The following is a 115,343-nucleotide window of genomic DNA, read 5'->3' on the forward strand; positions in this document are numbered from 1 at the left end:
CATGGCTTTTTTTAGTATTTCATTTTCCTCTTCTAGCCTTGCTATCTTCTTTAACATGACTTGATAGTCGGCTGTTGTCACGGTTTTATCTTTATCAATTACTACTGGTTTGGCTTTGTTTAACCATGTCACCATTGTTGATTTTGGTATGCCATATTCACGAGCTAAATCTGCTAGCGGCTTTCCTGAATTATATAGCTCTACTATAGTATCTTTAAATTCTTTGGTGTAATGTTTTTGACCTCTTCCCATTGTAGACACTTCCTTTCACTTCTTATTTTAAATCGTTCGAACTTCTGTGTCTACAAAACTATACTAACACTAAAGCTCAAATAAAGACCTACCTCACCCGCTTCGCGAATCGCGTTGACTTTTATGCGAGTCTCAAGGGGCTCTCCGGCAAAGAAGTCGAGAAGTTCCTCGAAGGTTACGAGGTCGATGAGGAGGCTCTTACAGAACTGAAGGCCAGAGCTTGCAACCATCAAACAGGTTGCTTCCGACTGCTCGACCGCACGCTCAACAATGTTTTCCGCATCCTTAAGGAGCGCGGGGAGACCAGAATCACACTCAACATCATCAATCAAGCATCTAACATGATGATGCTTTAAGAACGAAGGGGGATAAACAATGAGAAGCACAGCAGCACTTAAAATCGAGGAGGCCGTAACGGTCGGCCTCACCTGCCTCGAACAGGGGCTCGACAGCAAGGCGACAGTCAAAGAAAACATACTCAGAGCAGTCTCGATGAACTGCCTCCCCATCAGGGAGGTCAAGTCCGTCGAAGAGCTCCCGGTTGAAGTCTTTGAACTGTTTCACAGGCAGCTCGGCCTCGGGTTCGAGGTTCAGGCCGGGAAGGTGGTCGGGGTGAACTTCACTGACCCTGAAGGAAAACTCGTAACCGCCACACTATCAGGCGTTGAAAGGGGTGAAAACTAATGGCAAGAACAAGAATCAAGGAGGCTCCGGTCTTCAAGTCATGGGAAGAGGTTGACGCCGCCCTCAAGGAAATCGCCGAGGCGGAGCTCGACCTTCTGGACATAGAGGGCGAAATGAACAAGCAGATTCAGGGTATTAAGCTCACGGCGGCGAAGGAGGCGAAGCCCCTGCAAGACCGCATCGACGCCCTCGGTAAAGACATTAAAGCATTTGTCGAGGAACACCGGGGCGAACTTGACGGGAAAACAAAGGTTCTCAACTTCGGGAAGACGGGCTTCCGCATGAGCACGAAGGTCATCCTCCCCAAGGCGAAGGAGAAGCTCGCGGCAATCATCAAGAATCTTAAGGCCCGCAAGATGAACGACTGTATCATAGTCACGGAAACCGTCAACAAAGATGTCCTCAAAAAGTACACCGAGGACGAAATCCTCCGGGTCGGGGCATCACTGAAAAAAGAAGACGTCTTTTGGTATGAAACCGACCGAGAGAAGCTGCAACTTTTGCGGCAGTAAGGAGGGCGGCTCATGGCAGGGAAAACACACGGGGGGCGCAATCGCCCCCGCTGCTCTATCCGCACAATTTGGGGGCTTGCGAAATCCCCGGAGCTCCTCCTTGATGATGAAGACCTGTATGGCATCATCGGGCGGGAGACAGGCAAGGACAGCATGAGGAAGCTGACGCAAGGCGAAATTGATAAAGTGTGCCGGGTACTCTCCAACATGAAGGACAGCGTCAACCGGGCCGCGCGCGGTAAGCGGACGGACGAAGGCGGCAATCCTCAGACTGAGAAGCTCCGCCGCAAGATTTACGCCCTCACCGGGGAGCTCGGCTGGAATAACAATAATGAGCGAATTAACGGCTTTGTCAAAAAGATGTTCAAGGTCGACCGCATCGAATGGCTGACGGTTCCGCAATGTCACAAGGTCATTGAGGCTCTAAAGAAGATGGTCGACAGGAAGGAGGAAGAACAGCAGCATGAAAACACATGAGCTTGCAATCAAAGAAATCATCAAGGCACACGAAGAGCTCGGGCAGCCGATGACGAAAAGCGATAAGAAGGCACTTGAGGAACTCAACGGTTTTCAACTCATACAGGAGCTTCAAATGACCCGAGAAATGCTTGATGTACGGCAGCGTCGGGAACTTCTTAGGATGACACAGGAGCTTGTAGAGCTCCAGAAAGCACAATTCATGAAGGAAGGTGAATAAATGAAACGAGTAACAATCGACCCCGGACATGCTCCGGGAAATGTCAATAGAGGCCCTACAGGGTATTATGAATATGCCGGAATGTGGAAGCTGTCTAACTATCTGAAAAACGCACTCACAAGATGCGGCATAGACGTAATACTCACAAGGTCAGAAAAAGAAGACCCGAGCCTCGATGAGCGCGGAAAGCGAGCCAAAGGGAGCGATGTCTTCATCAGCGAACACTCTAACGCCGCCAACGGCAAGGCTCGCGGAGTAGAATGCTTCTATTCTGTCCGCATCCCCCAAGACAAGATGTGGGCTGGAAAGCTTTCGGCAGCGGCCTCGAAGGTCATGGGAAATAACGACCGGGGAGCCAAAACAAAAGAATCAGAGACAACCAAGGGATATGATTATTACGGAGTCATCCGATCCGCTGTGGCTGCTGGCGTGCCTCATGTATTCCTGATTGAAAACGGGTTCCACGATAACACAGCGGATGAGGCATTCCTAAAAGTGGACGCCAACCTTGAAAGTATAGCCGAAGCTCAAGCGAGGGTCATTTGCGAGCTCCTCGGCGTGAAGTACATCGAAAAGGGTGCGACTCCTACAGAGCAGCTCTATAGGGTACGGAAAACCTGGGAAGATGCAAAGACTCAAGTCGGAGCCTTTAGAGTCCTTGAAAACGCCAAGGCGGAATGCGACAAGCATCCGGGATATAGCGTCTTTGATGAGAAGGGCCAGAAGGTGCACCCTCCTTCCTCACCTGTGCCGCAGCCGCCGAAGGAAGAGTCAAAGGAACAAGGGACTCTTATCATGGGAAAGACGGAGGCTACAACGGCGCAGATGGTAGCCTACGCGCTGAAAGGAAATTCGAAACCTCTCCTCCCCTTCTGTACTATTGAGGAACTGGCGGAGATATTCATCGAGGAGGCAGAACTTGAAGGCGTGAGAGCTGATGTCGCCTGGGCTCAGTCTCTCAAGGAAACAGGGTATTTCAAATATGGCGGCATCGTCCTTCCTGAACAAAACAATTACGCAGGCATTGGCGCGGTAAACGGAAACAGCCAGGGGCAGGCCGCAAGCTTCGAGAGCCCGAGGCTTGGAGTCAGGGCGCAAATACAACACCTGAAGGCGTATGCCAGCACAGAAGCATTAAAGCAGCCTTGTGTTGACCCTCGCTTTAACTTGGTCAAGAGAGGCTCTGCAATATATGTCGAGTGGCTGGGAGCCGGAGACAATCCCAACGGGGTTGGATGGGCATATCCAGGCAAAGGATACGGGGCCGACATTATCAAGATACTCAATGCTATAACAAAAGAGCCTGTTACCCCCTCTCCTCCCCAGGAAAAGCAGGACGATACTTCAAACCTTCCCCAGTGGCAGCGCGACGGCTTTGACAAGCTGGTTGCAGCGGGCGTCATTAAAAGCCCGGAATACTGGGCAACTAAGCTCAATGACACAATTACGGTCGGGGAGGTCTTCGGGATACTCGGCGGAATGTATAAATAGGATTCGGGAGGTTGAGATATGGACGCATTAGCGAGAGAACTCACGCTCGAACAGATTCCCGAGGGCCTTTACAGGGAGATAGCGGAAGCAATCGGCGTCGGGAATTTTGTCAAGCTTACACAGCTCGTCGGTGGTTCAACAATATATCTGCCGAAGACTGAAAGCATCGTCCGCCCGGTCAGAGATGCGAAGATTAGAGAGGAGTTCAACGGATACAATCACATGGAGCTTGCTAAAAAGTACGATGTAACCGAGCGATGGGTACGGCAGCTATGCGGCGACGGCCACGCCGAAGGACAGCTTTCTCTCTTTGATTTTCAAGACCAGGGGGACGAAAAGGCCGTGTAATAGGAAATAATTCTCAGAAGTGCTACGCATATAAACTTCACAAAGGCAAAGATAAGATAAAACCATAGGAGCTACGCTCCTATGGTTTTATTATTCCCAATTTTGCAAAGGAGGAGTCAAGATGCAAACCATTCAGACAATGGCAAGCGAAGTCGTCGTCACCTTCGTCCTCGCCCTCATCGGTCTCCTTGCGGCGTTTGCCACATACGGCATCCACAAGCTGACCGAGAAGGTCAAGGCACAGACCGCGCAGCTTAAAGACGAGGAAGCGCGCCGTCTGCTAAACAATGCCCTTCAGGACGTTGAAGAGCTGACGACCGTCACCGTGGCGGCGATTGAGCAGACCACGGCGAAGAATCTCAGGGAAGCCGTCAAGGACGGCAAGGTCGACCGCTCCGAGCTTCTCGCCCTGTCGAAACAGGCGGCGGATGAAATCTCGGCGGCATTAAAGCCGGAGGCTCAAAAAATCATCGAGGAAAACCTCGGCAGCTTCAGGGATTACCTTTCCAAGCTCATTGAGGAGAAGGTGCTCGAACTGAAGGCAATGACTCAATAAAGGAGTGAGGGCATGGAAACAAGTCAAATTTTCATGTTCGCGCTCCAGACCATCACGACGCTTGTCATTGGGCTAATCGGTTGGGGCGTCAAGACCGCAATCAGCGACATGAAGGACGCAATCAAGAAAAACTCGGATGACATTGAGAAGGTCAAAACCGAGCTTTCTGAGCTTAAAAGCGACCTCCCTCTTGTCTATGTCTTGAGGGAGGACTTCATCCGGACACTCAACAACGTCGACAAGCAGATGGGCGACATGAACATGAAGCTCGACAAGATACTGCACTACAAAGTAACAAAGGAGGGGTGACAACATGGACGAAATGAATGAGCTTGAGGTAAGCCGCAATAAGGCGATTCGCGGCTACATCATCAGGAGCCTCGTCAAGGGTCATCAAAACACGCTGCTCCTCCGGCAGATAACGAACGCACTCGTCGCGGACGGAATGATTGTCTCCCCGGACATCAGCAAGCATCTCGATTATCTGAAGGAGGGCGGGTATATCACGTTTGTAGACCGCTCGGTCAACGCCTACAATGCCTACCGCAAGGATGCGGTTGTCAAGCTCACCAAGAAAGGGGTTGACCTTGTCGAGAATACAATCGAAGACCCGGGAGTTGATGTGTAATGGCTGAGAGAAGGCGGACAAGAATCAGCTCAAAAATCACACAGCTCCCGGACGACATCAAGGAGCAGCTCGACGCATTACTCCTCGACACATCCAACAGCTACAAGGATATTGCAGCATGGCTCAAGTCGGAGGGTTACAACATCAGCAAAAGCGCGGTCGGGCGGTATGCTATCCGTGCGAATCAAGCGGCGCAGCGTGTCGCCGAGACCCTTGAACGGACAAAAGCAATCGCCGCAGCCGTCGAAAAAAACCCCGACATTGACTTTACAAAGGCGTCGAGGATGGTCTTAATGGACGGCTTAATGCAGAGGGTATCAACGGCGGAGGAAGACTTCGCGGAGATGCCGCTTGACAAGGCCGGGCGGCTCATAGCCTCTCTTGCCCGTGTGGGAGTATATGAGCAGAAAGTCAAACGGGATTATAAAAGCAAGATGGAACTTGCTTTCGAGGCCCTTGAGGACGAGCTGACCAAGGCAATCAAAGCCGACCCGCAGCTCACAAAAGAGCTTCATGCAGTCCTCCAAAAGGCCCGGGAAAGGATACTGACAGATGATTAACCTCAAGGAGTACATTGCCAAGCTCGAAGAGCCGGAAGACCGCGAAGAGGTCGCAAGCAGGCAATATCAACGGGAGCTCTTCGAGAAATACGTGACACGGGAAGGCAAGCACCAGGACGAAAGAGCGCAGCTTCTGAAAGAGTATCAACAAGGAGCCGAGCTCACAGGCCCGAAGGGACTGAGAAAACGCCTTGGGGCTTTTGACCTTGAATATTTTGGCCGGGCATACCTCCCTCACTATTTTGTCAGAGAGTCCCCAAAGTTCCATGGGGAGCTTGATGGCATTTGGGAAGAGGGCGTAATGAAGGGCAAGAACGCAATCAGGGACGTGAAAGAAATCTCCCGGGCGCAAGGATGCCGGAGAGCGATTCTGGCTCCCCGTGGACATGCCAAGTCGACGACATTCACCTTCAAGGATACGCTTCACGCTTCGGCTTACGGATACAAGCATTACATCATTATCCTCTCGGACAGCTCCGAGCAGGCGGAAGGATTCCTTACCGACATTAAGACGGAATATGAGGAAAACGCAGCTCTCCGGGAAGACTTCGGGGATTTGCAGGGCAAGGTCTGGAAGGCCGGAGTCATTTTACTTTCAAACGGTGTAAAGATTGAGGCTATCGGCAGCGGCAAGAAAATCCGTGGACGGCGTCATAAACAATGGCGTCCCGACCTTATCATTTGCGACGACCTCGAAAACGACGAGAACGTCAATACCCCGGAACAGCGGAAAAAGCTCCGCGACTGGTTTTACAAAGCTGTCTCGAAGGCGGGCGACACTTACACCGATATTGTCTACATCGGGACGCTCCTTCACTTCGACGCACTGCTCGCTAATGTTGCGAAGAATCCGCAGTACAAGACGGTCAAGTATAGGGGCGTCATCAGTTTTGCAAAGAATGAAGAGCTCTGGTCGGCATGGGAGGCAATCTACACCGACCTTAACAACGACAACAGACAAGAGGACGCAAAGGCATTCTTTGAGGCGAATCGCGAGGCAATGCTCGAAGGGACAGAGGTCTTGTGGGAAGCCAAGCTCAGTTATTACGACCTTATGGTCATCCGGGTATCTGAAGGCGAGAGCAGCTTCAACAGTGAAATCCAGAACGACCCTATCGACCCTGAAAGCTGTGCTTTTAATGAGGAATGGTTCAGCTACTACAAAGACGACGAAGTTGACTTTTCGGATAACCGTTTCCTCTTTGTTGGAGCAAACGACCCATCCCTCGGCAAGAACAAGAAGAGCGACACATCGGCAATTATCGCCCTCGCGAAGGACACTCGCACGGGTTATATGTATGTGGTTGTCGCATCCATTGAGAAACGCAAACCTGATGTCATCATCGAGGATGCAATCGAGACATCAAAGCGGCTCCGCAGGGACTATAAAAAACCATTTACCAAGTTCCGGGTTGAAACGGTACAGTTCCAGCACTTTTTTAAGGACGTCATGGCACAGCGCAGTGCGGAGGCCGGAGAGTATCTCCCGATAGAGGAAGTCAACAACGTACAAAACAAAGACCTGAGAATTCAGTCTTTACAGCCGTTCGTCAAGAACGGATATATCAAATTTAATGAGAAGCACAAGACCCTCCTTCAGCAGATGAAGGAGTACCCAATGGGCAAGAACGACGACGGGCCGGACGCTCTTGAGATGGCTGTGAGGGCCGCCCTTGAGCTGAAGGTTGGAACAAAAGTCGATTACAAGTCCGTTATCAGCCGGGCTCTTAAATTCAGAAACGGATCGTATTAAGGAGGTGAGATGGATTGAGTAATAACAGACAAAAGCGGCAGCCGAAAACAACAGCCCTGAGAAGGCCAGACCTTACAGAAATAGCAGTCGCGCAGGTACAAGACAAATATTCGGACTATCCAAGCAACGGCCTCACACCAGTCAAGCTGGCAACCATCTTCAAAGAGGCGGACGCCGGGGATGTCCTCCGGCAGATGGAACTCTTCGAGGAGATGGAGGAAAAAGACCCGCATCTCTTCTCCCAGCTTCAGACCCGCAAAAATGCCGTTACTGGCCTTGATTTTGAAATCATCCCTTTTGATGCGGATAATGAGCGCGATAAGGAAATTGCCGAGTTCGTGGCGCAGGAAATCGAGAGCATCGAAAACTTTGAGGATGTGGAGATGGACTTGCTTGATGCAATCGGCAAAGGCTTCGCGGTCTCAGAAATTATGTGGGACTATGATGATGGCCGGGTTGTTGTCAAGAAAATCAAGAACAGGCATCAGAAGCGTTTCTTTTGGGACGCGGAGGACAATTTCAGGGTCGTCACCAAGGAATACCCGAGCGGCATTATCGTACCCGAGAACAAGTTTATAGTTCACCGCTACAAGGCCCGCAGTGGACATCCGTCAAGGGCTGGCGTTCTGAGGGTCGTTGCGTGGATGTACCTCTTCAAGAACTACGACTTGAAGGATTGGGTCAGCTTTTGCGAGGTCTTCGGGATGCCGCTAAGGCTCGGCAAGTACGCCCAGGGCTCAAGCGAGGAAGACAAAGCCGCTCTCATGCGAGCTCTTATACAGATTGGCTCCGATGCGGCGGGCATTATTCCGGATGGGACAGAAATCGAATTCAAGGAGTCCAGCAAGTCATCGAGCCTCGATATATATGAGCGACTCGCCCGGTACTGTGACGAGCAGATGTCAAAGGCAATCCTCGGACAGACGCTCACCAGCGACTCCGGGGGCGGAAGCTATGCACAAAGTAAGACGCACAACGAAGTCCGTCACGACCTAACGGTTGCGGACTGCAAGGCTCTTGCCGCTACGCTCAGACGCGATCTTATCCGTCCCCTCGTCCTCTTTAACTTTGGCGAAAACAGGCGTATCCCATACATCCGCTTTGATTGTGAGGAGGCCGACGACCTCAAGGAAACAGTCGACATCTATGAGAAGCTGATTTGCAACATCGGCCTCAAAGTCCCGACCGCTCATCTATACAAGAAATTCTCCATCCCGAAGCCGGAAAACGGCGAGGAAGTGGCGACACCGAGCCAGGGCTCAGCCCTACCCATCCCGATGAAGGAGCAGGCGGCGGAAGTAGTCGTCAATGACGCAACGGTAGCAGGGGCCGCCAAGGATGAGACCAAGAGAGTGGCATCCGGGGAGCTGGGTACGCAGCAGCGCATCGATAATCTTGCGACGGCGGCAACAAAACAGAGTTCGGGCCTATTTAAGAAGCTATTCGCCCCCGTTCTCAGAATGCTTGACAAAGCTGAAGACCTTGAAGCTGTCAGGAAGCTCTTTGAAAATGAGCAGTTAGTTGAGCAGCTCGCAGGAGAAATGGATGTCAGCGACATTGAGGAGCTCCTTCAAAAGGCGATGCTATTGGCAGACCTTGAGGGGCGGGTGATACGGGATGAATGAAGTCGAGAGCGTAATCTCCCGGAACAAAGAGATAACCTTTGAGGAGGCGGTCGAATACTTCGGGGGTAAAATCCCCGTCACCGCTAAGCAGTTCTATGAAATCGCGGCGGAATATCAATCCCTCGCTTTCACTGTCTCGGGTTATACAAAAGTTCAAGTCCTCAAGAAATTTCATGACGAGCTCCTCCGGGCGATTAGAGAAGGAGAAACGATGCAAAGCTTCCGGGACAGGATGAACGAGTTCCTTGAGGCCCAAGGATATGAAGGAGTTACAAATTTTCAGGCGGACAACATCTTTCGGACAAATGTGCAAACGGCCTATCAGGTTGGGCACTACCGACAGATGACTGACCCGGATGTCCTGAAGCTCCGGCCCTACTGGATGTATGATGCCGTTAACGATTCGCACACTCGCCCCTCACACCTTGCAATGGACGGGAGAGTTTTCCCGGCAGATTCACCAGTATGGGACATATGGTATCCGCCGAACGGCTTCCGCTGCCGCTGCACCGTACGCTCACTTTCTAAGAGACAGGTCGAGCAGCGGGGACTAAAGGTGGAGACGGAGGTTCCGAAGGCAGCAGAGCTCCGGGACGGACGCTTTGTAAACATCCTCCCCGACCCGAGCTTCTCAACGAATCCCGCGAAGGTACAGTTTACGCCCGACTTCAAAGGATACCCGGAGACCTTGAAAAAGGTCTTTGAGAGGAGGGAAAAAACCAAAGGTAAATAATGAGCGTTTAAAGGCCCAAATTTAATAGTTTGTCCCATCGATAAGGCAAATATACCTTGAAGAAAAGTAACGGGCGTTATAACGCGTGCTAACGGGGTTAAATGCGATTTTAAATGCAAGGTGAAGCGAGGTGAGTAAATGGCAAAATTATTTGTATGCAGCGGCGGTCAGTCAGAAGTAAACGGAGCACCAGAGAAAGTGAAGCTCCTTCCCCTCGGACACGTCAAGAGCCAAAAAGGCGACTTCAACGTCGATGAGGAAAGTTTCCGTTTGATGAAACAGGCGTTTCTCGAACGGGGCATTGATATTGTGATCGACTATGAGCATCAGACGCTCAAGGATGTACAGGCTCCGGCGGGCGGGTGGATAAAAGACCTATCTATCGAGGACGGAGCGATTGTGGCTAAAGTGGAATGGACTCCGCAGGGAAAGAAGTATCTCGAAAACCGGGAATACCGATATCTCTCACCTGTTGTCCTTGTCCGTAAGTCGGACAACAAGGCAATAGTCCTACACTCAGTAGCATTGACAAACACACCCGCCATTAACGGGATGTTCCCGATAATCAATTCCATCAAATTCAATGATTACGAAGGAGGTAACGACATGGACATTTTGAAGAAATTCGCAGCCCTGCTCGGACTCGGTGAGGATGCAACCGAAGAGCAGGTCACGGAGGCCATCAAGGCCGCTGTTGCGGATGCCAAGAAACTTAAAGAGGGCAATGAAAACAAAAATCCTGAAGGCGGTTCCGAGGTTGAAGAAAAGGTCGTCTCAAACAAGGTGATTTGCGAGATGCTCGGTTTAAAGGCCGGAGCTAAAACCGAAGACGTGGCCGCCGCAATTCTGGCCCTCAAGAACGAAAAGCCCGAGGGTATGGTCTCCGAGAAGGAGTTCAAAGAGCTCAAGGACAAAATTGCCCGCCGTGAAGCAGAGGACGCTGTCCTCATGGCCCTCAAAGCCGGAAAGCTGACTCCTGCTCAAAAGGATTGGGCGACGCAGTACGCCCTCAAAGACCCGGAGGGGTTCAGGGCGTTTGTTGAGAAGGCCCCACAGAGCGTCCCAATGGGCGAGCTCGACATCGAAACCAAGGTAAACAAAGAGGATACCTTCGACGAGGCGACGCTGCTCATCTGCAAGCAGCTCGGCGTCAGCGAAGAAGACCTCAAGAAATACGGAAAGGATGTGAGATAAGATGGCAGCACTCACAGCAGGAAGAAACACGCCGGAGTTCGCTGAAGGCGGGAAGATTATCGTACTCCCTGTAGCGGCAAATACAGTTATTTTTGACGGCAGCCTTGTTGCACTGGATGAAAACGGAAACGCCCAGCCCGCAGCTAAGGAAACCGGCCTCACGGCGGCGGGACGCGCCGAGGAATACGTCGACAACACGGGCGGGGCAGCCGGAGACAAGACCATCAGGGTCAGAAGAGGCGTCTTTGTATGGGACAATACCTCAGTTGCGGCCAATAAGGTAAAACCTGAACATGTCCTCAAGGACTGCTATATTGAGGATGACTGCACCGTCACTGCATTGGCGGATGGAAGTTCACGGGCAGGCAAAGTAATCGCAGTAACAGACGACGGTGTTGCCGTCGAGACCCTATAACAGGGAGAAAAGGAGGATTAAAGCACTATGATAGTTAACCAGCAATCACTCCGGGGTATTTTTACCGGGTTCAAGACCATCTTCAACAAAGCTTTTGAAGAGACAAAACCCCTCTATGACAGGGTAGCGACGGTTGTCCCTTCCGTTACAGGTGAAGAGAATTACAAATGGCTCGGCACTATCCCCATGATGAGGGAATGGATTGGAGACCGTCAGATTAAGTCTTTGACAGCGTCCGATTACACTATCAAAAACAAGGACTTCGAGGTCACGGTCGGCGTTTCCCGCAACGACATCGAGGATGACCGCATCGGACTCTATACTCCAGCGATTCAATCCCTCGGACAGAGCGCGGCTCTTCATCCCGACGAGCTTGTCTTCGCGCTGCTCCCGGGCGGATTCACCAACAAATGCTATGACGGGCAGCCGTTTTTCTCGGACGCCCACAAGGTCGGCAAAAAGACCTTCAGTAACAAGGGTACGGCCAAGCTTTCGCCGGAATCCTATGCAGCGGCAAGAGCGGCAATCATGTCGATAACCGACGAGCACGGCAAGCCGCTTAAGATTGTCCCCGACTTGCTTGTGGTCGGCCCGGCTTTAGAGACCGAGGGAAGAAAAATTCTCCTCGCTGACCAGATTGAGGGCACAACGAACATCTTGAAGGGAACAGCGGAGCTGTTGGTTGTTCCTGACCTGGCCGGATATGATACGATGTGGTTCTTGCTCTGCACCAAGAAACCCATCAAGCCGCTCATTTATCAAGAGAGACAAAAGGCGAAGTTTGTAAGCCTGACCAACGAGACCGATGAGAATGTTTTCATGAGAAAAGAATTCCTCTATGGAGCCGATTCTCGTGGAAATTCCGGGTATGCCTTCTGGCAAATGGCCTACGGCAGCGACGGCTCGGCAGCGTAAAGGAGTGAGTCGGCGTGGCATATTGCGACATCGCAGAAGTCCGCTCCATGCTTAAGGATGACGCCCTCAACACCATCATCGGCAGCGACTACATAGAAGACGAGGCCGAACGCGAGGCAAAAATCATCCCTATTATTGAAGCGGCAATCGCGGATGCTGGGGCGGAGATTGACGGATACCTTGCCAAGAGGTACACGCTCCCCCTCTCCCCTGTCCCGCAGGTTATCAAGAAGTTTGCAAAGGACATCGCCGTCTATAACCTATATTCCCGCATCGGCATCGACGAGAACGACCGTGAAAAGAACTACCTAAATCGATACAAGGCGGCTATTCGGTTCTTTGAATTGCTGGCGGAGGGAAAAGTCGAAATCGGAGCCGTCGACACCACCACTGCAGCGCGAACGGGCTTCTCTGTCGCATCAAGTCCGCGTCTCTTCTCACGGGACAGCCTGAAGGGGATGTAAATGTACAGCATAAGACTTGACGGCGACACAAGAAGGCTGATGAAAAGGCTCCGACAGCTCGCGGACATCGACAAAAAAGGCATCAACGCCGCTATTGCCGAGGCTGTCCGCGAGTCGACCGTAGAACGGTTCCGAACGGAAAAAGGCCCGGACGGGAAGAAGTGGAAACAGTCCATCAGGGCGGTACAGGAAGGCGGCGTCACGCTTGTTGAAACCGCAGGACTCAAGAATTCCATCAAGTCGAAGTCCGATGCCTCCGGGTTCGCGGTCGGTACGAACAAAATATATGCGTCAACGCACCAGTTCGGAGCCAAAAACCGAAGAATCACCATCCGGGCCAAGACCTCGAAGGGTCTTGTCTTCCAAGTGGGTGGCCGCTGGATTCGGAAGAAACAAGTTACTGTCAGAATCAACATCCCGGCCCGCCCCTTCCTTGGTCTGAGCGATGATGATATGCAAGAAATCAAGGGCACTCTTGAGGATTACTTCAGGGAGGATTAGAAATGTTTACGGAATGCAGGGAGCATCTTATCGAAAAATTGAAGGAAGCAGGAATCCGTTCAAGACCCTACACAAGCATGAAAAAACTCCGTGCGTCCCAGGAGGCCCACGTTGGGGCCGTACTCTTCGAGGAGGAAACCTTCGACCGAAGCGGCGCAAAAACCATATACAGAGACCAAACAGGCGCGCAGCATAAGAGGCGTAAGGTTTTCTCCCGAGAGACGACCTTCAGCGTGATAATCGGAGACCCTGACCCTAAACGGACGGAGGAAATCTTTGAGGCGTTTCTCGGGGCTCTTGATAAGGGTATCTACATCGACGGGAACTATACCCCGATTGAGGTCACGGAGGCAGAGTGGGTCGACGAGGATGACAGCATCCTGAAGTCAAAAGTCGCCGTCAATGTCAAAATCAAATTCATGGGCGGCGTTTATAAGGATACGGACTTCGCAAAACTCACGGAGGTCGAAGTCGAATCAGTTATTAAGGGAAAGGAGACTCAACATGGCGAGTAAAAACCAACAGCCGGAAACGGTTGACACAATAGCTCCAAAGCTTTTTAGCATTGAGGAGCTCAAAGACAAGAAAAAAACGCCCGCCCCCATCTTCAGCGGCATGTGTGCCGCTCTCGGATGGAAGCCGGGCAAGATGGTCACGGAGGAAGATTACGACGCAGCAGTCGGGAAATTCTCCGGCAGTCCCATCGGAAAGAAGGTGAAATAAGTGCTCAGAGACGTTACAACAAAAATTTCAGACGGCCTGCTCGGTCTGGCAACAGAAAAGGGCGAGGGCGTCCATGTAAAAATCGGCGTATCCCCTGTTACGTCGGACACGCCTATCATCATTACGGGCAACATGACGGCGGCCAAAATCAAGGAACGCCTCGGTCTGAGCCCTCTTGCTGATAAGGTGATGGATTCTGTGGAGAACGGTTCAAACAGGATTTTCTGCATCCCGGTCGCGGCATCCACGGCAGGAAGCCTGGGAACGGTCGAAAAGACAGGCTCGGGGTCAGGTTCTCTATCTGTTGACGGCAGCCCCTACAATGCCTTTGATGTGATTATCAAAATCACCGGGCAGGGTCGCAGAAATACTGCCTTATTCGTATATTCGATTGACGGCGGGTACAGCTATTCCGACGAGTTTACGGTGCCACTGACGGGAGCTTTTGAAATCCCCTTGACGGGCCTGACCGTGATGTTTACAGACGGGCCTGAGCCCAATGAGGAGACATCCTTCCTTGTGGGCGATGCGTTCAATTTCAAGACAACTGCCCCCACCATGACCAACGCCGACGCGCTTGCGGCCATCGACAAACTCAAGAACTTCAATGAGTCCTATGAATTAGTTCATATCGTCGGGGAGTCGCAGAAAGCGTTATGGTCGGCGGTGTCTGAAAAGCAGCAGGAACTCGCATCCGTTTACCACAAACCCCTTCTCTTCGTGCTTGAGGCATACCCCCCTGATGATGGTGAGGATGTGGCGGATTATGCTTTGAGGCTTGAGGCAGACAAGAAGGACATTAAGAACACAGATATTCAGGTTGTGGCAGCACGCTCCCTCTATATCGGCATGGACGGCGTTACAAGAGAAATCAACAACGCTGGAATCGTCTGCGGCCTATATTCTAAAACCAAAGTCCATCAAAGCATCGGCAAAACCCGGGATACGGCGGGCATGGGAATCTCTAAAGGCAAGATGCTTGAACTCCGACCAGCAGGGATTGAGGATTACATCGAGCTGCTCGATAATGCGAAATACCTCACATTCCGGGAATACGACGGGCTTGAGGGCTTCTTTGTTACCAATGCCCGCGTCATGTCCCCGGATGGTTCGGATTATCGCTATGCCGAGGACGTCCGGGTTAAGAATAAAATCATCAGGGAAGTCCGCAAAGAGGGCCTTCAGCTCTTGCAGGACGACATTGACCTTGAGGATGTGCAGAATGAGCTCGAAACAAGGGCAAAGTTCATGCAAAAGCCTCTTGACGACATGGTCAAGCTGAAGGAAATCTCCTCGGCCACAATCATAGTCCCGGAAGGACAAGACATCATCGCGACTGAGAAAATGTCCGTCATCATTCGCTATGTGTCCAGGGGTTATATCAGGGAAATCGAAGTTGACCTCGGCAGAACGAAGCCGAGCGCGAGCTAAGAAGGGAGGCTTGTTTAGATGTCACTGAAAGTAAACGGCAAAACATACGATTGGGCCGACGTCGACATAAAGCTCCCGGGCCTCTCGATTGAATTTCAGGAAATCTCCTACGACGACGAGCTCGAAAAGGAGCTCGCATACGGCAAGGGCCAGAAACCGAGAGGATACGGAGAAGGCAACTACAAGGCGGAAGGCAAGGTCACCCTCCTCCGCGATGATTATGACACGCTACTTGACTATTGCAAAAGTAAAGGGGTTCCGCTCTTCAAGCTTGTCATTCCGAAGATTGTCGTCTCCTATGCCAATGAGGGAGACCGTACAAGGAGCGATGTGCTCAATACCGTCACTTTCACCAAGCGCAGCAACAAGGCAGCCCAGGGAGACAAAAGCATCAAGGTCGACCTGGATATGCTCATTGTGGACGGTATCGAGAGCGACGGCGTTAAAGCCCTGTAATATCTCAAAATAATTGTCAAAGGAGGATTATGTAATGGAAGATAAGAGCATTAAAGCTAACGAGGCTGAGACAAAAAAAGGCGGGTCGGCGGCACTTAACCCCGAGGAGCTCAAAGCAAAATACGGTAAGGTTTATCAGCTTGATTTAACCCTAACCCCGGATGATGACACAGAAATAGAGGTCTCCTATATCTTTAAGAAGCCGACTACGGCAAGCTATGACCGCTATGTCAAGACAGCATCCAACGGGATGACAAAGGCCCTTAAGACTTTTATGTTTGACAACATCATCCCTGAACACCGCGACAAATTGGAGGCCGACCTTGAGGAATATCCGGCTCTTACCCTGAGCGCGGGTGAGAAACTGCTCTCTATGCTCGGACTGTCTAAAACCGCAAATTTAATGAAGCTGTAGAAGAGCAGCTCGGGAGGGTGAGGACGGATTTTATTGAAGCGGCAACGCTTGAGATATACAGGTTCGTCCCCCCTGCTCTTCTGCCGGATAATATCGGGGAGCTGGATTTTGAGGAATTCATTGCGCTCCTCGCCCGGGCAAGATACATCGAAGAGGTTGAGGAGGACATTATTGCGAGGGCTATCTCGAAGGTGTTCTCGGAATAAAAGAGCCGACCTCTTTCATTAAAAGGTCGGCTTCTGTCCCGTAATCCATGCTTTATATAATTTGGTCGCGTTCCTTGCAGCCTGGAAGATGTTTTCTTTATCCTTGTCCTTCTGTCTCCCCATCGTGTTTTGATGGCCTACCCACAAGGCATAAGGGATTGTGTAGGCCATAAGCGGGACATATACAAGGACGGAGATGGCAGCTCCGGCGCACAGGGCGAATATAAGAACTTTAAGCATCACGATTATTAAGGTCATGGAAATCCCTCCTTTGCCTAATTATACCATAAGGAAGGGGTGAAAAATAGTTTGAGTTTAGAATCCGTTTTTAAGCTGTCCCTCATCATGAATATGGTCGACCATCTGACAGGCCCGATGGCCCGAGTACAGTCTTCGGTCGGCGGCTCTGTCTCGAAGCTGGAAAGTATGGAGCAGACCTTCGGCGACATGACCAAGACTGGGGCCGCAATGGCAGGAATTGGCGCGCAGATTACCGATGCAGCTCTCGCCCCGGTTGCAGCAACATTTGAAACAAGAAGGGCACTCGGAGAATTAACAGCTATGGGTGTAAAAGACCTAAAGACCCTTGAAAGTGCTGCAAAAGAATTCTCTGATACATGGTCAGGGACGACAAAAGCTGAATTCTTATCGGCTGCTATTGACATAAAAGGCGGTATAGACGCCCTCAACGAAGAAGGGATAGCAGCGTATACGGAAATGGCCGGTTTAACCGCTAAAGCTACGGGTTCTACAATCGGCGAAATGACCTCTTTGTTTGCTACAGGATACGGGATTTACAAGGATTTTTACTCTGACTTGTCTGACATTGAGTTCGGAGAGATTTTTTCGGCTGGCATAGCTCAAGCAATCCTCACATTCAAAGCAAGTGGTTCAAGTATGGCTCAGTCCATCACTGCACTCGGAGCAGCAGCTACGACGGCGAACGTGCCACTCGAAGAGCAGCTTACTGTCCTTGGTATGCTACAAGCGACAATGTCAGGTTCGGAAGCTGGTACAAAGTACAGGGCTTTTTTAAGAACGGCTGCCAAAGCGGGTGAAGAGCTCGGACTTTCGTTTTTGGATGCAAACAAGCAATTACGCTCCATGCCTGAAATATTGGGTGTAATGAAGGCGAAATACGGAGAAACGCTTGATGCTATGGAAAAGCAGGAAATCCAAAAGGCATTCGGTAGCGACGAGGCGGTTGCGTTGATTGACCTTTTATACAGCAAGACAGACGACTTGCAGAGCAACATCCTCACTTTATATGACTCTATGGGGAAAGGTACGGAAGTCACTAAAGAGATGGCGTCGGCCATCAATCAAACGGAGCCCGAAAGGTTTCGTGTTTTACAGCAGCGCATCCAGAATGTAAAAGAGTCCATCGGTAACAGCCTCCTCCCTACTATCAACGAGTTAATGGGGAAAGGTGAGCAAATTCTCACAAAGGTTGACTCATGGATTGCAAACAACCAAGAGCTTGTCAAAGTTATTATGCTCATAGTACTTGCGCTCGGCGGATTTTTGATGGTGGCCGGGACGACGATTACAATCGTTGGTGGCGTGGGCCTTGTGTTCACGAAGACGGCGGGACTTGCTACAGGATTTTACCGTGCGGTAAAAGGAATTCCCGACCTGCTTGAGACTATTCAAATTAGGGCCTTATATGCAGGTGATAGTCTAAAGAGAGGTTTCGGAGCAGTCAAGACTTTTGCCTCGTCTGCGGTAACTGGTATCAAAAATGTCGCTGTCAACATTGCGAGCATGGCGAGGACAGCAGCCATAAACGGGGTCACGGCATTAAAGAACATGGCTCTCGGACTTGTAGGGATGGCAAGACAGGCAATCACAACTGCGGTGACAGCAATGCCCGGGCTTATTGCCTCGGTATGGAGTTTCACTGCGGCCTTGCTCGCAAATCCTATCACGTGGATTATTGTAGGTATCGTTGCTTTAGTGGCTGCCATTATCCTGCTCTGGCGAAATTGGGACTCCGTGGTCTCATGGATACAAGGCGTTTGGAACGGTTTCGTCAATGGCATCAAAGCCGGGTTTGACTGGATTCGGAATCTCTTCTCAGGAATGCCGACCTGGCTGCAAATAGCAATCGCCGCCTTTATGCCGTTTATAGGAATTCCGATGCTCATTATCACGCATTGGGATGCGATTGTCGGGTTCTTTACTAACCTATGGAGCCGGGTCAAGGATGCCTTTGTCAACGGTATCAATGCGGTAAAGAACTTCTTCTTAGGGATTCCCGAGTGGTTCAGACAGAGTGGCGCGAAAATCATTGACACACTTGTCGAAGGCATCAAAAGCGCGGCTATGAAACCCGTCGAGGCGGTAAAAGGCATCTTTCAGAAGGTTAGAAATCTCCTTCCATTCTCGGACGCGAAGGAGGGGCCACTTTCTGAGTTGACACTTTCGGGACAAAGAACAATGTCCACGCTGGCTCAGGGTATCGAACAGGGTGCAGACCTTCCGGCTCAGGCAGTAGAGAAAGGGCTCGGAAGAATCGACACGACAGGAGGCCGGGAGCCTGTCAAAAAGGTCAACCTTAAAGAAATCTCCCGGGAGACAGAAACCTCGGAGACGACCACTGAGAGAGATAAAGGTATCAATATTGATAAGCTACTCTTAAACGTGGACTTCTCCAAAATCAAAGAACTCCCACTACTCCTCAAACTCCTCAAAGAGATTGAAGATTACGTCAACAGCAACGGGCTCGTCACTGAAGGGGAGGGATAATCTTGATATTTGTCGATGATAGTTCGATTAAAGTGAGCGGGGTTATACTCCCTGGCCTCGTCAAAAGTATAGAGGTCAAGGATGACGCTCTCATTGAAGAACAGACGGTTGAAGGAAGTTCTGTAAAAGCAAAACAGGCCGAAGGGTATGAGGATGCAAAGGTAATGATTGAGCTTATCCTCGAAGATGGCCCAGACGCCACAAAGAAAGAGAAGCTCGAAAAGATACAAAACCTTTTTAAAAAGGCAGGACAGGAGAAGCCTGTCGTTCATGAAATCATCAATGAACACACGGCAGCGCGCCGCGTAAAAAAGGTTATTTTCAAGAGCCTCAACTCCAAGGAGGAAAGCAAAAAGGAGCAGCTCACAGTGAGCCTTGAGTTCTGGTCGTACAACCCAATGACTATTAAGGCGACGAAATCAAAAGGCGGCAGCTCACAGACGGTCAATTCATCGACGGTAAGCAAACTCGACCCGGCATATCAAAGCTATTTGAGTGACCGAGGGAAGGCTCCGAAGACAAGTAATTCCCCTGCCGTGGATGACGCGAGCACAACAGCCTATGCGAACAGGCTCGCAAAGATGCCTTACTGAGGAAGTGATTTTAAGAGTGGAAATGGCTGAATTATTCTATCCTGAAATCAGCGTAGAACTCGGGCAATACACCTTTAAAAAAGGTGTTGAAATCGAGGTCTATTCAAGTAAAGACAGTTACTTTGATTGGGCGAAGGTGAGGTTTACCCGGCAGTTCAAAGAGAAACTCTCTCTTGAGGCCAAAGAAAAGGCCCTCATCCAGCTCGGTTATAACGGTGTTTTTGATGATGTCTTTGAAGGATATATTACCAAGCCGTATGACAGCGGTGGGTATATGAATGAAATTCTCCTCAAGGACGACATGATTCTCCTTGAGGAAACGACCATCAACAACACATTTTTAGATACAACACCGCAGGAGATTCTCTCTTTCTGCCTGGCAAAGGCAGGGGTTCAGAAGATGAAGCTTTCGGCGGCAGCGTATCCGGCAAAAGCGCGAGTCCCCATCTTTCAAAAGAATGTCATCTCAGTCATCAACGAGATACACGCAATATGGGGATTCGCTGAGAAATTTTTCTTTTCTGGCGGTGTCTTCTATTGGGGAGAGAAGCCAGAGCAGACAAAGATTTTCTCGTTTGAGTACGGGACGAACATCATCGCACTCAACAGACCAGGGGGAATATGGGAACTTGAAACGGTTTCCACACCGTTCATCAAGCACTCGCATATAATAAGCGTTTCGCATCCGCAGGTATCCGGCGAGTTCGAGGTAAAAAAGGTCGTCTTCACTACCAACGAGGCGGGGTTTATTCGCACCTACATCTATTTTTAACCGAAGGAGGGAGAGCAATGCTTGAGGAAATGGTCAAAAGTGTTATTGCAAAGCAGCTCGCCGCCGACTTCCCTCACTTGCAGCTCCCCGGCCTTATGCGCGCAAAGGTCATACGAGCATCATTTAATGGTGAGTGGTACGAATACAGTCTCAAGATTCTTGACAAAACGGGCGAGATAGACGAACGCTTCCCGGAGATTCCCGGTGTGTTTTCAAAAATAAATGTTGAGCCCGGAAAAACCGTCGCGGTCGGACTCCTGTACGGTGAGCTTAACCCGTGCATTATTGGGGAGGTGGTTTGATGGCGGGGTTAAATGATACAGATATCAAGCTTGACTCTTCGTGGCAACTCACTCAGGCGGCCACTGGTGATGCGCCTATTGTGTCCGGGTTTGACTGTATCATGCAGGACATTAGGCTTGAAGCAATGACACAAGCAGGCGAGCTGTTCTATGACGAAGAATGGGGTTGGTCACTTCTTGACTTTGTGCAAAGCGAGGATGATGAACTAACCATTATAGAAGTCAAAGAGCGCATAAGAGAAAAGCTTGAAAGGAGAGAAATTGTCGACCCCGAGACCATCTCAACCAAGGTAGAGCTTGAGGGTGACGTGCTTAAGGTTCTCACGACCTTTTGTTTTATCGGAGATTCTCAGACCTACAGTGTGAGTGTCGCGGTCGACAGGGTGAATGTGGAGGTGATTGAGATTGATTGATGAAAAGATTCTTGATGAGATTCTTCCTGTCCCGGATATCGAGGAACTCAAGGAGGAGACTGTCTCTCAGCTTAAAAGTGAGGGCTTTGTAATAACGAACTTCAACTCAGGTGGTATTTTTTACACCCTCTTGATGATTGTTCTCCGCATTCGTATCGAGCTCGTCAAGCTCCTCCGTAGTGTGCTCAATAATATGTTTATCACTCATGCTGAGGGGATATGGCTTAAACTCAAAGCTGCGGACTTCGGCAAGAAGCAAAAGGAAGCCCTCAAAACGCAGGGGTATGTAACGGTGACAAGAGGAGAAAGTTCGGAGGCCATCCGCATTGCCAAAGGCCACGTCTTTAAGACCATTAAGGATGTCAACGGCGAAGAGCTCCGCTTCTTTGCTTTACAGGACGCTATTCTTCAGAAGGGCGCACAAACGGTTAAAGTCCTTGTAGAGGCCGAGCAGGAAGGCTCAAGGTACAATGTACCACCGGGGCAAATAACACGCTCTCTGACGTATTTGGAGGGCGGCTGCACTGTCTCCAATGATTCAGACTGGATAGTCCGTGAAGGAAGTGACATTGAGGACATCGAGAGTCTCCGGGAGCGTACCCTTCGCTCATGGTCTGAGCTTGCCACAAGGCCAATCGCCGAAAAGTATAAGAATGTTTGCGAACAGGTTCCGGGTGTGCTCTTTGTCAAGGTGAACGATATGCACCCAAGAGGTCAAGGGACTGTCGATATTATCGTCACTGGGACGGCGGGAGAAGCGACGGAGGGCCTACTTGCACAGGTGCGGGCCGAGGTCGAGAAGATTCGCGGAAACTATGACGACGTACTCGTAAAGAGCTCCACGACCATTGAGCAGCCCGTCTCTGTTATTGTAACCATCCCGGATACAATGGCCGACGACGGCATCGCTGACAGCGTGAAGGCCGCTATCTCAGAGCTGCTTCAGATACGGAAAAACCGGGAGCTCAACGAGCTCACTCACGCCGATATTGTCTACGCCGTCAAAAGCAAGGTTGCATCTGTCCGTAATGTCAAGGTTACGATTCCGAGTGAGGATGTCTTCCTTGAAAGTGATAAGGTCATCATTCTTGGTGAGGTATCGGTGACAGTGGAAAGGATGTGAGGCAATGGCGGGGTTTAAGGAATTCGGCGAGTACATGTTTAGCCTCCTCTTTACTCCACTGAGAAAAGGTAAAAAGGCAGCGAATCAGTTCTATATCTTTTTCAAGGTTGTAGGAAAGTTGTTTGACGATACCAAGAGGGATATTTTCCGGGTACGGGCCGAATCAATGGTCATCAGCGCAAGCGAGGTCATGCTCCCAGAACATGGCAAAGACCGGGATATGCCCCGGCTTAAGGGTGAGGATATAGAAGCTTACAGGACACGGCTCTCAATGAAGGCTATTATCGCGGAGCAAGCTGGTACAAGGGAAGGTGTCCTCCTTGCCCTCAAGGCTCTCGGATATGAACAATCCTACATCGAGCCGTTTTACAAGACAGACCCGGAGAGATGGGCAGAGTTTATCATTTTCCTTCGGGGTAAAAATCCGAGTGGCATCAACGACATCCGTATCATAGACGCCGAGGTAATGAAGGTCAAGGAAGCAAGTGCAAAGCCTAATTACGGCGTGGACAGCGGAAACGTCCTTGGAATCCGCTCAATGGGACAATCTGGATTTTCTGGTTATCCTCTTTGTGGGACTGTTGTATGCGGTATCTTCCCTGTCGCGGTGTGTGTCGGTTATATGGTGGCCTCGGAGGGTGCAGTTCAGTCTCAAAGCAGCGGAGCTATCAAAGAGTATCCTCTAACAGGTCGGACAATGACTTCAAAGAAGACGTATCATGAGGAGAATTGTTCACTTTATTATGGCTTCAATTCCGTCTCGGAGGTTAAGTCTTCGGCTCATGACGGTGAAGTGATTTACCCTCTCGCATCAGAGAAAACCATGACGAAAGGAGATGATTGACTATGAAGACATTGACAGATGTCGGCTTAAACAAACAGGCTCAAAGATTCGCGGACTCTATACATCATGCAGCGTACAACCTTGATGGAGTTCCACAGACAAGGCCGATTTTCAAGTCTGTTGTCGAGGGAGATATCGTGAGAATTTACGTCTACTTTGACGACACAGTGGTCGGCAGCGTCTCAAATGTGCAGCTCGTGGACAATGACGGAGATGTGGTTGCGCTGACCGATAGGGTCTTCACAAAACCACAAAGCAAAGGGCTCTATGTAGCCTTTAAGTACCGTTTTACAGAAATGGAGGTTGAAAGCGTTGAATCCTTATAACAAAGTTGGATGGGTAGACCATATTGTTGATGAAGAGACAGGCGAGGTTATTCAGAACGGGACGCCTTTAAGTGCGAACAATCTCGGCCATATGGATGAGGGCATCCAGGCAGTAACCGCTCAGACTATAGCACAGGATGCCTCTATCGCACAGCTTCAGGCTGAGCTCAAGGTTGTTAAGGATGCGACCTTGAATAATATGACGAACAATGTGTTTCTTGAGAACTTCAGTTCGCTCAGTAACATTAAGCTCAGCAAAGGCATCTATGACCCGGTGGTGCGAAAAATCTATGTATAAGGTGGCCTGCCCAAGGAGAGAGCTGAGCTGCCTGATAGGAAATTTGTTTAGTGAATTGGTTCCTTTATGCGACGGTGAATGCTCTAACCTCAAGGATGACGACCTCGTTCTATCTGGTATCATCATGGGGACAGATAAGAAAGCGACAATCAAATTCACTGACTACGGATTTGAGTATTACGGGGATGTACAAGAGATTGAGAGGTTACGAGGAAAGAGGTGTTTGATTCGTGGAGCCTTCCATGCTTCAAAAGAAAGCTGAAATCTTCCTCGACACGATTTATCCTCTTCTGAGGAACTTTCCGCAGTCCGAGAAGTTTTGCCTCTGCCAAGAGATAAAACAGGCGTGCTACAGAGTCATCCGAAACACAATGATGTATAGCGCACTCAAGATGGATGACCGCATCCATTATCTCCGGGAAGTGGACGCAGACCTGAAGCTCCTGCTCATTCATTTCGGGATAGCAAGGAATCAGAAGTACATCACCCAAAAGAAAGCTTATGAGCTGCAAGAAAAAATCTCCGAACTCGGGCGGATATGCGGCGGCCTAATAAAGGCCCACTACTCGAAGAAATAACTAACTCACAGGGTTGTCCCTGTATGACCGCCAACCGTGCGATTCGCGGCTACAATTCGGCCCGCTATTGGAACTACAACACGGCGTCGAATCGCAACGACAACATCGGCTGGCGGCCCGCCCTGTAAGTTTTTTGTCCGATGCGGTCACGGCTTCATCGGCGAGTCCTTGCAACACTTCAAGGGAGGGGCAATCCTTCACCGCGTAAACGGTGTAAACACATGAACAATGTCATAACTGCCAAGCCGCTTCATGAAAGGGATGCCATTATGACGAACATTATTAAAAATCCGCTGTTTGACGCAGTTGTTGACTTCGACAACATAGTGAGGGGATACCATGAGACGCAACGAGGTGACCGAAAATTCCGAAAGGAAGCCGTCATCTTTGATATGTGCAGAGAAAGGAATCTCGTCCACTTGTGGCGAGACCTAAAGGATGAAAAATATGAGGTTGGGGAGTACATTCGATTCAAGGTTTTTGAGCCGAAGGAGAGAATCGTCTCTGCTCCTCATATTCGAGACAAGACCGTGCAATTCGCGGTTCATAACGTCCTCAAGGAAGTCTATAAGCCAGTATTTATCAAAGGCTCATTTGCTTGCCAAGAAGACAAAGGGAATCATCGGGCGGTCGAGCACCTTCAGCATAACATGAGGGTGTGCAAATGGAAGCACGGCGGAGGATGGATTCTCAAAATAGATGTCAAAAAGTACTTTTACTCCATCGACCGGGACATCCTGAAGAGAATTCTTAAAAAGAAAATTAAGGATGAAAAGTTTCTCCGGCTTCTTTACAAAATCATTGACTCAAGCCCGGAAGGAGAAAAAGGAATACCGCTGGGGAACGTGACATCGCAGGACATGGCGAACATCTACCTTGATAAGCTCGACCAGTATTGCGTAAGGTTCCTTAAGGTGAAGTATTACACTCGGTACATGGATGATATTTGCATCGTGACGCCAACAAAGGAACAGGCCCGGGAGTACCTTGAAAAAATCAAGACGTTTCTTAAGGAGAGACTGGGGCTTGAGACTAACCAAAAGACCAAGATTTTCCCATTGGAGCAGGGTGTCAACGCCTATGGCTTCAAAATCTGGACAACTCACCGCCTGTTGAGGGATAAATCAAAACAGGCGATGAAACGACGTATCAAGCGTATGGACGAAAAACTCAAGACTGGGGAAATGACCAAGAAGGAAGTCCTTCAGGCCGTTAGCTCATGGCTCGGATATGCACGCTGGGCATGTAGCTTCAACCTTTGTAAGAAGATTTTCGCACCATACCCATATATCAAAGTGGAAGGAGAGATTTATTTTGGCAGAATATCTCGGAACAGTCAACCTCGGCGGACTGTACAAAAACGGAGTTATACAGCCTCGACCTACTAAACCGTGGCGCATCAGCTCTGCGCCTAACGGCCAGAGTACAGCTGGAGACATTGCAGATTTTAGCACCTTAACCACAATGTCGAGCTGGGTCATCGGTAACACTCCGACAGCCGAGGCGAATCAGCTTAAATGGCATAAAATCAAAGACGGAGATAAGACACTCCTTATTTGCGACAGGGTCATCCTTGTTAATGTGTCATGGGATGACTTAAATGGCGACAACCGTATTTTCGGCAAAACCATCACTATTGACGGGGCTGAGTACAAGCTGAGAGTCTTGACGGGCGGTAATAATTATAGGAGTGGCAGTGACAGCTATTCCGGCGGTTCTCCTGCTACGAATGAATGGGACAGATTTATCACCCGCGAGGAGGTCATTACAGGACTCCCTGCCCCTACTTCAGCAGACCTCGATTCTAATCTTGTGACGGCTGACTATACAAGCACTCACGGCGATTTTTGGCATTGGGCAGGCGTTTATTCATGGTGTCAAGAGACTTGTACAGGCAATACCGCCAACCGTGCGATTCGCGGCTACAATTCGGCCCGCTATTGGTACTGCAGCACGGCGTCGTCTCGCGGCGGCGGCGACTTCGGCTGGCGGCCCGTCCTTGAAGTGCTGAACACTGCCCCACTGATTTCTGATACAGACCGAAATCTTGGGGACAAAAATGCAGACTTTGTAATCAATTATTCGGTCAACGATGCAGATGCGACTGATGTGCTCACGGTTACAGAATATCTTGACGGCGCACAGATAAAAAACTTTACAAATGCAATCAGAGGGCAAAATTACAGCATCAATGTCCCGGTCACAAGTCTCAGTCTCGGTACCCATACCGTATCTGTAACTGTTAATGATGGCAAAGGTGGCACAGCTACAAGAGTATGGACATTCCAAAGAGTGAATGCAGTTCCGACCATCTCAGGAACTGACCAAAACCTCGGAGATAAAAACCTCGGTTTTCAAATTGAGTACACAGTCAACGATACTGACGGAGATACTCTGACGGTTGTTGAGAAGCTCAATACTGAAACACTCAGAACAATAAACAATGCTCCGAAGGGTGAGACGCTCACGCTCGAAATATCTAACGACAAGCTCTTTAGTTTGGCAATTAACTCGGTCAACACTATTAGGATTGAGGTCAGCGACGGTAAGGGAGGCACAGCATACAGGACATTCACTTTTAAGCGCGTCAACGCCGCGCCCAGTATCTCGGGAGTTGATACTGACCTCGGGCAACAGACAGGGGCCTTCTCAAAAACATACATCGTAAACGATGTCGAGGGTGATGAGGTAATTGTTACAGAAAAAATTGACGATGAAGTTATCCGAACATATATCGCGCAGCTCGGTGTCGAGGCTACAATTACCCTCACAGAGGAAAAGTGGCTCATGCTGACAAATGGCAACCATGCCCTCAAGATTGAGGCTGTGGATGCCAATTTTGCAACGGCGATTAGGGTCTTTAACTTTAGCAAGAATGAGACCGAAATTTTGTTTGAGTTCCCGGCTCCATTTGAGACCGATAAGATGGCAACCAAAATCCTTGTCACTCCGACTTGGAATATCGAAGGTGCAGAGGCCCATGTGTACGCTTGTAACAACGCCTTCGACGATAATCCAACATGGGAAGACATCACGGCACAGGTCTTCATCAACCGGGTTTATAACTTCATTAACTCGGAGAAAACGGCTACTAAATGGGGTGTAAATATTCGCTTCCATATTATCAAAAACCCGGGATATGAAGGTGAAGTCTCAATAACTGGATTTGGAGGTGCGTTTGAATAATGCCTAAATTATTAAATCCAAAGCCTCTCTCTGAAATTAAAAGGGAAAAGGTAGAAAAGGCTCAAGAGCTGAATATCGACCTCTATGAGGCCGTCGCCGGACTATTTGAAGAATTTCTTGCACTAAATGCAAGGATTGACGCGCTTGAAGAACGTGTCAACACACTAACACAAGGAGGTGGGCAATAATGGCAGCAATCAAGAATTACATGATTCCCGTATACGCCGCACTCGTTAAAAGGGAGAAAAGAGAAATTGAATCCCTGCCCGAAGAGTATATCGTCCCGGTGGCCGAGTATCTGGCGGCTGAAGTGGAAGGCACACAGACCGCTTAAATCGGACGAGACAAAAGGAGGGATAGCCACTCGGCTGCTCCCTCCTGGATGTCTTCAATAACCTCGCTCTTTTGCATGAATCGCCTCATTATGAGGCGGTTGATACAAGAGAGCGAAACCTTGGAAATGCTTCTGAGAAGTGGTATAATTTTTGCCAAAAATCTTGTCCATTTTTGCCAAAAATCTTGTCCGGCTACATTCAGGTTTTGTAATTTTATATATAAGTATCATCTAACTATCATCTAACTAAAATATATGAGAAAAAAGTATGATAAATGTAGATACAATAATATATATTATTTATAGATTATTCCAGGTAATTAATGTATAATGTTATTGAATGCTGCAGTGATTACTATATTTTGAATGGGCGGAAGGAGGCTGACAATGTGCTTGGAGATTGGAACATACTTACAATTGTGTTGTATGTTTTTGGTTTGCTTCTATTGACTGTGGAAGGTCTGATGCCGGGCTTTGGAGTAGCAGGAATAACTGGAACCATCTGTGTTGTTATCAGTATTGCATTGATAACTTCAAGTTTGTATGAAGCTATACTGTTGGTAATAGCTACAATAGCGGTATTTGTGACAATACTTGTAGTTTTGTATAAGCTTGGATATGGCAGTAAATATTTAAAGTTTATTATACTAGATGATGAGCAAAAGAAAGAATCTGGTTATACAAGCTCAAAAAAAGAGTTATCATATATAGGCAAAATAGGAGTGGCAGATACTCCTTTAAGACCTTCAGGTGTAGCTATAATTGAAGGAGAGAGGGTTAACGTTCAATCTCAAGGCGATTTTATACAGAAAGGATCCAGAATTATCGTAACTGAAGTTGATGGCATGAAAATTATTGTGAAAAAGTGTGAGGAGGAGATTTAATGGAATTTATTATCCCAATCTTAATTTTGTTTGTTGTTATTTTGGCTATAACCATATTTTTCAGTTTTGTACCTCTAGGTTTATGGATATCATCATTAGCGGCAGGAGTTAATGTTGGAATATTCACTTTAGTTGGTATGAGACTTAGAAGAGTAGTTCCAAGCAGGATTATAAACCCATTGATAAAAGCCAGAAAGGCTGGTTTGGGTGTATCTGTAAATCAGTTAGAGGCCCATTATCTTGCGGGCGGAAATGTCGATAGAGTCGTAAATGCACTTATAGCTGCACAAAGGGCTGAAATAGACCTCAGTTTTGAGAGAGCAGCAGCTATAGATTTGGCAGGAAGAGATGTTTTGGAAGCTGTTCAAATGAGCGTTAATCCGAAGGTTATAGAGACACCTATTGTTGCAGCAGTTGCTAAAGATGGAATTGAGGTGAAAGCTAAAGCAAGAGTCACTGTAAGAGCTAATATCGACAGGCTGGTTGGTGGAGCCGGTGAAGAAACCATAATAGCAAGAGTTGGTGAGGGTATTGTTACTACTGTAGGAAGCTCAGAAAGCCACAAGGCGGTTTTAGAAAACCCTGATCTGATTTCACGAACAGTGCTAAATAAGGGCTTGGATTCCGGTACAGCCTTTGAAATATTGTCTATTGATATTGCAGATGTGGATGTAGGAAGGAACATTGGCGCTCAGCTTCAAACCGATCAAGCTGAAGCTGATAAGAGAATAGCACAGGCAAAAGCAGAAGAAAGAAGAGCTATGGCAGTAGCTAAAGAGCAGGAAATGAAAGCAGCTGTACAGGAAATGAGAGCAAAAGTTGTAGAAGCAGAAGCAGAAGTGCCTAAAGCAATGGCAGAAGCCTTAAGACAAGGAAAAATAAGTGTTATGGATTATCTAAATATGCAGAACATACAAGCAGATACTCAGATGAGAGAATCCATATCCAAGTCAGGTAAGAATGAGATTATAAACAAAGATAAAAAATAAAGTAAATTCCCAATCCGGAATTTAATACAAAGGCAGGGAAGAATATTGGAAGGTTTATTTATTGCTCTACTGATAGCTGCATTATCTGGTGTTTTTAGCGGTAAAAACAAAAACAGTCAGAAAAAGAAGATAGTAAAACCTGTAGCTAATAGAACAGTTATTGATAAAAATGGCAATGATAATAAAAATAGCAGAGAAAAAGCTTCTGTTAAGCCTAAGCAAAAGGCTGCCGTTAACTATAGTCTAGGTTATACTAACGAAAAGTCAGATATGTATAAAATTGGAGTAGACAATATCATACATGAAGAAGCTGATGATATTTATGATGATGAAATTCTGGATATTGGGTTATCTGATTTACAAAGGGCTATAGTTATGACGGAAGTTCTTGGTAAACCTGTAGCATTAAGAAAAAAATAAATATTGCATTTGACGCATGAGTGGAAACTCATGCGTTTTTTGTTCTAAAGAGTTTGCATTATCATAAATTTATTATGAGGTGTATGTTATGAAAACAAAGTCTTATAAGATAAAAGAAAAGATATCCGATGCTCTTGAATTGCCTAAGGATATTACATTGGATATTCCCAAAGTCACAATACTGGGTAAGGATAGCATCACAGTTGAAAACCATAAAGGAATTATTAGCTATAATGATAACCAGATCAGAATAAATACAACATGCGGTATATTGACCATTCTGGGAGAAGGGTTAACTATAAAGTCAATAATACAGGAAGAGATAATTATTATAGGGAAAATAAGCAATATTGGCTATTGATGAGGTGAGACTGTGTTTATATTGAGATTATGGAATTATTTTTGTGGATATGCTATCATAATTGTAAAAGGCATAAGGATAGAAAGATTTATCAACCTTGCTGTAGTAAATGGCATTTATCTTTGGGATATCGAAAAAATTGACTATACCACAATTAAGGCAAAGATAAACATAAAAGACTTTTTCAAGCTTAGATCTATTGTTAGAAAAACCGATAGTAATATTCAAATAATAGAAAAATGCGGTATGCCCTTCAAAATAAAGATTATGAAAAGAAGAAAATGGTTTTTCTTGGGTCTGGGGGCTTTGTTAGTCTTTATATACATATTGAGCTCCTATATATGGATGATTGAAATCGAAGGGTTGGCAAGAATTGATGAACAAGCGATTATAGATAATCTCAGCCTTGAAGGTTTAAAAGTAGGCGCAAAAAAGAACAAGATAAACAAGAGAGAGATTGAAAACAGGATGCTTATAAGAATGCCTGATTTGACATGGATGGGGATACAGATAAAGGGAACTAAAGCATTTATTACAGTGGTAGAAAAAAAACCTGAGCCACAGCTTATTGATAGAGATGAACCCTGTGATATAATAGCATCAAAAGACGGTGTTATAGATAAGATTCTTGTATTAAATGGCGATGGTATGGTAAAGGATGGAGACACTGTAAAGAAAGGACAAATATTAGTGTCAGGAACAATAATAAGAGATAATATTTCTGAGCGTTATGTCCATTCTATGGCGGAAGTCCACGCAAGAACATGGTATGAAGATGTGGAGGAGATACCATATCGACAGATAAAGTATAAAAAGACGGGCAGAACTTTTCGTACCTATTCAATGGAAATAATCAATAGAAAATTGGAAAGGAATAAGAAAATACCTTTTGAGAATTATAATAAAAGTAGCAGGGAAATTTACTTATTTAATTTTGGTAGTTATGTTTTTCCAATTAAACTCATTATTACTAGATATGAAGAGCTGGTTTCTGTTACAAAAATAATAGATGAAGAAGAAGCAAAAGCTATATGTGAAAAAAGGTTAAATGCAAGAATAAAACTTCAGATTCCTGAAAATGCGATAGTGCTAAATAATAGAATAGAATATTTCACCAATGATAATTCCCTAATCGGTAAAATATATGTGGAGGTTATGGAGGATATTGGTGTTAAAGTTAAAATAGACTAGATTTTACTTAAGTAGGAGGAGTATAATTTGATAAATGACACTTCTGATGAAAAGGTTATACTTATAGATATGGATAAAACAAGGATGCTTTTTGGAGATTATGATCAAAATCTTATATTGATCCAAAATGAGTTTAATGTAGATATTATACTCAGAGATGACAAACTGAGGATTATTGGAGAAGATGACGATACCGCAATGGCAAAACGAGTTATAGAAATGTTGATGCAGAAGCTTGATAACGAAGGATCAATAAGCGGTCATGCAGTAGATTATGCAATAAGATTAGTAAGGGATGGAGAGGATAAGAATACCGATGAACTTAGCGAGGTAATTATTACCACAGCAAGAGGAAAAGTTATAAGAGCGAAAACTATTGGACAAAGGAAATATATTGACGCAATAAAGAAAAATGAGGTAGTTTTTGCAATAGGACCTGCGGGAACCGGCAAGACATACCTTGCAATGGCAATGGCGATTAAAGCTTTTAAGAATAAAGAAGTCAACAGAATTATACTTACAAGACCTGCTGTAGAAGCAGGGGAAAAGCTAGGATTTCTTCCTGGTGATCTTCAGGATAAAGTTGATCCATATTTAAGACCTCTATATGACGCATTGTATGATATTATGGGTGCAGAAAATTTCCAAAGGAACATGGAAAAGGGTTTAATTGAAGTGGCACCTTTGGCATACATGAGGGGGAGAACCTTGGACGACTCTTATATTATATTGGATGAAGCTCAAAACACCACGCCTGAACAGATGAAAATGTTTCTGACAAGATTAGGATTTGGTTCTAAGGCAATAATAACTGGCGATGTTACTCAGATAGATTTACCTCGTGGAAAATTTTCAGGATTGAAGCAAGTAGAGGAAATATTAAAGAATATAAATGGGATTGGGTTTATACATCTGAGTGAAAAAGATGTTGTTAGGCATAGATTGGTACAACATATTATTAAAGCTTATGAGAAGTACGAAGAGGAGAATGCAGCACAAATCCAGTTGTTTGATTAGCAGGCACGGGGGTATCATATGGAAAAGGGTAAAAAGTCTAGATTTATAAGATATTCAATATTAATATCTGTGTTTTTAATCATGTATGCTGTGCTGATGATAACCGCAGCGCCAAAAAAGTACAGTTTAAGTGTAGGAGATATTGCTGCTGTAGATATTGATGCACCTGCTAACATGGTTGATAAAGCTGCCACAGAGATGCTGCGTAAAGAAGCAGCTGATAAAGTTCAGCCTATATATAAGGTTGACCTTACTGTGCAAATAGAACTAGAAAAAACTATTGATCATCTTTTTCATCAATTGGATGAGCTTAGAAGCAATGAAGAACTTACTATGGAAGAGAAAGTGTTAAATATAGAGAATAGCAATGTTATTAAGTTGGACAAGGTATCTTATGAACTACTTCTGAATGCTTCAAATCAGGATTTCACCCAGACTAAGGAAAATATAAAGTATTTAATAAATCAAATATTAAATGAAAGATTAAGTGAAGAGCAAATGGACAGCAAAAGAGGAGAAATAGTAGAGTTTTTTTCCAAGCTACCAAAGCAGAACAAGCTTAACGGTGTAGCTGCTCAAATTGCTGTATCAATAATAAAACCAAATCTTTTATATGATGAAGTAGAAACAGAGATCAGGAGAGAAGAAGCAAAAGCAAATATCGAAGAGATTTTGATTAAAAAAGGTACAAGAATAGTAAGCAAAGGGCAAGAGGTCAACGAACAGCAGATACAACTTTTAAGAGCATATGGACTTCTTAAAGATGTAAACAGCAATGATATGAGAATCGGCTTTTCATATGGTTCCATTTTATTGGTGACTATGATAGTATTTTGTCTTTATGTTTGGATCATATGCCCCAATGTGTGGACAAGCAATTCCTTATTAATGCTTGTTTGCATCAATATTGTCATAAACCTCATAATTGCAGTTGGTACAAGATCAATTTCTCACTATATGATGCCTGTGCCTGCCTGCGCATTTATTTTAACAATTCTTGTGGACACCAGAATAGCTATCGTAACAAACATTGTAATGGTTATTATAATGGGTTTCTTAACGGAGTTTAATATAACTCTGATGATAGCTTTGATGTTGTCTGGAATATTGGGTTCCATAATGGTTTCAAAAACTCATCATAGGAGCATGGTTATATATGCGGGGATAGCTTCTGCATTGATTAATGTCATATCCATTATAAGCTTTGGAATGATTAATAACATTGAAATCAAATACTTTATTTATGATATTACCTATGGCATTGTTGGGGGAATTTTTACATCAGTACTTACAATAGGCTTATTACCTTTCTTCGAATTTGCTTTTGATATAATAACACCTGCAAAGTTATTGGAATTGACAAATCCAAATCAATCTCTTCTAAGAAGGCTTATGATAGAAACACCAGGAACTTATTATCATTCAGTTTTGGTTGGGAATCTATCTGAAGCTGCTGCAGAAGAGGTGGGAGCAAATGCTCTTTTATGTAGGGCAGGTTCCTATTACCATGATATAGGTAAATTGAAAAGACCTTACTTTTTTAAAGAAAATCAGCTTACTCAGGACAATCCTCATGATAAAATTTCGCCTAATCTGAGCGCTTCAATAATAATATCCCATGTAAAGGATGGAGTAGAAATTGCAAAGAAAAGCAAGCTTCCGTCAAAAGTAATTGATATAATAAGTCAACACCATGGAAATACATTAGTAGCTTATTTTTATCACAAAGCACTTAAAGCTAAGGGAGAAGAAGCTGTAGAAGAAGAGAAATTTAGATATCCTTTATTGAAACCTCAATCAAAGGAAGCCGCAATTGTCATGCTGGCAGATTCTGTTGAAGCTTTTATCAGATCTTTGAGTGAGCCTACAAAGGAAGATGTTGAAAAGGGAGTAAGGAAGATCGTTTTTGACAAAATAAATGATAATCAGCTAAGTGAATGTAATCTGACTTTGAAAGATATAGAAAACATAATTAATGCTTTTGTGAAAGTACTTGAAGGTATATTTCATGAAAGAATAGAATATCCTGAAAATCTTAAAGAAATAGAACAACAATAAAAATAATAAGACAAGGGACATATCACGGGGACTTAAGTCCTTGGATATATATGAAATTAAGTATGAAGAAAAATGATATGTGACAAAGGAGAGGGTAGATTGGCAGTATTAATTGATAATAGGCAGGATATAATGGTAATTTCTCATGACGTGAAAGCATTTGTTGAGAAAATTGTAAAAGCTGTTTTGGATTATGAAAAATGGGATGAAGATTTTGAGGTTAGCATATCTTTTGTAGACAATAAGGAGATTCAGACATTAAACAAGGAGTATAGAAACATAGACGCGCCTACAGATGTCTTATCTTTTCCCATGCTGGAATATGATGAAGAAGTAAGTGATGATGAGATTTTGAGTGATGAAGAATATATAGATGCGGAAATGCCGTTGGGAGATATAGTGATATCCACTGAGAAAGCGATAGAGCAAGCTAAGGAATATGGACATAGTCAGGAAAGAGAGATAGCCTTCCTATTAGTCCATGGAATGCTTCATTTGTTAGGCTATGATCATCTTAATGCTGAGGATGAGAAAATAATGTTTCAAAAGCAAGATGAAATACTAAATGTATTAAATATAAAAAGATAAAAAATATATTAATTTTATTAGGAAGAGGGGTCGCGATGAAAACATCATGGAAACTATTATTGATAACAATGACTATTATTGTAATTTTGGTATCTGGGTGTCAACCTAAAAAAGGGACTGAAGAAAATGAAGAAGCTATAAATGTGGAAGAAACTAGTGAAGAAACTGGTACAGAAATAGATTCTGTCAATAAATATATATGTCCTCTTACAGGTATAGGAGTAGAAAATGAAGATGATATAAAATATAGGCCGGTGGCTGTTATGATTGATAACGAAAAAAGTGCCAGACCCCAATCAGGCATAGGAGAAGCAGACATTGTATATGAAATGCCTGTAGAAGGTAATATAACCAGATATATGGCAGTCTATCATCATACACCAACAGAAAAAATAGGTCCTGTGAGAAGTGCAAGGCCATACTTTATCGATAAAGCTCTTGAATTTGATGCAATATATGTTCACTGTGGAGGAAGTCCTCAAGCATTGAAGGATATTAAGAGTTTAAAGGTGGATGCATTTGATGATTTGTCAGGCACACCTGCCTATTGGAGATCAAAAGACAGGAAGATGCCGCATAATTTGTACACCAGTACAAAACTTATAAGAGAAGTGGCTCAGAAAAAAAACCTGGAAAGAGATTCGGCACCTAAATATTTTAAGTTTAGCAATGAGTTTTTAGCTCCTGATGGAGGAAACGGCCAGAAAGTTGTAATTAACTATGATAAAAATTATAAGATATCATACATATATAATAACGATGAAAGAGTATATTATCGTCAGATAAACGGCGATAATATGAAGGATAAAGAGTCTTTGAAGGAGATTAAGGCCACAAACATAATAATTGAAAAAGTAGGAGTAAAGGTATTAGATAAGGCAGGCAGATTAGAATTAAGCAATATAGGCAAGGGTAGAGGATATTTGCTGACTGGTGGCAAACTAGTAGAAATAGAATGGAGCAAATCCAGCAGAAACGGAAAAACTACATATAACAATCTAAATGGAGAAGAAATAACACTAAATAAAGGGAATACATGGATTCAAGTAGTATCGAATAATACTAAAATCGAATTTGGAGAGTGATTATATGGACTATGATTTATTGATTGAGAAGGCCAAAGAAGCTAGAGAAAAAGCTTATGTAAAATATTCAAATTTTAAAGTAGGAGCAGCGTTGTTAGCAAAGTCAGGAAAGATATATACAGGATGCAATGTTGAAAATGCTTCATATGGTGCAACAATATGTGCAGAAAGAGTTGCTTTCACAAAAGCCATTTCAGAAGGTGAAAGAGATTTTGAGGCCATTGCCATAGTGAGCAGTGGCAAAGAGATTGCATATCCTTGTGGCATATGCAGACAATTCATGTCTGAATTCGGCTTGGATTTGAAACTCATATTTACAGACGACAATAAGATTGAAACTTATAAACTATATGAACTCCTACCACATGCATTTACTGAATTTGAACCCAAAGTAGAAGGGGGTAGTTGATTTGGATGGAAACTTTAAATCTGGTTTTGTATCAATAATAGGAAGGCCAAATGTTGGTAAGTCCACTCTCATAAATACATTCATGGGTGAGAGGATAAATATTATATCTGATAAGCCTCAGACTACTAGAAATACTATAAGGACCATACTAACTCATGAAGATTATCAAATTGTATTCTTAGATACTCCTGGGATTCACAAACCGAAACATAAATTAGGTGAGTATATGGTAACTTCAGCGGTTCAATCCTTGAAGGGTGTTGATGTTGTTGTTGTTCTAATTGATTGTTCAACACATATAGGCAGTGGAGACATATATGTATTTGATGCGGTAAAGAATTTAAAGACTAGAAAGATACTGGCATTGAACAAAATTGATAAAATATCAAAGCAAGAACTAGAGGGTGTTCTGGCAAAAATAACACTATATGAAAATATATTTGACAGCATCGTACCTATATCTGCTAAATTAGGAAATAATACAGATAATCTTATAAATGAAATAGTTAAATATCTTCCTGAAGGTCCGATGTATTTCCCTCCAGATATTATAACAGATGTTCCAGAAAAATTCATTGTTGCCGAGTATATAAGGGAAAAGATATTGCTTCTTACTAAGGAAGAAATACCTCATGGTACCGCAGTAGAAGTGACTTCCATGAAAGAAAGAGAAAATAAAGACATTATAGATATTGAAGCAACAATATATTGCGAAAAGGAATCTCATAAGAGAATTATCATAGGAAAGCAAGGATCTATGCTCAAAGCTATTGGAAGCAGAGCAAGGGTTGATATAGAAAATCTGTTGAATTGCCAAGTGAATCTCCAGCTTTGGGTTAAGGTAAAGAGGGACTGGAGGGATAACTTATCAGCTCTTAAAGCCCTAGGTTTTAATTAGAGGTGTATTATGGCAATATTAAAGACCCAAGGTTTGGTTTTAAAATATACTGATATCAATGAAGCTGATAGAATACTTACAATTTTAACAAGAGATAAGGGAAAAATAAAAGCAGTATCCAAAGGCTGTAGAAGACCAAAAAGCAGTCTTTTGCCAAGCAGCGAACTTTTTGCTTTTAGTGATCTAATACTATATAAGGGATCAAATTTCTACCATATAAGCTCAGGGGAGTTAAGAGAATCCTTTTATGACATAAGGAAGGATCTTTTAAAACTCTCATATGCTGTATATTTTGCCGAGTTGGCTGATTCAGTAACAGATGAGGATATACCAAGTGAAAGGTTGTTTATTGTTTTATCAAAAACCTTATATTACTTATCAAGAAATGAAATACCAGTAGGCATATTATCCTGTGGATACCAAATAAAGTTAATGGATATAAGCGGATTTAGACCATTGATTACCAAATGTGTTAATTGTGGTCGAGAAGAAAATTTAAGTAGATTCAGCGTTGATTTGGGAGGAGCCTTATGCAGCCTTTGCTTAGAACATGATAAGGCTGCAATAAAGGTTAGCAAAGGAACTTTGGAAACAATTGGATGCTTATTGTCCACACCTATTTCGAGATTAAATACTATAAAAATTGATAATAATATTTTTATAGAGATAGATAAAATCATTATTGCTTTTGTTGAAAAACATTTGGACAAAAAGTTTAAGTCCATGGATTTTATCAACAGCATAAAAAGCTTCGAATAAGAATATTTTACTCGTCAATGAAAGGAGAATGTGGAGTGGACATTACGCTGGATAAGATAGACATTATAAGAGACAGAACCGGCGTTTCCTATAAAGAAGCCCGGGAAGCCCTGACTCTTGCCAACGGCAACGTAGTTGATGCTTTAATAAATATTGAGGAGTCAAACAGCAAGAATTGGACAGAGACCATATCTGTAAAGGGTAATGAGCTTGTAGACAAGTTAAAAAGCATAGTCAACACAGGAAATATCAATAGAATCAGAATAAAGAAAGATGATGTTGTGATACTGGATATTCCTGTCACAGCCGGAGCCATAAGTGCCCTTGTTATGCCGAAGATAGCTGCTATTGGTACTGCTGCCGCATTGATGACTAAATGTACAATTGAAGTAGAAAGAAAAAGCAAAGGAACAGTCAATGTAACTGAAGCGGTCAATAATGCTGTGTCCAATGTGGCTGATAAAGTCAAGGATTTAACAGATGATTTGAGAACTGAAAATCAGGCTTCAAACGTTAACAATCCTGATACAAATAATGATGAAAGTGATGGCTGTTGTCCTGAAATTGATACTCAACTGCCATAGAACCTATTGACAAAATAATCATGTTTTGCTAGATTATATTACACAGAATTATAAAAGTTACTAAGGCTATGATAGAGAGGAGTAGCTATAATATGAGTTCAAGAGAGCTGATGGTTGGTGAGAATCAGCATTCATTTATAGTGAAGGCGCTCTTGAGCCTAATGCGATAAGAGGGCGGCATTAGCTGACCAATAAGGGTGGAACCGCGGAAGTATACCTTTCGTCCCTTACAGGGATGAAAGGTTTTGTTTTTAAAAAATATTGTTGGGAGGATATAAAATGACTTTTCAAGAGATAATTCTATCATTGCAAAACTATTGGGCAAAGCAAAACTGTATAATAGCTCAGCCTTATGATGTAGAAAAAGGAGCAGGAACCATGAGCCCCTATACATTCCTCAAAGCTTTAGGGCCTGAACCATGGAGAATTGCATATGTAGAACCTTCCAGGAGGCCGGCAGACGCCAGATATGGAGAAAATCCAAACAGAGTATATCAGCATCATCAATATCAGGTAATACTCAAACCTTCTCCGGATAATGTTCAGGACTTATATTTAGGAAGCCTCATGGCTTTGGGAATAGATCCCAAGAAGCATGATATAAGATTTGTTGAAGATAATTGGGAAGCACCAACTCTTGGAGCATGGGGATTAGGATGGGAAGTTTGGCTGGATGGTATGGAAATAACCCAATTTACATATTTCCAGCAAATAGGCGGTTTTGATTGTGAACTGGAATCAGCAGAACTCACTTATGGCTTGGAGAGAATAGCCATGTATATACAAGAGAAGGATAATGTTTTTGACATTGAATGGGTTGATGGTGTTACCTATGGAGATTTCTTCAAGATGGCAGAATGGGAACATTCAAAATACAGTTTTGAATTGGCTGATACTAAGTTGCTATTTAGCTTTTTCGATTCTTATGAAGCAGAAGCAAAAAGAATAATAGAAGAAGGGCTTATACTTCCTGCCTATGATTATGTATTAAAATGTTCTCATACTTTTAACATATTGGATGCCAGAGGAGCAATAAGTGTTACCGAAAGAACAGGGTTTATATCAAGAGTAAGAAATTTGGCAAGAATGGTAGCTCAAGCCTATTTGAAGCAAAGAGAAGCTATGGGATATCCACTGTTAAAAAAGTAGGTTGATATTGGATCTGGATAGATAAGAAGGAGGAGAATTAAGTGGCTAAGGATTTGGTTTTTGAGATAGGTACGGAAGAAATACCTGCAAAGTTCATGAATAGAACATTGGAGCAATTAAAGGAGAATGCAACAAGGGTTTTTTTAGAAAATAGAATTGGATATGATTCCCTTGAAACATATGGCACTCCCAGGAGACTTGTGTTATATGTAAAAGACATGGCTGAGAAACAGGAAGATTTAGAAACAGAAGTAAAAGGACCTTCAAAAAAAGCTGCATATGATAATGACAGCAATCCGACTAAAGCTCTTTTAGGCTTTCTTAAAGGCAATGGATTGGATATAAAAGATATATATATTAAAGAACTTTCCGGGGCTGAATATATCTACGGAAAAAAGCATCTTAAGGGTATGGATACAAAGGAAGTATTGAAGGTATTGCTGCCTTCCATACTGGTATCTATAAGTTTCCCTAAATCAATGAAATGGGGAAATAAATCTTTCAGGTTTGCCAGACCTGTCAGATGGCTTATGCCCATCTTTGGTGATGAGTTGGTTGAATTTAATAAAGATGATATAAGATGCAGCAAGTACACAAAAGGGCATAGAGTTTTATCTGAGGGTGATATCGAAATAACCAATGCGAGTGAATACTTTGATAAAATGAGAAAGGCTTATGTAATAGTTGACCAGAATGAGAGAAGAGAGATAATAAAAAAACAGTGTGAGGAAATTGCAAAAGAGAAGAATGGAAAAATAATTCATGACGATGATTTGCTAGAAGAGATAGTATATCTGGTAGAATACCCGACAGCATTGTTGGGAAGCTTTGAAGAAGATTATCTCAAGCTGCCAAAAGAGGTTATAATAACCCCCATGAAAGAGCATCAGAGATACTTCCCGGTTGAAGATGAAAAAGGAAATCTGATGAGTAATTTCATCACCATAAGAAATGGTGATGACAGCTATATTGATATTGTAAGGCAAGGTAATGAAAAGGTTTTGAGAGCAAGGCTCTCAGATGCGAAGTTCTTCTATGAGGAAGATAAGAAAGTGCCTTTGGATCAATGTGTAGAAAAGTTAAAAAGTGTAGTTTTCCAAGAGACTCTTGGTACTATTTATGATAAGACAGTCAATATAATCAATAACTCAATTTATATAGCTCAAGAACTTGGTCTGGAAGAAAAAGAAGTAGAAGAGTTAAAGAGAGCTGCTTATTTGGCAAAAGCTGACTTAGTTACCAATATGGTTAAAGAATTTGATGAGCTGCAGGGGATAATGGGTAGAGAATATGCCTTGGTTCAGGGAGAGAGTCCAGAAGTAGCAAAAGCTATCGAAGAGCATTATATGCCTAGAAATGCCGGAGATGATATGCCAAGCTCACTATATGGAGCCATTGTGGGTATGGCCGATAGAATTGATACCATAACCGGTTGTTTCTCAATAGGTATACAGCCGACAGGCTCACAGGACCCCTATGCTTTAAGACGTCAAGCCATAAGCATAATAAATATCATTCTTGAAAAGAAAATTCACTTAGATATTAAGAAATTAGTACAAAAAGCCATTACACCTTTTGTTGAAAAGGGAATAATTAAAGAAGAGCCATTTAAGGTTATAGATGATGTTATTGACTTTTTCAAACAAAGACTAAAAAATGTATTACTGGATAGAAATTATGAATACGATGTTATTGATTCTGTACTTAATGTGGGATTAACTGATATAGAAGATGCGATGCTTAGGGTTAAGGAGTTGTCGCAGTGGAAGAATCAGGTGGATTTCCTAGCTATAGCATCCTCATTCAACAGGGTTAGCAATCTGGCTTCAAAAGCAGAAACTATGGAGATTGATAGTATCCTTCTGTCAGAGCAGGCTGAAAAAGAATTATTTGATTCTTATATGAATGTAAAAAATATATTTAATGAAGCCATGGATAAAAAGGAATACCATGATGCATTAAAAGCTTTAATGCTAATGAAAAGACCTATAGATAACTTCTTTGACAACACCATGGTTATGGTAGAGGATCAGAGTATAAGACGAAACAGGCTAGCAATGCTTAAGACCATTGAGAATATGATGATGAGATTTGCAGACTTATCTTTGATTGTTGTGAATAAATAATTATAAATTAAAGGGTATGCATTTGTGTATAAAAGTGCATATCCTTTAATATTATTGTATATATTATGTTTTTCTATATTGCAAGACAAGTTTTTATTGTGATAATATACATATATGTGCTATATTATTTTTAGTAATAGTATAGCACATATAAAGCATAAAAACATAAATTGATATGGAAGAGGGTGAACCCTATAGAACTGACTAAGAGGCAGAATCAAATAATTGAATTAGTGAAGAAACATCAACCTATAACCAGTGAGCAAATTGCTGAGAAGCTTAACATGACTAGGGCAGCCCTAAGGCCAGACCTTACAGTACTTACGATGGCAGGCTATTTAGAAGCAAGACCAAAGGTGGGATATTTTTATTCAGGTCAACCCGTTAACAATATTTTATCCGATTTTATCAAGAATCTTAAGGTAGAAAACATTAAATCCACTCCTGTGGTTGTATCTGAAGATACCACCGTATATGATGCAATTGTTACGCTATTTTTGGAAGATGTAGGCACAATATATGTTCATAATAAAGGAATGTTGACTGGAGTAGTATCAAGAAAGGATTTCCTTAAGATAGCTATTGGCAATACAGATATTCATAAGGTACCTGTAGGAGTAATAATGACAAGAATGCCAAATATAGCATTTGTAAGAGATGAAGACAGTGCATATGACGCAGCAGCAAAGATAATAGAACATGAAGTAGATAGTGTTCCTGTAGTTGAACCAATAACCTGCGAAAATGGCAAAGCGGGTTTTAAAATTACAGGCAAGGTATCGAAAACAAATATTACAAGACTCTTTTATGATTTATGCAATGATAAATTAGGAGGTTTTTGATAATGGATGAAAAATCAATAATCTATGTCATATCAGATTCAATTGGTGAAACTGCGGATCAGGTTACCAGAGCTGCTGCAGCCCAATATGAAGGTGCAGCATGCGATATCAGAAGAATACCCTATGTCAGTGAAAAACAGACCATAAAGGAAATAATTAACGAAGCAAAAAAACATAATAGTATTATTGTTTATACTATGGTTATCCCTGAATTGAGGGAATACCTTGAGAAAGAAGCACAAGATCAAGGGCTTGTATATGTAGATATAATGGGACCTGTTATTGAAGCCATTTCCCATATAACAAACACAAAGCCCACGTATAAACCCGGTATTATCAGGCAACTGGACGAAGAATACTTTAAAAAGGTTGAAGCCATTGAATTTGCAGTAAAATATGATGATGGAAAAGATCCAAGGGGAATAAAGAAAGCAGATATAGTGATTTTAGGTGTATCTCGAACTTCTAAGACTCCATTAAGCATGTACTTGGCCAATAAAAACCTTAAGGTTGCAAATATTCCTTTGTTACCGGAAGTTGAGCCACCAAAGGAAATATTTGAAATACCGTCCAAGAGAATATTTGGACTTACTTCAAGCCCACACAAGTTAAACGTAATAAGACAGGAAAGACTTAAGGCCTTGGGGTTAAGCTTTGAAGCCAACTATGCAAATATGGATCGCATTCTGCAAGAGTTGGAATATGCTGAGAGCATAATGAGAAAAATAGGCTGCCCAATCATTGATGTAACTAATAAAGCAATAGAGGAAACTGCCAGCATTATACTAAGGATAATGAAGGAGGATAAATAATGAAGAAACTAGTATACAGCTTTAGCGAGGGTAAAGCTGAGATGAAAGATCTACTTGGTGGCAAAGGTGCAAACCTTGCAGAAATGACTAACATAGGGTTGCCGGTGCCACCGGGTTTTACTATAACAACTGAAGCATGTAATATGTATTATGAAAAAAATGAAGAAATATGGCCTGAATTAATCGATGAAATCTTTAAAAAGTTATCAGAATTAGAAAATAAAGTTGGAAAGAGGTTTGGAGATAAGGAAAAACCTTTGCTTGTATCTGTAAGATCCGGTGCTAAATTTTCTATGCCTGGTATGATGGATACTATACTGAACTTGGGGTTAAATGATGTTACTGTACAAGCTATACATAGGAATACGGGAAATGAGAGATTTGCTTATGACAGCTATAGAAGATTTATTCAAATGTTTGGCGATGTAGTTATGACTATAGAAAAATATAAGTTTGACTCCATATTTGAAAACATAAAAGAAAAGTATAATGCAAAGTATGATACTGATTTAAATGCAGAAGCCTTGAAGGAAGTAGTTGAACAGTATAAAGAGCTTTTCAAAAAAGAAATTGGAAGCGAGTTTCCCGAGGACCCTAGAACACAGCTTGTTTTAGCTGTGAAAGCTGTTTTCAGATCTTGGAACAATGATAGAGCCAAAATATATAGAAAGCTGAACAATATTCCTGATGACTTGGGAACAGCTGTAAATGTTCAATCAATGGTATTTGGAAACATGGGAGATGATTCCGGAACCGGTGTTGCATTTACAAGAAATCCTGCTACAGGAGAGAAAAAGCTTTTTGGTGAATTCCTTGTAAATGCTCAGGGAGAAGATGTTGTTGCAGGAATAAGAACTCCTCAAAGCATTGAAAAGCTAAAAGAAATAATGCCTGATGTATATGAACAGTTTGTGAAGGTTGCAGAACTTTTGGAGAATCATTATAAAGATATGCAGGATATAGAGTTTACCATAGAGAAGGGCAAGCTGTACATGCTCCAGACCAGAAATGGCAAGAGAACTGCTTTTGCAGCAGTGAAAATTGCAGTAGATTTGGTGGAAGAAGGAAAGATAACAAAAGAAGAGGCCATTATGAGGGTAGAACCGAACCAGCTTGATCAATTGTTGCATCCTACCTTCGATGCAGAAGCTTTAAAAACTATAAAGCCATTAGCTAAAGGGCTTCCTGCTTCACCGGGAGCGGCCAGTGGTAAGATATATTTTACTGCAGAAGCTGCGGTAGAAGCTGCAAGACAAGGAGAAAAGGTTATACTTGTAAGACAGGAAACATCTCCTGAGGATATAGAAGGGATGATAGAGGCTCAAGGTATACTCACTGCAAGAGGTGGCATGACTTCACATGCTGCAGTTGTTGCAAGAGGAATGGGGAAATGTTGTGTGGCAGGCTGTGAAAGCATAAAGGTAAACGAACAAAGCAAGAAGTTCGTAGTTGATGGCAGAACTTTCAATGAAGGGGATTATATATCCTTGGATGGAAGCACAGGGAATGTTTATGAAGGTATAATAGAGACACATGAACCTGAGTTAAGCGGACATTTTGGCAAGCTGATGGCATGGGCAGACGAAATAAGAAGACTTAAGGTGAGGACAAACGCAGATACGCCAAGGGATGCTGCTCAGGCTGTAAAATTCGGAGCAGAAGGTATTGGGCTATGCAGAACGGAACACATGTTTTTTGATGAGAGCAGAATTCCTGCTGTAAGAGAAATGATTATAGCAGATAGCCTTGAGCAAAGAAAAGCAGCATTAGAAAAGATATTGCCCATGCAGCGGGAAGATTTTATTGGCATTTTTGAAGCAATGGGAGATAGACCTGTGACCATAAGGTTACTGGATCCACCATTACATGAGTTTCTGCCCCAAAGCCAGGAAGACATAAAGAAGTTAGCATCAGATATGAAGATAGATTATGATAAGCTAAGGGCAAGAGTGGAAGAATTGAAAGAGTTCAATCCAATGTTGGGTCATAGAGGCTGTAGGCTTGTCATCACATATCCTGAAATAGCAGAAATGCAAACCAGGGCGATTATTGAGGCTGCTATTCATGTAAAAAAGAGTAAAGGTATAGATGTTAAACCTGAAATAATGATACCTCTAATAGGAGATGTAAAAGAGCTGGCTTATATCAAGAATATTGTGGTTAAAGTTGCTGATGATATAATAGAAGAATCTGGTGTGGAATTAAAATATCTATATGGAACAATGATTGAAATACCAAGGGCTACTTTGGTTGCTGACGAAATAGCTAAGGAAGCAGAATTTTTCTCGTTCGGTACAAATGACCTTACACAAATGACTTATGGTTTCTCAAGAGATGATGCAGGAAAATTCCTGAAGGAATACTATGACAAAAAGATTTTTGATAAGGATCCTTTCCAGGCCATTGATAGAAAGGGCGTTGGTAAGCTGATGAAGATGGCTGTGGAACTGGGAAGAGGAGAAAGAACCAACATAAAACTAGGCATTTGCGGTGAGCATGGGGGAGAGCCTTCATCTGTTGAGTTCTGCCATATGCTCGGATTGGATTATGTATCCTGTTCACCTTATAGGGTGCCTATAGCGAGACTTGCAGCAGCTCAGGCAGCTATAAGCAACAGAGACTAAACTCATAGGGTGCTATGTTTACCAGTATAAGCAAATTAAGAAAAGTATTGTCACTTAGCATTAAGGGGCAATACTTTTTTATGTAGCTTATGTATGAGAAAAATATTATAATTATCTTAATAAAGAAGAGCCTTGATAATTAGATTTTATTAGTAATGGTCGGAGGCTTTAACTTATCAATAAAACATAAAATGGGGGAATGAAACTAATGGAAAAAGAATTTTTAATAAAAATTGCAAAAGACTTTATTGAGCATTCACAAGAAAATTACATATCAAAGGAAATAGCAATTTCGGATAATGTTGTGGGAATGAAGATATTCGATGCTCCCATTTTTGCATTTGGTTCTGCGGATGATGAGTGTTTTACACAACTAAAACAGCCGGCGGCAATAGGAGAACACTTCCTACTTCCAAAAGAATGGTTGCCAGGAGCGAAAACAGTCATATCATTTTTTCTACCGTTTAGTGAAGAAATTAAAAATGGTAACAAAAGGGATATGTCATGGCCTTCCGAAGAATGGCTACATGGACGTGTTGAAGGTCAGATTTTGATGAATAAGTTGTGCATGAAATTAAAGTCTGAATTAATAAATGCAGGATATAATGCTGTTGTACCTAGTTTAGATGAGAGATTTTGGTCAAATACTGGCCGTGCCAATCATGTGGCAAAATTTACAAGTAATTGGTCTGAAAGACATGCAGCATTTATATGTGGACTTGGAACATTCGGCCTTTCTAAAGGGCTTATAACACAAAGAGGAATGGCTGGAAGATTTGGTAGTGTCATCACGGAACTGTATCTAGCACCTGATAAAAGAGGGTATGAAGATATATATGAATACTGTTCTGAGTGTGGTAAATGTGCAGAAAATTGCCCAGCAGGAGCAATATCCATAGAAAAGGGAAAAGATCATGTTTTATGTTCTAAATTTCTAGACCAGACAGCTGAAATATTTAAGCCTAGGTATGGTTGTGGAAAATGTCAGGTAGATGTACCTTGTGAATCAAAAATACCCAAATAGTAAAGAGCAATTTAAATGAGATTAAGATAGGCTTAAAACAAATCTAAAGTATTAATATTAGAGAGTATAATTATACTAAATTAACAAAGGAAAATATGCTAATTAATGTGTTTTATAAGATTAGAAAATGGCTAAAACTAAAAGTTAAAATTATTATGGAATTTTTTATTTACAAACTATAACTGTAACAAAGCAAAATATTGCTTTTTATGAACAAAACAATCAGAAAGAGAGGATTACAATGCTAGAATTATTAACAAAAGAAGTAAAAACTTATGAGCAAATTACAATGTGTTTTCCTGACTGCGACCCTGTATTTGTTGGTTGTTCGCCAGTTGAACAGATGCAAGAATGCGATCCAACGCCATGTGGACCTGATTATGGCTCAGACTGCATGCCTGATTGTGACCCGTCGGATGATTATTAAAAAATGAAATTAATTGTCTCCATCAGAGGAATTAAGCTATCATTAATATTACGATGTATGCTTATCTGATATGTGTATCCATTGGATGATAGATATTTATTAAAGAATTATTAATATCAATTTACTTATTAGATGCACCTAATATATTTAGGTGCTATATTATTCTTTAATTTATAGTAGAAATTATAAAGAGGAGATAAGATGTATAAGCTTGGAAAAAATATTTACTTAACTGAGGGGAAAACCCGTTCATGTATTTATGATTTGAATGAATGTAATTTATATAGCATTACACGTGAAGATACTATTCTTTTAAAAGATTTTTTACAAGGTAACGAAGAATTGATTAATAGCGAACTTATTCAATCTCTAATCAATAAAAATTTTATAATAAAGTCAAATGCCTGTTTGGATGATAATTGTCTTGAATTAAAAAGCAGAATTAAAAGATTATCATTTGCATGGATTGAAATAACACAGCGGTGCAATTTGCGTTGTATACATTGTTATAATGAATCAAGTGAAAAAAGCAATATCTCTATGAGCTTGGAAGAGTATAAATATGTCGTTGACCAAGTCGCAGACCTAGGAATAAAAAGAATTCAGCTTATTGGAGGAGAACCACTAATTGTTGGTAATGAAAGATTAAAGAAAATGATTATGTATGCTAGTAGCAAGTTTGATAGTATTGAAATTTTTACAAACGGCACCTTGCTTACTGAAGACCTAGCATCTTTTTTTGCTGATCAATCTATACAAGTTGCTGTTTCTGTCTATTCATATGATGAAAATAAACATGACTATGTTACAAATATACAAGGTAGTCATGAACGTACCATAAGATGTTTGGAGCTGCTTAGAAAATACAACGTAAAATATCGAACTGCCAATGTGCTCATGGCAGGTGTCGAATTATGTGAAAGAAACACTGATTTATATAAACTTAATCCAAATAAAGATGTAATTAGGATGTCAGGTCGTGGTAATGCCAATCTTCTTACAAGGGAGTTAATATATAAGAGGTTAATTACTGAAAAGAGTTTTACCAGGAAATTAAATTTTAAGGTTATTGAGAGACTTCTAAATGCACATAATTGCTTCTCTAAAAACTTATATATATCAGCTGATTTAACAGTGTATCCATGTGTAATGGAAAGGCGTATATCGCATGGGAATATAAAAGAAAAGAAATTGAGTGATATAATAGATCATAATATACTTACATTTAATAAAGGCCAGATTGATGAATGTAAAGATTGTGAATTTAGGCTTGCTTGTTTTGATTGCAGACCAGATTCACTTTCCAATGATATATATGCTAAACCTTGGTATTGTACATATAATCCATATACAGGTGAGTTTGCAGATCCAGACGATTTTATAGATAAAATTATGTCAGAGTACCAAAGTAAATAGGAATTTGCAGGTGGATAAGAGAAGCTTAAAAATATTAGGAGAAAAAGATACTAAAACCGACATATTTTAGACCTGTTAAAAAAGGGTTCTATGATAAATAATGGAACTATTGCCACATAATGTTTATTATAGAACCCTTTTGTTATGTGTTTTAGCTTGTTGAGCATAAAGCGAGTTTCTCGATAGAAGTTAGCTATGCGAAACATTAGACCACCTGCTATGCAGGTAAGCCAAAGAAGTTATGCAAATAGCTTTTCAATTAAATCTACAAAACAGTTTTAAACTCTTTTTGAATAATGAATTACCAGATGTTATTATATGATTTTAGCAATGAACAAGTAAACAATAATGAAGTTGATTCTTCAATGGCTATTGGTAAGTTAGGAATATTATAGAAAAAACTTATTAAAGCAACAAACTCAATAGATATTATGAATTTTACTTTCTTCATTTGCAAATGTTACTATAAGTATGAATTAAGACTAATTACGACAATTATCGACTGCATTGATATGTTAGACATGCTAATGCAATGAGGTAAAGTTCATTTTTCTACTCTTAAAAGCCTTTTGCTCAAGATGTTATAATTCCAAGCATGATTTAATCAACGCAGAAATTTCATTGAAAAATAAGGAGGAAGGAAAACAGAAATGAAGAGAGTATTATGCTTAATAATGGTTTGTGTTATGATGTTTGTTTTTGTAGGATGTACAAGCAATAGCGCAAACTCAGAACCAGCGACAGCAGAGCCAGTAGCATCAGATGAAAAGACTATTGCAAAAAAAGCTGTTTATATTACTACATCACCATTAGGCAATGATTTCACAGATTTAATTTGGAGCGGCTTTAAAGAGTTGGAAAAAGAAGGATGGGAAGTTAAGTGCATTGAAGTAAAAGAAGCATCAGAGTATCCGGAGCAAATCAGAGCCATGGCAGCTCAGGGATATACTGCTATGTTTACTATGTTTGATGAGTTAAGCAATGTAGCATTGGATCTTGCTGATGAATTAGCTGAACAATATCCTGATTTACATATTTTCTTGCTGGATACATACATGGAACATGATAAAGCCAATGTTACCAGTGTAACGGTCGATCCATTTGAGTCATCCTTTGTGGCAGGATATGTAGCTGCACATATGACTGATAAGAAGGATATAGGATGGATAGGTCATAAGGATATTTTGAAGGTTCATAGATTCCGTGATGGTTTTATAGCCGGTGTACAGTATGCTGATCTAGGCAAAAATGTAATTACTGCTTTTACAGGAGATCCTTTTGATCCGGTTAAGGGCCAGGAAACAGCAAAAACAATGATAAAAAATAATGATATTGATATAATATATCAAAGCGCTTATTTAGGAGGACCTGGAGTAATATCCGCTTGTGCTGAAGCAGGCATAAAATGCATCGGTGTTGACAACTGGCAGGGATATATAGATCCATGTGTATTCTGGTCAGCAGTAAAATCAATGGATGTAGCAGTTAAAACCCTAGCAGAAGGGCATGTTTCTGGAAAGCAGTATGCCACATCTATAAACTTTGATATAGCATCAGGCGGTGCTGTGTATGATCAAAGAGATGCAGGCAATATTCCTGAACATTTGCTATTAAAAGTTAATCAGTTAATTGATGATATTAAGAGCGGAAAAGTTGATGTTTACAAAGGATTTGAACAATATAAATTGAATTACTAAATAATATCAGCTTCGTAAATATAGGAACGTTCATACGTTCCTATATTTACATATCAAGGAGAAAGATGTATGAACAGCTATGAATATATATTGGAAATGCGCAACATAAATAAAAGATTCAAAAATCTGGTAGCAAATGACAACATTACATTCAGAGTCAGACCTGGTACAGTACATGCTCTTATAGGTGAAAATGGTGCTGGAAAGAGTACTCTTATGAATATTCTGACCAATATTCAAACTCCTGATAGTGGTGAAATATATATTCGTGGTGAACTGGTAGAATTCAAAAATCCATTGGATGCGGTTCGTCATGGAATTGGAATGGTATATCAGGAGTTTATGACTTTTCAGGGCATGTCGGTACTTGATAACATTATAGTTGGATTTGAGCAGAAAAACGGTATGTTTATAGACTATAAAGAGTCAAGAAGGAAGGTAGAAGAAATATGCAAGAAGTATAATTTCAACATCCCACTGGATGCATTGGTCAATGATTTGCCAATTGCAACTTTGCAGCAAGTTGAAATAATAAAAGTATTATATAGAAACGCAGATATAATAATATTGGATGAACCCACTTCCGTATTGACTCCTCAAGGGGTACAAGGTTTGCTTGACGCTATAAGATTTTTAGTAAAACAGGGTAAGACTGTAATATTTATTACTCATAAATTAAAGGAAGTACTTGAAATATCTGATGATATAACAATATTAAAAAATGGCAGAGTTACAGGGGTTCTATCAGCAAAAGAAACAAATGAATTGGAATTAGCAAGACTTATGGTAGGTAGGGAAGTGATGCTTCAGATAAATAAACCACAATGCAAGACTGGAGATGTTGTATTGATAGTAAGTAATCTGAAGGTTAAGGATTCTGCCGGTGTTATAAGGGTTAAAAATGCAAGCTTCAAAGTTCATGCCGGTGAGATTGTAGGCATATCCGGGATAGCAGTTTCAGGGCAGAAAGCTCTAGTTGAGGCAATAGTTGGTCTTTCAACGGCAGAAAAGCATGGTGAAATAATATTTTGCGGTAGAAATATTACGGATGAGACAATAGCTAACAGGCGTAAGATGGGCATGGGATATATTGCTCAGGATAGGACGGGCATAGGATCAAATAAAGAAGGAACCATATGGGAAAATGCAATCATGGGCTATCATAGAGTTAAAGGCTTTAAAAGAAAACATCTGCTTGACTTTAATGATATCAATGCATTTACCAATAAAATAATTGATGAATACGCGGTTAAGACTCAAGGTATTGGAGATAAGATTAAGACTCTGTCCGGGGGTAACATTCAAAAGCTTATAGCAGGACGTGAATTTTTGCAAAATCAGAAACTGCTTATAATAGAAGATCCTACAAGAGGAATTGATGTGGGTTCTGTTGAGTTCATATGGAACAGAATAATCCAAATGGCACAAGTTGGTGTTGCAGTGCTTCTGATCAGTCATGATCTCAACGAAGTAATGCAGTTATCGGATAGGATATTGGTAATGTACAATGGTTCAATAATAGAGCATCCAAATAGTAAGGTATTAACGGAAGAACAAATTGGTCTAATGATGTTAGGTGGTGTTATAGATGAAGTTGGAAATTAATGGTGAAGCAAAGAGTGCCATGTTGAAATATTGCATATCAATCGGCCTTACCTTAGTATTTGGCTGTATATTGATTACCGCTCAAGGAGAAAAGCCTTTGAGGGCAATGGGATATATTCTTCAAGGATCTTTCGGAAGTGTAATGAACATTGGAAATACAATACGCTGGATCATATCCAGTTTATTGGTAGGTGCAGCTGCTACTATTGCCTTTAAATCCGGAGTTGCAAATATGGGCATTGAAGGGCAGATATACATAGGAGCACTATCTGCAGCGGTGATAGGATATTCCATAGAATTACCACCAGGATTACATGCCATAGCCTGCTTGTTAGTTGCGTCAATAATGGGAATGTTATATGCTTTAATACCGGCATTATTACGTCTTTATTTCAAGATTAATGAGTTAATAACAACTTTAGTACTTAATTTTATTGCAAAAGATCTTACTGAATACATAACTATGTGGGTAATAATGGGTGGTCAGCAGGCTGCTAATGGTTCTGCATCTATAGCAACACCAAGAATATTAAAATCAGCCCAGCTACCAATAATTATAAAAAGTACTACCGCAAACATTGGGATCTTTATAGCACTTGCAGTTTTATTGATAGTTGCCTTTTTTTATAAGTACACTTTAGAAGGCTATGAATTAACCCAAATAGGTCAGAATATGAATTTTGCAAGAATGGGCGGAGTTAACATTACCAGATCATTTCTCATGGCCTTTTTAATCTCAGGTTTTATATCTGGTTTGTGTGGAGGAATAGAAATAACAGGTGCATACTATAGATTTACTTCCAGCTTTAGCAATAACTTAGGATGGGATGGCATAATGATAGCGCGTGTGTCTAACAATAATCCAATTGCTGTAATATTTGTATCCATTATTTGGGGAGGCCTAAAGCAAGGTGCTATGAATATGGAGCGCATGACTTCATTGAACAGGCTTATAGTTATTATAATACAGATGCTATTTGTACTGTTTGTATCAATTGATTATGACAGCATAATTAATAAGTGGAAATCAAAAATGGAGCTGAAGAAACCTGATTATAATGGGGGGATGAACATATGATGACAATGCTAGGAATTCTATTTGGTTCTGTAACATGGTCGGCCACATTCAGGCTAAGTACTCCCATTATTTTGACAAGTGTAGGTGGCTCATTCAATAAACACACGGGAGTCTTTTGCATTGCTTTTGAATGTTTTATGCTTTCTGCCGCTTTTTTTGCTGCGTGGGGCAGTTATCTTACAGGAAGCCCATATATGGGAACTTTGTTTGCTATTCTTGCAGGGCTGTTATTAGCAGCGATTTTTGGAATGTTTGTATTGAATTTTAAAGCTAATCCAATGATTGTAAGCATTGCTATGAACTTTGGAGCATGGGCAGTTACAACATTATTATTAACTGAAATATTTGGAGTCAGAGGATATTTTCATAGTCCCAAGATAGTAAATTTTTCACCTATTGATATTCCTGTTCTAAGAGAAATTCCATATATAAATGAAGTTTTGAATAACCAAATTATACTGGTGTATATAGCCTATATATCTGTTGTGGTAGGTACCATAATTATGTATAAGACACCCTTTGGACTGAGGTTGAGAACAATAGGAATTAATGAGATAGGAGCGCAAACAGCCGGTGTCAATATTTTAAAATATAAATGGATAGGTTTGGCGATTATGGGGATAATGTCTGGTCTAGGTGGAGCATATTTACCTTTATCGGGATTGAGCATGTTTTCTGAAAATATGAGTTCCGGTCGAGGCTTCTTAGCTTTTGCCGCCATACTTGTAAGTAAGGGTAATCCAGTTAAAGCTGCGCTGATAAGCATATTATTTGCGTATACAAATGCATTAACATTTACTTTAACATCTTATGGAATACCCTCTCAGTTGCTTCAGATGTTTCCTTTTATAGCTGTCATAATAGTTTTGATGATTGGTAATCTGAGGAACTTAAGCTTGACACCTGTTATTGAAGCAAGTGAATAACATTTAAGTACTTTGTTTGTATTGTAAGATATTAATATTGGGTTAAAGGAGAGTAATATATTTAATGAATACTAAATTTCTCGTTGAATCAGCATTATTAACCCATGGCTTAAAATCTATTGACAATAATACTATTGCTGAGTTGTGGCCATGGGAACATGATTGTATAGCGTGGGTTGACAAAGGAAAGGTTATCATAGGAAACATATCGGAATTCTTATGTTTCCGCGATAGATCCATGGAGTTAATACGTATTGATAAAGGTAATTTCCAAACATCTTGCAAGAGTGGTCTAAGTGGAGCGCTTACTGCTTCTGGAACTATGCTAGTAGCGGAGCTAATGAGAATTGGAATTGCAGTAACTGCTGGTATGGGTGGCATTGGAGATATTGTAGGTGAAGAAATATGTGAGGATCTACCTGCGTTGACAAGTCTAGATGTTGCATTAATTGCAACCTCACCAAAGGATGTTGTTGATATAGAAGCAACTATCAAATGGCTTTTGGAACATGATGTATCCATTTGGGGTAAAGATACAGATGTGGTAGATGGATTTATGATAAACAGCAAACCTATTGCTATTACAGGTAAGTATAATGGACAACCTTTAGGAAAGGGGACATTGTTATTGAATCCAATACCGAATGAAATGAGACTAAAGGATTCAACGGTAATTGAAAAAGCCAAAATTGCAGGAAAAGAAGCGGAGAAAAAAGGGGAATATTATCATCCTGCTGCAAACGCTATGATAGATAAATTATCATCTGGGAAATCTTCGATGATGCAATTGAAGTCATTAATTGAGAATAGCATATGGGCCGAGGATTTAACTAGATAAATGGAGAAGATACAGATAATAGGGTAGGGGAGGAGTAAAATGAAAATTACAGAAGTAGATGTTATTAAATGCAATTGCGAAGGAACTGAAGATTTTCGACCAGTTATATGCCGGATAAATACCGATGAAGGGATATATGGATATGGTGAAGCTTCTGTAGCATATGGGAAAGGTTCACCTGCAGCTTTTAGTATGATTCAGGATATTTCTCCTCTAATAATCGGTAAAGATCCTTTGGATACTGAAGCAATCTGGCAACTGCTATATAGGAATACATTCTGGGGACAGGGTGGAGGAACCATTGTGTTTGCAGCCATAAGCGCAATAGATATGGCTCTCTGGGACATTAAAGGAAAGGCTTTTAACGTGCCCTTATATAAGCTTCTTGGCGGAAGAACAAATGATAAATTACGTACCTATGCAAGTCAATTGCAATTTGGTTGGAGCAATGATTTCAAGTTTGGGTGGGGAAAAATATGTGAGCCAGGAAGTACGCCGGATAAATATGCTGAAACAGCTAAGATCGCTGTTGGTGAAGGTTTTGATTGCATAAAAATTGATTTTTTAAACTATAATAGACAGGGATTTCCCCATACTTATACTGAGTTAACAAAACCACTTATAAGTGATGTTATGAGTCTCGGAGAGGAAAGATTAGCTGCTGTAAGAGAAGCAGTGGGATCTGATGTGGATATAATTATTGAGAATCATTGTGGTACAGATGCAGTTTCGGCTGTTCAATTTGGCAGGATGGCGGAAAAATACAACATATATTATTATGAAGAACCTGTAACACCTCTAAACCCTGAAATGACCAGATATGTATCCGAAAGAGTAAATATTCCCATTGCACAAGGGGAGAGACTTTATGGAAGATGTGCATATATCCCTTTTTTTAACGATCATTCGGTTCAAGTGATACAGCCTGATCTTGGAAATTGTGGAGGTATAAGTGAAGCAAAAAAAATCTGCGATATGGCATATGCATATGATATTAGTGTACAAATACACGTTTGTGGAAGCCCGATTGTACAAGCTGCAGCTTTGCATTTTGAGACAGCGATTCCTAATTTTTTGATTCATGAACATCATGTAATCAATAAAGCAGAATATAATGTTGAACTAGGTATGTATGATTATCAGCCGCAAAATGGATACTTTACTGCTCCTGAGCTGCCAGGTTTAGGGCAGGAACTTTCGGAAAAAGCGTTGTACAATGCTACAATTGTGACTGTAAGATGAAAAAGAAATTATAGATAGCTATATAAACTCTACTTCAAGTTGCACTTGCGAAGCAATATTTTAAAAGAAATAGAGGTAAAGGTAATAAAGCATATAAAGCAGTTATAAACATTAATAAAAGAATAAATTGCAATAGTATGTAAAATATAAAGTACTGTGCTTGAGTTCGTCAATGAACTTAAGTGCAGTACCTATTTTTATCGATATTATGTTGAGAGAAAGAAAATAAAGGAGTAGTTGCGTAGGGAAATATATTTTTACGAGGTTGAGACTTCTAAATGTAGGACAATATAAATAAGCAAATATGTTTTTTTGCATTAAATATATAATAAAAAATAGCAGAGTTGTTACTTGAAAATCACAGATGGATAATAGAGGAAGCATAGGAACGGTTTTTGCTTTTGTACTTTTTTTGATACAGTTACTCATAAAGTTAAAGGGATGGAGCTGACGTTTTTATTAAAGGTTGCAAATGAATCCATCCCTTTGATGCTCCTTAGGTAAGATTATCAGATTTGTCAAATCTAACATATCTCATTACATAACAAAGAAGGATAAGGGAATTCCACAGGTAACTTCTAAGCATGACAAAAAGTGGGTTCTATATAATAAAAAAGATTTCCAAAAAGTTATCCTAAAATATTTCATGTGAAAAAAACTTATTTCATGCAGAGAACGGCTTTAACAGATGACTTTTTGATAGATTGGATACAGGGACTTTTCTGTGCACTATTTCAAATGAAAGAAGGTTTCTATGAAGAAACTGTTGATATTTACTATGGCACTTGTAATGCCCATGAGCCTTGTTGCTTGCAGTTGGGCATATCAGAAAGAAGAGACTGCATCATCCTCTGCGAGGAACGGTGATTGGCCTTATGAGAATGTGACACCAGAATAGATACAGGCTATATCTGATGTATTAACTGAATTGGAGCCTTTGTACAATCAAGCAGTTCTGGTAGCTAAGGAGAATAGTTGGGAAGCAGATGAAACTACAATACAGGAGCTTAATATCGTTTACTTGCTGATTGATGCGGCAAGATATGGTGTGGCAGATCCAAGCGAGTACAGAGAGACAGAAGATATGGTCACTGTTGTGAAGCAGTATCAGGTTATTTTAGAAACAATGCCTTATATTATTGATAAGGTTAGTAAGCCTTATGTAAATTAACATATGTTTTTTTATCTTATAACTATTGGATTTAATATCAAATGGAATAATTGGTCGAGAAAGGCTCAAGACTTAGTCTGAACTGAGTCTTAGTTCATTCAAATAAAGAAATTGAGCTAAATGACGGTTTATTTATCATGATGTATGTCATGAGAGATAGTCAAGGAAATGTTGCTTTTTCAGCTCCTGTGACTTTTGAATCCGTAAACGGAGAGATTTATATCAGCGTGGAATAGGACAAGCCAATCAGATCAGGAAATTGTTTTAGCATTTATGTGATTTGAAGCAATGAAACTTATGGTTATCACAATAAGCAATAAGCAAAAGAGGAGGTTAAATCAAGGTGAAAAAACGATTAATATCTATCCTCCTTGTGGTGGCTATGCTGTTTACTCAACTCCCTGTAGAGGTTATAGCCGATGTGGGAAGTCAGTATAATACAGCAAACAACAAAGTTCAGGATAAAGAGATTTTTAAAAATCCATTTGATGATGTTCAAGATGGCAGTTGGTGATGTATGCAAGTATAAATAAGTTTTTTAGCGGTAACAGTGCAAATACTTTTGATCCAAACGGCATGATGAACCGTGGAATGTTTGTTACCGTGCTGGGACGCATGGCTGGAGTGGATGTGACTGAATATACGGGACAATCAGTTTTTAGTGATGTGGAAGCAGATTCCTACTATGCTCCTTTTGTAGCTTGGGCGTCCAAATATGGTATTACTACAGGTGTTGGGAATGGCAAATTTAATCCTAATGATATTATAACACGGGAACAGATGGCTGTTTTCTTTGTGCGCTACTTTGAAATCCTTGGTGTAAATTATGATACAGGAGCTAATGTTACGACGATTCCTGCAGATATAGATATGGTATCGCCATGGGCTCGAGAGATGGTTTTAAAGTTATGGAGAGCTGGTCTGCTGGTTGGTGATGGCATAAACTTTAATCCTACAGCCATTGCAAGCCGTGCAGAGACAGCTGCTCTTTGTATGCGCACCGACAAGGCTGTAAAAGTTTGGTATATGGAATCTGGGATGCCATCTAATAGGATCAGCATTAATCCAAACATGGACCAGATATTAGAGACACCAGCATCTGCTGCTGGAAGTAATTCTAAAGATATATCTGAAAACAATTCTAAAGATGATTCTAAAGAAAAATCTGGGAATGGTTCTAAAGATAACTCTAGAGATGATTCTAAGGATGACTCTAAAGATGATCCCACCGATGAAAATCGTACTACTTATTATAAAGTGACATTTATGATTGATTCTACCAGAGATGAAAAATTATATAAAAAGGATACTCTGCTAGGAACTCTGCCTAATCCTGCTCAACCTGCTGGAAAGGTGTTTTTAGGATGGTGTTATGATTCAGAAAGAAGTAAGCCTGTAACAGCTACTGACAAACTTGCTGGCAATGTAACATTGTATGCAAAGTTTGCATATGCTATCAGTTTAGATGCAGGTGGTACTCCAAACTATATTAGTGCTTTGGATCAGGGTTCTGATTTTTTCATTGTAGTAATATCTGACATTAAACCGAAACAGGGGAGAGATTTTAAGTTCAAAAACATTACGGCTCCGGATAAAACTCCTGAAACAGAAGAAACCGAGGAGGACAGTATAAAAATTGAAAAAGTCGTGGTCAAAGACAAAGGTAATGGATTTTGGAGCATATCATCTGCAAATGGAGATTTACTCCTGGTCATACCTATCAAATTGAGTTGATCGATGAAGATGTGATCTTTGATGATAGCACAGATGCTTCTGCAAATCTAAAAGAAAACAATGAACGATATGATATCACAAAAGTCCGCTTTTTTAATTTCAGCATAGAAAAAGACGGTACTTTAAATCTAAAGCTAAACAATGACATAAAGTATTTTTCAGTAGATGATATAAATTTGAACCCTTCAGATGTAGCCAGCTTAATGGAATATGCAGGATTATATATGGCATCGTTGGATAGTCAAGGAGTTGCTACTTATACTCAAAACAATGGAAGTAGCAGTTTTACTTACACAGGGAAAGAAGATATACAGGTGGGAGATATAGTTGCATTTTACGAAGGAACAAAGCCTACAGATCGTAATCCAGAAAAAGGAACAGAAAGAAAAACTGATAATGCTGATGTATCATATGTGAAGATTATAAGAATCGATGGCAGTACTTATTACTATGTTGCCGCTGAAGCAGAGGATGTAACTTTTACACCAGATGTTTTACCTATCGATGTAGATGATAACGATGGTACAACAGGGTGGACAGAAGGCAGAACATCATTGACTATTGACAATATGGCATTGGATAAGTTTATTTCCTATTATAAGGATATGAGTGATAAAAATGACATTACTATAGATGTTGGAGACTATATGGTGTTTTATACTGGTGATTATGAGAAGGAAGAGGTAGAGAGCTTAGCTTATGCTGAGATTATTGAGATTATTGTAGATGGAGACCATACTATTATTCATTATGAAGAAGTAGATGAATCAGAGGTCATGTCAGCAATGGATTTGTATGACGAGACAGAATTAACTGAAAGCGAAATAAAAAGAATCATTAATGAAAATGAGAAAGAAATACAACAGATTATTGAAGCACAAATTATGGACAGCAATTTCTTTGATAAAGCAGGTGAGTACTTAGTCAAATTAACTTTAAAGACTGAAGAGGTCAAAGAAGTGTTTGGAGACGACTTGACTTTAAACGATGGGAGGGGTAGAACAAAAGGAAATACCAACTCGGGAGGGATATACCTTTATTGGCTGGTATAAGGATGAGGAGATGACTAAGGGACTTGAAGAGAATGAAACTATGACGGATACTGATCTAACCCTCACTGACAAGTGGATTGACAACGCTGCTAAGCATAAGATATGGGTAAAAGGTATGCAGATAACCAGTAAAAATGCTAGCGACGTTCTTGGTGATGGAACGGTATCCTTAGGAGTTAAAAACGGTGATTATACATTGACTTTGAGAGGAGTTAATATGGAATATATCAGTTCCGATCCCAAAGCCAACAATGATAGCTATACCTTTGCGGCGATTTATTGTGAGGGCAACTTAACCATTCAGTTGGAAAGTGAAACTACCAACAATATTACCAATAGTCGAGATGTAAGCGTTGGACGAGCCTGCGGCATTTATTTTCTAGATGGAGACCTGACGATCAAAGGAGAAGGAATCCTTAATGTTACAGGTGGAACCGGAAATGATAGTTACGGAATATGTGTCAAAGCTAGCAATAGTAATCTTGCTGCCAATGGCGTTTATGGCAATGTCAATATTGAAAACGGCACCATTACTGCTGAAGGTGGAGAGGCAAAGAGCAACAGTGCTATCCATGCTGCCGGATATATAACTATTAGTGGAGGTATAGTTGAAGCCACTGCCCATAATGCAAGCAATGGTTATAGCCGTGGTATTTGGAGCCCTAATTTGATTACTATCAGTGGTGGAACGGTAATAGCGGAAGCCGGTATGTCAGATCAAGAAAGTTATGGTATTGAAGCCTTTAGGATTTCCATCAACGGTGGTAACGTCATTGCATCTGGTAATAGCAGTGCACTCTACAAATATAATAATGAAAGCAATGCTCAAATAAATATAAGTAATCAAGGAAGCAATGTGATTAGGGTTGGAGCTTATGCTGAAAATGCCGTTAACTGGGATACTACAACATCCTTGGATAGTCATGGTTATTTCTATTACGGAGCACCTTTAAGTGGTTATTCGTTATTTATGGTTAATCCGGGGGGTGCTTTAGGTCAAGAGCCTTTGGTTGATCCGGAAGGTTTAGACGGTACTGAAAATTAGGAGACCTCGGCTAATCCTGAAGATTTAGACGATACTGAAGAACAGGAAACTCTAGCTGATCCTAAAGATTCCAAAGAAGAGAGTGATCCGGTAGATACAACAACTCCACCACCTGCTTCTCCGGATGAAAATAGTCCAAGAGATCCGGAGGAATCGGAGAATTTGACAGATTCCGGTGATGAGATTACACCGGAAGAATCGGAAAATCAAGGAGATGAAGTAGAATCGGAGGATTTGAGTGAATCAAACCCTGAAGTTGTTGAGGAATAGATTTAGATAGTTGGATGAAATACTGTAGTATTAGAAGTAAAGATTATTAATTAAAGAAGGTGTCGGTAGTGTTGCTGCTGACATTTCTTTTCCAGAAGTGAGGTGACTTAAGTGAAAAGATTTGGTACCTTTGCTTTATTCATTTTTATAATATTATCATTCACAGTATCCCTTACAAATCCTGCTTATGGAATAACTGAAGATAAAATTCGCATTGCCATAATTGATACCGGAATATCGTCTGTTGCTATCTCTGCTGATAATCTAAAAGAGGGACATAACTATATTTTACCAAACAATTCTACTGAAGATGATATAGATCATGGTACTGCAGTTGCTGGCATTATTGTAGGAAGTGAAAAAGCAGGCATTGAAGGGATTATGCCCAACAGCAGAGTTGGTGCCGCTGGTTTATTATAGTAAAGAAGATAAGGCGCTTAAAGGTGGGCTGCCTATGATAACTCAAATTATAAGAGATGCTGTAGATGTTTATGGTTGCCGTATTATTAACATCAGTTCTGGAGCTAGAGTAGATACTCCTACACTTCGAGATGCGGCGGCTTGGGCGGAACAACATGGGGTATTGGTGGTTTCCAGCGCGGGTAATGATGGCAATGATACAGTATATTATCCAGGAGCCTTTCCCTCTGTTCTTTGTGTAGGAACTGTCAATGAATCGAAGGATGGTCCTGCTTTATTTTCCAACCGCAACAAGAATGTGGACTTATTAGTTCCTGGTTTAAATTATTAACTGTCAACCCAAAAGGAGAGGTTATAAAAGTTAATGGCACAAGCTTTTCTACAGCTTGGGTTACCGGAGTGGCAGCGTATCTGTTGACCAAAGACCCAACACTGAAACCATATCAATTGCGACAGTTAATGTGCAATTCCGCACAGGATATTTGCTCTAAGGGTTATGATGAAGAGTCAGGTTGGGGTATTGTGGATTTGCATGGAGCTATGGAACAATTAGAAGCAAATTATGGAGAACAGCTGCCTTTTAATGATGTGGCCATGGATGCCTATTATGTAAATGCGGTAAATTGGGCATTAAAAAACGGTATAACTGGTGGTAGTACATCTACCACGTTTTCTCCTGATATGACTTGCACAAGAGGTCAGACTGTAACTTTTTTATGGCGTGCTATGGGTTGTCCAGAGCCCCGTATTTCAGCAAATCCTTTTGCTGATGTAGTTGAAAATGATTATTTTTGCAAAGCAGTCCTTTGGGCTGTGGAGAGAGGTGTCACCTCAGGAACTTCAGATACAACCTTTAGTCCAAACGCAGTTTGCAGTGAGGTTCAGATTATTACCTTTCTTTGGCGAGGGTTAAATTGCCCTGATGCATTGGGGAGGAGTGAGTTAGCGGCTGGATTAGGTGAGCATTACTATACCGATGCGGTGGCCTGGGCGGACACAAACGGCTTTTTTAGCGTTACTCAAAGCAGTTTTAATCCCATGGGAGAAGGTATCCGTGCTAAGATTGTGACTTACTTATACCAAAGTTTGGGAAGAAGACAATTATAGAATGTTTATGTTAAGCCATAACAAGGTAATTTTTGACGACATATTATGATAGAAGTGTTCTTGATTAAAGAATAAGAAAAGTATAATTTAAACTAAAGATACTAGCTTTTAGTTGTATTAAAAGATAGTATCTTTCTTTATTCCCATGGAATTATTTTAGGCTATAAAAAAGCATATTTGGTTTAAATACATATAATTACTATTTAATTTTTGACCCAGAGTAGTGAAAGGGGGCAGTTTATTAATGCTCAATGAATTTATAACTGGATTTGGAATGTTCATCGGATATTATGTAGTTGCAGTTTTGTTATTATTAATGATAAGAGTTTTCTTGAAACCGCCAAAAGAAATATTTCGTAAGCTTCTTCACACGGCATGTTTTTTATCTGTGTTTGTGCTTGTTTATGGCTTTAATACATGGTATTTAGCAATGCTTACAGCTATAATATTTTCCATTGCTTTGTATCCATTGATAACCTATATTGAGAGATTTTCAAAGATAATGGAAATTTTTATTCAACGAAAAAATGGTGAAATAAAATTAAGTTTGTTAATAGCTTTTTTCATGATGGCTGTTCTTATTGGGGTATTCTGGGGATTGATGGGAGAACAATGAAAGTTTATTGTCATTGCTTCTGTTATAGCTTGGGTTTCGGGGATGCAGCAGCTCTGGTTGGCAAAGCCTTTGGACGTAATTCCATTAATCACCCTTGGGTGGAGGAAACTAAAACTTGGGAAGGATCAATTGCCATGTATCTAGTATCTGCCATAGCCATATTTTCACTTGTGATATTACTTTCTAAAATAAGAGTTTAACATGAAAGAAATAAACAAGAATCAGTCCATCAATCGAGAGAAAGTCATGTTGATGTCGCTCTTGCTAAGCGCACCTGGACCAATTGTAACGGGTATACCTGCAATATTAAGTCATTCTGCAACACAAATAGCGGATTTCTTGCGTCGCACTGCAGAATTGGTAGCTTTGTTTGTATCTTGGTGGATTTATCGCAAACATCATCATAACCAGGTATATGAGAATAAATATCGTAACCACATGGAACATATAGCTAATTTATCTGTTTCTGAAGCTATGATATGTTCAGGAATGGCTATGATTGTTGTGGGAGTATTTCGTCTCTTTATATATAATGCAAATGGAAATGTAATCATGGGTTTGATCATTGCAGCATTGGGATTATTGACAAACTCCTGGTTCTGGTGGCTTTATAGGAAAATGACACAAGAAAAGTATAATCAAGTAATTGCTGGTCAGGAGAAGTTGTATCGGGCCAAGACTTGTGTTGATTTATGCGTAGTAACAGCACTGACATCAGTGGCTATTGCTCCAAATCATCCTGCAACTCAGTATATTGATGCTATAGGCTGTGTCATTGTTGCTTTTTATTTATTATATAATGGAGTTGATGTGTTACTAAAGAGTAAGGACGCTGAAAATCATGAACATAAAGACTTATTTTAGATAGATTAAAGAGTGCAGAATTTATATTCCGCAATCAATAATATTGAATTATATTTCTTTAAATTACACATATAAACAAAGTAAGTCATCGAGTATCAATATTCGATGGCTTACTTTGTTTATAGAATAATAATTAAATAAAGGAAAATACAATTTTTTGTAGTATATAATAGTATGTATTTTAAATAGGAGTTGTTTTTATGAATATAAGGCAGAGAACCGAAGAAGTTGAAAAGAGCATTCTTTCACCTTATGCTGTGCTATCTGCAAATAGCAGAGGACGAGAACGTGAGGAAGTAAAATGTCAAATCAGAACAGATTTTCAGAGAGACAGAGATAGAATTATACATTCTAAAGCTTTTAGACGGCTTAAACACAAGACTCAGGTTTTTATATCACCGGAAAAAGATCACTATAGAACGAGGCTCACACATACTTTGGAAGTAGCCCAAATTGCCAGAACGATAGCAAGAGCCTTAAGGCTTAATGAAGATTTAACAGAAGCTATTGCATTAGGTCATGATCTTGGACATACACCATTTGGTCATGCAGGAGAAGCTGTCCTTGATATCATTCATCCAGGAGGATTTAAGCATAATGAGCAAAGCCTAAGAGTGGTAGATGTATTGGAAGACAGTAATGGATTAAATTTAACATGGGAAGTAAGAGACGGAATAGTTAATCATACGGGAGACAATATGCCTGCCACATTGGAAGGTATGATTGTCAAGTATTCGGATAGAATAGCTTATATCAATCACGATATCGATGATGCTTTGAGAGCAGGAATACTAAGCAATGACGACCTACCAAAGGAATCTATAGAGATTCTAGGTACAACTCATAAAAGTAGAATTAACAACATGATAACGGATATAATAACTGAGAGTATTGATAAGCCTTATATTAAAATGAGCAAGGATGTTGATAAAGCAACAAAAAATCTGAGAAAGTTTATGTTTGACAATGTATATATAGGTTCAAAAGCAAAGGAAGAAGAAGAGAAGGTGCAATATATAATAAAACAGCTCTATAAGTATTTTGTTGATAATCCTGATGAAATTCCTCAGGATTTGAGAGATAAGAGACCAGATGATGATATTCATCGATTAATCTGTGATTATATAGCAGGCATGACCGATAGATATGCTTTAAATAAGTATAAATCAATTTTTTTACCAACTGCATGGCAGATTTAAAATAAAATAAAGGATATTTGTATTTTATATCGAATAAATATTAATTCAGTGTCCTTAAAAGGAGAATTATGAAAATACTAGTCGATGCAGATGCATGCCCTGTAAAGGAAATAATATTAAATATTAAAAGGAAATATAATATCGAAGTTATGTTTGTATGCAGCTTAAGCCATTATACTAACTTTTATGAACTGAATAATATAAAACCTGTTTATGTAGATGATGTATTTCAATCTGCAGATATGGCAATAATCAATAAAGCTGTAAAGGGAGATATTATAGTAACCGGTGATTATGGACTTGCTGCTATGGTGTTGTCAAAGGGAGCATATGCTATTTCTTTTGATGGAAGAGTATTTGATAATGAAAACATTGATGGTTTATTGAACAAACGGCACCAAAATATGAAGTTATTGAGGAGTGGCAGTCGTGTTAAAGGACCGTCAAAAAGAAGCAAGGAAGATGATTATAGGTTTATGGCTTCTTTAGAAAAAATGTTGATTAGCAACAAGAAGTTTTAAAGGTGGTATAAGATATGTTTTTCTCAGAAGAGCTTGTTTCTGAGATCCTTGAGAAGAATGATATTGTTGATGTTATATCACAATATATGAACCTTAAAAAAAGAGGAAGAAATTATGTAGGTTTATGTCCTTTTCACTCGGAGAAGACTCCTTCCTTTAATGTGTCTCAAGATAAACAGTTGTTTTATTGTTTTGGATGCGGTGAAGGAGGAAATGTAAGTACATTTATTCAGAAAATTGAGCGAATGAGCTATCCTGAATCTTTAAGGTTTCTTGCAGAAAGAGCAGGCATTGAGATTAGGGAAAATTTAAGTGAGAAAGAAAGCGAAAAAGCCAAAAAAAAGCAATTATTGATTAATATCAGTAGAGAAGCCGCAAGGTTTTTTTATAAGAATCTAAATAAAAATCCTCAAGCAATGAAATACCTCTACAATAGAGGTCTTAGCAGAGACATAATAAGAAGATTCGGACTAGGATATTCCCTTAATTCTTGGGAAGGGCTGAAGAACTTTATGGCTGCAAAGGGGATAGATCCGGAGTATTTATACTCTGCTGGACTTTTAGTAAAAAGGAATAATAATGAAGGTTATTATGATAGATTTAGAAATAGAATTATGTTTCCAATCATAGATTTAAAGGGGAATGTTATTGCTTTTGGCGGTAGAGTAATGGATGATAGCAAACCAAAGTACTTAAATTCTCCTGATACACCAATATATAATAAAGGACATAATATTTATGCTTTAAACCTTGTAAAACAGATAAAGGATTTGAAAAATATTATTGTTGTAGAAGGGTATATGGATGCTATATCTTTGCACCAATATGGAATAAATAATGCTGTTGCTTCATTGGGGACAGCATTTACAGAGCAGCAAGCAAAGCTATTGAAAAGATATGCAGATGAAATAATAATTGCTTATGACTCTGATGTAGCCGGACAGACTGCTACTCTAAGAGGATTGGCCATATTGGAGAAAGAAGGTTGCAATGTTAAAGTGATAAGACTTCCTAAAGGTAAAGATCCGGATGAGTATATAAGAAAAGAAGGGTTGGATGCCTTTAAAAATTTAGTAGAAAACAGTATGTCCCTAGTGGAATATAAAATCCACAATTTGAAACAAAATATAAATATACAGGAAATCGAAGGAAGAGTTAAATTTGTTAAGCAACTAGCAACCATTTTAAATACTATAGATAGTCCTGCTGAAGTCGACGCATATATTAAGAAATACTCTAGAGAGATGCAGATAAATGAAGCTGCTATTTATGATGAATTAAACAGGATAAAAAAGAGGCATACTAATGGAAATAACAGGCATAATATAGTTGATAGGACTAGTGGCATAAATGTTACAATTTCAAAAAAAGCTATAAGTGGTGAGTTCATAGCAGAAAAAAAGTTATTGAATATGTGTTTTCAAGATAAAAGTAAAGCGGAATATATATTTAGACAAATTAATCCAGATTATTTTAGTAACCAACTAAACCAAAGGATTGCAGAGATAATAAATTTAAAAATAAAAGAAGGAAAAATGATATCTGCTGGAGAAATAATAATCCACTTAGATAATGAAGAGAGTATTAAAAAGGCTGCTGAAGTTTTTAATATTGAGCTATCAAGCTATGATTTTGAGTTAATTGATTCATATATAGATAAACTTCGTCAAGCTCATATTCGTAAAAGAATCGAGGAATTAACAAAAAAAATGAATGAATATTATGAGATTGGGGATAAGGATAAGTCCAATGAGTTATTTAAAGAAATCATGGAGTTACAAAAGAAGAAGAAATAGTTCCTGGAAGGGAGGGGATAACTTTGAAGAACGATGAAATAAAAATGAACCATATAAAAGAATTGATTCAAAAGGGCACTAAGAATGGAATGCTAACTTATAAAGAGATAATGGATACATTAGAAGAAGTTGAGATGGAACCGGATCAGATAGATAAGATTTATGAATATTTAGAAGCCAAGGGAATTGATGTAGTTGGTAATGTTGATGTGGATCTTGACTTACCTCCCATTGATGATGAAGAAGAACCGGTTGAACTGGATCTATCTGTTCCAGAAGGTATCAGTATAGATGATCCTGTAAGAATGTATCTAAAAGAAATAGGAAAAGTTCCTCTTCTTAGCCCAGAAGAAGAAATTGAATTAGCAAAAAGAATGAAAGAAGGAGATGTGGAGGCCAAGAAAAAATTGACCGAAGCAAATCTGAGGCTAGTAGTAAGCATAGCGAAAAGATATGTAGGACGAGGTATGTTGTTCCTTGATTTAATACAGGAAGGCAATCTTGGCCTTATTAAAGCTGTTGAAAAATTCGATTATGTAAAAGGTTTTAAATTCAGTACTTATGCTACATGGTGGATTAGGCAGGCCATAACAAGAGCAATCGCAGATCAAGCCAGAACCATTAGAATACCTGTTCATATGGTAGAGACAATAAACAAGCTTATAAGGGTTTCAAGACAGCTTCTTCAGGAATTGGGTAGAGATCCTCTTCCAGAGGAAATTGCTGAAGAAATGGGATTATCAGAAGATAAGGTAAGAGAGATTATGAAGATTGCACAAGAGCCTGTATCCCTTGAAACTCCAATAGGTGAAGAAGAGGATAGTCATCTTGGTGATTTTATACCTGATGATGATGTTCCTGCACCAGCTGAAGCAGCAGCATTTACCCTGCTTAAGGAGCAGTTGATGGAAGTTTTGGATACATTGACTCCAAGAGAAGAAAAAGTTTTAAGGCTTAGATTTGGCCTTGATGATGGAAGAGCAAGAACTCTGGAGGAAGTTGGTAAGGAATTCAATGTAACCAGAGAAAGAATAAGACAGATTGAAGCAAAAGCTTTAAGAAAATTAAGACACCCTAGCAGAAGTAAGAAACTTAAAGATTATTTAGAATAGAAAGGCTTCCTATGGAAGCTTTTTATTTGTAAGGAAGCTTTTCATGGAATACTTTTGCGAAAGGCATATATTAAGGATTAGAAACATTGCTAACCATTAAAAATTTTTTAAAATTACCCTTGACATTTTAACATAAAGTTAGTAGAATAATATTTGTCAGTTGTTCCTCAATAGCTCAGTCGGTAGAGCATGCGGCTGTTAACCGCAGGGTCGTTGGTTCGAGTCCAACTTGGGGAGCCATATCAGGGCCTTTAGCTCAGTTGGTTAGAGCAACCGGCTCATAACCGGTTGGTCCGGGGTTCGAGTCCCTGAAGGCCCACCATTTGAAATGAAACTTCAAAGTATAGACTTTGAAGTTTTTTTATAATATTAGGAAAGTATAAATTTTTAATTTATACTTTCTGTAAAGGTCTTTCAAGAAAGGCTTCCTTGGTTGTTAAAATTCTTCCAAAGGAAACCTTTCTTATTTTAATTTTTTATCTATACTTATGGAAATTCCATAAGTATAGTATAATAAAATATAAGCTATTAAAAGTAAAGGATGATATATATTGGAATTAACCCCGAGACTAAAGACAATAGGAGACAGCATAGAAAAATGTGATGTTATAGCAGATGTTGGATCAGATCATGCCTATCTTCCTATTTACCTCATAAATAATGGAAAAGCAGATAAAGTTATTGCAACGGATATAAATGTTGGACCAGCTGAAATATCTAGGAAGAGAATAAAGAGATTTAGATTAGAAGATCGTATAGAGGTAAGAGTTGGAGACGGTTTAAAAGTTCTGGATAATGATGAGGCGGATGTAATTATTATAGCAGGTATGGGTGGTTTACTGATACAAAGCATTCTTAGCGAAAGTTTAGAGGTAGCAAAAAGTGCTGACAAAATAATACTACAGCCCATGAGGGACAGCAGACTTTTGATAAAATGGCTTTTGGATAATTCTTTTTCAATACTTGAAGGAAAGATTGTCAAAGAAAAGGATAAGTATTATGAAGTAATTTGGTGCTGTTATGATGAAAAATCTAGAAATGATGTGAATGAGATAAATGAAGTATATTATTATAATAATACTTTCTTACTACATGAGTATATAGACAAAAAAATAGTACAATACACTAGAATAATAGAACAGATGAAAGCGTCAAACATAGTTGATGGTGAGGCAAGAATGAAAGAATGCATTAAAGAATTAAATGATTATAAGGAGGCTAAAAAATGGCTCAGCTTAAATGTGGAACGATAGCAAGCATTATGGAAAAAATAGCTCCTAAGAAGTTTGCTGAAAACTGGGATAATGTTGGCCTTATTATAGGGGACGGGGCGCGTATAATAAATAAGATTATGGTTTGCCTCGATTTACCTCTATGGGTTGTAGATGAAGCTATTGAAAAAGGTGTTGATATGGTAGTTACACATCATCCCATCATATTTGATCCATTGAAGAAGATAACTAGCGATACACCTTTAGGTAGGAAGATTATTCAGCTTATAAAGAATGATATATCTGTCTATTCTTCTCATACCAATTTTGATTTTGCACAGGGAGGACTTAATGATATTTTTGCAAAACAATTAGGTTTTGAGAAGACAGAAGTTATCAAGACCACATTTGAAGAGCAATTATATAAGATAGTTGTATACATACCTGAAGGATATGAAGATAAGGTATTGGAGGAAATGTCCAAGGCGGGAGCAGGTTGCATAGGAAACTATAGCTATTGCAGTTTTAGGGTAAAAGGCATGGGTACTTTTAAACCTTTGGAAGGAACTAATCCTTTTATTGGACAAAAAGGTAAACTGGAAAAGGTTGATGAATATAGAGTTGAGACAATAGTATCCGAAGCAATGCTTAAACCTGTTGTAAAGGCAATGCTTAAAGCCCATCCCTATGAAGAAGTTGCTTATGATATATTTGAGCTGAAAAACCAAGGGAAATCAGTTGGGTTAGGACGAATAGGCCAGCTAGAAAACAAAGTTACGTTAGCTTCGTATGCTGATTTTATAAAAAAGGCTTTAGATGTAGAAAATGTGAGATTCTCAGGTCCACCGGATGCTGCTATTAGAAGTGTTGCCATGCTGAATGGATCAGGAAACAGCTTTATAAGTGCAGCAAAGTTTGCTGGTGCTGATGTGCTTATAACAGGCGATATGCAATATCACCAGATAATAGATGCATTAGAAGAAGGCATTTATGTCATCGATGCTGGACATTTTGGCACTGAAAAGATAATGATAAAGGCAGTTTCTGATTATCTAAGAACCACTCTAACGAACGAAGGCTATATGGTAGATATTATTGAATCAAAGTCCAATATTGATGTAACTATGCACATTTAGGAATGGTATTTTTGCTATTCCTTATTTTATTTTTAAATTAAATTATAATAAATAAAAGATTTTAAAGTTTTATTGTTTTTATAAAAATAAATGCTTTATTAAATCAAACTTAAACTATAAAGGTAAGTTTTTTATGAAGGGATGATGGGAATTGGAACTGGAATTATTGTATGAATATCAACAGCAGGAGATTAACTATGATAAATTGTTGCGAAGAATATCTGAAGTAGAAGAAAACGAGAAAATAAAAAGACTAAAAGATGAGTACAGCAGATTGAAAAATGAGTATGGCAGCTTATCTACTCAAAGAACAGAAATAGAAAAAGAAATAACACAAAGAAAAATTAGTTATAAAAAGTTGCAGGAGAGTAAAACTAATTATGAAAAATTAATGTACACTCCAGAAATCAATAGTATGAAGAAACTTGAAACTTTAAAAAAACAAATTGAAGATATAGAGAAAAACATGTCAAAGGAAAAAGATAATATATTAGAATTAGAAAAAGCACTAATTGAAGCTGATGACAATATATTGTCCATTAAGAAAAAGTCTGCTTTTATTAAAAAGAAATATGAAACAGCCAAAGAAGAAAATCAACAGATATTAAACTTTTTAACAAAAGAGAAAAGCAATATAGAAGAGCTTCTAAAAGAGTTGAAAAAAGGTATAGATGACAGCATATATAATGAATATATGAAGATGAAGAAAAGGCTAAATAACCCCATATCTGAAATAAACGACAGAAAATGTAGTGGGTGTGGTATGGAGGTTCCTGCCATGGATTATGAATGCGTGAAAACAGGTAATGCCATGAGATGTCAAAGCTGCGGAAGAATGCTGGTATATATAAAGAAAAATATAAAGTAAAAAAATTACCTTTGACATAAGTCATCAATCATTATATAATTAATTTCTACAAAGATAATAAATGAGTAAATCGGATGGTCGCGTGTATATTTTATATGCATGAGGAAAGTCCGGGCTCCACAGGGCAGGGTGCCGGGTAATACCCGGTGAAGGCGACTTCAAGGAAAGTGCAACAGAGATATACCGCCATATTTTATATGGTAAGGGTGGAAAGGTGAGGTAAGAGCTCACCAGCGATTAGGCGACTAATCGGCTATGTAAACCCCATCTGGAGCAAGATCAAATAGGGAAGCATTTGGGGTGGCCCGCCTCGCTTCCGGGTAAGATCGCTAGAGTCTGTTGGTAACAGCAGATCGAGATAGATGACCGTCTAAGACAGAACCCGGCTTATAGATTTACTCGTTTAAGTTTAATGAGGCTGTTGCATAATGCAACAGCCTCATTTATGATAGCTATATCTATTCTTTGCCAACTTTTAAGAATCTCACTATTGTTGTTGCAGTCTCAGCTCTTGTCAGTTTGTCATTAGGAGCAAATCTTCCATCACCTTTGCCGGACATTATGTTTAGCCCGGTTGCTATAGCTACATAACCTCTCATTTCTTTTGATACAGAGTCCTTATCCGAGTACCCTAGTAGGAATATTTCTGAATTATCAGCTATATAGCCAAGATTCATAGCTTTAACTATCATTTTGGCCGCTTGAGCTCTGGTAACCTCTGAATCAAGATTTTTCTCTTTTTCAGTAATTATTTTTCTTGATATTGCTTGTTTATAATAATCGTCATATTCTTCTGTGGAACTTGAATCATAGGTCAGAACTCTATAATTAGGCTGTAAAGAGTTAATTAGCATCTTTATAAAATCTTTTTGCTTTATATTTTCATCAGGTGCAAAGGATTTACCGTTAGTTTCTATAATACCTGCTTCCAACAGTGTAATTATATCATTTTCAGCCCAATGACCCTTTATGTCTTCAAACATATTATCTTTTTTATCCTTTATTATGTCACCGTTATAATCCAATAACTTCCCGGTTTTTGGATCAAACATTCCTGAAAAACTATCAAAGGAATAAACAAGTTTTGTGACTTTGTTATTGGGGTGTTTGAGTTTGTAATCATAATAATTGATATAATTTAGATGGAAATCGACATTTTTATATAGGGCATCATATGCAGCCTCTAATGTTAGTAGATTATCAGGCTTTGGGAATTCTATTTCAGTCCAGTAAGAATAAAAGTATGTGATTTCACCAGTATACACATTTACTGTCACATTAAGATAATTTCCTGGGCATGCTATTCCATTTACCTTTCTTATGAAGTTGAAAGTATAGCTTATTGGGTTATCTACCTCATTGTTTTGATAAAGATTAGGTCTGTATTCAGTTTGGGAGAATCTTTCTGGATCAATAGCGTTCAAGAAATTCTCGGCCAACTCTTTTGCTTTATCCATATTGTATTTTGGATTTCCATTATTGGCTACTTCATCTTGATGACTATTATAGCTGGATAAACTTACTACTTTTCCAGTAACTGCATCTAAGGATATATTAACATAGGAATACTCTTTTTTATCAGGAATGTTGTAACTCCAGGAGAAACTCCATTTAGCACCGCTTCCGTCGTAGTTGCTGTAAAGTGAGGCTGCTTCAAGACTATGTTTGTCACTAATATTTACATATTTCTTAGCTATTTCTATTGCTTTTTCTTTTTTTAAGTATTTTTCATTGTTTTCAACTTCTCTGTTTTCTTCTGGTGTTAAAACCACTGCTTCTTTTGCTGATTGAACATTTCCCGCTGCACTTGCATCATACACAGCATAATGTCCTTGATTGATTATTTCTCCTGTAATGGCATCAATTGGTAAGTTATCATTTTTAAAAGTATAAACTAATTTTGCTGTATTCTTTTTAGTTTTTTGGTCGTATCTTATTATGTATGCTAGCTCGATACCGTTTTTCTCTTTGAAAATTTTCTTTGCTTCCTCTAGGCTTAGCGCTTTTGAGGCATCCGGCAAAGCCATTTTACTCCAAGTAAAATTATAATTATAGACTTCCAATGTATTTTTATTAATTGCTATGTTAATACCATCTCCCTGAAAAGGTATGTTATCGACCTTACGTATATAATAGAAATAATAGGTGTTGGAATCATAATAATATGTTGATCCATATTTGCTGTTATCCATAAGTTCCATTTCTTTATATCTTTTGGGTTGAAGTTTTTTTACTATGGCTTCTGCTTCTTTTAAAGCTTCTTCATAGCTGTACTTTGCAAGTTTTGTAGGAGTGGAGTATTCCTCTTTCCATTGATACATACTTATAACATCACCTGTATCAGCATCAATAGTAATACTTATGTTATCTCCATTGCTTTTTGAAGTCCAATTAAGATACCATTGTTTTGTACCATCTGCGTTTTCATAATAACTTTGGTTAAAATCATAGCCTTGTGAGTTAAATTCAAAACTTTCTCTTGCGATTTCAATAGCTTTTTGTAAGCTTATTTTTGATTGATTTTCTTTTGCTTGTGCAAAAATGACAGAGGTATTGCTAAAAAGCAATGCTAAGACTAAAAATAGTGATAATGCTCTCTTCATGTTTATCCCCTTCCAAATTATTTCTTGTCTTATTAGACTAATTTTGGCTATAAAAGTTTCATAATTTATATATTAACTCTACAACTATTACATGACAAAATCTATCTTCATAATAGTGAAATTACTGTATAATAAACCAAATGATGGTAATAATTATTGTGAGAGCTTTAGGGAGGTGTGTTTATGCCTAAAAAAGAAAAGGATCATAGAAATCTTAGAATAGCAAGCGATGAGCTAAGTTCATCTGAGATACACAGCGTAATTCTTCGAGGTGTATTATGCACCTTTAAAAGTATATTTCTCAGTTACTATGTATCTGAAAATATTGAGGCTCTTATGAATTATATTAATGAAAAAAAGATAATAAACCCTAAGGAGTACAAGCGACTTTTGACTGAAGCAAAGGATTTTTATCCGGTGATAATATGTGCATTGTTTATACCGCCTATAAAAGCAATTACTAAGAATTATAAGTTAAGAAGCTTAGATGTAGATAAAAAAAGTGAGCTGTTTAGGGAACTATATAACGTCTTACTGGATTTTTTTACTCTATGGTTATGTGATGTTGAATTAGATCCTCTATTATACTATAGAATTGGTGCTGCTTATAATAAGAAGTTTGATATGGGGTTATATATAAAAAAGCAAAACTCATATTATTTAACGGAAATTGAAAATCAAGTACTTAACAGTCAAATTATGGATATATTATGCATTTATTTAATTGAAGAAGTAGCTATTCAACTTGGTATGGCAGGTTTAGATTATATCGATTTCTACAACAATATTAACACAAACTTGAATAGCGATATTATAAAAGAAACCAATATATCATGATATGGCAGTATATTCCGATGAAATATGGTTTACATAATGCTATAATATATATAGCTAAAGGAGGTGGGATAATGAGCTATAATAAAAATCTTTATATAAACTATATTATTGTTGTATTAATATTTGTATTGGTAGCATCATTCATAATATCTACTGTGAATGCTGAAACAAATACATATAAAAATTACAATTCAGAAATATCAAGTACTGAATTATTTCAACCAAATGCAAATTTTACTTCTTTTAACGATGTAAAAGGTCATTGGGCAGAAAAATATATGAATGAGCTTAGCTATATGGAAATATTAAATGGTTTTGTCGATAAGACAATGAAACCGGACAGGGTTATTACCAGATCTGAATTTATCACAATGGTAGTAAGAGTAATGGATTTAAAAGACAATGGTAGAAAATACTCTAATTATACAGATATTCCTGAAAATCATTGGGCTTATAGTTATATCAACAAAGCAAAAGGTTATGGGCTGTTGGATTATTTTAATGGAAAATACTTTTACCCAAATAAGATAATAACTAGAGAAGAAATGGCTATTATTATATCTAAAGCCTTGCCTCAGAATTTTCAAGTGGACAAGCAGGTATCTTTTAGTGATATAAAAAGTGACTATGCAAATAAGAAGAGTATTGACAAAGCAGCTTCGGCAGGGATAATAAACGGAAAACCTGACGGAAGCTTTTCACCGCAAGGAAGCTCTTCACGAGCTGAAGCAGCTGCAATGATATATAGGTTCATAAACCTTGAAGCTGATGAGCAGGAATCGGTTATTTTAAATTTTGCTAAAGGATATGAGACAAACATTATAAAGTCTGCTAATGAAAAAAGTTCGACTTTGACAGGTGTAATAGAAAAATCCATTGGAAAAGAAAAGAATGTGAACAATGAGAGAAAAAAAGTTGTACTGGAATTAAAGAAGTTGAATTTAAGCAGATTGTTGGGACAAGTTCATGTCAATATAATTCAAAATTCATTATATAAAGTTGTAGCAGAGATAAGCTATGAACTCACTGTGGAGAGAGGTGTATCTAAAAAAACCGTATATACCATAACAAAGATACTATATATGACTTATAGGGATGGAAGTTTGAAAGTATATGATTCTTCGTTGAATTACAGCGTTGTGAGCCAGGAGGGTTCAAATAAAAAGATAAATCTCACATGGGACTATATATATAAAAAGACTCCTGATATGACAGGGGTGCAGAAAATTGATGGACTAGATGTGGTCTCTCCTACTTGGTTCGTTCTACAAGATGAGTCTATAAATATTCTGGATAAGGCTGATATTAGCTATACTAATTGGGCCCATGACAAGGGTTACAATGTATGGCCCCTTTTTGGCAATGGATTTGATAAAGAGATGACAGCTAAAGTTTTGGGTAATCCAAGCAAAAGAACAAAGCTTGTCAATAAAATTATAGAGCTAAGCCTTAAATATAATGCTGATGGAATAAATATGGATTTTGAAAACATGAGAACAGAAGACAGCGATGAATATACGTTGCTTATCAAGGAATTGTCAGAAAAAGCAAAGGAAAAAGGCTTATATGTATCTGTTGATGTTACACCTATTAATAAACATTCCAATTGGTCTACTTGTTATAACAGGAAGGATTTATCAAAGTATGCAGACTATATAATAATTATGGGATATGACCAGCATTGGGAGGGAAGTCCTGTAAGCGGTTCAGTGGCTCAATTGAATTGGGTTGAAGACAGTTTGAAAAAAATCCTTGAAGAAGTTCCTGCTGACAAGCTCATATTAGCTGTACCATTTTACACAAGGTTATGGCAGGAAACATATGTGAATGGTAAAACAGTTGTTACCTCCAAGGCCCTTTCCATGGAAGAAGGAGAAAAGGCTATAAAAGAAAATAATGCAATTAAAGTGTGGGATGAAGAAAGCGGTCAATATTATGCAGAATACAAAAAAGACGGTTCTCTATATAGGATATGGCTTGAAGATGAAAATTCAATAAAGCGAAAAGTACAACTGGCTAATAAATATGATATAGCTGGAGTAGCATCTTGGAGAAAGGGTTTTGAAAAACCTGAAATATGGAATGTGATTGATTCAGTACTTAGTGCAGCATCATTGTGATGCTGCACTAAATTTTGATTAATATATGCTAAAAAGGCTAATAATTAAGGTATATACAGTTAAATAGCGGAAGGTGGAAGCATTGAGGGATAAAGCTGTCATAGAGAATAGAGCTATTATTGCAAGAAGAAAAAAATCTATGCTATTTGCATTTGTGGTATTGATTTTTTTTATAGTATATAGATTTTCATTGCTTAGTTACTTTGGATTTGTTATTGCATCAGATGCAAAAAATATAATAAAAGATTTTGAAAGTAATTATTTTTACAGCCATGTGCTGATGAATAGAGAATATATTAATTTAAAAAATAACATTATAAGCAAACCAATAACATCAAAAGAAGAAATAAACAACTTAATTAGACATTCAAAAATGCTATCCGATGATCATATAACCACATTCAGTTATGCTGATTTAGCTCAAGGAAAGTTTAAGTATTCACTCTACAAAAAAATGAAATTTGAAAAGAAGAAGTTTAACGATGATACTTTTTATATCAGGCTTACTAGTTTTGGTGAAAATGCAGAGGATAAATTTTATAAGGCTTTGGATATAAGTGATAAGCTGAATTATCTAATTTTGGATCTGAGAGGAAACCATATATGTAATTATGATGAAGTTATAAAGATAGCTGATGATTTGCTGCCGGGTAACAGTACTATAGCTACAATAGAATTTGCAAACTCAAAGCATCAATACAATTCAAATGATTTTTCTTATAGGTTTAAGAAAATTTTTGTGTTTCTGGATAAAGAAAGCGGATGTGGTTCTGAAATGCTTGCACTGACGTTAAAAGAAAACTTGAAGGATAATGTGGAGATCATAGGGAAAGATACTATGGGTATGGACATAGGTCAGGTCATTAAGACTTATTACAACAAGATAAATTTGAGTATAGCCTCATTTAAATGGGATGTAAAAGGCCAGAACTCAAAAGATCTGGCCAAATACCTGGTCAAATATAAAAATACTGAGCTAAATAATCTTGAAGATTATATAAATGTGGTAGAAACATTGAAGTAACTTATATTATTTATTTAATTCATCTTGTTTTGAATAATTGTATAAATAATTGTGACGCATTGCTATGCATTCAGCAGGCTCTATGGATCTTACTTTTCCAAACAGAGAAGCACATATATATGCCTTTGACGCTTTTTGTGTGATCATGCTAACAGCAGCAACTTCTTTTTCTGTTCTGCCGAAACATAAAGCACCTGTATTGTGTATAAATACCACGTAAGAGTTTTCTAAACAAGAGATAATTTCTTCAAAATCAAAGCTTGTAATTTTTGCACCTATTCCTGCAATCTGTGCAAAATCATCAAGAACAGGTTTTAGTTCTATACCATGGGAGCATAGGCCTTTGATTTCTGGTGTATTTATAAATGAAGAATAGTGTAATTCTTTGTATTTATTATAGACAGCATTGCAAATTTCTTCTTTAAGTAATAAAAATGTATCACTATTTTTGCTTGAATTGGAGTTATATTTTAATTTGTGATTTAGAGAAAGTGAGAAGTTTATCATTTCATCAGTATCCAAAATTGATTTTCCACTAAGATTAAAGTATCTTTTTATGATAAAATCGCAACATACTTTTTCCAACTCGGAGGCCACCGAGAAAGCTTCATCATAATCCTTCCCTAAACACATGGCACCATGATTCTTCATTATAATGGCCTTAGAAGCTGATTCACTTAATGCTCTTATAACATTATATTTTAATTCCTCTGTACCAGAGGGAGCATATTCAGCCAGTATTACTTTCGAGCCAAGTAAGGGATGTAATTCATCCAGCTCAACAATATCTATTGCTGCTGCGCTTATAACAGAGGCATATTCCTGATGAGTATGGATAACAAAGTTTACATCAGGAAAGGTTTTATAAATTGCGGCATGAATAGACTTTTCGGAAGAAGGTTTTATATTTCCGCTGTAACTGCCGTCTGATATATTTACAATCACGATATCGTCAGGAATAAGTATGTCATAGCTTCTTCCGCTTGGTGTTACAGCAAACTTATTATCATCAATGCGACAGCTCACATTTCCCCATGTTCCTGCTATCAATTCCTTTTCTACAAGGTTAAGACCTGCTTTCAATACCAATTCCTTTGCTTTGAATGTGTTCATGGCTTTCTCCTTTTACTTTTTTATGTAACATTTTTCTATTTTTCATTATAGCAGAAATATGCCATAATGACTATTTAAAGGGACTTATATGACAGTGCGCCTATTGCCTTAATATATTGTAACATAGCAGTAAGACATAGTAGAATGTTTTATAGGAAGTTGTTAATGTTATATTATGAGATAATGGAAGCAATCAAAGTGAAAGGTGATGATGTTATACTGGAAATGTGTTAAAGGGTGGTTACTGCTTAGTTATAAAAAAAGACAAGGATACTCCATTCATTTTATATATAGAAAATAATGATAAAAGGTGGAAAAAACATGTGTATTTCATTAAAAGAGATCACTGCTGATAATTGGTATGAATGTACCAAACTTTCAGTCACTGAAGAACAGAAAAATATCTTCCCGGTACCTGTTGTATATTGGATGGCAATGTCAAAATATGAGTATAACAATCAACTTGAGTTATTTGCTGTATATCATAAAGATTTAATTGTTGGTGTAGTAGCATATGGCATTGATCCAGATATAAGTGCCCCTTGGATTACTACAGTAATGATAGATCAAAAATATCAGGGAAAAGGATATGGAAGAGAAGCAGTCAAATATTTGGTTGATTTAATTATTAAAAGGCATAGTTGTAAGAAAATAATTATTGGACATAGACCTGACAACCATGTTGCAGCAAAATTATATGAGTCTTTAGGCTTTCAAAAAATTGAACTAAAAGAAGATGAGATAATCCGATGTTTACAATTATAATCAAATTTGAAAACAAGTAGTTCTATAAATCATAATATATGAATAACTTCCTTTCTGTAGTTTTATGTAAAAAATATATAGAAATGATAATAAGCCATATCTGCTATTAATCTAAACTATCACAATAGTTTGGATACAAACTTGCCTAGTATTACACCTACAAGGCTTAAAATCAAGTTTAAACTGATGTTTATTGTGCCTAATAAATAATTACCTAAATAAAAAAGATTTATTGTTTCATAACTGAATGTGGAGAATGTTGTTAATCCCCCCATTAGTCCTGTTGTAAGAAATAATTTTATACTAGGAGATACTACATCGGGTTTTATGCTATAATCCATGACAAAACCTATTAAAATCCCACCTATTATATTGACTATTAAAGTTCCATACGGGAATTGAGTGCCAAGTATTTTGGAAAAATATGAAGATATTAAATATCTCAAACAACATCCTATAAACCCACCAATACCAACGATAATAAGTTTCTGCATTTCATTCATCTCCTTTTTATAATTAAAGACTCCCACTAATAGAGTAGGAGCCATTAGCTTTCATCATATGAAGTACACTGCATCACCTTTTTTATTATACTACTTATTTAGTAAAACATATATAATGACTTAAACTATTACCATATATCATTTAAATTTATTAAATCAAGTGTGCTGTTTGACATTATGTTATTTGCTTATTATTTCTGCATAAACTAATGTTTGATTTAATAATTGATATGCAATTTCCCCGAAAGTTACAGGTCCCGTGAAGGGTGGTGTTATTTTACCATCTAGTTCACCATAAAGGTAATTTAGAATGCAGTTGCAAGAAAATATTGGCTTAACATCCTTAAAACCTTGTAAACGTTCATTAAAGCTTGCTTCATAATTGCTTACAGAACGAGCAAATCGGTATTCTTTGCCTGCAAAAACAGGAGCATAAAAATCCACCATCTTGTTTTTTTCAGAAATGGATTTAATAGATACATTTACCAATACGCTGTTGTAATCTGCTACCAATGGCAAGTGAGTATCAATTTTATTTTCAACTATGTAATCTGATAGAATCACTTCTTTTCCGTTGGCAAAGCATTTTGTTACTGATAAAGAATCTTCAATAAATTCGATTTTGACATCATTTTCATCAGTATTGAAAATATTCACTATACCAAGTGAAGCCATCTTGTCATCGGACAAGCAAATGTGTAATGCAACAGCTTTGTCATCATAACAAATACCAGTAGTTCCTTCATAAACCTTTGCTTTAGAATTCGTAGAGAGATCATAACCGGAGATCCAGCCAACTGTAGGATTCATTAATAAGTCATCAGAATTGGGTGCTTCTTTGGCATAAAACACAGCGACATCACTAGCAAAAGGCATAATTAAAATTGTCATTCCGTTAGGATAGGCATCTTTTGTTATATCAAATATATTACTCTTTTCATACACTACAGTTTTATAATCAACTGCGCATGTAATTTCGCTCACAAACAATTTATCTTTACATGTGATACCGCCCTGCTCAGTGATAAAGTAAGGAGTAGTTCCTGCAATCCACTTTCCTTTTGGTAATTGATTTAAGAGAGTTTCGTCAGCTGCAATATGCAATATTTTGTCTTCTTGGATCAAACTTATTGCATCGTTTAGACTAACAAACATGTTTACAACCTCCTATAGTTTTTTCAATGCTTCCATGTCTTTTTCTAAAATTGAACCAAATTTTTCAAAAAAAGCTTTCATTTCTTGCAAGCATATTTGTAATTCCTCTGGTGACTGGTTGATTGAATACTTTTTCTGTAATCTTGAAATTAACAGATTCAGACCCAGGACAGTGGACTCATACTTGGCTTGCTTCTTGATTAACTTCTCAAAGGTTAAATCTAAATCCATACTATAATTACCACTCCTTACATAATATAACATTTGATTTTGCCTTATGTTCATATAATATATCAGAATTTATTCAATAGCAATTATCTAATGAGACAATGTCAACAAAACAAATAATTTCTTCTCAATTATATTTCTTATTTTATTCAGTAGAGTAACTAAACTAATCTGGGGTGATTTTTCTGAACATTGGGGAAGAAAAGGTAGTAATTAGTGAATCAGACAAAGATAGAATTGAAACCGTTTATGCTTGTTGTACGTCATAAAATATGTGACAGCATTATTACATATGGAGAGAGGTTGATTATTATGATGAAAAAACGTATTTTAATAGTTGTATCATTGCTCTTGGTTTTTGCATTTTCTGCATGCAGTCAAGGCAAAGAAAAGGATAATACAGGTAGCAAATCAAATGTAAGTACATCTGCTCCAAGTAGTGTTATGTCAAATCAAACGGAAACGGTGTCTAACTCTGATAATTCAACTGATAGTAAAGAAATTGAAAAAACTTATTTTGGTCAATGGCAAATCGTAAAAGAGTTAGCATTTGGTCCTGTATCAACTTACAGTAGTGATGAAATAAAAAATTTAATAGGCAAGAGATTAACATTTTCAAAAGAAAGTGCTACCTGCTTTGGTGATAATGTGGAATACTTAAGTAAGATAGCAATTAATCCTAATTACAGAAGAACAGTGATATCTAAAAAAGATTTTGAAGAAAACTATGGTGTTACATTTGAAATGTTAGGTATAACAAGGGATTCTATCATACGTATAGATGCTTCTGATGCAATGGAAAATGGTAGTACCTTCTTTATTAAGGATAATGATACACTAATCCTATCTGGTGGAGGTGTCTTTTTTGAACTTAAAAGAGTAGAGATTTCATCTGTTAGTTCAGCATTAGAAGCATATAAGGCAGTATTGCAGAATAAGAAAGAATTTACAAGTATAGATAACAATAAAGAATTGTATTTGAATGATTTTTTAACTAACAAAGAAATTTATGAGATTACTTTTAAAGCAACTCGTTTTACAGTACTTGACATGGATGGTGACAAAGTGCCCGAGGTTGTTCTTGAATTATCATCAAATGATATACCACGGTTTTATGAAGTTTTACATTATATGAATAATACAGTTTATGGATACATTTTTACATACAGGAGCTTAGGAGAGCTGAAAGCTGATGGAACTTTTATGTTTTCGAGTGGTGCTGCAGATAGTGGTGTTGGAAAGTTGAAATTTGAAAATGAAACTTATGACATTGACATTTTAGGGAAAATAGAATCAAATCAAGATGATTCTGACTTAACCGTATCATTTTTTATTGATGATAAACCAGTTACGAAAGAAGAATATGACGCTTTTATAAACAAGCAAATGGAGAAAAAAGATACAGTCTGGTATGAATTTTCTCAAGAAAATATTGAGAAGGAACTATCTGTAAAGCCATAAATTATTAACAGTGTTCAAGCCAGCAGCTTGTTGCATGTATAAATAATAAACTGGAGTTTAAGAGGTATAGAATGCAAAATTTTTGTGAAGGGTTTGTAGGGTTATTGAAATAACAATAAGCTCTATTAACCCTTCATTTTTTATAAGCCATTGTTATTATTTTTGAGTAATATTAAAAACTTGAGGGTAAGGAATATTTATACAGTTATATGGGTTCTTTTATCCAGAACTATTTGCAATATTTATGTTAAATTCTGTATACGAATAAATCAATATTGAAATTATGGTATATAATGATAAAATATAGTTGTCATTCCATAACACTATATTGAATTTGTCATAGGGGGAGAGAAGTATGGACAATAACTTTATGGATGATATGAATGGGGATGTAATTACAATAAGTATATTAAAACTTTTTAACAAGTTTACATGAAGTAGAATTATATTTGCTTATTATTAAATATGTTTACTGTTCTATAATTGAAAAAGTACTTTCGTTTATGTGTATTTTTCTATTTAAGGTGATAAATTTTATATTAGATTGATACCCAAATTTAAGCACAAGACTAGAAGCCTACAAACATATTGAAAAAGAGTTAAAATATATAAGAATGATCAGATTAAATGATTATCAGCAAAGAGTTTTTTAAATGCAGAAAAGCTCAATCACAAGATGGGATTGATTAGAGTTTAATGACAAGAAAATCATATGAATGTCTTTATATAGTATTCATATATAGTGTATTTATGGAGTGACAGAAATTAAGGTAACACAAAGAATATTCATTTTTTCATTGTTAAGTTTAAGAATTGAATAGATCATTTCGTAATATTCGGAAAGAGAAAAATAGAAATGGTTGGTATAGATGCTCATGTCCCAGATAGATATTCTTTTTAAATTCATAAACTGCGTTATTAAATTATGACCCACTTCTGGACAAACTAGTTTATTATTTTATGAAAGCAGGAATCATTGCTAAAATATATGTTGAATAAACTGAAAATGGCCATCTTCAAAATATACCAAAATAACGGGCTTAATATTGAGTTTGATGCTATTGCATTTGATCTTAATGAGCTCTGGAAACTAAAAACAATAAATATAGACACGTGAGTAATAATCTATTCAATCAGCAAAGAAAGCCTATCATTGTCAAATTGAATATATAAATCCTTTCTTTCAAATAATAGTATGGCAAAAGCTAAGAATAATGCTTTAATAAGAAATTCAACATACTAGAAAATGATGAGAGAAAGGTGATATCCAGATGCCAACTAATAAACAAGCTAATAGGCTTATTTATGAGAAATCCCCCTATTTGTTGCAACATGCTTATAATCCAGTTGACTGGTTTCCTTGGTGTGAGGCAGCCTTTGAAAAAGCAAAAAGAGAAGATAAGCCTGTATTTCTCTCCATTGGTTATTCCACATGTCACTGGTGTCATAAGATTGAGAGAGAATCTTTTGAAGATGAAGAGGTTGCCGATATCCTAAACAAATATTATGTTTCAATTAAGGTGGATAGAGAAGAAAGGCCAGATATTGATCATATATACATGGAGGTTTGTCAGCTACTTACAGGAAGCGGAGGATGGCCTTTAACCATTATAATGACGCCTAATAAGGAGCCTTTTTTTGCAGGTACATATTTTCCAAAAAAATCAATATACGGCTATAGAGGGCTTACTGATCTGCTTAAAAAGATAAGTGATGCATGGCGAAATCAAAGGGATGAACTTCTGAATTCTGCAAAAAGTATTATTGAAGCTCTATCTAGGGAAGAATATGAAGTAAGAAAAAATGCAATAAATGAGGATATGATTTACAAGGCATATAACTCCATTAAAAGTAGCTTTGATGAAAAGTACGGAGGTATTGGAAGAGCCCCCAAGTTTCCAATGCCTCACAATATCATGTTCTTACTGCGCTATTATAAGATGACTAGGGAAGACAAAGCTTTGCAAATGGCTATTAAGACATTGGAATCAATGTATAGAGGGGGCATATATGATCATATAGGTTTTGGTTTTTCAAGATATTCCACAGATGAGAAATGGCTTGTGCCACATTTTGAAAAAATGCTATATGATAATGCTCTGTTAATGTATGCTTACACAGAAGCCTATCAGATGACAAAAAGAGTTTTATTCAAAGACATAGCAATACAAATAGGAGAATATGTCATGAGAGAAATGACATCTCCCATGGGAGCTTTTTATTCTGCAGAAGATGCAGATTCTGAAGGTGAAGAAGGAAAGTTTTATATATGGGATAAAGAAGAGATAGTGGGCATTCTTGGCAAAGAGGATGGGGAGCTTTTCTGCAAAGTCTATCAGATAACAAATAAGGGTAACTTCGAAGGCAAGAACATACCTAATCTCATTGATAATGAGTCTTTCAAAAATGTATGCAAAGTGGAGAATATAGCAGCACTAAAAAATAAGCTTTTTGAATACAGAAAAAAAAGAGTACATCCATTTAAGGATGATAAAATACTGACTTCCTGGAATGGACTTATGATTGCAGCTATGGCTTTTTCGGGTAGAGTATATGGTAATATGAGGTTTATAGATGCAGCAATTAAGGCCGCAGATTTCATAATAAAGAACCTGAGAAGAACTGATGGAAGGCTTATGGCAAGATATAGAGAAGGATCTATAGAACATTTGGCTTATTTAGATGATTACAGCTTTTTAATTTGGGGTCTAATAGAGTTATATCAAGCTGTATTTGATGAAAAATATTTAGATGAAGCAGTTCAGTTGGCTGATGATATGATAAAGTTATTCCATGATCCCGTTAATAATGGCTTTTTCATTTATGGCAATGATGGAGAAAAACTTATCACAAGGCCAAAAGACCTATATGATGGTGCTATACCATCCGGAAATTCAGTTGCTGCTAATGTTTTATTGAAACTTTCGGGACTCACTGAAAAAAACAAATATGAGGATATTGTCAATCAAATGTTTGACACCTTTGGAGGAACAGTCCATAAACATCCTGAAGGTTATACACATTTTCTTTCTGCGTATATGCTGGCCAAAAAGGGGGGCATGAAAATAGTGTTTGTAGGCGAGAACGATGATAAAGAAGTAACTGAGATGCTTAAATTAGTTAATAACAACTTTTTCCCTGATATAACAATAGCAATTAAAAAAAATGGAGATAATAACTATACAAAGATAAATGATAGGACTACAGCCTATGTATGCATCGGTAGAAGTTGTTCTTTGCCTATTAACGATATTTATGAGTTATCAAAAGTAATATCCAAACATCAGTAATATACTTTTACAAGGAGGATGAATGATGAAAAAATTAGGATTGTTGCCTAAGTTAATAATAGCTATAGTACTAGGTATAATAATAGGGAGTATAGCACCACAATGGGTGATTAGATTATTGGCTACATTCAACGGTATATTTGGAAACTTTCTTGGCTTTGCTATACCATTAATTATAATTGGATTTGTTGCGCCGGGAATAGGTGATTTAGGAAAAGGAGCAGGCAAGCTATTAGCAATAACAACAGGAATTGCGTATATATCGACTATTATATCTGGTTTAACAGCATATTTTACATCTGCAACACTACTTCCAATTATGTTGACCCCAGGAAGTCTGGCCATTAACCCAGAAAATCCGGAAGAAGCGTTGTTATCTGGTTTTTTCAATGTGGAGATGGCGCCAATATTCGGTGTAATGACAGCCCTTTTGCTTGCTTTTACCATCGGTATAGGAATTTCTGTCATTAAAGGTGATACGTTGAAGAACTTTATGCATGAATTCCAAGAGATTATAGAAAAGATGATTTCAAATATTATTATTCCATTACTTCCTTACCATATCGCAGGAATATTTGCTAACATGACTCATGCAGGACAGGTCGCAACAATTATGTCTGTTTTTGCTAAAGTGTTTGCAATGATTATTGCGCTTCATATAATAATTATCATTGTGCAATATCTTGTAGCTGGATCAGTTGCAGGGGGCAATCCATTCAAGCTGATAAAGAATATGCTTCCAGCATACTTTACTGCAATTGGTACACAATCTTCTGCTGCTACAATACCTGTAACTTTGGAAAGAACAAAAGCAAATGGAGTAAATGACGGTGTGGCTGATTTCGTAATACCATTATGCGCAACCATACACTTATCAGGAAGCACCATCACTCTTGTGAGCTGCTCTATGGCAGTAATGCTTCTTAATGGCAAAGCAGTTAACCTTGCTATTATGTTCCCATTTATTCTAATGTTAGGTATTACAATGGTAGCTGCACCTGGTGTACCAGGAGGTGCTGTTATGGCAGCCTTAGGATTATTGGAAACTATGCTTGGTTTTGATCAAACACTTTTGGCTCTTATGATTGCGTTGTATCTGGCACAAGATAGCTTTGGTACTGCTTGTAATGTAACAGGTGACGGAGCTATAGCAGTTTTAGTAAATAAAATATCTGGATTTAAGCTTAAAGAATAACAAGAACCTCTTGGCTAGAATGCCAAGAGGTTCTTTGACTTATAATGAAGTTAAAACTTTACATTAATTGCATTTCAGCAAAGGATTCATTGATTATAAAAGTGTCAAATATTAAACTCTCTTATAAATTCTTTATATTTTTAACGAAATCATATGTAATTCTGGCAGTGAGCCCCCAAATAACTTTGTTTTCGAATAGATAAAAATATACAGGGTATTTGCCTCTTCCAAATTTATAATCCTTTCCGTTTTGAATCAAATCATAAGGAAAATTATCGCCAGGTATGAGTTTTACATCTATATAATAACATTGAGGTTCGGTTGACAGCAGATAAGAAAGAGGCACATGGAAAACTTCCTTAACTTCATCTTTATTGAAAGTGCCCTGATAGTTTCTAAGGAACCCTATATAAGGGTAAATTATAGTATTAAACGGAGTAACGAGAATATCTGAAGCGCTAATGATTTCTATATTTTCAGACATAACCAGTAATTCTTCAATAGTTTCTCTTATGGCTGCTTCTTTCCTGTTCTCATCTTTTTCTATTTTTCCCCCTGGAAAACATATTTCATTGGGTTGTTTCTTCAAGTATTCTGATCTGACTTCATATAGAAGAGATAAACCATTTTTGCTCTCAATAATTGGTATGAGAACAGAAGATTCCATGTGATTTTCACTATCAGATATACCAACAGTTTTTTTAGATAATTTTATAATCTTATTTAACATAACTTAAAAACCCTCACGTATATTTTAGTAGACAAATAAATTATATCATAAGTTGATGAAAAATAGAGGTTTTATACGCAAAAATGATATGGATGTACGTATATGACAAAAAAAATAATATAATATACATGTTGTCAAATTATTATGCAAGTGATATTATGGGTAATAAATATTTGTAAACACAGGAATAAATACAAAATTGCAATTTTGTACGCCTAAGACGAATGTATTATTATGCATTTGGGTTTTTCTTTTATTTGGAAGATTTACTATATCTATAAGATATAGTAAATATAAAATATGTATGAGGAGGAGAAAAAATGAGAAAATTGAGTTTTTTGTTTGCTATTGTACTTATTTTATCCTTTGGCCTTTCTGGCTGTGCTAAACCGGCAGAGACGGAAAACCCAGGTACATCAGAAAAAAAATTGACTTCAACAGAATCTGATGTAATCAAAATAGGAGTATTTGAGCCTATCACAGGTGCAAATGCTGGAGGTGGAGCTCTCGAAGTTGAAGGGGTAAAGCTAGCTAACAAATTGTATCCGGAAGTTTTGGGTAAAAAGATAGAGCTTGTTATTGTTGATAATAAATCAGACAAGGTTGAGGCTGCAAATGCAGCTGCTTTATTGGTAGAAAAAGAAAAAGTATCAGCAATTATTGGCAGCTGGGGGAGTTCACTTTCCATGGCAGCAGGTGATATAGTTAGAAATGCAAAAGTTCCTGCAGTGGGTGCTTCTTGTACAAATCCATTAGTAACACAGAATAATAATTATTATTTCAGAGTTTGCTTTATTGATCCTTTCCAGGGAACAGTAATGGCAAACTATGCATACAACAATTTGGGAGCAAGAAAAGCAGCAATTATACAGGAAGTTTCCAATGACTATTCAGTAGGACTTGCTAAATACTTTGTTGATTCCTTTAAAACTCTTACAGGTGATGAAAACAGCATAGTAGCAACTTCAAACTATAACACAGGTGACCAAGACTTTACAGCTCAGTTGACCAATGTTAGCGCAGCAAAGCCTGATGTGATATTTGCACCTGGTAACTTTACGGAATCTGCTCTTTTGATAAAACAAGCAAGACAGTTGGGAATTACTGTTCCAATTATCGGTGGAGATACTTGGGAAACACCTGAGTTTATTGAAATTGGTCAAGCAGACGTTGAAGGTACTGTTTTCTCAACATTCTTTGCTACTGAAAAACCTATAACTGCTGAATCAGAGAAATTCCTTACAGAATACAGAAAGGAGTATAATAAAGAACCTGCTGCTGTTACTGCTCTTGGATATGATGCATATATACTTATACTCGATGCTATTAAGAGAGCCGGAAGTGCGGATCCTGTGAAGATTAGAGATGAAATTGCCAGGACAAAAGATTTTATGGGAGCTGCAGGCGTTATAACTCTTGACGAAAATGGCGATGCGGTCAAGGACGCAGTGATAAAAGTTGTTAAAGACGGCAAATTCACTTATATGGATACGGTTAAACCTCAAATAAAATAGTTTGATGTTCTAAATCCAAACATCCACTATAGCTTTATAGCATATGGTGGATGTTTTAGTTTTTCATCAGTTTTGAATATAACTTGATAAATGCTGGTAAAAATACTAAAAAGCATAAAACTTATTATAACGTGGCAGAATGGCAAGGATTGAAATAGATCTGCTTGTGTTGTAATATAGATATTGTTGTAAATTATTGATTCTAGAGAGGTAAAAATGATGGTGATAGTATCAATATTTAGTATTGTTATGATTGCTAAGCTTATGTATTTTAATAATCTTATTGGTGGCAAGATTTACTCTATTAAAGGCCTTGTAATATCTTCAATAGGAGCGTTATTGATTCTTTTATGTCTGATGCCTATTATCAAGAGTAAATGGAGAATGAGGAGTCTATTAATGCTAGATATTGTTATAACTTTTATAATAGTATCTAATCTATTATTCTACAGGTATTTTAATGATATCATTACTCTGCCTATAATTACTCAGATTATATTGGTAGGATCTGTATCCAGCAGTGTAGTAAGTCTGATTCATATTTCGGATATACTGTTTTTTGCAGATTTCTTATTATTGGTTCCAGCATTTAGATTAGCGAAATATAATTCACAAGGAGTAAAATTAAATAGAATAACCAGCATTTTTGCATCCATTGCTCTATTTACAGTTGGCTTAGCTCTTTCTTATTATGGTGTGCTTATGCTGGATAAAAATCAACCTAATATTTTAACTACATTTTATGATAAGGCTTATATTGCTCAACATATCGGTTTATTAAATTATCATGCAATAGATGCATTTAAGTTTTTTAAGGAAGAAATTGAGAAAAACAATACCTTAAGCGAGGATGAGAGAAATAAGATAAAGCTATGGTTTAAAGAAAAGAAAGACTCATTGGAGCATAATCCACGATTTTTCGGCACAGGCAAAGGAAAAAACGTTATAGTTGTTCAAGTCGAAGCATTGCAAGGATTTGTAATAGGAAAAAAGATAAACGGGATGGATATAACACCAAATCTCAATAAGCTGATAGAAAGAAGTATTTATTTTAACAACTATTATTGCGAAACTTCTGTAGGAGGTACATCAGATGCTGAATTTCTAGCAAACACATCCCTGTTTCCATTGAAAACAGGAGCCGTGTATATGAAATATCCTGGCAACTATTACTACTCATTGCCGAAGGTATTGAAGGAGCAAGGTTATGATACCTATGCAATGCATGCTTATAAACCAGGTTTTTGGAACAGAAGTGTCATGTACCCAAGTTTAGGTTTTGATGAGTATTTAAATAGAAATCATTATGATCACGATGAAGTTATAGGAATGGGACTTAGCGATAAGTCTTTTTTCCGCCAATCTTTGGATTATTTAAAAAATGTAAAGGAACCTTACTATGCTTTTATGGTTACATTGACAAGCCATTATCCATATGATAATACGAAAGCTTACAATAATGTTCTCAATGTAGGGGAGTTAAAGGGTACTTTTTTGGGAAATTACTTAGAAGCAATACATTATGCTGATGCATCTCTGGGATATTTGATAGATAGGTTGGAAGAAGAAGGTTTGATGGATAATACAATCCTTGCCATATATGGGGATCACCATGCTGTTTCTAAAGATAAAAAAGATGAATTGGCGAATTTTCTAGATATTGATGACATGAATGATTATATGTGGGTTAAGCTTCAAAAAGTACCTCTAATCATTCACTTACCTGGAGACGAGGGTGCTGGTATCAGGACAATAGCAGGAGGAGGGGTTGACCTGATGCCTACTTTAATAAACATTATGGGCATAGATAGCAATTCTATTCCAATGATGGGAAGGGATTTGCTTAACTCTGACGAAGGTATTGCTGTTATGAGAAATGGATATTTTGTAGATGATAGATATTTATGTCTTACAGCTGATGGAGCTGCTTTTGACATAAACACCGGAGAACCTTATCTTATAGAGAATTTGAAAGACAAAATTGACAAAATACTTATAGAACTGGATATATCGGAAAAGATAATAGAAAATGATTTGATAGAAGAAATAGTAGATTATCTATCAAATGTCAATTAGTAAAGACCTGCCATTGCAGGTCTTTTGCATAGTTATTGATTATATAATGAACTCTTATTAAAGCAGGTGATTGGTTATGAATGTATTGATAGTTGATGATGAAAAGCTTATTGTAAAAGGTTTGAAACATAGTTTAGAGCAGCAAGGTTATAATGTGTTTACAGCGTTTAATGGAGCTGAGGCAATGGAGCTTCTTGAAAAAAACACTATAGACTTCATAATACTGGATCTAATGCTGCCCGATACTGATGGTATGCTGTTATGCAAAAGGATAAGGCAGGAATATGATATACCAATACTCATGCTGACTGCTAAGACCGGAGATTATGATAAGATTTTAGGTTTCGAATTTGGAGCAGATGATTATATGACAAAACCTTTCAATACATTGGAAGTTATTGCAAGAATAAAAGCCATTATGAGAAGGACAGAAAGTATTGCCTCAGATAGGTCTATAACCCAAGAAGATATAGTTATCAATCAAAGCCAGAGGAGGGTATTTATTAAAGGACGGGAAGCGAACCTTACTGCAAAGGAATTCGATATGCTTAATCTTTTGGCGAGGAATCCAGGAAGGGTGTTTACAAGAGAAGATATATACAATTTGGTATGGAAGGAAGAGGCCTATGATGTAAGAACAATAGATGTGCATATAAGAAATCTGAGGGATAAAATTGAGGAAGATTCAAAGCACCCTGAATATATAATGACAAAATGGGGGGTAGGCTATTATTTCAATAAGAATTAAGATGTTGTTAATCTACAGCATAATAATTATATTAACATTTAGTTTATTTAGCGTATTAGTTTTGAATAAATACGAAGAATTAAGAATTAGAAATGAGGAAATAAGGCTTTTTCAGACTGCCAATATAGTAGCTGATATATATAGAGCAAATCAAGAAGACATCATATTGATAAACACTATGGTAAAAAGTTATGGTAGACAAGCAGATGCCAGAATACTAATATTGAATTCCCAAAAAAAAGTAGTTGTAGATAGCTTTAATTCTTATGTAAACAAGGTGGTTGATAATGAAGAGATTAGAAATAGTCTAGAAGGAAAATCTAAGTCCGCCACCTATATGTTAGGAGGTAAAAAGGTATTACAGCTTTCGGTACCTATATCATTTGATATGGAAGAGGGAAAAGGCATAGAGGGTGTAGTGCTGATATCCGCATCATTGGATAAAATGATCTCTGATGTAAGGAGCCTTAAAAATACACTTATTAGTGTATCTGCTATTTCTTTAAGTGTTTCCTTGTTTCTAACCATTATGGCTGCAAATAGACTTACCAGGCCTATAAGAAGTCTGAGTAATGCAGTTGAAAGATTGTCATCAGGCAATTTAGGATATCAGATGAATAAGCAAGGAAGTGGAGAAATAGGAAAACTCATAGAATCTTTTAATGAGATGAGTGGAAAACTGAAGATGATTGAAAATAATCGTAAGCACTTTATAAGCAGTATATCTCATGAGTTAAAAACTCCTCTGACAGCAATTAGAATACTTATAGATTCTCTTTCTTTAGGTGAAAACAGAATGGAAACCTATAAAGAGTTTCTGGAAGATATAAGGGAAGAAACCATAAGAATGAGTCAATTAGTTGATTATTTACTGAAATCCATAAAGCTAGAAGATGTTAGTTTGGATATGAAAGTCGAAGATATGGCTGAGATATTAGAAGATGTGGTCAAATTAATAAAACCATATGCACAAAAAAATGATGTTTTGATATACATGGAGAGAATTGACAGACTTAGCATTAAATGTGACAAAAACAAAGTAAAGGAAGCATTGATGAACCTTTTTGACAATGCAGTGAAATATAAAGATCCCTATAAGGAAGAAAACAACTTAGTTATCAGCATGAAAAAGTTTACAACTGAAGGGGTACTGACTATAGAGGACAATGGCATAGGTATTAAGGAAGACGACTTGTACAGCATTTTTGATAGAGGATTTAGAGTATTGGATTCAAGCATAAACATGATTTCCGAAGTCAATGGTTACGGAATAGGGCTTTCAATAGTTAAGAATATTATTGAGAAACATGGTTGGAAAATATCTGTAGAAAGTACTTATGGAAAAGGTACTAAGTTTATTATAAACATACCTTTATAGCAATTTTAGAAATCTATTTGATATTCTTCATATTTTCTTAACAATTGCTAACTTTATTTTAAATGTTGAAGTTTATAATGTAGTCAGATAAAAAAGAGAGGGGTTAATGTTATGAAAAAATATATTTCAATGTTGTTGATTCTGTTGATGGTTTTTAGTTTAGCTGCTTGTAGCGGAATTGAAAAGGAACATGCGGTTAAGGATGGAAGCAAAGATGAAAATGTAGTTGTTGATCCAGCCCCTAAAATTAATGAACAGGAAGTAACACTTTTCTTTGTTAACAAAAAGTATATAGAAACAAGTGATAAGAATCTGGAAAAGTTGATTTCAGAAAAAAGATTGGTGAAGTATGGGGATACATCCCTTGAGGAAGCTGTGGTAAGAGAGTTGATGAAAGGTTCAGATAATAAGGAGCTTAGCACAGAGATACCATCCAGTGCCAAATTGATAAATGTTGAAGTGGCTGATGGTACCGCGTTTGTGAACTTTGCTCGAGATGGATTATATGGTGGATCTATGCAGGAGATATTTACGATAATGCAGATAACCAGAACCTTAAATGCGCTTCCAAACATTCAAAGAGTCCAATTTCTTATAGATGGCAATAAGTCAGAAACTTTGATGGGTCATATAGGTGTGTCTGAACCTTTCAAAGGTCCTTTTGAAATGGAAATGGATGTATAGTATAAATGGGGCATATCATTATGATATGCCTCATCGGTTTTTTATAATGCTAGGAAAGTATAAATTTTTAATTTGTACTCTCCGTAAAAGCCTTTCTTGTAGAATTTATAAAATCTCTGTATTCACTATCAATGAACAAGTCAAAGGCTTCATCATATTGGAGATTCATTTCATTTGATAGAGTATATTTTGTTTTTACTTTTATAATTCTTTCTAAGGTTTGATTTATACGATCTTCAGAGATTAATCCTTTTGATAATCCTTTCCTTAATGCTTCTAGAACTCTGTATTGCATTTCCTTTGTATGGCATATAACAAATATATCCATTCCTGCATTGAAAGATTCTATTACTGCATCCTCTAGAGATTCTTTGCCTTTCACAAAACCAGCCATTTCAAGATCATCGGATATGGCAATTCCTTTAAAACCCAGCTGATTTCTCAAAATATCCGTAAGGAAAACTTTTGATCTGGAGGCAGGTTTCCCTGATTCATCTATTTTAGGAAAGGACAGATGACCTATCATCATGGCATCAATATCTGCATTTATTGCATTTCTAAAAGGTACCAATTCCCTGTTATTCAGTGTATCCAGATCAATGTTTATAATCGGCAGACTGGCATGGGAATCAGTGTTTGTATGACCATGGCCGGGGAAATGCTTGGGAACAGATATTATTCCTTCTTCATTAATACCCTTGATATAGGAAAGGCCATGTGAAGATACCTTGTTTGCATTATTTCCGTAGCTTCTATTTTTCAGCAAAGTATTATCATTTCTGCTCAATATATCAAGAACAGGTGCAAAGTTCATATTTACACCAGCAGAATAAAGTTGTTTTCCAATTATTCTCCCCGATTTTTCAGTCAATGATAAATCATCGATTTGGCCAAAAATTCTAGCATCCGGCATTGTAATGCCTTCTTTTGGAATACGGGACACGGTACCGCCTTCTTCATCAATAGCGATAAAGAGTGGAAGTTTATTTTCTTTATTATAATTTTTAAGCTTTGAATTTAATTCATAAAGTTCTCGGAAATTACTATAGTTCCGCCTAAAGAGTATAAAACCTCCTACTTTATTTACCTGAATGAGTTTTTTTAACTCTTCATCGGTAGTTCCTTCGGAGAAACCTAGGATAACTAACTGGCCGATTTTTTCATCAAGGCTCATATTATTTATCATCCTTTCTTCATAAGAAAGTTTGGGAGTACTGTTTTCTGACATATCAGGTACAGGTGGGCTAGAGGCTATATTTTCTTTATTGTTCTGATTGGATGGATTATCTATTATACAGGAAGATGATATAACAAATAATAATAAAATGAGGATTATAAAAGTAATTTTTTTCATATATGAATACCTCGCAAAATTTATGTTCATGGTAAACAAGTCTATTTTATCTAATTGTATATTATTTTGCAAATTAGAAAAAATAAAATTATATTGTGAAAAGAGGAGTGTGGCTATGCCAGGCTTGAAAAGAGGTACCTTGGTGATAATCGGTGGTGCCGAAGATAAAACAACAGATAAGAGAATTCTAAAGATTGTGCATAAATTATCAGGGGGAGATAATAGTACAGTTGCTGTTGTAACTACTGCAACAAATAGTCCCTATGAAGCTGAAAAACAATATAATGAAATATTCAAGAGCTTGGGGAGTAAAGCTGTTTATGGAATAAACATAACTGAAAGGTCCCAGGCAAATGATTATAGATTAATAAAGCAAATCAAAGAGTGTGATTGCATTTTTTTTGTTGGTGGAGATCAATTAAGAATTTCGTGCATACTAGGGGGAACAGAATTTCATAAAGCAGTTTTGGATAGCTTGAATAATGGCAAGGTTATTGCCGGTACCAGCGCAGGAGCATCAATGATGAGCCAGATTATGGTAGTTGAAGGGAAGGATGATGAAGCACCAAGAAAGTGTACATTAAAGATGGCTCCTGGCATGGGACTTTTACAGGGCGTTATCATAGACCAGCATTTCAATCAAAGAGGTAGAATAGGGAGATTACTAGCAGCTGTGGCACAGAACCCAGGGATAATAGGATTGGGTATTGATGAAGACACAGCAGCTATTGTCAGGAGTGATCTTACCTTTAGGGTAGCAGGTTCCGGTGTAGTGACCGTAATTGATGGCAGAGATATATCTTATACAAATGTTTCAGAGCAAAACCCTGATGACCCCTTGGCCATCACAGATGTAAAAATTCATGTTTTCCCAGAAGGTTACGGGTTTAATCTGGTAACTAAAGAGGGAATAATACAAAAAGATTATGAAGAAGGTAAGAACATAGAATTTGAGGAGGATAAAAAGTGAAAATTATAAGCAGTTATGCTTACAAAGGAAGAAACATATACAGTCACAAACCTGTTGTAAAAATGGTAATAGATTTAGGTGAATATTGTGATACACCAACAAAAGCCATTGAAGGCTTAAATGATTTTTTGATAAATCTTCTTCCTGGTTTAAAAAAACATAGTTGTTCAAGAGGCTATGAAGGTGGTTTTATAGATAGGCTATCAGAAGGTACTTATCTAGCCCATGTGGTAGAACATGTTTCCATAGAACTTCAAAACATGTTAGGTTATGACATCGGATATGGAAAGGCATTTAAAGGTGATAAGAATACTATTTACAACGTGGTATATGGATATATAAATGAATTGGCAGGAATAGAAGTCGGAAGAATTGCCGTTGATGTGATAAATAGCTTTATTGAAAATAAAGAGTTTGATTTGCAAAAGGAGCTTAAGGAACTAAAGACTAAGTGTGTAAAGACAGATATTGGAGTAAGCACATCCATGATTATTAAGGAAGCCGAAAAAAGAGGCATACCAGTAATTAGAATAGGGGATGGAAGTTTACTTCAACTAGGTTATGGTAAACACAGCAGAAGAATACAAGCAACGTTATCGGATAATTCTACTTGTATAGCTGTTGATGTAGCCTGCAATAAAACCCTTGCAAAAAGCATAATGGCAGAGTATGGATTGCCTGTACCTGAAGGTAAAATTGTAAGCAATGAGAATGAGTTGCTGCAGTACTGTATGAGCATAGGATTTCCTGTAGTAATAAAGCCCAATTATGGAAGTCACGGAATTGGTGTATCAATTAATCTGAGAACACCGGAAGAAGCATTGGAGGCATATAAAATAGCTTCTGAATATGAAGATACAGTATTGGTAGAAAAGTTCGTCAAGGGTAACCATTATAGGCTCTTAGTTGTTGGAGATAAAATGGTGGCTGCATCATTGAGACTTGCGGCCCATGTAGTTGGTGACGGAGAGAGTACCATTGAGGAACTTATTGAAAAGGAGAATAGGGAGAACCCATTAAGAGGAGAAGACCACGAAAAACCGCTGACAAAGATCGTTGTTGATAAAGTAGTTCAAGCTCACTTGGAAAAGCAGCATAAAACTCTTCAATATGTACCAGAAAAAGATGAGATGGTATTCCTGAGAGAGAATGATAATTTAAGTACCGGTGGCATTGCAATAGATGTAACAGACAAAGTTCATCCAGAAAATGCTATGATGGCTGTAATGGCAGCCAAGGTAATTGGATTAGATATAGCTGGAGTAGATATAACTGTAAGCGATATAGGTATACCTCTTGAGCAAGCTAATGGGGCGATCATAGAGATAAATGCAGCTCCTGGAATACGAATGCACCATTTCCCTAGTCAGGGTAAAGGCAGAAATGTAGCGGCTGAAATAGTGAAATTGCTCTGTCCAGAAGATAAAAAAATTACTGTCCCCCTGATTTCGGTAACAGGAACAAACGGAAAAACTACAACCGTCAGAATGATATCTCATATTCTGAGATCCATGGGGTATAATGTGGGAATGACTAATACAGATGGTATTTTTTACAATGATGAATGCATGAAAAAAGGAGATAATACAGGTCCATTAAGTGCAAAAGCAGTATTGATGGACAAGAGAATTGACTATGCCGTACTGGAAACAGCAAGAGGCGGAATTGTAAATCGGGGATTAGGATATGATTTAGCTGATGTGGGTTTGATAACAAATATACAGGAAGACCATTTGGGTATAGATGGAATATATGATGTGGAAGATTTAGCTTTTGTAAAGGCATTGGTTGTTGAAGCAGTAAGGAAAGATGGATATGCAGTGCTTAATGCAGATGATGAATATTGTATGTCAATTAAAGAGAGAGTGAAATCAAATTTAATACTATTTTCAGCTAAAGCTGACAATAAATACTTGATAGATCATATTAAACAAGGTGGCGTTGGATTTTTTGCTGATGATAAAAATATATATTTATGTAGAAAAAATGAAACAGAACTTCTTATGGGTATAGATCAGATACCTGCTGCAATGGGCGGTCTTCTGAAGCATAATGTTTATAACGCCCTTGCAGCAGCTTCAGGAGCTTATGGTTTAGGAATTGAACCAGAGAACATCATAAGAGGTCTTTCGACGTTTGAATGTAATGAAAAGCAAAATCCGGGAAGGTTCAATCAATTTGATGTAAATGGCATAAAAGTGATAATAGACTATGGTCATAATATCGATGGCTATAAAAATGTTCTAAATTCTCTTAAAGCAATGAAAAAGAAGAAACTCATCGGTGTCATCGGTGTACCTGGAGATAGAACGGATTCCAGTACAATAACCATAGGAGAAATGAGTGGAAATTGTTTTGATCGAATATATATCAAGGAGGATAAAGATAAGCGTGGAAGAAAAACAGGAGAAATTGCTGAGCTATTGAAAAAAGGGTGTCAGCAAGGTTCAATATCAGAATCTGAGGTTACTATAGAATTATGTGAGGAAAAGGCTCTTGAAATGGCAATAGCTAATGCTGAACCAGATGATATTATAGTCGTATTCTATGAAGAATATGAACCGCTGGTGAGAGTAGTAGAAAAAATGAAAGCTTCATATGAAAAGGCAGGGCTCATTATAGCATAATAGCCCTGCTTCTTATTTCACTAATAAAGCTGTGACACACTTAGAGGATCTGTATCCCAAAACTGTATTTCAAATTCACCCCTATTTCTTCTAGAAAGTACTATTTTATATTTACTGATATTCTTACCGTCTTTAATTATTACTTTAGTTCGTGCTTCTGTGGCTGCTTCAGGAGACTCGGCTCGATGAGGATCACTCATGGACCATAATTCTGTTTCGCCAATTTCTATGAGGATTTTGTCTCTGTTATTAATAAGATTTTCTACTACATTGCGATTATTTTCTACAGTTTCATTTTCTTCCATACCTTCCCAATGCTTAAGAGCCTCTGCTTTGTTTCCTGACAAGATGGCGTCAATGTGATTTTTAACTGTTTTTCTTATTTGACTCACTTCTTTGGATTCAGGATGAGTAGAAAAACCAGTGATGTACCACTCATCTTCAATCTTAACCAACTCAATGGAATTTATGAAAAATCGACCTATGTTTATTGAAGCCTTATTTCCTTTGATTGATATACTGTCAAAGCTTATAGAAGGAGGTATATAATCTTCCTTTTGATTATTGGGCAAAGGGGTATTAAAACGTTTGAAATCCGTCAATTTGTTGTTTAATGCTTCCTGAGGTACAGGGTATTCTGTGTTTGTATATATTTTTTTTGCTTTAACTTCGTACTCATCATAGCTGCCGTTAAAACTATAATCCAAATAAAACATTTTTAAGATTGTAGATTTTATATTCTTTAAATCTTCATTATCCTTCTTATTGATAGTTTTTATCACTTTAAAGGAATTCAAATCTATCATAGTTGAATTTTCGCTATAATCGCTTATAAAATTTAAAACATCTTCAGCAGGGCTCAAATAATAAGAAGGAGTACATAGAGGAAAAACCTTTTTAGTCATGGTTTCTGGATCGATTTTCACAAGAAGATATCTATCATCATCAAAATTCGAGTTTAAAGTTGTATATATTATTTCGCCTGTTGATTTTAATATATTTGCGCAATAAACAGGACCATCCTCTATAGTCTTGCTCTCTAAAGTTTTCAAATTGACAATTTTTAAACCTTGCAGCAAGTCTACTGTATATATAAGATTGGTATTATCTGAGTCCTTATAATAGCCATCGGCAATTTGAGTATATGATTTATTATCAAAGTTATAGAGTGCGATTATATTATCGTATTTATTGTTCTTCATTTCTGTTATAAACGTATTGTTGCTAAAACCAACCTTAATAAAAGGCGTATAGCTATCGGCTGCTATTGAGATAAATTCCCTCGAAGCAATGTCAAAGATCATTCTATTGTTGAACATCAATCGTTTAGAATCCCGAGACCAGCATATTGTGTTAAACTCTCTATAATTATACTTTTCAATTACCTTATAAAGCTCTCCATTTTCTAAATTATATATATATACATTGTCCTCACCATCTATAAAAGCCCATTGTTTACCTTCGTGATCAAACTGAAAACTTTTTATTGACATGAACTTACCTAGATATTTGTTGGTATTATTTGCAATGTCACATGCAAAAAGATCCATATACTGTACCATATTGCCCGCTATAACCATACTATTTCTTATATCAGTAGTTTCGTCTTTTACATTGCTATAACCAATAACAACACTATGGTCTGGAGAGACGGTGATTGGTATAATATTTTCACCCAATTTGCTGATTACTTCTTTGTTCTTTTCTATCGCTATTTTTTGAGATGCTATATCTATTTGCCAGTCTTTTATCTTTGCTGAGGTACTATTCTTGTTGTTATCTCGATTGTCGATTATTACCAATTCATTTTCTTTTATAGTACAAGAAGAAAGCAAAGTTATGGAGCATAGCAATAAAATAAATAATTTTTTCATTGTTTTTCCTCCTGTTGATCATAGGGTTATAGTTACTTGGGTTCCTCTGTCTTTCTCGCTGGCAATATCAATTTTTGCATCATGTTTGTCTATAATCTCTTTTACAATTGATAGACCAAGCCCCCAACCTTCTATGCTGCTGTTTCTTGATTTATCACCTTTATAATAGGGTTCAAATATGTTCTCTAAAGTAGATGGTTCTATCCCAATGCCATAATCTTTTATAATCAACTTCGTTTTTTCATTATCTTTGATAAGATCAATTTCAATTTTTGTTGTTTCGCTGTATTTAATGCTGTTATCAAGAGTATTAATTATCACTTGTTTAAAAAGATCCGGATCTACAAAAGAGGATAAATTTTCAAGCTTAAGGTCTAAAGCAATATTGTATCTCCCGAGTTTATAGTGGATGGAGTCACATACTTCTTCTACAAGAGTCTTTAAGTTGGTTTCACATTTGTTTATTTCAAAGTCAAAGCGTTTTAGTCTGGACAGCTCCAAAAGCTTTTCTACCATGTTCAACATTCTTTTGCCTTCAGATGTTATATGAAAAAGGCTTTTATCTTTAACTTCTATGCTGTCTGTTTTCCAAAGCAATTCTGAATAGCCTAATATAGTTGTAAGAGGTGTTCGTATTTCATGAGTAAAATTATCAAAAAAGTTTTTTTGCTTTTCCTTTTCATCTTTTAATTCATGGATCATGTTTCTTAAGCTTTCAGCCATGTAGTTGAAGTTGTCTGCTAGTTCACCTACCTCATCGTTGCTGTGTACCTCAACTTTTTGATTCAGGTCGCCTTTGGATAAAAGCTTAGCTGTTTCTGTGAGATTTTTTATAGGGTTTGTTATTCTGCCGGAAATAAAAATACTGAAAAATACAGACAGAGAAGCTGATAATAAACCGGTTATCATGAACATGTTTATATTTTGTTTTTTCATATTATCAGCAACTGTAAGGTCATATATAAAAGCAAGAGAATAATTATATCTTCCGTCAATATTAAGAGGTGTAGCATAATAAAGGGTACGGCTTTTATTTTTTGATATGAAATAGGCCCTATTACCTTTAAAAGTTTCTTTAACTTCTGGTCTTACAGTTGCTTTGCTATCCAATACTTCTTCTGAATCGCCCAACAGAGTGTTACCATAGAATATTTGGACCCTGCAATTGATATTCTTTTCCAGATAAGAACATAGATAAGAAGAGTCGCTTTCCATTATACTTGGAACTTCAAAAATATTGCTTGCCTTATTAAGGACGTATTGTTCTATATATATCGAGCTATAATCACCTTGGCTTTGAAGATAATTAAGTATATTGGAAAGATTATAATTATCAGACATCTTAATTATTATAGGTCCCAGTATTATTAGCATGATTAACAGGGCCGCAACATTTAAGGCAAGAATTTTATATTTAAGCTTCATAATTCACCTCAAATTTATAGCCTATGGAAAATACTGTTTTGATAAAAACGCTGTATTTTCCCAATTTTCTTCTCAAACGCTGAATATGCATGTCTACAGTCCTGCTGTCTCCTATATACTCATATCCCCATACTGATTCAAGAATATTTTCTCTTGAGAATACTACCCTTTGGTTTTCAATAAAAAAGAGCAGCAAATCATATTCCTTTGGTGTAAGGGTTATTTCTTTTTCATCAATATGAACCTTTCTTTCTTTAATATTAACAGATATGGGACCTGCAGTAATTAATGATTCGTCTTTCACGCTATATTTATTGACTCTTCTTAGAACAGTTTTTACCCTAGCGATTAGCTCTCTGCTGTCAAAGGGCTTAGTTATATAATCATCAGCTCCCAGTTCGAGGCCATAAAGCTTGTCTTTAATGGAGTTTTTAGCGGTTAAGAGTATTATAGGTATGTTAAGTCCTTGAAGTTCTTTGCAAACCTGAAATCCATCCATGCCTGGCATCATAATGTCAAGGAGAATCAAGTCTGGATTTTGGGAATTAGCCAGTCTAATGGCATCGGTACCATTATTACAGGATATGGAATCAATACCTTCCAATTGTAGGTTGAGTTTAATTAAATCAACAATGGCTGGTTCATCATCTACAATCAATATTTTCAAAAATAACACCTGCCTTCTTTGATTTCATAATAAGCTTTTTATAAAATTGTAACATTTATGATGGAAAATTTCATTTATATTTGGCTCAATTTACTTTATATTTGCAATGAATTTGTATTAAAATAAATATATAGTGGCTACAAAAATCACCAGGAGGTGTAATTATATGAAAATACAAGCATCTAATCCAAAGCGAGAGGAAATAAAAGATGAGTTTAAGTGGAAATTGGAACATATTTATGAGTCTGTTGAGCTTTGGGAAGAAGATTTTAAAAAAGTTAAGAACATGGTAAACAAACTCTCAGAGTACAATGATAGGATTGCAGAATCATCTGATAATCTATTGGAATCAATTAAGCTGAGTGCCAATATGTCAAGGCTCTTCGAAAAACTGCATGTATATGCCCATATGAAAAGCCACGAGAACACTGCCAATTCTTTTTATCAGAGCTTAGCTGACAGAGCAGATGCATTGGGTATTGAATTGGAAGCTAAAAGTTCTTTTATGATGCCCGAAATCATCAGTATATCTGATGATGATATGGAGAAATTTTATAAGGAAAACAATGAATTGGGTTTCTATAAAAGATATTTGGATGAAATTAGAAGAATGAAACCCTATGTGCTATCAAAAAATGAGGAAGAGATATTGGCGATGGCAGGAGAGTTGGCTCAAGCTCCTGGGAATATTTTTGACATGTACAATAATGCTGATATTAAGTTCCCCATGGTCAAAAATGATGATGGCAAAGAAATTGAATTGACAAAGGGAAGATACATGGCTTTGGTTGAAAGTTCAAACAGAGAAGTTAGAAAGAATGCATATACGGCTTTATATTCTACATATAAAAATCATAGAAACACTCTCGCAGCTATGTTAAATGCTAACGTAAAGGCAAATATTTTTAATGCAAAGGTGAGAAAATATAAGTCTGCCAGAGAAGCTGCTATGTTTCCTGATAATGTTCCTATTGAAGTATATGATAATCTGATTGATACCATTCATAATAAGATGCATTTGATGTATCGCTATATGGCATTAAGAAAAAAGCTATTAGGATTAGATGAACTGCAAATGTATGATATATATGCACCCATGGTTAAGGATGTAAATATCGAAATACCATATGCTGAAGCTAAGGATACGGTAAAAAAGGGACTTAGTCTGTTGGGAGAAGAATATGTAAATTTGCTGGATGAAGCCTATGAAAACGGATGGATAGATGTGTACGAAAATCAAGGAAAGATAAGCGGTGCCTATTCGTGGGGCTGCTATGATTCTCATCCATATGTGTTGATGAATTATAATGATACCTTAGACAGCATGTTCACACTTGCTCACGAGTTGGGGCATGCCATGCACAGCTACTATTCAGACAAGAATCAAGATTATGTATATTCTCAATATAAAATATTTGTAGCAGAAGTTGCTTCAACAACTAATGAAGCATTGCTCATGGACTATATGCTGAAAAACACCCAGGACAAAAAGTTGAAAATGTATCTTCTCAATCACTACTTGGAGCAATTCAGAGCAACTGTATATAGACAAACCATGTTTGCAGAGTTTGAGAAGGTTATCCATGAAAAGGTTGAATCAGGTGAATCTCTTACAGCAGACTTATTATCAGAGATATATGCTAACCTCAACAAGCAATATTATGGACCTGATGTTGAGATGGATGAGTATATTGAGATGGAGTGGGCAAGAATACCTCACTTCTACAGCAGTTTCTATGTTTATAAATATGCTACAGGTTTTTCAGCGGCTATTGCTTTGTCAAGCAAAATTATCAATCAGGAAGAAGGTGCGAGAAGTAGGTATCTGGAGTTTTTAAAGAGCGGAGGGGCAGATTATCCCATCGAACTACTCAGAAAAGCCGGTGTGGATATGACTACTCCTGAGCCTATCGAGAAAGCTTTAATGGTATTTGAAAACCTGTTGAATGAAATGGAAAATATGGTTCAATAAAATTTTTTATAAAACTGTTGCAAAAAATCCTTAAATAATTTATTATATATATTGTCACGGCGTTATGTCGTTGGCAATATTGGGGGTATAGCTCAGCTGGGAGAGCGCTTGAATGGCATTCAAGAGGTCAGCGGTTCGATCCCGCTTATCTCCACCATAATTATATAAAAATAGAGGAAGCTAAAGGCTTCCTTTTTTGCTATTTATGAAAATATGCTTGTATACAGAGTTTGCGGAGAAAACCTTATGTGCCATAATGCTCCAGAACTATAATGTTTCTAATATTCTTATGTAATGATTAGCTTCACGAAGTACATGATCCGCAAGAAGAGGAGGTATGATGGATTTAATTTCGCATTTTAATAATCCTTCTGTGGCAGCCTTTTTGAAGTTAATTACTTCTTCCGTTGCAGTTTGACTTCTTTTAATTATTATTTCTTCTGCTGATTTGATGCATTCTTCTATTAACTTCTCAAATTTCTCTGAAAACGCTTTGGAAGTATTCTTAAGACTTTCTTCAGTTGGATCTAACATTCCATCGATGAATTGTGCATGTTCTGCCATTAGGTTATTCCAGAAATTAAGACCTTCGCATAGAGTTTTCCTTACATTTTTTCTTTCTTGCAGGGATTTTAACAATTCTGAATAGTATTCTGCTTCATCTATAAGGTGATCTAGCATTTTAGGATATAATGTTATAAATATTTTGCATTCTAACACCATAGACAGCAGCTTTCTTTTATAATCTATGACTTCTTCGAGTAAGTTCAAGGATGTGTTGTTTAAATCCTTTACGGCTTTTTCTAATCTGTCTCCTAAATCATGGTATCTGATACGGGAAAGTTTAAGCTCAGTTTTTGTAATTTCTGTGCTAAGACTTGCACCGGTTAACTTTGTAGTTAATTCTTCTGCTTTTAATGTATAAGGAGTAACAAATTCATTGTATTTAAGCATGTTTTCAGGTGTAATTCCATGGGAATAGGTTACTGTTTGCCTCAAAAGTTGTTCGAAGGCTTTTTTTAGGTCATCGGCTTTTTTGATGTAAGTAGTCTGGACTGGTTGTAGATTGGTTTCTATAAAAAACAAATGCTCTTTCATAATCCTTTGAAAGAAAAGATTGATTTCCAGAGAAATTTTTATGAAATCTGCTCTTGATAACAATGAAATTACCTCCATCATAGTATTGTTCAGTATATATTATTAATTAGCAAGAAAAGTATTCCTATTTCATTGCAATCAATTCAATTTATATTATATTGTTATGGGTTATCCTATGTAGGAGTTTTTCTACTTTTTTGTGGTATAATTGATATAATAATAATGATTATATAATAAAAAAAGTAAATTAAATTCAAAGGGTGATTTGTTTGCTACAGTTTAAAACATTAGAGCTGAGTGACAGAGAATTATTTATGAAATATCTAGGGGATTATAACTTTAATACATATGAATACTCTTTTTTAAATCTCTATCTCTGGAGAGAATATTGCAATGTGGAGTATGCAATACTTAATGATGCTTTGATAATTAAAAAGACGGAAGAAGGCAAAGGAACAGTATTTATGCAACCCATTGGTTACACAAAAGGCAACTTAAAAGATATCATATCTGAATTGATAGAGTACAAGAAGAGCAACAGCAGTATGAAGGTGTTGTTTTCAGATATTGAGGAACCTTTTCTGGAAGAGCTGAAAAAAATCTATGATGAAAAACTTCAGTATTTTCAAGATGTAAAAAACTTTGATTATATTTATGAGACGGAAAAACTAATAAAACTAAATGGTGATAAGCTAAGGAAAAGAAAGAGCCAATATAATCACTTTGTAAGCAGTTATCAGTACAGCATTAAAGATATTTCAGAAGATAAAGTAATAAATGATTGTATAAGATTTGCTGAAGAATGGTTCAGTGGACAGCAGAGCAACCATCAATTAGTATGTGAGTTAAAAGGGATAAAGGATATTATGCATAACCTGAAGTTGTTGAATGGCCTTGGGATGGCAGTTTATGTAAATGATGTTATTGCTGGATTTACTATAGGTGAGATTGTAAATAAAAACATGGCTATAATTCACATTGAAAAAGGAGACACAATTTATAACGGTATTTATGCCTTTATAAACAGAACTTTTGCTGAGCTATATCTCAAGGATGTGAAACATATAAACAGGGAAGAGGACATAGGAATACCGGGTCTCAGAAGAGCTAAGTTGGCCTATGACCCGATAAAGCTGGAAAAGAAGTATCTGGTGGATATACGGAGAGATTGATTATGAGAAATATGTTGATTGGTAAGAATATTAAACTTGATTCATTAATTGAGGATGATATTGATATAATGACAAAGTGGTTTAATGATGTTGAATTTATGAGATACTATGACATGGTTCCTGCAATACCAAAATCTAAAAAGGACATGATAAAACTTTTGGAATACTATGAAACTTCTGAAGAAAGGTTTATATTTGCCATTAGAATGCTAGATTCGAATAATTTGATAGGTGTAGCGGGTTTTGATGAAATATTATGGACCAATGGAGTTGCTACTACTTTTATTGGAATCGGAGATAAAACAATCAGAGGTAAAGGTTATGGCAAAGAAGCTATGGAATTATTGTTAGACTTTGGTTTCAATGAACTTAATTTTCATAGAATCCAACTAAATGTTATAGAATATAACAAAACGGCAATAGCTTTATATGAAAGCGTAGGATTTAAAAGGGAAGGAGCATATAGAGAGTTTATTTTTAGAGATGGGAATAGATACGACCTCTTATTATACGGGATGTTGAAACAGGAGCATGCTAATAAATCTTAGCATGCTCCTTAAGGTTATTTGCACATACTTCTTATTCTTTCTATGACTTTGCATCTAAGCTCGGCTATTTTTTTGAAATCCATGCTTTCTATATAATACTTCTCTAATTCATCATGAAGTTTTTTAGCTGTTCTAATTTTCATTATGGCTTCATCTATAAGATTGTTGAAAAGAATTCTATCTCTTGTCAGGAATGAACTTTCGTTGTCAGAAATATCTTTTTTCCTAAGGATGTCTAAATCAATCACTCTTACTGCTGTCTTTTCCACATTGGCATCGCTAGAGATTACCAGGCCCAGCTCATTAACCATAATGGTCTCTATTATTTCCGGATCTAAAGGTTGATGAAAAACTTCCACGTCATAGCCTGTCATTAATAAATCCGAAACTATAGAATTTAATAGCTTTGTTGCAGCTCCTTGATATTGGCACTTGATATAGTGACATTCATGTTTCTTTGGAAGAGCAATTTCTATATAATCAACTCTACCCGAAGAGTTGATTGAGGAATGGAATAAATGCCTTGCTTCTCCTTGTTTTCCTGTAGGTTTTGCTGATTCCATTATGGACATTTTGTACTCATTCAGCATTTTAGTGTAGTTTAACCAGTCGAAGTCGTCTCCAATCAATGCTTCCATATCATCTTGGACTTCCTTTGCTGCATTTAAGAATCTATAAGAGGAAGTATAGAGTTTTTTTAATTCTTTACCAATGCTAATTATTGAGGTTCTGTTTTTTTCTATTTTTTCCTTGTGCCAATAATCGCCAAGATTAATAATTTCATCTACTACAGCTGGATATTTGGGATCCGTAGTATGTGGTGCAGTGCCATCCATAACTGCAATATTGAAAGGGACTATACGAATACCATCTAATGAATCATTGTCAGAAGAACAATGATGCAGTTCCACATCATAACCCATATCAGCGAACTCACTCGCAATTTTTCTTAAGAAAGTTGATTTACCGGTACCAGGCCCACCTTTTAAAATAAATAACCTGTTGGGAATCCCAGGAACAACATAATCATAAAAAGAATGAAATCCTTTATGAGTGTTGGCACCTAAGAAAAATTCTCTTACATGACCATATTCTTGCATAGTACACCTCCTCGATTTATATTTTAATATATATTCTCTGCATTATTATATGTTGCATAATAGTTTTTAAAGATATATGGATTGACAGAGTTTTTTGACTCATGTAAAATTAATTTGTTTTAAGTGGGGAAATATATAAGAGAATTTTGAAGAGAGGTTTAGATAAATGGGGCTTGTAGAATATGATATAAAAAAAGAAATTAGAAGGCGTAGGACATTTGCTATTATTTCCCACCCAGATGCGGGAAAGACTACACTTACCGAAAAACTGCTTTTATACGGAGGTGCCATAAGGCTTGCCGGTTCAGTTAAATCAAGGAAAGCCCAGAGGTATGCCGTATCAGATTGGATGGAAATTGAGAAACAAAGAGGTATTTCCGTAACATCAAGTGTCATGCAGTTTGAATATGGAGGATACTGTATAAACATTTTGGATACACCAGGGCATCAAGACTTCAGCGAGGATACCTATAGAACCCTTATGGCTGCTGATAGTGCTGTGATGATAATTGACCATGCGAAGGGTGTTGAAGAACAGACTAAAAAGCTATTTAAGGTTTGTCGCATGAGAGGCATACCTATTTTTACATTTATTAATAAACTGGATAGAGAAGGGCGCGATCCTTTTGAGCTTATGGAAGAGATAGAAACAGTTCTTGGTATACAATCCTATCCTATGAACTGGCCAGTGAGATTAGGCGGAAGCTTTCTAGGTATTTATGACAGGAAAATGATGCATATGGAACTGTTTTCAGGAGGTAACCATGGTCAAAGCATAGTGCCTTCAATGAAAAAGTCTGTTGAAGATCCTATCTTCAGGGATCTGCTAGGAGAAGAAGCCCATAGCAAACTAATTGAAGATATAAATCTTCTTGATATGGCGGGCGATGAGTTTGACATGAACAAGGTATTAAAGGGAGAAATGACTCCTATATTTTTTGGAAGTGCTATGACAAACTTCGGAGTAGAGAATTTTTTGCAGGAGTTTCTAAAGATGAGCACACCTCCTCTTCCAAGAAAAGCAGATATAGGGGAGATAGACCCAGAAAACGATTTCTTTTCCGGATTCATATTTAAGATTCAAGCTAATATGAATCCCACACATAGAGATAGAATAGCATTTATGAGAATATGTTCAGGCAAATTCACAAAAGGGATGAGTGTAAATCATGTACAGGCAGGAAAGCAAATACGCCTTACGCAACCTCAGCAATTTCTTGCCCAGGACAGAGAGATTGTTGAAGAAGCTTATGCAGGAGATATAATAGGGTTATTTGATCCAGGTATTTTTAAAATTGGAGACACGTTATGTGAGAAAAATCCTCAATTTAAGTTTGAGGGAATACCGATTTTTGCTCCAGAACACTTTGCAAGGGTATATATTAAAAACTCACTAAAGAGGAAGCAATTTATAAAAGGTATTGAACAACTGTCAGAGGAAGGAGCAATACAGGTTTTCCATGAAAAGGATTCTATAGCTCAAGATATGATCGTTGGAGTGGTAGGAATACTTCAGCTTGAAGTATTGGAGTATAGACTTAAAAATGAATACGGAACTGAAATTAATATCGAACATTTACCATATAAATATATTAGATGGGTGGCATCGGAAAACTTTAATCCTGAAAAGGTGAGACTTACATTGGATACAAAGGTATTATGGGATGATAGGAATAACCCTGTGTTGGTTTTCCAAAATGAATGGTCAATACGTACAGTTGAGGAAAGAAATAAAGAATTGATTCTTACAGATATATCTAGTATTAGCAGTTGGAGCTAACTGTTATTTTTTAACATAATAATTGACTAATTGCTATATTTTCTGTATAATGTATTAAAAGATTTGAATAATTAAAGGGGAGTAGCGCCATGCTATGTTGCCAACAGTAACGGAAAAGAGTAGAATCTTTTTCTGGCAACAAGATCCTTTGGGATGTGCAAGACCTTTAATATGCATTTATGTGTGCATATTAAAGGTCTTTTTGCATACTTGCTGTTTGCTAGGAGGTTGGTAATGAAGACATAAATAATGGATTATAAAAGCAATATAAGATAATAATAGTAATGTTATGTTTTAATTTCTCAAATTAAGTTAAATTTTTTAAAGAGGTGAATTATATGTGGTTTTCAAAGTCTCAAGATGAAGTTTTAAGAGAACTGAATGTAGATCTCTCAGTGGGCCTTAGCAGTGAAGAAGCAAAGCTAAGGCTTGAGAAGTATGGCCAAAACAAACTTAAAGGAAAGCCTAAAAAAAGCATATTCTCACTTTTTCTTGAACAATTACAGGATATGTTGATATATGTTCTTTTGGGAGCGACAGCCATAACTATTGCGATAGGTGAATATGCAGATGCAATAATAATTCTCTTGGTTGTTATTCTTAATGCAGTAATTGGAGTGGTTCAGGAGTATAAAGCAGAAAAGGCGATTGAGGCGCTACAAAAGATGACTACTCCTAAGTGTCTTGTTAGAAGAGATGGAGAAGTAAAAGAAATCACTTCTGAAGAATTGGTGCCAGGTGATATTGTTATCATAGATGCCGGTAGATACATACCTGCAGATTTAAGGCTGATAGATAGTGCAAACTTACAGATAGAAGAGTCCGCTTTAACAGGCGAATCTGTACCTGTCAATAAAAATGCCAATGATATTTATGAAGATCCTAAAACACCAATAGGAGATAGGTCTAATATGGCATTTATGTCTACTCTTGCAACATATGGAAGAGGAGAAGGTGTAGTAGTTTCCACTGCCATGGAAACTGAAATAGGTAAGATTGCAAAGATACTTGATGAAGATGATGATGAAATGACACCTCTTCAAAAAAGATTGGATGAGCTTGGCAGAACCCTTGGGTTCTTAGCTATAGGTGTATGTGCTCTCATATTTGTCATTGCTTTATTTCAAAAAAGAGATTTATTTGAGATGTTCTTAACTGCCATAAGTTTAGCTGTTGCTGCTATACCAGAGGGTTTAGCTGCAATAGTTGCCATTGTTTTAGCTTTAGGTGTAACAAGAATGTCTAAGATAAATGCTATTGTTAAGAAACTTCCAGCAGTTGAAACTCTTGGCTCAGTAAACATAATTTGCTCTGACAAGACGGGAACACTTACACAAAATAAAATGACTGTCGTTAAGTACTATACTTTTAATAATCTAAAGGATCTACCAGCTAACGAAACTAATTTTAGTGCCAATGAAGATGAAACTCAATTGATTAAATCTTTTGTACTGTGTTCGGATGCTACTTATGAAAATGGCCAAAGCACAGGAGATCCAACAGAAGTGGCTTTGGTTGTAATGGGAGACAGATTCAAAATAACCAAAAAGGAATTAAATGGAAAACATAAAAGGGCTGGAGAAAATCCGTTTGATTCAGATAGAAAGCTGATGTCGACTTTAAATGTAGAAGGAAGTAAGTATAGAGTTCATACTAAAGGGGCAATAGATAACATATTAAATATTTCCACCAAAGCTTTGGTGGATGGAAAGATAGTTCCATTAACTGAAGATATGAAGGCTAAATATTTGGAAGTAGCTGAAGAAATGTCAAACAATGCCCTCAGAGTTCTTGGGGTAGCATTCAAGGATGTGGATAGTATAATAGAACCCGAGGAAATGGAAAAGGATCTGACGGTTATAGGATTTGTGGGAATGATAGATCCACCAAGGATTGAAGTTAAAGATTCAATAAGAGAAGCAAAACAAGCCGGAATAACTCCTGTTATGATCACCGGTGATCACAGGAATACTGCTGCTGCCATTGCAAAGGAACTTGGCATAGCAGAGTCTTTGGATCAATGTATTACAGGTGCGGAGATTGATAAGTTGACAGATGAGGAGTTTTCAGAGAAGATCAATAATT

The 115,343-nt window shown here is 38.0% G+C and carries 117 protein-coding genes, 3 tRNA genes, 1 other RNA gene, 1 pseudogene and 1 other annotated feature (1 of these 123 running past the window's edge); of the genes and pseudogenes, 108 read left to right on the forward strand and 14 right to left on the reverse strand.

What is annotated here, in order from left to right; translation table 11 throughout:
* Positions 1-252: transposase (locus BUB48_RS07985; RefSeq protein ID WP_073025720.1), on the reverse strand; the 252-nt coding region annotated here is incomplete at its 3' end.
* 71 nt (positions 253-323) lie between these two features.
* Here BUB48_RS07985 and BUB48_RS19115 point away from each other — a divergent pair.
* From BUB48_RS19115 to BUB48_RS08110, 25 genes and pseudogenes are all read left to right on the forward strand, one after another.
* A pseudogene (locus BUB48_RS19115) lies at positions 324-608 on the forward strand (ATPase); the annotation flags it as partial.
* A gap of 19 nt (positions 609-627) precedes the next feature.
* Positions 628-936 (forward strand): hypothetical protein, encoded by a 309-nt coding sequence (locus tag BUB48_RS07995; protein ID WP_073025721.1) that lies wholly within the window; start codon positions 628-630, stop codon positions 934-936.
* On the forward strand, positions 936-1,448 hold the full coding sequence (locus BUB48_RS08000; RefSeq protein WP_073025722.1) for a host-nuclease inhibitor Gam family protein: 513 nt from the start codon (positions 936-938) through the stop codon (positions 1,446-1,448). Before BUB48_RS07995 ends, BUB48_RS08000 begins: the two co-directional genes overlap by 1 nt.
* A 12-nt stretch (positions 1,449-1,460) precedes the next feature.
* Positions 1,461-1,925, forward strand: coding sequence for a regulatory protein GemA (locus BUB48_RS08005; RefSeq protein ID WP_073025723.1), 465 nt, complete (start codon positions 1,461-1,463; stop codon positions 1,923-1,925).
* Positions 1,912-2,145, forward strand: a complete 234-nt coding sequence (locus BUB48_RS08010; RefSeq protein ID WP_073025724.1) for a hypothetical protein — start codon at positions 1,912-1,914, stop codon at positions 2,143-2,145. Before BUB48_RS08005 ends, BUB48_RS08010 begins: the two co-directional genes overlap by 14 nt.
* Positions 2,146-3,636 (forward strand): N-acetylmuramoyl-L-alanine amidase, encoded by a 1,491-nt coding sequence (locus BUB48_RS08015; protein ID WP_073025725.1) that lies wholly within the window; start codon positions 2,146-2,148, stop codon positions 3,634-3,636. It abuts the gene before it with no gap.
* Positions 3,637-3,654: 18 nt separating this feature from the next.
* Positions 3,655-3,984, forward strand: coding sequence for a Mor transcription activator family protein (locus tag BUB48_RS08020; RefSeq protein WP_073025726.1), 330 nt, complete (start codon positions 3,655-3,657; stop codon positions 3,982-3,984).
* A gap of 121 nt (positions 3,985-4,105) precedes the next feature.
* A complete protein-coding gene (locus tag BUB48_RS08025) occupies positions 4,106-4,540 on the forward strand; it encodes a hypothetical protein (RefSeq protein ID WP_073025727.1) in 435 nt (144 codons plus the stop codon).
* 12 nt (positions 4,541-4,552) lie between these two features.
* Positions 4,553-4,849: a hypothetical protein gene (locus BUB48_RS08030; protein ID WP_084524442.1), complete on the forward strand. Its 297-nt coding sequence runs from the start codon at positions 4,553-4,555 to the stop codon at positions 4,847-4,849.
* Positions 4,850-4,853: 4 nt separating this feature from the next.
* Positions 4,854-5,168 (forward strand): hypothetical protein, encoded by a 315-nt coding sequence (locus tag BUB48_RS08035; protein ID WP_073025728.1) that lies wholly within the window; start codon positions 4,854-4,856, stop codon positions 5,166-5,168.
* Complete coding sequence (locus tag BUB48_RS08040; RefSeq protein WP_073025729.1) at positions 5,168-5,728, forward strand: DUF3486 family protein; 561 nt, start codon at positions 5,168-5,170, stop codon at positions 5,726-5,728. The genes BUB48_RS08035 and BUB48_RS08040 overlap by 1 nt, the downstream gene beginning before the upstream one ends.
* Complete coding sequence (gene terL / locus BUB48_RS08045; protein WP_073025730.1) at positions 5,721-7,481, forward strand: phage terminase large subunit; 1,761 nt, start codon at positions 5,721-5,723, stop codon at positions 7,479-7,481. Before BUB48_RS08040 ends, terL begins: the two co-directional genes overlap by 8 nt.
* Positions 7,482-7,495: 14 nt before the next feature.
* Positions 7,496-9,106 carry a DUF935 domain-containing protein gene (locus tag BUB48_RS08050; protein WP_073025731.1) on the forward strand — a complete coding sequence of 537 codons (1,611 nt, stop codon included), beginning with the start codon at positions 7,496-7,498 and terminating at the stop codon, positions 9,104-9,106.
* The gene (locus tag BUB48_RS08055; protein WP_073025732.1) at positions 9,099-9,839 is read left to right on the forward strand and encodes a phage head morphogenesis protein; all 741 of its coding nucleotides are present in this window, start codon (positions 9,099-9,101) and stop codon (positions 9,837-9,839) included. Before BUB48_RS08050 ends, BUB48_RS08055 begins: the two co-directional genes overlap by 8 nt.
* A 138-nt stretch (positions 9,840-9,977) precedes the next feature.
* Positions 9,978-11,033: a phage protease gene (locus BUB48_RS08060; protein ID WP_073025733.1), complete on the forward strand. Its 1,056-nt coding sequence runs from the start codon at positions 9,978-9,980 to the stop codon at positions 11,031-11,033.
* A 1-nt stretch (position 11,034) separates the two neighbouring features.
* Positions 11,035-11,448, forward strand: coding sequence for a hypothetical protein (locus BUB48_RS08065; protein WP_073025734.1), 414 nt, complete (start codon positions 11,035-11,037; stop codon positions 11,446-11,448).
* A 27-nt stretch (positions 11,449-11,475) separates the two neighbouring features.
* Complete coding sequence (locus BUB48_RS08070; RefSeq protein ID WP_073025735.1) at positions 11,476-12,363, forward strand: Mu-like prophage major head subunit gpT family protein; 888 nt, start codon at positions 11,476-11,478, stop codon at positions 12,361-12,363.
* 47 nt (positions 12,364-12,410) lie between these two features.
* On the forward strand, positions 12,411-12,827 hold the full coding sequence (locus BUB48_RS08075; protein WP_242944184.1) for a gp436 family protein: 417 nt from the start codon (positions 12,411-12,413) through the stop codon (positions 12,825-12,827).
* Positions 12,828-13,328 (forward strand): phage virion morphogenesis protein, encoded by a 501-nt coding sequence (locus tag BUB48_RS08080; protein ID WP_073025737.1) that lies wholly within the window; start codon positions 12,828-12,830, stop codon positions 13,326-13,328.
* Positions 13,329-13,330: 2 nt separating this feature from the next.
* On the forward strand, positions 13,331-13,843 hold the full coding sequence (locus BUB48_RS08085; protein WP_073025738.1) for an SON protein: 513 nt from the start codon (positions 13,331-13,333) through the stop codon (positions 13,841-13,843).
* Complete coding sequence (locus BUB48_RS08090; protein WP_073025739.1) at positions 13,833-14,051, forward strand: hypothetical protein; 219 nt, start codon at positions 13,833-13,835, stop codon at positions 14,049-14,051. The genes BUB48_RS08085 and BUB48_RS08090 overlap by 11 nt, the downstream gene beginning before the upstream one ends.
* Positions 14,052-15,482: a DUF2586 domain-containing protein gene (locus BUB48_RS08095; protein WP_073025740.1), complete on the forward strand. Its 1,431-nt coding sequence runs from the start codon at positions 14,052-14,054 to the stop codon at positions 15,480-15,482.
* A gap of 18 nt (positions 15,483-15,500) precedes the next feature.
* A complete protein-coding gene (locus BUB48_RS08100) occupies positions 15,501-15,938 on the forward strand; it encodes a hypothetical protein (protein ID WP_073025741.1) in 438 nt (145 codons plus the stop codon).
* Positions 15,939-15,972: 34 nt separating this feature from the next.
* On the forward strand, positions 15,973-16,353 hold the full coding sequence (locus BUB48_RS08105; RefSeq protein ID WP_073025742.1) for a DUF6848 family protein: 381 nt from the start codon (positions 15,973-15,975) through the stop codon (positions 16,351-16,353).
* Between the two features lie 17 nt (positions 16,354-16,370).
* Positions 16,371-16,559 (forward strand): hypothetical protein, encoded by a 189-nt coding sequence (locus BUB48_RS08110; protein ID WP_073025743.1) that lies wholly within the window; start codon positions 16,371-16,373, stop codon positions 16,557-16,559.
* Positions 16,560-16,577: 18 nt separating this feature from the next.
* Here the strand turns inward: BUB48_RS08110 and BUB48_RS08115 are convergent, their stop codons facing one another.
* Positions 16,578-16,817, reverse strand: coding sequence for a hypothetical protein (locus tag BUB48_RS08115; RefSeq protein WP_073025744.1), 240 nt, complete (start codon positions 16,815-16,817; stop codon positions 16,578-16,580).
* 51 nt (positions 16,818-16,868) lie between these two features.
* On the opposite strand from BUB48_RS08115, the gene BUB48_RS08120 reads away from it, so the two are divergent.
* From BUB48_RS08120 to rnpB, 63 genes are all read left to right on the forward strand, one after another.
* Positions 16,869-19,307: a phage tail tape measure protein gene (locus BUB48_RS08120; RefSeq protein ID WP_073025745.1), complete on the forward strand. Its 2,439-nt coding sequence runs from the start codon at positions 16,869-16,871 to the stop codon at positions 19,305-19,307.
* Positions 19,308-19,309: 2 nt separating this feature from the next.
* Positions 19,310-19,900 (forward strand): transcriptional regulator, encoded by a 591-nt coding sequence (locus tag BUB48_RS08125; RefSeq protein WP_073025746.1) that lies wholly within the window; start codon positions 19,310-19,312, stop codon positions 19,898-19,900.
* Between the two features lie 16 nt (positions 19,901-19,916).
* A complete protein-coding gene (locus BUB48_RS08130) occupies positions 19,917-20,672 on the forward strand; it encodes an isocitrate/isopropylmalate dehydrogenase family protein (RefSeq protein ID WP_073025747.1) in 756 nt (251 codons plus the stop codon).
* A gap of 17 nt (positions 20,673-20,689) precedes the next feature.
* Positions 20,690-20,974: a hypothetical protein gene (locus tag BUB48_RS08135; RefSeq protein ID WP_073025748.1), complete on the forward strand. Its 285-nt coding sequence runs from the start codon at positions 20,690-20,692 to the stop codon at positions 20,972-20,974.
* On the forward strand, positions 20,974-21,387 hold the full coding sequence (locus BUB48_RS08140; RefSeq protein ID WP_073025749.1) for a DUF2634 domain-containing protein: 414 nt from the start codon (positions 20,974-20,976) through the stop codon (positions 21,385-21,387). The genes BUB48_RS08135 and BUB48_RS08140 overlap by 1 nt, the downstream gene beginning before the upstream one ends.
* On the forward strand, positions 21,380-22,510 hold the full coding sequence (locus BUB48_RS08145) for a baseplate J/gp47 family protein (RefSeq protein WP_073025750.1): 1,131 nt from the start codon (positions 21,380-21,382) through the stop codon (positions 22,508-22,510). The genes BUB48_RS08140 and BUB48_RS08145 overlap by 8 nt, the downstream gene beginning before the upstream one ends.
* A gap of 4 nt (positions 22,511-22,514) precedes the next feature.
* Positions 22,515-23,354, forward strand: a complete 840-nt coding sequence (locus tag BUB48_RS08150) for a serine/arginine repetitive matrix protein 2 (RefSeq protein WP_073025751.1) — start codon at positions 22,515-22,517, stop codon at positions 23,352-23,354.
* Between the two features lie 2 nt (positions 23,355-23,356).
* Positions 23,357-23,680, forward strand: a complete 324-nt coding sequence (locus BUB48_RS08155) for a hypothetical protein (protein ID WP_073025752.1) — start codon at positions 23,357-23,359, stop codon at positions 23,678-23,680.
* On the forward strand, positions 23,667-23,978 hold the full coding sequence (locus tag BUB48_RS08160; RefSeq protein WP_073025753.1) for an inorganic polyphosphate kinase: 312 nt from the start codon (positions 23,667-23,669) through the stop codon (positions 23,976-23,978). Before BUB48_RS08155 ends, BUB48_RS08160 begins: the two co-directional genes overlap by 14 nt.
* Positions 23,979-24,220: 242 nt before the next feature.
* Complete coding sequence (locus tag BUB48_RS08170; protein WP_084524443.1) at positions 24,221-24,556, forward strand: four helix bundle protein; 336 nt, start codon at positions 24,221-24,223, stop codon at positions 24,554-24,556.
* 221 nt (positions 24,557-24,777) lie between these two features.
* Positions 24,778-25,944, forward strand: a complete 1,167-nt coding sequence (locus BUB48_RS08175) for a reverse transcriptase/maturase family protein (RefSeq protein WP_073025756.1) — start codon at positions 24,778-24,780, stop codon at positions 25,942-25,944.
* A 76-nt stretch (positions 25,945-26,020) separates the two neighbouring features.
* On the forward strand, positions 26,021-27,742 hold the full coding sequence (locus BUB48_RS08180; RefSeq protein WP_073025841.1) for a hypothetical protein: 1,722 nt from the start codon (positions 26,021-26,023) through the stop codon (positions 27,740-27,742).
* Positions 27,742-27,930, forward strand: a complete 189-nt coding sequence (locus BUB48_RS08185) for a transcription factor (protein ID WP_073025757.1) — start codon at positions 27,742-27,744, stop codon at positions 27,928-27,930. The genes BUB48_RS08180 and BUB48_RS08185 overlap by 1 nt, the downstream gene beginning before the upstream one ends.
* Entirely contained in the window at positions 27,930-28,076 is a 147-nt protein-coding gene (locus BUB48_RS18085) for a CD1375 family protein (protein WP_175548389.1), read from the forward strand. The genes BUB48_RS08185 and BUB48_RS18085 overlap by 1 nt, the downstream gene beginning before the upstream one ends.
* A 389-nt stretch (positions 28,077-28,465) precedes the next feature.
* The gene (locus tag BUB48_RS08190; protein WP_073025758.1) at positions 28,466-28,960 is read left to right on the forward strand and encodes an NfeD family protein; all 495 of its coding nucleotides are present in this window, start codon (positions 28,466-28,468) and stop codon (positions 28,958-28,960) included.
* Entirely contained in the window at positions 28,960-29,949 is a 990-nt protein-coding gene (floA, locus tag BUB48_RS08195) for a flotillin-like protein FloA (protein WP_073025759.1), read from the forward strand. Before BUB48_RS08190 ends, floA begins: the two co-directional genes overlap by 1 nt.
* A 45-nt stretch (positions 29,950-29,994) precedes the next feature.
* Positions 29,995-30,369 (forward strand): hypothetical protein, encoded by a 375-nt coding sequence (locus BUB48_RS08200; RefSeq protein ID WP_073025760.1) that lies wholly within the window; start codon positions 29,995-29,997, stop codon positions 30,367-30,369.
* 88 nt (positions 30,370-30,457) lie between these two features.
* Complete coding sequence (yqfC, locus tag BUB48_RS08205; RefSeq protein ID WP_073025761.1) at positions 30,458-30,730, forward strand: sporulation protein YqfC; 273 nt, start codon at positions 30,458-30,460, stop codon at positions 30,728-30,730.
* 12 nt (positions 30,731-30,742) lie between these two features.
* Positions 30,743-31,921: a sporulation protein YqfD gene (gene yqfD, locus BUB48_RS08210; protein WP_073025762.1), complete on the forward strand. Its 1,179-nt coding sequence runs from the start codon at positions 30,743-30,745 to the stop codon at positions 31,919-31,921.
* Positions 31,922-31,948: 27 nt separating this feature from the next.
* The gene (locus BUB48_RS08215) at positions 31,949-32,938 is read left to right on the forward strand and encodes a PhoH family protein (protein ID WP_073025763.1); all 990 of its coding nucleotides are present in this window, start codon (positions 31,949-31,951) and stop codon (positions 32,936-32,938) included.
* 18 nt (positions 32,939-32,956) lie between these two features.
* Positions 32,957-34,996 (forward strand): HD family phosphohydrolase, encoded by a 2,040-nt coding sequence (locus BUB48_RS08220; RefSeq protein WP_073025764.1) that lies wholly within the window; start codon positions 32,957-32,959, stop codon positions 34,994-34,996.
* A 99-nt stretch (positions 34,997-35,095) separates the two neighbouring features.
* Entirely contained in the window at positions 35,096-35,584 is a 489-nt protein-coding gene (gene ybeY / locus BUB48_RS08225) for an rRNA maturation RNase YbeY (protein ID WP_073025765.1), read from the forward strand.
* Positions 35,585-35,619: 35 nt separating this feature from the next.
* Entirely contained in the window at positions 35,620-36,669 is a 1,050-nt protein-coding gene (locus BUB48_RS08230; protein ID WP_073025766.1) for a DUF3048 domain-containing protein, read from the forward strand.
* 4 nt (positions 36,670-36,673) lie between these two features.
* Positions 36,674-37,078, forward strand: coding sequence for a cytidine deaminase (locus tag BUB48_RS08235; RefSeq protein WP_073025767.1), 405 nt, complete (start codon positions 36,674-36,676; stop codon positions 37,076-37,078).
* Between the two features lies 1 nt (position 37,079).
* Positions 37,080-37,976, forward strand: a complete 897-nt coding sequence (gene era / locus BUB48_RS08240) for a GTPase Era (RefSeq protein WP_073025768.1) — start codon at positions 37,080-37,082, stop codon at positions 37,974-37,976.
* A gap of 9 nt (positions 37,977-37,985) precedes the next feature.
* Positions 37,986-38,735 (forward strand): DNA repair protein RecO, encoded by a 750-nt coding sequence (gene recO / locus BUB48_RS08245; protein WP_073025769.1) that lies wholly within the window; start codon positions 37,986-37,988, stop codon positions 38,733-38,735.
* Between the two features lie 35 nt (positions 38,736-38,770).
* Positions 38,771-39,319 carry a DUF4342 domain-containing protein gene (locus BUB48_RS08250; protein WP_073025770.1) on the forward strand — a complete coding sequence of 183 codons (549 nt, stop codon included), beginning with the start codon at positions 38,771-38,773 and terminating at the stop codon, positions 39,317-39,319.
* A gap of 59 nt (positions 39,320-39,378) precedes the next feature.
* Positions 39,379-39,550 (forward strand) — a binding site (T-box leader).
* Positions 39,551-39,598: 48 nt separating this feature from the next.
* Positions 39,599-40,468 (forward strand): glycine--tRNA ligase subunit alpha, encoded by an 870-nt coding sequence (glyQ, locus tag BUB48_RS08255; protein WP_073025771.1) that lies wholly within the window; start codon positions 39,599-39,601, stop codon positions 40,466-40,468.
* A gap of 41 nt (positions 40,469-40,509) precedes the next feature.
* Positions 40,510-42,594, forward strand: coding sequence for a glycine--tRNA ligase subunit beta (gene glyS, locus BUB48_RS08260; protein WP_073025772.1), 2,085 nt, complete (start codon positions 40,510-40,512; stop codon positions 42,592-42,594).
* Between the two features lie 185 nt (positions 42,595-42,779).
* On the forward strand, positions 42,780-43,436 hold the full coding sequence (locus BUB48_RS08265) for a helix-turn-helix transcriptional regulator (RefSeq protein ID WP_073025773.1): 657 nt from the start codon (positions 42,780-42,782) through the stop codon (positions 43,434-43,436).
* Positions 43,437-43,438: 2 nt separating this feature from the next.
* On the forward strand, positions 43,439-44,248 hold the full coding sequence (locus tag BUB48_RS08270) for a pyruvate, water dikinase regulatory protein (RefSeq protein ID WP_073025774.1): 810 nt from the start codon (positions 43,439-43,441) through the stop codon (positions 44,246-44,248).
* Positions 44,248-46,872, forward strand: a complete 2,625-nt coding sequence (ppdK, locus tag BUB48_RS08275) for a pyruvate, phosphate dikinase (protein ID WP_073025775.1) — start codon at positions 44,248-44,250, stop codon at positions 46,870-46,872. The genes BUB48_RS08270 and ppdK overlap by 1 nt, the downstream gene beginning before the upstream one ends.
* Positions 46,873-47,080: 208 nt before the next feature.
* Positions 47,081-47,896, forward strand: a complete 816-nt coding sequence (locus BUB48_RS08280) for a 4Fe-4S binding protein (RefSeq protein ID WP_073025776.1) — start codon at positions 47,081-47,083, stop codon at positions 47,894-47,896.
* Positions 47,897-48,137: 241 nt separating this feature from the next.
* Positions 48,138-48,323: a hypothetical protein gene (locus BUB48_RS08285; protein ID WP_073025777.1), complete on the forward strand. Its 186-nt coding sequence runs from the start codon at positions 48,138-48,140 to the stop codon at positions 48,321-48,323.
* Positions 48,324-48,524: 201 nt separating this feature from the next.
* On the forward strand, positions 48,525-49,739 hold the full coding sequence (locus BUB48_RS08290) for a radical SAM protein (protein WP_073025778.1): 1,215 nt from the start codon (positions 48,525-48,527) through the stop codon (positions 49,737-49,739).
* Positions 49,740-50,389: 650 nt separating this feature from the next.
* On the forward strand, positions 50,390-51,436 hold the full coding sequence (locus tag BUB48_RS08295) for a BMP family ABC transporter substrate-binding protein (protein ID WP_073025779.1): 1,047 nt from the start codon (positions 50,390-50,392) through the stop codon (positions 51,434-51,436).
* A 69-nt stretch (positions 51,437-51,505) separates the two neighbouring features.
* Positions 51,506-53,041, forward strand: coding sequence for an ABC transporter ATP-binding protein (locus tag BUB48_RS08300; RefSeq protein WP_073025780.1), 1,536 nt, complete (start codon positions 51,506-51,508; stop codon positions 53,039-53,041).
* The gene (locus tag BUB48_RS08305; RefSeq protein ID WP_073025781.1) at positions 53,025-54,119 is read left to right on the forward strand and encodes an ABC transporter permease; all 1,095 of its coding nucleotides are present in this window, start codon (positions 53,025-53,027) and stop codon (positions 54,117-54,119) included. Before BUB48_RS08300 ends, BUB48_RS08305 begins: the two co-directional genes overlap by 17 nt.
* Complete coding sequence (locus BUB48_RS08310; protein ID WP_242944186.1) at positions 54,116-55,045, forward strand: ABC transporter permease; 930 nt, start codon at positions 54,116-54,118, stop codon at positions 55,043-55,045. Before BUB48_RS08305 ends, BUB48_RS08310 begins: the two co-directional genes overlap by 4 nt.
* 64 nt (positions 55,046-55,109) lie before the next feature.
* The gene (locus tag BUB48_RS08315) at positions 55,110-55,883 is read left to right on the forward strand and encodes a pseudouridine-5'-phosphate glycosidase (protein ID WP_073025782.1); all 774 of its coding nucleotides are present in this window, start codon (positions 55,110-55,112) and stop codon (positions 55,881-55,883) included.
* A gap of 39 nt (positions 55,884-55,922) precedes the next feature.
* Complete coding sequence (locus BUB48_RS08320) at positions 55,923-57,125, forward strand: mandelate racemase/muconate lactonizing enzyme family protein (protein ID WP_073025783.1); 1,203 nt, start codon at positions 55,923-55,925, stop codon at positions 57,123-57,125.
* A 754-nt stretch (positions 57,126-57,879) separates the two neighbouring features.
* Positions 57,880-58,023 carry a hypothetical protein gene (locus BUB48_RS18090; protein ID WP_175548390.1) on the forward strand — a complete coding sequence of 48 codons (144 nt, stop codon included), beginning with the start codon at positions 57,880-57,882 and terminating at the stop codon, positions 58,021-58,023.
* A gap of 39 nt (positions 58,024-58,062) precedes the next feature.
* Positions 58,063-58,296 (forward strand): hypothetical protein, encoded by a 234-nt coding sequence (locus tag BUB48_RS08325; protein WP_073025784.1) that lies wholly within the window; start codon positions 58,063-58,065, stop codon positions 58,294-58,296.
* A 343-nt stretch (positions 58,297-58,639) separates the two neighbouring features.
* Positions 58,640-58,810, forward strand: coding sequence for a hypothetical protein (locus BUB48_RS18095; protein ID WP_175548391.1), 171 nt, complete (start codon positions 58,640-58,642; stop codon positions 58,808-58,810).
* Positions 58,810-60,030 carry an S-layer homology domain-containing protein gene (locus BUB48_RS18100; protein WP_073025785.1) on the forward strand — a complete coding sequence of 407 codons (1,221 nt, stop codon included), beginning with the start codon at positions 58,810-58,812 and terminating at the stop codon, positions 60,028-60,030. The genes BUB48_RS18095 and BUB48_RS18100 overlap by 1 nt, the downstream gene beginning before the upstream one ends.
* Entirely contained in the window at positions 59,970-61,082 is a 1,113-nt protein-coding gene (locus tag BUB48_RS08335) for a hypothetical protein (protein ID WP_139249946.1), read from the forward strand. The genes BUB48_RS18100 and BUB48_RS08335 overlap by 61 nt, the downstream gene beginning before the upstream one ends.
* On the forward strand, positions 61,018-62,127 hold the full coding sequence (locus BUB48_RS08340; protein WP_073025787.1) for a carbohydrate-binding domain-containing protein: 1,110 nt from the start codon (positions 61,018-61,020) through the stop codon (positions 62,125-62,127). The genes BUB48_RS08335 and BUB48_RS08340 overlap by 65 nt, the downstream gene beginning before the upstream one ends.
* A 381-nt stretch (positions 62,128-62,508) precedes the next feature.
* Positions 62,509-62,817: a S8 family serine peptidase gene (locus BUB48_RS18830; protein WP_073025788.1), complete on the forward strand. Its 309-nt coding sequence runs from the start codon at positions 62,509-62,511 to the stop codon at positions 62,815-62,817.
* Entirely contained in the window at positions 62,798-63,148 is a 351-nt protein-coding gene (locus BUB48_RS18835) for a S8 family serine peptidase (RefSeq protein WP_278308950.1), read from the forward strand. Before BUB48_RS18830 ends, BUB48_RS18835 begins: the two co-directional genes overlap by 20 nt.
* A complete protein-coding gene (locus BUB48_RS18840) occupies positions 63,124-63,924 on the forward strand; it encodes an S-layer homology domain-containing protein (protein ID WP_278308951.1) in 801 nt (266 codons plus the stop codon). The genes BUB48_RS18835 and BUB48_RS18840 overlap by 25 nt, the downstream gene beginning before the upstream one ends.
* A gap of 244 nt (positions 63,925-64,168) precedes the next feature.
* Positions 64,169-64,540: a hypothetical protein gene (locus tag BUB48_RS08360; protein WP_073025791.1), complete on the forward strand. Its 372-nt coding sequence runs from the start codon at positions 64,169-64,171 to the stop codon at positions 64,538-64,540.
* A complete protein-coding gene (locus tag BUB48_RS08365) occupies positions 64,537-64,740 on the forward strand; it encodes a diacylglycerol/polyprenol kinase family protein (RefSeq protein ID WP_073025792.1) in 204 nt (67 codons plus the stop codon). The genes BUB48_RS08360 and BUB48_RS08365 overlap by 4 nt, the downstream gene beginning before the upstream one ends.
* Before the next feature lies 1 nt (position 64,741).
* On the forward strand, positions 64,742-65,404 hold the full coding sequence (locus BUB48_RS08370) for a cation transporter (protein WP_073025793.1): 663 nt from the start codon (positions 64,742-64,744) through the stop codon (positions 65,402-65,404).
* Positions 65,405-65,604: 200 nt separating this feature from the next.
* Positions 65,605-66,603: a deoxyguanosinetriphosphate triphosphohydrolase gene (locus BUB48_RS08375; RefSeq protein ID WP_073025794.1), complete on the forward strand. Its 999-nt coding sequence runs from the start codon at positions 65,605-65,607 to the stop codon at positions 66,601-66,603.
* 68 nt (positions 66,604-66,671) lie between these two features.
* A complete protein-coding gene (locus tag BUB48_RS08380) occupies positions 66,672-67,124 on the forward strand; it encodes a YaiI/YqxD family protein (RefSeq protein ID WP_073025795.1) in 453 nt (150 codons plus the stop codon).
* 14 nt (positions 67,125-67,138) lie between these two features.
* Entirely contained in the window at positions 67,139-68,920 is a 1,782-nt protein-coding gene (gene dnaG, locus BUB48_RS08385; protein WP_073025796.1) for a DNA primase, read from the forward strand.
* Positions 68,921-68,964: 44 nt separating this feature from the next.
* On the forward strand, positions 68,965-70,032 hold the full coding sequence (gene rpoD / locus BUB48_RS08390) for an RNA polymerase sigma factor RpoD (RefSeq protein WP_084524455.1): 1,068 nt from the start codon (positions 68,965-68,967) through the stop codon (positions 70,030-70,032).
* Positions 70,033-70,196: 164 nt separating this feature from the next.
* Positions 70,197-70,272, forward strand: a tRNA-Asn gene (locus BUB48_RS08395).
* Between the two features lie 5 nt (positions 70,273-70,277).
* A tRNA-Ile gene (locus tag BUB48_RS08400) sits at positions 70,278-70,354 on the forward strand.
* Between the two features lie 229 nt (positions 70,355-70,583).
* The gene (locus BUB48_RS08405; protein WP_073025798.1) at positions 70,584-71,285 is read left to right on the forward strand and encodes a tRNA (adenine(22)-N(1))-methyltransferase; all 702 of its coding nucleotides are present in this window, start codon (positions 70,584-70,586) and stop codon (positions 71,283-71,285) included.
* Complete coding sequence (locus BUB48_RS08410) at positions 71,258-72,379, forward strand: Nif3-like dinuclear metal center hexameric protein (RefSeq protein ID WP_073025799.1); 1,122 nt, start codon at positions 71,258-71,260, stop codon at positions 72,377-72,379. The genes BUB48_RS08405 and BUB48_RS08410 overlap by 28 nt, the downstream gene beginning before the upstream one ends.
* Positions 72,380-72,530: 151 nt before the next feature.
* Positions 72,531-73,247: a zinc ribbon domain-containing protein gene (locus BUB48_RS08415; RefSeq protein WP_073025800.1), complete on the forward strand. Its 717-nt coding sequence runs from the start codon at positions 72,531-72,533 to the stop codon at positions 73,245-73,247.
* A 62-nt stretch (positions 73,248-73,309) separates the two neighbouring features.
* An RNA gene (gene rnpB / locus BUB48_RS08420) (RNase P RNA component class A) lies at positions 73,310-73,653 on the forward strand.
* Positions 73,654-73,705: 52 nt separating this feature from the next.
* Here rnpB and BUB48_RS08425 read toward each other — a convergent pair.
* A complete protein-coding gene (locus BUB48_RS08425) occupies positions 73,706-75,850 on the reverse strand; it encodes a YcdB/YcdC domain-containing protein (protein ID WP_073025801.1) in 2,145 nt (714 codons plus the stop codon).
* A 183-nt stretch (positions 75,851-76,033) separates the two neighbouring features.
* On the opposite strand from BUB48_RS08425, the gene BUB48_RS08430 reads away from it, so the two are divergent.
* From BUB48_RS08430 to BUB48_RS08440, 3 genes are all read left to right on the forward strand, one after another.
* The gene (locus BUB48_RS08430; protein ID WP_073025802.1) at positions 76,034-76,687 is read left to right on the forward strand and encodes a hypothetical protein; all 654 of its coding nucleotides are present in this window, start codon (positions 76,034-76,036) and stop codon (positions 76,685-76,687) included.
* 71 nt (positions 76,688-76,758) lie between these two features.
* Positions 76,759-78,807: an S-layer homology domain-containing protein gene (locus BUB48_RS08435; RefSeq protein ID WP_073025803.1), complete on the forward strand. Its 2,049-nt coding sequence runs from the start codon at positions 76,759-76,761 to the stop codon at positions 78,805-78,807.
* 82 nt (positions 78,808-78,889) lie between these two features.
* The gene (locus BUB48_RS08440) at positions 78,890-79,831 is read left to right on the forward strand and encodes a S41 family peptidase (protein WP_073025804.1); all 942 of its coding nucleotides are present in this window, start codon (positions 78,890-78,892) and stop codon (positions 79,829-79,831) included.
* Between the two features lie 6 nt (positions 79,832-79,837).
* Here the strand turns inward: BUB48_RS08440 and BUB48_RS08445 are convergent, their stop codons facing one another.
* Positions 79,838-80,944, reverse strand: coding sequence for a class II aldolase/adducin family protein (locus BUB48_RS08445; protein WP_073025805.1), 1,107 nt, complete (start codon positions 80,942-80,944; stop codon positions 79,838-79,840).
* Between the two features lie 321 nt (positions 80,945-81,265).
* On the opposite strand from BUB48_RS08445, the gene BUB48_RS08450 reads away from it, so the two are divergent.
* Entirely contained in the window at positions 81,266-81,709 is a 444-nt protein-coding gene (locus BUB48_RS08450; protein ID WP_073025806.1) for a GNAT family N-acetyltransferase, read from the forward strand.
* A gap of 119 nt (positions 81,710-81,828) precedes the next feature.
* On the opposite strand, the gene crcB is transcribed toward BUB48_RS08450, so the two are convergent.
* The 3 genes from crcB to BUB48_RS08465 all read right to left on the reverse strand — a co-directional run bounded on the left by crcB (position 81,829) and on the right by BUB48_RS08465 (position 83,598).
* Complete coding sequence (gene crcB, locus BUB48_RS08455; RefSeq protein ID WP_073025807.1) at positions 81,829-82,203, reverse strand: fluoride efflux transporter CrcB; 375 nt, start codon at positions 82,201-82,203, stop codon at positions 81,829-81,831.
* A gap of 189 nt (positions 82,204-82,392) precedes the next feature.
* The gene (locus BUB48_RS08460; RefSeq protein WP_073025808.1) at positions 82,393-83,367 is read right to left on the reverse strand and encodes a DUF6976 family protein; all 975 of its coding nucleotides are present in this window, start codon (positions 83,365-83,367) and stop codon (positions 82,393-82,395) included.
* 12 nt (positions 83,368-83,379) lie between these two features.
* Complete coding sequence (locus tag BUB48_RS08465) at positions 83,380-83,598, reverse strand: hypothetical protein (protein ID WP_073025809.1); 219 nt, start codon at positions 83,596-83,598, stop codon at positions 83,380-83,382.
* Between the two features lie 309 nt (positions 83,599-83,907).
* Here BUB48_RS08465 and BUB48_RS08470 point away from each other — a divergent pair, with 309 nt between their 5' ends.
* The 3 genes from BUB48_RS08470 (at position 83,908) to BUB48_RS08480 (ending at position 89,541) form a co-directional block, all read left to right on the forward strand.
* Complete coding sequence (locus tag BUB48_RS08470) at positions 83,908-85,056, forward strand: hypothetical protein (protein ID WP_139249947.1); 1,149 nt, start codon at positions 83,908-83,910, stop codon at positions 85,054-85,056.
* A gap of 1,271 nt (positions 85,057-86,327) precedes the next feature.
* Positions 86,328-88,346, forward strand: coding sequence for a thioredoxin domain-containing protein (locus tag BUB48_RS08475; protein WP_073025811.1), 2,019 nt, complete (start codon positions 86,328-86,330; stop codon positions 88,344-88,346).
* A gap of 25 nt (positions 88,347-88,371) precedes the next feature.
* Entirely contained in the window at positions 88,372-89,541 is a 1,170-nt protein-coding gene (locus BUB48_RS08480) for a dicarboxylate/amino acid:cation symporter (RefSeq protein WP_073025812.1), read from the forward strand.
* Between the two features lie 121 nt (positions 89,542-89,662).
* On the opposite strand, the gene BUB48_RS08485 is transcribed toward BUB48_RS08480, so the two are convergent.
* Positions 89,663-90,271 carry an NUDIX hydrolase gene (locus BUB48_RS08485; RefSeq protein WP_207648328.1) on the reverse strand — a complete coding sequence of 203 codons (609 nt, stop codon included), beginning with the start codon at positions 90,269-90,271 and terminating at the stop codon, positions 89,663-89,665.
* 320 nt (positions 90,272-90,591) lie between these two features.
* On the opposite strand from BUB48_RS08485, the gene BUB48_RS08490 reads away from it, so the two are divergent.
* From BUB48_RS08490 to BUB48_RS08510, 5 genes are all read left to right on the forward strand, one after another.
* Positions 90,592-91,785: an ABC transporter substrate-binding protein gene (locus tag BUB48_RS08490; RefSeq protein ID WP_073025813.1), complete on the forward strand. Its 1,194-nt coding sequence runs from the start codon at positions 90,592-90,594 to the stop codon at positions 91,783-91,785.
* A gap of 216 nt (positions 91,786-92,001) precedes the next feature.
* Positions 92,002-93,861, forward strand: coding sequence for an LTA synthase family protein (locus BUB48_RS08495; RefSeq protein WP_073025814.1), 1,860 nt, complete (start codon positions 92,002-92,004; stop codon positions 93,859-93,861).
* A 76-nt stretch (positions 93,862-93,937) separates the two neighbouring features.
* Entirely contained in the window at positions 93,938-94,609 is a 672-nt protein-coding gene (locus BUB48_RS08500; protein ID WP_073025815.1) for a response regulator transcription factor, read from the forward strand.
* Positions 94,610-94,670: 61 nt separating this feature from the next.
* The gene (locus BUB48_RS08505) at positions 94,671-95,987 is read left to right on the forward strand and encodes a sensor histidine kinase (protein ID WP_175548393.1); all 1,317 of its coding nucleotides are present in this window, start codon (positions 94,671-94,673) and stop codon (positions 95,985-95,987) included.
* A gap of 111 nt (positions 95,988-96,098) precedes the next feature.
* The gene (locus tag BUB48_RS08510) at positions 96,099-96,671 is read left to right on the forward strand and encodes a GerMN domain-containing protein (RefSeq protein ID WP_073025817.1); all 573 of its coding nucleotides are present in this window, start codon (positions 96,099-96,101) and stop codon (positions 96,669-96,671) included.
* Between the two features lie 67 nt (positions 96,672-96,738).
* Here BUB48_RS08510 and nagZ read toward each other — a convergent pair whose 3' ends face one another.
* The gene (gene nagZ, locus BUB48_RS08515) at positions 96,739-98,025 is read right to left on the reverse strand and encodes a beta-N-acetylhexosaminidase (RefSeq protein ID WP_073025818.1); all 1,287 of its coding nucleotides are present in this window, start codon (positions 98,023-98,025) and stop codon (positions 96,739-96,741) included.
* A 115-nt stretch (positions 98,026-98,140) separates the two neighbouring features.
* On the opposite strand from nagZ, the gene BUB48_RS08520 reads away from it, so the two are divergent.
* Entirely contained in the window at positions 98,141-98,995 is an 855-nt protein-coding gene (locus BUB48_RS08520; RefSeq protein ID WP_073025844.1) for a cyanophycinase, read from the forward strand.
* Positions 98,992-101,622: a cyanophycin synthetase gene (cphA, locus tag BUB48_RS08525; RefSeq protein ID WP_073025819.1), complete on the forward strand. Its 2,631-nt coding sequence runs from the start codon at positions 98,992-98,994 to the stop codon at positions 101,620-101,622. The genes BUB48_RS08520 and cphA overlap by 4 nt, the downstream gene beginning before the upstream one ends.
* A 20-nt stretch (positions 101,623-101,642) precedes the next feature.
* Here cphA and BUB48_RS08530 read toward each other — a convergent pair whose 3' ends face one another.
* From BUB48_RS08530 to BUB48_RS08540, 3 genes are read right to left on the reverse strand one after another with little or no spacing between them, the layout of a single operon-like run.
* Positions 101,643-103,496 (reverse strand): hypothetical protein, encoded by a 1,854-nt coding sequence (locus BUB48_RS08530; RefSeq protein ID WP_073025820.1) that lies wholly within the window; start codon positions 103,494-103,496, stop codon positions 101,643-101,645.
* 18 nt (positions 103,497-103,514) lie between these two features.
* Positions 103,515-104,921 carry a sensor histidine kinase gene (locus tag BUB48_RS08535; protein WP_073025821.1) on the reverse strand — a complete coding sequence of 469 codons (1,407 nt, stop codon included), beginning with the start codon at positions 104,919-104,921 and terminating at the stop codon, positions 103,515-103,517.
* Positions 104,911-105,597 (reverse strand): response regulator transcription factor, encoded by a 687-nt coding sequence (locus BUB48_RS08540; RefSeq protein ID WP_408631045.1) that lies wholly within the window; start codon positions 105,595-105,597, stop codon positions 104,911-104,913. Before BUB48_RS08540 ends, BUB48_RS08535 begins: the two co-directional genes overlap by 11 nt.
* A gap of 157 nt (positions 105,598-105,754) precedes the next feature.
* Here BUB48_RS08540 and pepF point away from each other — a divergent pair, with 157 nt between their 5' ends.
* Both pepF and BUB48_RS08550 read left to right on the forward strand, forming a co-directional pair.
* Positions 105,755-107,560: an oligoendopeptidase F gene (gene pepF, locus BUB48_RS08545; protein ID WP_073025823.1), complete on the forward strand. Its 1,806-nt coding sequence runs from the start codon at positions 105,755-105,757 to the stop codon at positions 107,558-107,560.
* Between the two features lie 81 nt (positions 107,561-107,641).
* Positions 107,642-107,717 (forward strand) — tRNA-Ala (locus BUB48_RS08550).
* 110 nt (positions 107,718-107,827) lie between these two features.
* On the opposite strand, the gene BUB48_RS08555 is transcribed toward BUB48_RS08550, so the two are convergent.
* Positions 107,828-108,721 (reverse strand): DUF2935 domain-containing protein, encoded by an 894-nt coding sequence (locus BUB48_RS08555; RefSeq protein WP_073025824.1) that lies wholly within the window; start codon positions 108,719-108,721, stop codon positions 107,828-107,830.
* A 206-nt stretch (positions 108,722-108,927) separates the two neighbouring features.
* Between BUB48_RS08555 and BUB48_RS08560 the strand changes: the two genes are divergently transcribed.
* Entirely contained in the window at positions 108,928-109,830 is a 903-nt protein-coding gene (locus BUB48_RS08560; protein WP_073025825.1) for a DUF2156 domain-containing protein, read from the forward strand.
* 2 nt (positions 109,831-109,832) lie between these two features.
* A complete protein-coding gene (locus tag BUB48_RS08565; RefSeq protein WP_073025826.1) occupies positions 109,833-110,378 on the forward strand; it encodes a GNAT family N-acetyltransferase in 546 nt (181 codons plus the stop codon).
* A 14-nt stretch (positions 110,379-110,392) separates the two neighbouring features.
* Here BUB48_RS08565 and BUB48_RS08570 read toward each other — a convergent pair whose 3' ends face one another.
* Positions 110,393-111,478, reverse strand: a complete 1,086-nt coding sequence (locus BUB48_RS08570) for a hypothetical protein (protein ID WP_073025827.1) — start codon at positions 111,476-111,478, stop codon at positions 110,393-110,395.
* A 166-nt stretch (positions 111,479-111,644) separates the two neighbouring features.
* On the opposite strand from BUB48_RS08570, the gene BUB48_RS08575 reads away from it, so the two are divergent.
* Together BUB48_RS08575 and BUB48_RS08580 are read left to right on the forward strand one after the other, a co-directional pair.
* Positions 111,645-113,258, forward strand: coding sequence for a peptide chain release factor 3 (locus BUB48_RS08575; protein ID WP_073025828.1), 1,614 nt, complete (start codon positions 111,645-111,647; stop codon positions 113,256-113,258).
* 338 nt (positions 113,259-113,596) lie between these two features.
* Positions 113,597-115,343: the 5' portion of a cation-translocating P-type ATPase gene (locus BUB48_RS08580; protein ID WP_073025829.1), read on the forward strand. It continues 902 nt past the right edge of the window; the window shows 1,747 of its 2,649 coding nt (coding positions 1-1,747); the start codon lies at positions 113,597-113,599; the stop codon falls past the right edge of the window.

Source organism: Lutispora thermophila DSM 19022 (assembly GCF_900142105.1).
GTDB lineage: Bacteria > Bacillota > Clostridia > Lutisporales > Lutisporaceae > Lutispora > Lutispora thermophila.

Excerpts from the sequence above, each read along its gene's own strand:
- BUB48_RS07995 (WP_073025721.1), top strand. The coding sequence starts at position 628 with ATGAGAAGCACAGCAGCACTTAAAATCGAGGAGGCCGTAACGGTCGGC.
- BUB48_RS08000 (WP_073025722.1), top strand. The coding sequence starts at position 936 with ATGGCAAGAACAAGAATCAAGGAGGCTCCGGTCTTCAAGTCATGGGAA.
- BUB48_RS08005 (WP_073025723.1), top strand. The coding sequence starts at position 1,461 with ATGGCAGGGAAAACACACGGGGGGCGCAATCGCCCCCGCTGCTCTATC.
- BUB48_RS08010 (WP_073025724.1), top strand. The coding sequence starts at position 1,912 with ATGAAAACACATGAGCTTGCAATCAAAGAAATCATCAAGGCACACGAA.
- BUB48_RS08015 (WP_073025725.1), top strand. The coding sequence starts at position 2,146 with ATGAAACGAGTAACAATCGACCCCGGACATGCTCCGGGAAATGTCAAT.
- BUB48_RS08020 (WP_073025726.1), top strand. The coding sequence starts at position 3,655 with ATGGACGCATTAGCGAGAGAACTCACGCTCGAACAGATTCCCGAGGGC.
- BUB48_RS08025 (WP_073025727.1), top strand. The coding sequence starts at position 4,106 with ATGCAAACCATTCAGACAATGGCAAGCGAAGTCGTCGTCACCTTCGTC.
- BUB48_RS08030 (WP_084524442.1), top strand. The coding sequence starts at position 4,553 with ATGGAAACAAGTCAAATTTTCATGTTCGCGCTCCAGACCATCACGACG.
- BUB48_RS08035 (WP_073025728.1), top strand. The coding sequence starts at position 4,854 with ATGGACGAAATGAATGAGCTTGAGGTAAGCCGCAATAAGGCGATTCGC.
- BUB48_RS08040 (WP_073025729.1), top strand. The coding sequence starts at position 5,168 with ATGGCTGAGAGAAGGCGGACAAGAATCAGCTCAAAAATCACACAGCTC.
- terL (WP_073025730.1), top strand. The coding sequence starts at position 5,721 with ATGATTAACCTCAAGGAGTACATTGCCAAGCTCGAAGAGCCGGAAGAC.
- BUB48_RS08055 (WP_073025732.1), top strand. The coding sequence starts at position 9,099 with ATGAATGAAGTCGAGAGCGTAATCTCCCGGAACAAAGAGATAACCTTT.
- BUB48_RS08060 (WP_073025733.1), top strand. The coding sequence starts at position 9,978 with ATGGCAAAATTATTTGTATGCAGCGGCGGTCAGTCAGAAGTAAACGGA.
- BUB48_RS08065 (WP_073025734.1), top strand. The coding sequence starts at position 11,035 with ATGGCAGCACTCACAGCAGGAAGAAACACGCCGGAGTTCGCTGAAGGC.
- BUB48_RS08070 (WP_073025735.1), top strand. The coding sequence starts at position 11,476 with ATGATAGTTAACCAGCAATCACTCCGGGGTATTTTTACCGGGTTCAAG.
- BUB48_RS08075 (WP_242944184.1), top strand. The coding sequence starts at position 12,411 with ATGCTTAAGGATGACGCCCTCAACACCATCATCGGCAGCGACTACATA.
- BUB48_RS08080 (WP_073025737.1), top strand. The coding sequence starts at position 12,828 with ATGTACAGCATAAGACTTGACGGCGACACAAGAAGGCTGATGAAAAGG.
- BUB48_RS08085 (WP_073025738.1), top strand. The coding sequence starts at position 13,331 with ATGTTTACGGAATGCAGGGAGCATCTTATCGAAAAATTGAAGGAAGCA.
- BUB48_RS08090 (WP_073025739.1), top strand. The coding sequence starts at position 13,833 with ATGGCGAGTAAAAACCAACAGCCGGAAACGGTTGACACAATAGCTCCA.
- BUB48_RS08100 (WP_073025741.1), top strand. The coding sequence starts at position 15,501 with ATGTCACTGAAAGTAAACGGCAAAACATACGATTGGGCCGACGTCGAC.
- BUB48_RS08105 (WP_073025742.1), top strand. The coding sequence starts at position 15,973 with ATGGAAGATAAGAGCATTAAAGCTAACGAGGCTGAGACAAAAAAAGGC.
- BUB48_RS08115 (WP_073025744.1), bottom strand. The coding sequence starts at position 16,817 with ATGACCTTAATAATCGTGATGCTTAAAGTTCTTATATTCGCCCTGTGC.
- BUB48_RS08135 (WP_073025748.1), top strand. The coding sequence starts at position 20,690 with ATGCTTGAGGAAATGGTCAAAAGTGTTATTGCAAAGCAGCTCGCCGCC.
- BUB48_RS08140 (WP_073025749.1), top strand. The coding sequence starts at position 20,974 with ATGGCGGGGTTAAATGATACAGATATCAAGCTTGACTCTTCGTGGCAA.
- BUB48_RS08150 (WP_073025751.1), top strand. The coding sequence starts at position 22,515 with ATGGCGGGGTTTAAGGAATTCGGCGAGTACATGTTTAGCCTCCTCTTT.
- BUB48_RS08155 (WP_073025752.1), top strand. The coding sequence starts at position 23,357 with ATGAAGACATTGACAGATGTCGGCTTAAACAAACAGGCTCAAAGATTC.
- BUB48_RS08170 (WP_084524443.1), top strand. The coding sequence starts at position 24,221 with ATGCTTCAAAAGAAAGCTGAAATCTTCCTCGACACGATTTATCCTCTT.
- BUB48_RS08175 (WP_073025756.1), top strand. The coding sequence starts at position 24,778 with ATGAACAATGTCATAACTGCCAAGCCGCTTCATGAAAGGGATGCCATT.
- BUB48_RS08180 (WP_073025841.1), top strand. The coding sequence starts at position 26,021 with ATGTCGAGCTGGGTCATCGGTAACACTCCGACAGCCGAGGCGAATCAG.
- BUB48_RS08185 (WP_073025757.1), top strand. The coding sequence starts at position 27,742 with ATGCCTAAATTATTAAATCCAAAGCCTCTCTCTGAAATTAAAAGGGAA.
- BUB48_RS18085 (WP_175548389.1), top strand. The coding sequence starts at position 27,930 with ATGGCAGCAATCAAGAATTACATGATTCCCGTATACGCCGCACTCGTT.
- floA (WP_073025759.1), top strand. The coding sequence starts at position 28,960 with ATGGAATTTATTATCCCAATCTTAATTTTGTTTGTTGTTATTTTGGCT.
- yqfC (WP_073025761.1), top strand. The coding sequence starts at position 30,458 with ATGAAAACAAAGTCTTATAAGATAAAAGAAAAGATATCCGATGCTCTT.
- BUB48_RS08220 (WP_073025764.1), top strand. The coding sequence starts at position 32,957 with ATGGAAAAGGGTAAAAAGTCTAGATTTATAAGATATTCAATATTAATA.
- BUB48_RS08230 (WP_073025766.1), top strand. The coding sequence starts at position 35,620 with ATGAAAACATCATGGAAACTATTATTGATAACAATGACTATTATTGTA.
- BUB48_RS08235 (WP_073025767.1), top strand. The coding sequence starts at position 36,674 with ATGGACTATGATTTATTGATTGAGAAGGCCAAAGAAGCTAGAGAAAAA.
- recO (WP_073025769.1), top strand. The coding sequence starts at position 37,986 with ATGGCAATATTAAAGACCCAAGGTTTGGTTTTAAAATATACTGATATC.
- glyQ (WP_073025771.1), top strand. The coding sequence starts at position 39,599 with ATGACTTTTCAAGAGATAATTCTATCATTGCAAAACTATTGGGCAAAG.
- BUB48_RS08270 (WP_073025774.1), top strand. The coding sequence starts at position 43,439 with ATGGATGAAAAATCAATAATCTATGTCATATCAGATTCAATTGGTGAA.
- ppdK (WP_073025775.1), top strand. The coding sequence starts at position 44,248 with ATGAAGAAACTAGTATACAGCTTTAGCGAGGGTAAAGCTGAGATGAAA.
- BUB48_RS08280 (WP_073025776.1), top strand. The coding sequence starts at position 47,081 with ATGGAAAAAGAATTTTTAATAAAAATTGCAAAAGACTTTATTGAGCAT.
- BUB48_RS08285 (WP_073025777.1), top strand. The coding sequence starts at position 48,138 with ATGCTAGAATTATTAACAAAAGAAGTAAAAACTTATGAGCAAATTACA.
- BUB48_RS08290 (WP_073025778.1), top strand. The coding sequence starts at position 48,525 with ATGTATAAGCTTGGAAAAAATATTTACTTAACTGAGGGGAAAACCCGT.
- BUB48_RS08295 (WP_073025779.1), top strand. The coding sequence starts at position 50,390 with ATGAAGAGAGTATTATGCTTAATAATGGTTTGTGTTATGATGTTTGTT.
- BUB48_RS08300 (WP_073025780.1), top strand. The coding sequence starts at position 51,506 with ATGAACAGCTATGAATATATATTGGAAATGCGCAACATAAATAAAAGA.
- BUB48_RS08305 (WP_073025781.1), top strand. The coding sequence starts at position 53,025 with ATGAAGTTGGAAATTAATGGTGAAGCAAAGAGTGCCATGTTGAAATAT.
- BUB48_RS08310 (WP_242944186.1), top strand. The coding sequence starts at position 54,116 with ATGATGACAATGCTAGGAATTCTATTTGGTTCTGTAACATGGTCGGCC.
- BUB48_RS08315 (WP_073025782.1), top strand. The coding sequence starts at position 55,110 with ATGAATACTAAATTTCTCGTTGAATCAGCATTATTAACCCATGGCTTA.
- BUB48_RS08320 (WP_073025783.1), top strand. The coding sequence starts at position 55,923 with ATGAAAATTACAGAAGTAGATGTTATTAAATGCAATTGCGAAGGAACT.
- BUB48_RS18090 (WP_175548390.1), top strand. The coding sequence starts at position 57,880 with ATGAAGAAACTGTTGATATTTACTATGGCACTTGTAATGCCCATGAGC.
- BUB48_RS18100 (WP_073025785.1), top strand. The coding sequence starts at position 58,810 with ATGTATGCAAGTATAAATAAGTTTTTTAGCGGTAACAGTGCAAATACT.
- BUB48_RS08340 (WP_073025787.1), top strand. The coding sequence starts at position 61,018 with ATGGGAGGGGTAGAACAAAAGGAAATACCAACTCGGGAGGGATATACC.
- BUB48_RS08360 (WP_073025791.1), top strand. The coding sequence starts at position 64,169 with ATGCTCAATGAATTTATAACTGGATTTGGAATGTTCATCGGATATTAT.
- BUB48_RS08365 (WP_073025792.1), top strand. The coding sequence starts at position 64,537 with ATGAAAGTTTATTGTCATTGCTTCTGTTATAGCTTGGGTTTCGGGGAT.
- BUB48_RS08370 (WP_073025793.1), top strand. The coding sequence starts at position 64,742 with ATGAAAGAAATAAACAAGAATCAGTCCATCAATCGAGAGAAAGTCATG.
- BUB48_RS08375 (WP_073025794.1), top strand. The coding sequence starts at position 65,605 with ATGAATATAAGGCAGAGAACCGAAGAAGTTGAAAAGAGCATTCTTTCA.
- BUB48_RS08380 (WP_073025795.1), top strand. The coding sequence starts at position 66,672 with ATGAAAATACTAGTCGATGCAGATGCATGCCCTGTAAAGGAAATAATA.
- dnaG (WP_073025796.1), top strand. The coding sequence starts at position 67,139 with ATGTTTTTCTCAGAAGAGCTTGTTTCTGAGATCCTTGAGAAGAATGAT.
- rpoD (WP_084524455.1), top strand. The coding sequence starts at position 68,965 with ATGAACCATATAAAAGAATTGATTCAAAAGGGCACTAAGAATGGAATG.
- BUB48_RS08410 (WP_073025799.1), top strand. The coding sequence starts at position 71,258 with ATGGCTCAGCTTAAATGTGGAACGATAGCAAGCATTATGGAAAAAATA.
- BUB48_RS08425 (WP_073025801.1), bottom strand. The coding sequence starts at position 75,850 with ATGAAGAGAGCATTATCACTATTTTTAGTCTTAGCATTGCTTTTTAGC.
- BUB48_RS08430 (WP_073025802.1), top strand. The coding sequence starts at position 76,034 with ATGCCTAAAAAAGAAAAGGATCATAGAAATCTTAGAATAGCAAGCGAT.
- BUB48_RS08435 (WP_073025803.1), top strand. The coding sequence starts at position 76,759 with ATGAGCTATAATAAAAATCTTTATATAAACTATATTATTGTTGTATTA.
- BUB48_RS08445 (WP_073025805.1), bottom strand. The coding sequence starts at position 80,944 with ATGAACACATTCAAAGCAAAGGAATTGGTATTGAAAGCAGGTCTTAAC.
- BUB48_RS08450 (WP_073025806.1), top strand. The coding sequence starts at position 81,266 with ATGTGTATTTCATTAAAAGAGATCACTGCTGATAATTGGTATGAATGT.
- crcB (WP_073025807.1), bottom strand. The coding sequence starts at position 82,203 with ATGCAGAAACTTATTATCGTTGGTATTGGTGGGTTTATAGGATGTTGT.
- BUB48_RS08460 (WP_073025808.1), bottom strand. The coding sequence starts at position 83,367 with ATGTTTGTTAGTCTAAACGATGCAATAAGTTTGATCCAAGAAGACAAA.
- BUB48_RS08465 (WP_073025809.1), bottom strand. The coding sequence starts at position 83,598 with ATGGATTTAGATTTAACCTTTGAGAAGTTAATCAAGAAGCAAGCCAAG.
- BUB48_RS08470 (WP_139249947.1), top strand. The coding sequence starts at position 83,908 with ATGATGAAAAAACGTATTTTAATAGTTGTATCATTGCTCTTGGTTTTT.
- BUB48_RS08475 (WP_073025811.1), top strand. The coding sequence starts at position 86,328 with ATGCCAACTAATAAACAAGCTAATAGGCTTATTTATGAGAAATCCCCC.
- BUB48_RS08480 (WP_073025812.1), top strand. The coding sequence starts at position 88,372 with ATGAAAAAATTAGGATTGTTGCCTAAGTTAATAATAGCTATAGTACTA.
- BUB48_RS08485 (WP_207648328.1), bottom strand. The coding sequence starts at position 90,271 with ATGTTAAATAAGATTATAAAATTATCTAAAAAAACTGTTGGTATATCT.
- BUB48_RS08490 (WP_073025813.1), top strand. The coding sequence starts at position 90,592 with ATGAGAAAATTGAGTTTTTTGTTTGCTATTGTACTTATTTTATCCTTT.
- BUB48_RS08495 (WP_073025814.1), top strand. The coding sequence starts at position 92,002 with ATGATGGTGATAGTATCAATATTTAGTATTGTTATGATTGCTAAGCTT.
- BUB48_RS08500 (WP_073025815.1), top strand. The coding sequence starts at position 93,938 with ATGAATGTATTGATAGTTGATGATGAAAAGCTTATTGTAAAAGGTTTG.
- BUB48_RS08510 (WP_073025817.1), top strand. The coding sequence starts at position 96,099 with ATGAAAAAATATATTTCAATGTTGTTGATTCTGTTGATGGTTTTTAGT.
- nagZ (WP_073025818.1), bottom strand. The coding sequence starts at position 98,025 with ATGAAAAAAATTACTTTTATAATCCTCATTTTATTATTATTTGTTATA.
- BUB48_RS08520 (WP_073025844.1), top strand. The coding sequence starts at position 98,141 with ATGCCAGGCTTGAAAAGAGGTACCTTGGTGATAATCGGTGGTGCCGAA.
- BUB48_RS08530 (WP_073025820.1), bottom strand. The coding sequence starts at position 103,496 with ATGAAAAAATTATTTATTTTATTGCTATGCTCCATAACTTTGCTTTCT.
- BUB48_RS08535 (WP_073025821.1), bottom strand. The coding sequence starts at position 104,921 with ATGAAGCTTAAATATAAAATTCTTGCCTTAAATGTTGCGGCCCTGTTA.
- pepF (WP_073025823.1), top strand. The coding sequence starts at position 105,755 with ATGAAAATACAAGCATCTAATCCAAAGCGAGAGGAAATAAAAGATGAG.
- BUB48_RS08565 (WP_073025826.1), top strand. The coding sequence starts at position 109,833 with ATGAGAAATATGTTGATTGGTAAGAATATTAAACTTGATTCATTAATT.
- BUB48_RS08570 (WP_073025827.1), bottom strand. The coding sequence starts at position 111,478 with ATGCAAGAATATGGTCATGTAAGAGAATTTTTCTTAGGTGCCAACACT.
- BUB48_RS08575 (WP_073025828.1), top strand. The coding sequence starts at position 111,645 with ATGGGGCTTGTAGAATATGATATAAAAAAAGAAATTAGAAGGCGTAGG.